At 53.5% G+C, this 115343-nt stretch carries 98 protein-coding genes (2 of these 98 cut by a window edge); 77 read left to right on the top strand and 21 right to left on the bottom strand.

Annotated features, from left to right (window positions below):
* From RB297_RS14295 to RB297_RS14280, 4 genes are all read left to right on the top strand, one after another.
* Window positions 1-223: the 3' portion of a helix-turn-helix transcriptional regulator gene (locus tag RB297_RS14295; RefSeq protein ID WP_096775132.1), read on the top strand. It extends 449 nt beyond the left edge of the window; 223 of the gene's 672 nt are visible here — the last part of the coding sequence; its start codon lies beyond the left edge, outside the window; it ends in the stop codon at window positions 221-223.
* A gap of 57 nt (window positions 224-280) precedes the next feature.
* Entirely contained in the window at window positions 281-1453 is a 1173-nt protein-coding gene (locus RB297_RS14290) for a MalY/PatB family protein (RefSeq protein ID WP_375120759.1), read from the top strand.
* A 148-nt stretch (window positions 1454-1601) separates the two neighbouring features.
* The gene (nhaC, locus tag RB297_RS14285; protein WP_375120758.1) at window positions 1602-3116 is read left to right on the top strand and encodes a Na+/H+ antiporter NhaC; all 1515 of its coding nucleotides are present in this window, start codon (window positions 1602-1604) and stop codon (window positions 3114-3116) included.
* 82 nt (window positions 3117-3198) lie between these two features.
* Window positions 3199-3585: a RidA family protein gene (locus RB297_RS14280; RefSeq protein WP_012819294.1), complete on the top strand. Its 387-nt coding sequence runs from the start codon at window positions 3199-3201 to the stop codon at window positions 3583-3585.
* Between the two features lie 113 nt (window positions 3586-3698).
* On the opposite strand, the gene RB297_RS14275 is transcribed toward RB297_RS14280, so the two are convergent.
* Window positions 3699-4454: a YheC/YheD family protein gene (locus tag RB297_RS14275; protein ID WP_375120757.1), complete on the bottom strand. Its 756-nt coding sequence runs from the start codon at window positions 4452-4454 to the stop codon at window positions 3699-3701.
* An 80-nt stretch (window positions 4455-4534) separates the two neighbouring features.
* Entirely contained in the window at window positions 4535-4927 is a 393-nt protein-coding gene (locus RB297_RS14270) for a hypothetical protein (RefSeq protein ID WP_375120756.1), read from the bottom strand.
* Between the two features lie 147 nt (window positions 4928-5074).
* Here RB297_RS14270 and RB297_RS14265 point away from each other — a divergent pair, with 147 nt between their 5' ends.
* Complete coding sequence (locus RB297_RS14265) at window positions 5075-5440, top strand: MmcQ/YjbR family DNA-binding protein (RefSeq protein ID WP_145038895.1); 366 nt, start codon at window positions 5075-5077, stop codon at window positions 5438-5440.
* A gap of 121 nt (window positions 5441-5561) precedes the next feature.
* On the opposite strand, the gene RB297_RS14260 is transcribed toward RB297_RS14265, so the two are convergent.
* On the bottom strand, window positions 5562-6836 hold the full coding sequence (locus RB297_RS14260; RefSeq protein ID WP_375120755.1) for a chitinase: 1275 nt from the start codon (window positions 6834-6836) through the stop codon (window positions 5562-5564).
* 397 nt (window positions 6837-7233) lie between these two features.
* Here RB297_RS14260 and RB297_RS14255 point away from each other — a divergent pair, with 397 nt between their 5' ends.
* Window positions 7234-8586 (top strand): MATE family efflux transporter, encoded by a 1353-nt coding sequence (locus RB297_RS14255; protein WP_012819299.1) that lies wholly within the window; start codon window positions 7234-7236, stop codon window positions 8584-8586.
* A 93-nt stretch (window positions 8587-8679) separates the two neighbouring features.
* Here RB297_RS14255 and RB297_RS14250 read toward each other — a convergent pair whose 3' ends face one another.
* Entirely contained in the window at window positions 8680-11301 is a 2622-nt protein-coding gene (locus RB297_RS14250; protein ID WP_375120754.1) for a winged helix-turn-helix domain-containing protein, read from the bottom strand.
* 192 nt (window positions 11302-11493) lie between these two features.
* Between RB297_RS14250 and RB297_RS14245 the strand changes: the two genes are divergently transcribed.
* The 7 genes from RB297_RS14245 (at window position 11494) to RB297_RS14215 (ending at window position 21810) form a co-directional block, all read left to right on the top strand.
* A complete protein-coding gene (locus tag RB297_RS14245; RefSeq protein WP_375120753.1) occupies window positions 11494-15345 on the top strand; it encodes an RCC1 domain-containing protein in 3852 nt (1283 codons plus the stop codon).
* Window positions 15346-15736: 391 nt separating this feature from the next.
* Window positions 15737-16774 carry a BMP family protein gene (locus tag RB297_RS14240; RefSeq protein ID WP_192569537.1) on the top strand — a complete coding sequence of 346 codons (1038 nt, stop codon included), beginning with the start codon at window positions 15737-15739 and terminating at the stop codon, window positions 16772-16774.
* Between the two features lie 69 nt (window positions 16775-16843).
* On the top strand, window positions 16844-18337 hold the full coding sequence (locus RB297_RS14235) for an ABC transporter ATP-binding protein (RefSeq protein WP_096775141.1): 1494 nt from the start codon (window positions 16844-16846) through the stop codon (window positions 18335-18337).
* A complete protein-coding gene (locus RB297_RS14230; protein WP_012819303.1) occupies window positions 18337-19404 on the top strand; it encodes an ABC transporter permease in 1068 nt (355 codons plus the stop codon). The genes RB297_RS14235 and RB297_RS14230 overlap by 1 nt, the downstream gene beginning before the upstream one ends.
* Window positions 19388-20311 (top strand): ABC transporter permease, encoded by a 924-nt coding sequence (locus RB297_RS14225; RefSeq protein ID WP_012819304.1) that lies wholly within the window; start codon window positions 19388-19390, stop codon window positions 20309-20311. Before RB297_RS14230 ends, RB297_RS14225 begins: the two co-directional genes overlap by 17 nt.
* A gap of 91 nt (window positions 20312-20402) precedes the next feature.
* Complete coding sequence (locus RB297_RS14220; RefSeq protein WP_375120922.1) at window positions 20403-21077, top strand: sulfite oxidase-like oxidoreductase; 675 nt, start codon at window positions 20403-20405, stop codon at window positions 21075-21077.
* A gap of 1 nt (window position 21078) precedes the next feature.
* Entirely contained in the window at window positions 21079-21810 is a 732-nt protein-coding gene (locus tag RB297_RS14215; protein ID WP_213580406.1) for a nucleoside phosphorylase, read from the top strand.
* A 121-nt stretch (window positions 21811-21931) separates the two neighbouring features.
* Here RB297_RS14215 and RB297_RS14210 read toward each other — a convergent pair whose 3' ends face one another.
* Complete coding sequence (locus RB297_RS14210) at window positions 21932-22402, bottom strand: DinB family protein (protein WP_375120752.1); 471 nt, start codon at window positions 22400-22402, stop codon at window positions 21932-21934.
* A gap of 246 nt (window positions 22403-22648) precedes the next feature.
* On the opposite strand from RB297_RS14210, the gene RB297_RS14205 reads away from it, so the two are divergent.
* The 16 genes from RB297_RS14205 (at window position 22649) to htpG (ending at window position 43150) form a co-directional block, all read left to right on the top strand.
* Window positions 22649-23167: a TetR/AcrR family transcriptional regulator gene (locus RB297_RS14205; RefSeq protein WP_096775143.1), complete on the top strand. Its 519-nt coding sequence runs from the start codon at window positions 22649-22651 to the stop codon at window positions 23165-23167.
* A gap of 123 nt (window positions 23168-23290) precedes the next feature.
* On the top strand, window positions 23291-24247 hold the full coding sequence (locus RB297_RS14200) for an NAD-dependent epimerase/dehydratase family protein (protein ID WP_213580580.1): 957 nt from the start codon (window positions 23291-23293) through the stop codon (window positions 24245-24247).
* 520 nt (window positions 24248-24767) lie between these two features.
* On the top strand, window positions 24768-25235 hold the full coding sequence (locus RB297_RS14195; RefSeq protein ID WP_096775145.1) for an RNA polymerase sigma factor: 468 nt from the start codon (window positions 24768-24770) through the stop codon (window positions 25233-25235).
* The gene (locus RB297_RS14190) at window positions 25232-26440 is read left to right on the top strand and encodes a hypothetical protein (RefSeq protein WP_375120751.1); all 1209 of its coding nucleotides are present in this window, start codon (window positions 25232-25234) and stop codon (window positions 26438-26440) included. Before RB297_RS14195 ends, RB297_RS14190 begins: the two co-directional genes overlap by 4 nt.
* Before the next feature lie 20 nt (window positions 26441-26460).
* Window positions 26461-26658: a hypothetical protein gene (locus RB297_RS14185; RefSeq protein ID WP_009594397.1), complete on the top strand. Its 198-nt coding sequence runs from the start codon at window positions 26461-26463 to the stop codon at window positions 26656-26658.
* Window positions 26659-26827: 169 nt separating this feature from the next.
* A complete protein-coding gene (locus RB297_RS14180) occupies window positions 26828-27427 on the top strand; it encodes a TetR/AcrR family transcriptional regulator (protein ID WP_375120750.1) in 600 nt (199 codons plus the stop codon).
* Window positions 27420-28112, top strand: a complete 693-nt coding sequence (locus RB297_RS14175) for a YqeB family protein (RefSeq protein WP_375120749.1) — start codon at window positions 27420-27422, stop codon at window positions 28110-28112. Before RB297_RS14180 ends, RB297_RS14175 begins: the two co-directional genes overlap by 8 nt.
* A gap of 273 nt (window positions 28113-28385) precedes the next feature.
* Entirely contained in the window at window positions 28386-30092 is a 1707-nt protein-coding gene (locus tag RB297_RS14170) for an amylo-alpha-1,6-glucosidase (RefSeq protein WP_375120748.1), read from the top strand.
* Between the two features lie 216 nt (window positions 30093-30308).
* Entirely contained in the window at window positions 30309-32054 is a 1746-nt protein-coding gene (locus RB297_RS14165; RefSeq protein ID WP_375120747.1) for a cache domain-containing sensor histidine kinase, read from the top strand.
* Window positions 32032-33207, top strand: coding sequence for a response regulator transcription factor (locus RB297_RS14160; RefSeq protein ID WP_176502478.1), 1176 nt, complete (start codon window positions 32032-32034; stop codon window positions 33205-33207). The genes RB297_RS14165 and RB297_RS14160 overlap by 23 nt, the downstream gene beginning before the upstream one ends.
* A 141-nt stretch (window positions 33208-33348) precedes the next feature.
* A complete protein-coding gene (locus RB297_RS14155) occupies window positions 33349-34626 on the top strand; it encodes an ABC transporter substrate-binding protein (RefSeq protein WP_096775151.1) in 1278 nt (425 codons plus the stop codon).
* Between the two features lie 23 nt (window positions 34627-34649).
* The gene (locus RB297_RS14150) at window positions 34650-35669 is read left to right on the top strand and encodes a carbohydrate ABC transporter permease (RefSeq protein WP_096775152.1); all 1020 of its coding nucleotides are present in this window, start codon (window positions 34650-34652) and stop codon (window positions 35667-35669) included.
* Complete coding sequence (locus tag RB297_RS14145; protein WP_012819319.1) at window positions 35666-36478, top strand: carbohydrate ABC transporter permease; 813 nt, start codon at window positions 35666-35668, stop codon at window positions 36476-36478. Before RB297_RS14150 ends, RB297_RS14145 begins: the two co-directional genes overlap by 4 nt.
* Before the next feature lie 150 nt (window positions 36479-36628).
* The gene (locus tag RB297_RS14140; protein WP_375120921.1) at window positions 36629-39727 is read left to right on the top strand and encodes a glycoside hydrolase family 2 TIM barrel-domain containing protein; all 3099 of its coding nucleotides are present in this window, start codon (window positions 36629-36631) and stop codon (window positions 39725-39727) included.
* A gap of 54 nt (window positions 39728-39781) precedes the next feature.
* Window positions 39782-41023, top strand: coding sequence for an MFS transporter (locus tag RB297_RS14135; RefSeq protein WP_375120746.1), 1242 nt, complete (start codon window positions 39782-39784; stop codon window positions 41021-41023).
* Window positions 41024-41272: 249 nt separating this feature from the next.
* Window positions 41273-43150 carry a molecular chaperone HtpG gene (gene htpG, locus RB297_RS14130; protein WP_375120745.1) on the top strand — a complete coding sequence of 626 codons (1878 nt, stop codon included), beginning with the start codon at window positions 41273-41275 and terminating at the stop codon, window positions 43148-43150.
* A gap of 117 nt (window positions 43151-43267) precedes the next feature.
* Here htpG and RB297_RS14125 read toward each other — a convergent pair whose 3' ends face one another.
* Window positions 43268-43894 (bottom strand): DUF3298 and DUF4163 domain-containing protein, encoded by a 627-nt coding sequence (locus RB297_RS14125; protein ID WP_375120744.1) that lies wholly within the window; start codon window positions 43892-43894, stop codon window positions 43268-43270.
* On the opposite strand from RB297_RS14125, the gene RB297_RS14120 reads away from it, so the two are divergent.
* Window positions 43886-44122: a hypothetical protein gene (locus tag RB297_RS14120; RefSeq protein ID WP_192569520.1), complete on the top strand. Its 237-nt coding sequence runs from the start codon at window positions 43886-43888 to the stop codon at window positions 44120-44122. The genes RB297_RS14125 and RB297_RS14120 overlap by 9 nt on opposite strands.
* Before the next feature lie 13 nt (window positions 44123-44135).
* On the opposite strand, the gene RB297_RS14115 is transcribed toward RB297_RS14120, so the two are convergent.
* From RB297_RS14115 to RB297_RS14105, 3 genes are all read right to left on the bottom strand, one after another.
* Entirely contained in the window at window positions 44136-45287 is a 1152-nt protein-coding gene (locus RB297_RS14115) for an MFS transporter (protein ID WP_145038865.1), read from the bottom strand.
* Between the two features lie 44 nt (window positions 45288-45331).
* Window positions 45332-45877, bottom strand: coding sequence for a PadR family transcriptional regulator (locus RB297_RS14110; protein ID WP_096775158.1), 546 nt, complete (start codon window positions 45875-45877; stop codon window positions 45332-45334).
* A gap of 349 nt (window positions 45878-46226) precedes the next feature.
* On the bottom strand, window positions 46227-46610 hold the full coding sequence (locus RB297_RS14105; RefSeq protein ID WP_012819326.1) for a winged helix-turn-helix transcriptional regulator: 384 nt from the start codon (window positions 46608-46610) through the stop codon (window positions 46227-46229).
* Window positions 46611-46858: 248 nt separating this feature from the next.
* On the opposite strand from RB297_RS14105, the gene RB297_RS14100 reads away from it, so the two are divergent.
* Together RB297_RS14100 and RB297_RS14095 are read left to right on the top strand one after the other, a co-directional pair.
* Window positions 46859-47407 (top strand): NAD(P)H-dependent oxidoreductase, encoded by a 549-nt coding sequence (locus RB297_RS14100; RefSeq protein ID WP_096775159.1) that lies wholly within the window; start codon window positions 46859-46861, stop codon window positions 47405-47407.
* 188 nt (window positions 47408-47595) lie between these two features.
* A complete protein-coding gene (locus tag RB297_RS14095; protein ID WP_375120743.1) occupies window positions 47596-48135 on the top strand; it encodes a GrpB family protein in 540 nt (179 codons plus the stop codon).
* On the opposite strand, the gene RB297_RS14090 is transcribed toward RB297_RS14095, so the two are convergent.
* Complete coding sequence (locus tag RB297_RS14090) at window positions 48128-49210, bottom strand: response regulator (protein WP_375120742.1); 1083 nt, start codon at window positions 49208-49210, stop codon at window positions 48128-48130. The two genes, RB297_RS14095 and RB297_RS14090, sit on opposite strands and share 8 nt — an antisense overlap.
* Window positions 49188-51056, bottom strand: coding sequence for a sensor histidine kinase (locus RB297_RS14085; protein WP_213580421.1), 1869 nt, complete (start codon window positions 51054-51056; stop codon window positions 49188-49190). The genes RB297_RS14090 and RB297_RS14085 overlap by 23 nt, the downstream gene beginning before the upstream one ends.
* A 194-nt stretch (window positions 51057-51250) precedes the next feature.
* On the opposite strand from RB297_RS14085, the gene RB297_RS14080 reads away from it, so the two are divergent.
* The 8 genes from RB297_RS14080 to RB297_RS14045 all read left to right on the top strand — a co-directional run bounded on the left by RB297_RS14080 (window position 51251) and on the right by RB297_RS14045 (window position 59489).
* Window positions 51251-52615 carry an ABC transporter substrate-binding protein gene (locus RB297_RS14080; RefSeq protein WP_375120741.1) on the top strand — a complete coding sequence of 455 codons (1365 nt, stop codon included), beginning with the start codon at window positions 51251-51253 and terminating at the stop codon, window positions 52613-52615.
* A gap of 29 nt (window positions 52616-52644) precedes the next feature.
* Window positions 52645-53610 (top strand): carbohydrate ABC transporter permease, encoded by a 966-nt coding sequence (locus tag RB297_RS14075; protein WP_375120740.1) that lies wholly within the window; start codon window positions 52645-52647, stop codon window positions 53608-53610.
* A gap of 63 nt (window positions 53611-53673) precedes the next feature.
* Entirely contained in the window at window positions 53674-54498 is an 825-nt protein-coding gene (locus RB297_RS14070; RefSeq protein ID WP_009594969.1) for a carbohydrate ABC transporter permease, read from the top strand.
* A 55-nt stretch (window positions 54499-54553) separates the two neighbouring features.
* Window positions 54554-55420 (top strand): sugar phosphate isomerase/epimerase family protein, encoded by an 867-nt coding sequence (locus tag RB297_RS14065; RefSeq protein WP_375120739.1) that lies wholly within the window; start codon window positions 54554-54556, stop codon window positions 55418-55420.
* Window positions 55417-56427, top strand: a complete 1011-nt coding sequence (locus RB297_RS14060; RefSeq protein WP_375120738.1) for a Gfo/Idh/MocA family protein — start codon at window positions 55417-55419, stop codon at window positions 56425-56427. Before RB297_RS14065 ends, RB297_RS14060 begins: the two co-directional genes overlap by 4 nt.
* Before the next feature lie 53 nt (window positions 56428-56480).
* Window positions 56481-57509, top strand: coding sequence for a Gfo/Idh/MocA family protein (locus RB297_RS14055; RefSeq protein WP_375120737.1), 1029 nt, complete (start codon window positions 56481-56483; stop codon window positions 57507-57509).
* Window positions 57510-57526: 17 nt separating this feature from the next.
* Window positions 57527-58318, top strand: coding sequence for a glucosamine-6-phosphate deaminase (locus RB297_RS14050; protein WP_213580425.1), 792 nt, complete (start codon window positions 57527-57529; stop codon window positions 58316-58318).
* Window positions 58311-59489: an N-acetylglucosamine-6-phosphate deacetylase gene (locus tag RB297_RS14045; protein WP_375120736.1), complete on the top strand. Its 1179-nt coding sequence runs from the start codon at window positions 58311-58313 to the stop codon at window positions 59487-59489. The genes RB297_RS14050 and RB297_RS14045 overlap by 8 nt, the downstream gene beginning before the upstream one ends.
* A gap of 118 nt (window positions 59490-59607) precedes the next feature.
* Here the strand turns inward: RB297_RS14045 and RB297_RS14040 are convergent, their stop codons facing one another.
* Together RB297_RS14040 and RB297_RS14035 are read right to left on the bottom strand one after the other, a co-directional pair.
* Window positions 59608-60270 carry a CatB-related O-acetyltransferase gene (locus RB297_RS14040; RefSeq protein WP_096775170.1) on the bottom strand — a complete coding sequence of 221 codons (663 nt, stop codon included), beginning with the start codon at window positions 60268-60270 and terminating at the stop codon, window positions 59608-59610.
* A 220-nt stretch (window positions 60271-60490) separates the two neighbouring features.
* Window positions 60491-61438 (bottom strand): helix-turn-helix transcriptional regulator, encoded by a 948-nt coding sequence (locus RB297_RS14035; protein ID WP_096775171.1) that lies wholly within the window; start codon window positions 61436-61438, stop codon window positions 60491-60493.
* Between the two features lie 111 nt (window positions 61439-61549).
* Between RB297_RS14035 and RB297_RS14030 the strand changes: the two genes are divergently transcribed.
* The 3 genes from RB297_RS14030 to RB297_RS14020 all read left to right on the top strand — a co-directional run bounded on the left by RB297_RS14030 (window position 61550) and on the right by RB297_RS14020 (window position 63382).
* Window positions 61550-62038 carry a DinB family protein gene (locus tag RB297_RS14030; protein ID WP_145038862.1) on the top strand — a complete coding sequence of 163 codons (489 nt, stop codon included), beginning with the start codon at window positions 61550-61552 and terminating at the stop codon, window positions 62036-62038.
* A gap of 38 nt (window positions 62039-62076) precedes the next feature.
* Entirely contained in the window at window positions 62077-62565 is a 489-nt protein-coding gene (locus RB297_RS14025; RefSeq protein WP_375120735.1) for a helix-hairpin-helix domain-containing protein, read from the top strand.
* Between the two features lie 145 nt (window positions 62566-62710).
* Window positions 62711-63382: a DUF4097 family beta strand repeat-containing protein gene (locus RB297_RS14020; RefSeq protein WP_375120734.1), complete on the top strand. Its 672-nt coding sequence runs from the start codon at window positions 62711-62713 to the stop codon at window positions 63380-63382.
* A 151-nt stretch (window positions 63383-63533) separates the two neighbouring features.
* On the opposite strand, the gene RB297_RS14015 is transcribed toward RB297_RS14020, so the two are convergent.
* From RB297_RS14015 to RB297_RS14005, 3 genes are all read right to left on the bottom strand, one after another.
* Entirely contained in the window at window positions 63534-64985 is a 1452-nt protein-coding gene (locus tag RB297_RS14015) for an erythromycin esterase family protein (protein ID WP_375120733.1), read from the bottom strand.
* 128 nt (window positions 64986-65113) lie between these two features.
* Entirely contained in the window at window positions 65114-65311 is a 198-nt protein-coding gene (locus RB297_RS14010; RefSeq protein ID WP_009594955.1) for a helix-turn-helix transcriptional regulator, read from the bottom strand.
* Window positions 65312-65336: 25 nt separating this feature from the next.
* Window positions 65337-65852 carry a DUF6773 family protein gene (locus tag RB297_RS14005; RefSeq protein WP_096775176.1) on the bottom strand — a complete coding sequence of 172 codons (516 nt, stop codon included), beginning with the start codon at window positions 65850-65852 and terminating at the stop codon, window positions 65337-65339.
* A 438-nt stretch (window positions 65853-66290) separates the two neighbouring features.
* On the opposite strand from RB297_RS14005, the gene RB297_RS14000 reads away from it, so the two are divergent.
* Window positions 66291-67187, top strand: coding sequence for a putative RNA methyltransferase (locus RB297_RS14000; protein WP_375120732.1), 897 nt, complete (start codon window positions 66291-66293; stop codon window positions 67185-67187).
* A gap of 108 nt (window positions 67188-67295) precedes the next feature.
* On the top strand, window positions 67296-67721 hold the full coding sequence (locus tag RB297_RS13995; protein WP_192569503.1) for a VOC family protein: 426 nt from the start codon (window positions 67296-67298) through the stop codon (window positions 67719-67721).
* A gap of 85 nt (window positions 67722-67806) precedes the next feature.
* On the opposite strand, the gene RB297_RS13990 is transcribed toward RB297_RS13995, so the two are convergent.
* On the bottom strand, window positions 67807-68856 hold the full coding sequence (locus RB297_RS13990; protein WP_096775179.1) for an S-layer homology domain-containing protein: 1050 nt from the start codon (window positions 68854-68856) through the stop codon (window positions 67807-67809).
* 380 nt (window positions 68857-69236) lie between these two features.
* Between RB297_RS13990 and RB297_RS13985 the strand changes: the two genes are divergently transcribed.
* The 14 genes from RB297_RS13985 (at window position 69237) to RB297_RS13920 (ending at window position 89529) form a co-directional block, all read left to right on the top strand.
* A complete protein-coding gene (locus tag RB297_RS13985; protein WP_375120731.1) occupies window positions 69237-70151 on the top strand; it encodes a coiled-coil domain-containing protein in 915 nt (304 codons plus the stop codon).
* A 222-nt stretch (window positions 70152-70373) separates the two neighbouring features.
* On the top strand, window positions 70374-71417 hold the full coding sequence (locus tag RB297_RS13980; protein WP_036662263.1) for a LacI family DNA-binding transcriptional regulator: 1044 nt from the start codon (window positions 70374-70376) through the stop codon (window positions 71415-71417).
* 420 nt (window positions 71418-71837) lie between these two features.
* Window positions 71838-73205 (top strand): ABC transporter substrate-binding protein, encoded by a 1368-nt coding sequence (locus RB297_RS13975; RefSeq protein ID WP_096775181.1) that lies wholly within the window; start codon window positions 71838-71840, stop codon window positions 73203-73205.
* A 61-nt stretch (window positions 73206-73266) separates the two neighbouring features.
* Entirely contained in the window at window positions 73267-76224 is a 2958-nt protein-coding gene (locus RB297_RS13970; RefSeq protein WP_096775182.1) for an extracellular solute-binding protein, read from the top strand.
* Between the two features lie 12 nt (window positions 76225-76236).
* Entirely contained in the window at window positions 76237-77205 is a 969-nt protein-coding gene (locus tag RB297_RS13965; RefSeq protein WP_096775183.1) for a carbohydrate ABC transporter permease, read from the top strand.
* Between the two features lie 4 nt (window positions 77206-77209).
* Window positions 77210-78121 (top strand): carbohydrate ABC transporter permease, encoded by a 912-nt coding sequence (locus RB297_RS13960; protein ID WP_009589726.1) that lies wholly within the window; start codon window positions 77210-77212, stop codon window positions 78119-78121.
* Between the two features lie 12 nt (window positions 78122-78133).
* Window positions 78134-79597 (top strand): gluconolactonase, encoded by a 1464-nt coding sequence (locus tag RB297_RS13955; protein WP_096775184.1) that lies wholly within the window; start codon window positions 78134-78136, stop codon window positions 79595-79597.
* Window positions 79578-80198 carry a Yip1 family protein gene (locus RB297_RS13950; RefSeq protein ID WP_096775185.1) on the top strand — a complete coding sequence of 207 codons (621 nt, stop codon included), beginning with the start codon at window positions 79578-79580 and terminating at the stop codon, window positions 80196-80198. The genes RB297_RS13955 and RB297_RS13950 overlap by 20 nt, the downstream gene beginning before the upstream one ends.
* Window positions 80199-80212: 14 nt before the next feature.
* Complete coding sequence (locus RB297_RS13945) at window positions 80213-82789, top strand: DUF5696 domain-containing protein (RefSeq protein WP_375120730.1); 2577 nt, start codon at window positions 80213-80215, stop codon at window positions 82787-82789.
* The gene (locus RB297_RS13940; RefSeq protein WP_096775187.1) at window positions 82786-83685 is read left to right on the top strand and encodes a carbohydrate ABC transporter permease; all 900 of its coding nucleotides are present in this window, start codon (window positions 82786-82788) and stop codon (window positions 83683-83685) included. Before RB297_RS13945 ends, RB297_RS13940 begins: the two co-directional genes overlap by 4 nt.
* A gap of 49 nt (window positions 83686-83734) precedes the next feature.
* Window positions 83735-84730 (top strand): carbohydrate ABC transporter permease, encoded by a 996-nt coding sequence (locus tag RB297_RS13935; protein WP_096775188.1) that lies wholly within the window; start codon window positions 83735-83737, stop codon window positions 84728-84730.
* 176 nt (window positions 84731-84906) lie between these two features.
* Entirely contained in the window at window positions 84907-85920 is a 1014-nt protein-coding gene (locus RB297_RS13930) for a glycosyl hydrolase (protein ID WP_375120729.1), read from the top strand.
* Window positions 85921-86080: 160 nt separating this feature from the next.
* Complete coding sequence (locus tag RB297_RS13925) at window positions 86081-88639, top strand: glycoside hydrolase family 2 protein (protein WP_213580435.1); 2559 nt, start codon at window positions 86081-86083, stop codon at window positions 88637-88639.
* A 347-nt stretch (window positions 88640-88986) separates the two neighbouring features.
* On the top strand, window positions 88987-89529 hold the full coding sequence (locus RB297_RS13920) for an RBBP9/YdeN family alpha/beta hydrolase (RefSeq protein ID WP_192569495.1): 543 nt from the start codon (window positions 88987-88989) through the stop codon (window positions 89527-89529).
* Between the two features lie 450 nt (window positions 89530-89979).
* Here RB297_RS13920 and RB297_RS13915 read toward each other — a convergent pair whose 3' ends face one another.
* The 3 genes from RB297_RS13915 to RB297_RS13905 form a co-directional block, all read right to left on the bottom strand.
* Window positions 89980-91800, bottom strand: a complete 1821-nt coding sequence (locus tag RB297_RS13915; RefSeq protein ID WP_375120728.1) for an ABC transporter substrate-binding protein — start codon at window positions 91798-91800, stop codon at window positions 89980-89982.
* Window positions 91801-91878: 78 nt separating this feature from the next.
* Window positions 91879-93387, bottom strand: coding sequence for an ABC transporter permease (locus RB297_RS13910; protein WP_375120727.1), 1509 nt, complete (start codon window positions 93385-93387; stop codon window positions 91879-91881).
* A gap of 13 nt (window positions 93388-93400) precedes the next feature.
* Window positions 93401-94843 (bottom strand): ABC transporter permease, encoded by a 1443-nt coding sequence (locus tag RB297_RS13905; protein WP_012819360.1) that lies wholly within the window; start codon window positions 94841-94843, stop codon window positions 93401-93403.
* A gap of 145 nt (window positions 94844-94988) precedes the next feature.
* On the opposite strand from RB297_RS13905, the gene RB297_RS13900 reads away from it, so the two are divergent.
* From RB297_RS13900 to RB297_RS13840, 13 genes are all read left to right on the top strand, one after another.
* On the top strand, window positions 94989-96731 hold the full coding sequence (locus RB297_RS13900) for an ABC transporter ATP-binding protein (protein WP_213580438.1): 1743 nt from the start codon (window positions 94989-94991) through the stop codon (window positions 96729-96731).
* Window positions 96732-96940: 209 nt separating this feature from the next.
* The gene (locus tag RB297_RS13895) at window positions 96941-97576 is read left to right on the top strand and encodes an SGNH/GDSL hydrolase family protein (protein WP_009589707.1); all 636 of its coding nucleotides are present in this window, start codon (window positions 96941-96943) and stop codon (window positions 97574-97576) included.
* Window positions 97577-97897: 321 nt separating this feature from the next.
* Window positions 97898-99019, top strand: coding sequence for a sugar ABC transporter substrate-binding protein (locus RB297_RS13890; protein WP_012819362.1), 1122 nt, complete (start codon window positions 97898-97900; stop codon window positions 99017-99019).
* A 144-nt stretch (window positions 99020-99163) separates the two neighbouring features.
* Window positions 99164-100654 carry a sugar ABC transporter ATP-binding protein gene (locus RB297_RS13885; protein ID WP_375120920.1) on the top strand — a complete coding sequence of 497 codons (1491 nt, stop codon included), beginning with the start codon at window positions 99164-99166 and terminating at the stop codon, window positions 100652-100654.
* Window positions 100651-101646, top strand: a complete 996-nt coding sequence (locus RB297_RS13880; RefSeq protein ID WP_012819364.1) for an ABC transporter permease — start codon at window positions 100651-100653, stop codon at window positions 101644-101646. The genes RB297_RS13885 and RB297_RS13880 overlap by 4 nt, the downstream gene beginning before the upstream one ends.
* Window positions 101647-101933: 287 nt before the next feature.
* Entirely contained in the window at window positions 101934-102389 is a 456-nt protein-coding gene (locus RB297_RS13875; protein ID WP_036662299.1) for an acyl-CoA thioesterase, read from the top strand.
* A gap of 50 nt (window positions 102390-102439) precedes the next feature.
* Window positions 102440-103438: a Gfo/Idh/MocA family protein gene (locus tag RB297_RS13870; RefSeq protein ID WP_375120726.1), complete on the top strand. Its 999-nt coding sequence runs from the start codon at window positions 102440-102442 to the stop codon at window positions 103436-103438.
* A 128-nt stretch (window positions 103439-103566) separates the two neighbouring features.
* Window positions 103567-104643 (top strand): Delta(5) desaturase DesA, encoded by a 1077-nt coding sequence (gene desA / locus RB297_RS13865; RefSeq protein ID WP_375120725.1) that lies wholly within the window; start codon window positions 103567-103569, stop codon window positions 104641-104643.
* Window positions 104644-104730: 87 nt separating this feature from the next.
* Window positions 104731-105864: a sensor histidine kinase gene (locus RB297_RS13860; RefSeq protein ID WP_192569486.1), complete on the top strand. Its 1134-nt coding sequence runs from the start codon at window positions 104731-104733 to the stop codon at window positions 105862-105864.
* The gene (locus tag RB297_RS13855; protein WP_012819369.1) at window positions 105861-106463 is read left to right on the top strand and encodes a response regulator transcription factor; all 603 of its coding nucleotides are present in this window, start codon (window positions 105861-105863) and stop codon (window positions 106461-106463) included. The genes RB297_RS13860 and RB297_RS13855 overlap by 4 nt, the downstream gene beginning before the upstream one ends.
* Before the next feature lie 366 nt (window positions 106464-106829).
* On the top strand, window positions 106830-108050 hold the full coding sequence (locus RB297_RS13850) for a cation:proton antiporter (protein ID WP_009589754.1): 1221 nt from the start codon (window positions 106830-106832) through the stop codon (window positions 108048-108050).
* A gap of 82 nt (window positions 108051-108132) precedes the next feature.
* A complete protein-coding gene (locus RB297_RS13845) occupies window positions 108133-108621 on the top strand; it encodes a cation:proton antiporter regulatory subunit (RefSeq protein ID WP_009589718.1) in 489 nt (162 codons plus the stop codon).
* 177 nt (window positions 108622-108798) lie between these two features.
* Window positions 108799-109548 (top strand): SDR family NAD(P)-dependent oxidoreductase, encoded by a 750-nt coding sequence (locus tag RB297_RS13840; RefSeq protein WP_213580440.1) that lies wholly within the window; start codon window positions 108799-108801, stop codon window positions 109546-109548.
* 107 nt (window positions 109549-109655) lie between these two features.
* Here the strand turns inward: RB297_RS13840 and RB297_RS13835 are convergent, their stop codons facing one another.
* Window positions 109656-110402 (bottom strand): class I SAM-dependent methyltransferase, encoded by a 747-nt coding sequence (locus RB297_RS13835; protein WP_375120724.1) that lies wholly within the window; start codon window positions 110400-110402, stop codon window positions 109656-109658.
* 471 nt (window positions 110403-110873) lie between these two features.
* Here RB297_RS13835 and RB297_RS13830 point away from each other — a divergent pair, with 471 nt between their 5' ends.
* From RB297_RS13830 to RB297_RS13810, 5 genes are all read left to right on the top strand, one after another.
* Window positions 110874-112058 (top strand): acyltransferase, encoded by a 1185-nt coding sequence (locus tag RB297_RS13830; protein WP_375120723.1) that lies wholly within the window; start codon window positions 110874-110876, stop codon window positions 112056-112058.
* 152 nt (window positions 112059-112210) lie between these two features.
* Window positions 112211-112903, top strand: coding sequence for a response regulator transcription factor (locus tag RB297_RS13825; protein WP_012819373.1), 693 nt, complete (start codon window positions 112211-112213; stop codon window positions 112901-112903).
* Window positions 112904-112924: 21 nt separating this feature from the next.
* Window positions 112925-114142: a sensor histidine kinase gene (locus RB297_RS13820; protein ID WP_375120722.1), complete on the top strand. Its 1218-nt coding sequence runs from the start codon at window positions 112925-112927 to the stop codon at window positions 114140-114142.
* Between the two features lie 240 nt (window positions 114143-114382).
* Window positions 114383-114703 (top strand): hypothetical protein, encoded by a 321-nt coding sequence (locus RB297_RS13815; RefSeq protein ID WP_375120721.1) that lies wholly within the window; start codon window positions 114383-114385, stop codon window positions 114701-114703.
* 186 nt (window positions 114704-114889) lie between these two features.
* Window positions 114890-115343, top strand: the beginning of a protein-coding gene (locus tag RB297_RS13810) for an outer membrane protein assembly factor BamB family protein (RefSeq protein WP_375120720.1). Its footprint extends 1805 nt past the window's final position; the window shows 454 of its 2259 coding nt (coding positions 1-454); the start codon lies at window positions 114890-114892; the stop codon falls past the right edge of the window.

Here is a 115343-nt window from a genome sequence, read left to right as displayed (position 1 = left end):
CCTCCAGGGGAACGTGGACGATTTGCTTCAGCACATCATCCAGACCGTCCTAGGCAAAATCAGCATTCCGGCGGACCGTTTATCTTCGAACGAGAAGATCGAGATTGTGAAGGAATTGAACGAACAGGGCGTATTCCTGCTAAAGGGCGGGGTTTCCAAGGTTGCCGCTGCTTTATCCATATCGGAGCCTACCGTGTATCGTTATTTGCAGAAGCTGAAATAAGCGGCCGTTTATCCTGTTAAACATGCATTGCATCCTGAGACAATGGAAGGTGACATCATGACATATAACTTTGACAAGGTCGTCAGCCGGTATGGAACGAACAGCGCCAAATGGGACGGCATGGCGCAGAGCATGGGGAACGACATGATCGCTCTCTCCGTGGCGGATATGGATCTGCCGGCACCGCCCATGGTGGTGGACAAGGTAGCGGAGGCGGCGCGTCACGGCATTTACGGATATACCGACCCGTTTCCGCCTTACTTCGAAGCGGTCCGTGCTTGGCTCGATAAGGCCTACGACTGGCAGGTCGAGCCCGAATGGATCGTGTTTTGTCCGCGCATTGTGCAGGCCGTTTCGGTCATTGTTCAGAAATTCGCGGAAGCCGGAGACAGGATTCTTGTCCACACGCCTGTTTATCAGCCTGTTGCGAAAGCGGTTACGCTAAACGGCCGGATATTGGTTGAAAGTCCGCTGGTGCTTGCGGACGGGCGATACGAGATCGATTTTGACGATATGGAACGACGGATGCAGGAAGGGATCAAGATAGTCCTGCTCATATCCCCCCACAATCCGGTGGGCTGCGTATGGACGAGGGAGGAGCTTGAACGCATGGCGGAGCTTTGCATCCGGTATGACGCACTGATTGTGTCCGATGACATCCATGCCGATTTCATTCATGAAGGTCACGAGCATACCGTCATCGCCAAGCTGTCCGAAGAGGTTGCGAACCGTTCCATAATCTGCACGTCACCGGGCAAAACCTTTAACCTGGCGAGTCTCGAAATCGCCAACATCATCATTCCCAATGCTGCGCTGCGGGAGCAGTTTCAACAAGGTTTGCTGCAGGCGGGGATTCATAATCCCACATTCTTCGCCGTGCCCGCGCTGGAAATTGCGTATGCTTCGTGCGATGAATGGCTGACGGCGCTGCGCGCTTATATCAAAGACAATATTGCTTATGCTCAAAGCTTCATTGCCGATCATATGCCTGAGCTGAACGTCATCGATCCTGAAGGGACGTACCTGCTATGGATCGACTGTAAGGCAGTGAGCCGTCATGAAAAGGATCTGGTGGAGTGGATCCAGGAAAAGGCGCGCGTCAGCGTCAGCTTCGGCTCATCCTTCGGTCCCGGCGGTGAAGGCTATATCAGGGTCAACGTGGCTGCGCCGCGCCCTGTGTTGCAGGAAGGCCTGAAGCGGCTTGCCGCGGCTTATCCACTAAAGCGTTAACAATCAAAGTCTAAGAGATCAGAAGGAATAAACTTCAAAGGCTTACCAACCTTATCACGCAAGAAAAACTTCCGCTATATGCGGCATGTCTTCTACAGAAGGTTACGTCGATTGACGTTTTCTTATTTACATCCGGGGGGAATTCATAATGGCTAAGCCAACAGAGGAACGAATGATTAAGCAGCCGACCATGTTTCTGGCGCTGCTTCCGATTTTCACCATGGTAATCTTGCTGTGCCTTGGTTACGTATTGTTCGAGCTGCCGCCCGAGCCGCTGATTATTGCATCCGCCATCGTCGCAGGTTTGATCGCGATTAAGCTGGGGTACAGCTACAACGATATATTGGAATCCATTTCGCAGAAAATAGCGAAAACCATGCCCGCCATCCTCATCCTGATTGTGGTCGGATTTATGATCGGCGCGTGGATGGTCGGCGGAACCATCCCGATGATGATTTACTACGGCCTGAAAATCATCGATCCGCAGTTTTTGCTGATCACCGCTTTTCTCGTTACGTCCGTGGTCTCCGTATGTACGGGCACTTCCTGGGGATCCGCGGGTACGATCGGGGTCGCCTTCATGGGCGTTGGCGCCGGCATGGACGCCAATCTCGCGGCTGTGGCCGGCGCGGTTGTAGCAGGGGCTTACTTCGGGGACAAGCTTTCGCCGCTTTCGGATACAACCAACATCGCGGCCTTGTCGACCGGCGTTAACCTGTATGAGCATATCGGCCATTTGCTGTACACGACGCTCCCGTCCTTCTTCGTGGCGGGGATCGTCTACGTGGTCACGGGCTTGAACACGCATGTGTCCAGCATAGGAATTCCCGAGAAGGTAACCGACATCATGAACACCTTGGCCACGATATACGATTGGAACCTGCTCCTGATTCTGCCTGTGCTGATTGTGCTGTACGGCTCGATCACCAAGAAACCAACGATTCCCGTCATGCTGCTGTCGTCGATCGTGGCGATGGCGAACGGCATGATCTTTCACGGCTTCTCGCTGCATGACGTGGTAACCTCGGTTGTCAGCGGATTCGATATCGCGATGGTTCATGTCAGCGGATTTGATCCGAATACCGTCATTGCGGACATACCTCGCCTTATTAATCGGGGCGGCATGAGTTCCATGATGGGAACCTTGCTTATCTGTTTCAGCGCAATCACATTCGCCGGTACGATATCGCTGACCAAGTCGCTGGAGCTGATCGTGGACAGGCTCTTGAAGCATGTGCGTTCCACAGGCTCCTTGATCCTGGCGACGATTGCAACGGGGCTAACCATGATCGGCGTAACCAGCAACGGACAGGTGTCCATCCTGATGCCGGGCGAGATGCTCCGCGAGGCTTACATCCGCCGCGGTCTGCATCCGAAGAATCTGGGACGGACGGTGGAGGATTCCGCCGCCATTACCGAACCGATTCTGCCATGGACGGCAGCCGGTGCTTATATGGCCGGAACGCTGGGCGTAGCAACGCTATCCTATTTGCCTTGGGCGGTGCTGTGCTGGACAGGCATTATTTTTGCAACGATTTGGGGTTTTACCGGTTTCGGCATTGCCAAACTTACGCCTGAGCAGCAAAAGGAAATGCTGAAGGAATACGATGATTCGCATCACGGAAGCCGAAAAGACGCTGCAGAAGCTGCATCGGCCCATTAATACAGATGATGATGTTTTGGAAGATGGTAACCAACCATAAATATAAATGCGTAATACTATGCGCTACAGAGGAGAGAACACCATGACGCAACAAGAAAGAAAAACCATCGCAACCCAGCAGGCTCCAGGAGCAATCGGCCCTTATTCCCAAGCCGTGCAATACGGAAATCTGCTGTTTACCTCCGGCCAGCTCGGCATGGATGCGTCGGGGCATTTCGCGCCGACGGTAGAAGAGCAGGCGAAGCGCTCCCTGCTCAACGTGAAAGCGATCCTGGAGGCTGCCGGCTTCGGCATGGAGCACATCGTCAAGACGACCGTGTTCCTGAAGGACATGAACGATTTCCAAGCGGTCAACGAGGTGTACGCTTCTTTCTTTGCAGAACCGTATCCGGCACGGAGCGCCGTAGAGGTAGCCCGATTGCCGAAGGATGGCTTAGTTGAGATTGAAGTGGTAGCCAGCAAGCCGTAATAATAAGCGCTCTTCCAGGTATCCTGATAATAAGCTTTTAAAATGAGATTACAGCCAAAAACGGCCGGGCATGATGCCCGGCCGTTTGGTTTAAGCGGCTGAAGTATCCTCGTTTATTTCGTACGCCCATAATGCTTACCGTAAGACAGCACTCTATGGTAGAGGCTGCGGTCCTTTAGATTTTTGAGCGGATAAATTTGCGGTCGGGTGTTGACCTCGAGAATCCACGGTCTGCCTTTCGAATCGACAGCCACGTCCAGGCCGAGTTCCTTGAATCCTTTATAATGGCGGTCAAAGTTTTTGCCTACGGCAACGCCGAGTCCCTTGAGTTCAGACTCGAGCTGCTGGATGAAGGCCGAGTCGAAATTGGCGCCGCTCATCGTTTTCTTGAACGTGCCGATGGAGCCGCCTTGATTATAATTGGTGGCCACTTTGTTCGGGTTGCCGACCTTCGTGAACAGGGCGGTGCCGAACCAGGCGCCCTCCCGGGTTTTCTGGACCATCACCCGGATATCGAAAGGCTTGCCATTGCTTTTGGCCAAGCGAATTCCTTTTTGCAGCAGATAAGGTCTGCTCCCTGCAAAGCGATTCAGGTCGCGGTACAGCTGAGATGAGCTCGAGTACGACGTTTTCGTCGTGTTCAGCTGGCTTTGGTAGCCTCCGCCGGTTTTGCGGATCCGGATAATGTTATTGCCGCCTGAACCATCCGTAGGCTTAAAGAACACCGTGGAGTAGCTCGCCAGCATGGTGTTCAGGTTTTTTTTGCTGAACGGCAGCGTGTGCGGCACGTACTGCCTGAAGTAAGCATCTTCGTTCAACCATTTCGTTTTCTTCCACTTGCTTTTGATGGTGCTGCTTTTATAGCTCATAGTTAAGAGGCTCACCTCTCTTTTTTGTTCAGCATATGCCGATAAAGTAGAGCAAGCCTCCACGATGGCCTTGAGCCAAGCTATGTGCTCGAAAACAATTTTTTATCGAAAAACAATAAGGTGATAAACAAAATTGCTGCGATAAGCAAAATCGACGCTGGAATGATAAAGGCCAGCAGGGTTGCCGTATTCTGCATTTGGTAATACATCAGCATGCCCAGCGGCATGATCCCGCCCCCGAGCAAACTCGTCCAGAAGTGCATCGCGGCGGTTCTTTTCATGCTGAGCTTGTCCCGAAAGACGTAGTAGAACATGCCATAGGCAAACAAGGTCAGCCAGCCTACCACCAGGATATGGGCGTGGCCTGCAACCATGCTGTAGCTGCTTCTGCCTGCCATGTCCGCTCCGATCAATGCGCCGATGAGCATATAAATGGCCGCGATGCGCATCAGCCATTTGCTGTATTTCAACATGGATAAATTCCCCCTTGCATCTTGAATCAGTCCCAATATACAAGAGTTGTATGAACGGAGCATGAACAACATGTCAAACGGAATTGAACAGGGAAACATCATCTACTATAATCAAATAGATCTGATCTTGAAGGAGAGAATTTCCAGGTGCGAAGCCCACTCATTGCTTATTGTCTTTCGAAGAAAGCCGCAGCCGAGGATTATCCGTTCGGACCGCTTCCGATCGTCATGAAGGTCGGCGGCAAAATGTTTGCCCTGATTACCACTACGGCAGGGGAGAAGGTCAGCCATATTTCCCTGAAATGCGATCCGGTCATCGCGGAGAATTTGCGCGAGCAGCATGACGCCGTGCAGCCCGGATACCATCTCAATAAGAAGCACTGGAACACGGTGACCGTCGATGGCTCCCTAACGGAAGCGGACCTGCGCGATATGATCGACCATTCCTACGATTTGGTGCTGAAGAGTTTGCCGAAAGCGCAGCGCGTTGCCATCTCCCAGCGGCTGGTATGAACGCTGCTCCAAAACATAATCGCCCTATGGCAGCGTGGTGGCCGCAAGCCATCCATCCGCCAAGGGCGATTTTGCATGATCCATCAAACGTGATGGATCCGAGCTTCAGGCGGGTTCCGCATCAGAACGGTTTCATCCCTAACGTATCGACCTTCTCTCCGGTAATATCGACGCCCATACGGCCCGTGATATCGCGGTAATGTCCGGCGCGCCGCTGCACGGGACTGCCCTCGGTTTCCCCGAGGTTCGCTTCCAGGCCGTTCAAGACCATCACCGTTGTGCCGAAGCCGGGACTGCCCAGTCCCCTGAACTTCTCGAGCGGGGAAGGCTTCCATCTGCCGACCATTACGTCATGGGCGGAAGGTTTCGGGTCCTGCGGCGTCATCCAGAAGAGGATGGCGGTCATGTAGCCGATCTTGCCGTCGGCGGCAACGATCTCGGGATGGTCCAGCAGCACGCTTTTATCCCCATAGATAATGGAGCTGAAGAGTCCGTAGTTGAAGTTCCAGCTGAGCATGATCGGTCCCCGCCCATAATAGCGCTTGTCCGGCGATCCGGGATACAGCTCTGCGCTTGCCGGATCAACGAAGGCATCCATGTTGACCCCTGTCCGGCCGGCGATGTTTTCGTTCCAGAACAATCCCCAGCGAAGCGGACCGCCGGGAGCGGCAGCCCAGCCCCCGCCGGTTTCGTGGGAGAGATTGGCCAGGAAGGCGGCCAGTTCGCGCTTGCGGTCCTTCTTGAACCCTTCCTTGAGAAAGGTGCCGCCGTCAATGATAACGGTTTCAATCGCTTGGTTAAGGTTCTCGGCCGAATGGAAATCCGCCGAACGCACGACGAGTGTTTCGACCCGGGCATCTTTGTCCAATCGGTAAATCTCTTGGGCGGAAGGGGCTCCTTGCCGCGTGCGGATCTTGATCTTCAGATTGGACACCTCGGCCACCGCGTGAATCAGGTTGTCGTAAGAGAAATAGTCCGTCTGATCGGCTTTATAGTATTCTTTGCCCTTGGCGACGTTAAACCATGCGGCCGAACCTAGCCTGTAAGGAAATAAAGCCTCGAAGTCTTCCTCCGACAGCAGCGCTTTAACCGCTTCGATCGACTTTTCCGGCGTGTAATCCGGATCAAGGCCGTCCCAGTGCCGGTCGATCTCCTTGCGGCTGATCAAACGGTGCTCCCCAATCGCCAGGGAATCGGCTGGATTCCCCGTGAATTGTGCGAAAGCCGTGGTGTCTGTCGGGATGCTGGACGGCGTTTTCATTGGCGATGCCTCGGCTTGGGGCGCCTCATCGGCAGCAAGGGCTTGAAGCGGGGTCATAAGGAGGGCAGCGCTGAGGGCTGCAATCATGCTGCGCTGAACCATGTTGCGGGATAACGGATATTTCCACACGGTCATACACATTCTCCTCTATATCGTTGGGATGGAATTACATTGCCATCATATATACGGCATGTCCTTTTGTACATAGTCAGGAAATCCCACGGCATCACGCGAATTTAGCATGTTACATAAGCTTTAGGGCGATCAAGCGGGGAGAGATGAGACAAGGGGCAGGGGATTTGCTGCGGAATCCTCCAGGATGCCGTCGAAGTTCGATTACCGGCTTTCGTAATGGAGTGCAACCAGACGACTAGTTTTTTACCGTAAAAACATTATAATGTTATTATGTTTTTGATTCTATGAATCTACTATACGGCAGGAAGGATGCTTCACTTCATTTGGTTCTGTTCATTTGCATAATTTCGTATATATTAGAGATTCATCATCTTATAGTCGAAGAAGGTTAGCTGACATGAGTTTATTTGTTCGGGAAAAAGGATTCTACAAAAGTTTTTTCTGGCTGACGCTTGTGATCGGGATGCAGAACCTGATATCGGTCGGCGTGAATTTGTCGGACAACGTCATGCTGGGAGGATACAGCGAATCGGCGCTGTCGGGCGTCGCGCTGGCGAACCAGATCCAATTCCTGCTGCACATGCTGGTTCTGGGCGTATGCGAAGGCTTGGTCATCATGTCGTCCAGATTCTGGGGAGCCAAGGATTTAGGCTTGATCAAAAAAGCGGCAAGCATCGGCATGCGAATGGCCATCCTTCTCAGTATCGTGTTATGGGTCATCGTGTTCTTTTTCCCGCACGAGGTATTGTCCTTGTTTACCAAGGAAGAGAACGTCATAGCTGCCGGCGTGGAATATTTGCGCATCATCTGCTTCTCTTATATCTTCTTTGCGGTCACCAGCTCCTTGCTGGCTTCCTTAAGAAGCGTGGAAACGGTAAAAATCGGCTTCGTGGTATCGCTGTCCACCTTGGTTATCAACATCTGCTTGAACTACATCCTGATTTACGGGTATATGGGCTTCCCGGAGCTGGGCGTGTCCGGATCGGCTATCGCTACCCTGACGGCGAGGATCATTGAATGCGTGATCGTCATCGTGTATGTTAAGCGGTTCGATCGCAAGATCCTGTTAAAGTTGCAGGATTTCCTGAAGTTCGATATGGAGCTCTTCAAGCAGTACATTCGCGTAGGCTCCCCGATTCTGATGTCCAATACGATATGGGGGCTCGCCATGGCGGCACAAACCGCCATCCTGGGGCATATGGGGGAATCCGCGATCGCCGCCAACAGCATTGCTACAACGATTTTCCAGATGGTGACGGTCATCGTGTACGCTTCCGCCAGCGCAACGGCCGTGCTGATCGGGAAGACCATCGGCGAGGGCATGATGGATAAAATCATATCGTATGCCAAAACGCTGCAGATTCTGTATATCCTGCTCGGTTTATTGACGGGGGCCGTGCTGTTTGTGATCAAGGATTTCGTGCTGGGCTTCTATTCGATATCCGATGAGGCCAAAACGCTTGCCCTGCATTTCATGACGGTGCTGTCGATCACCGTGGTCGGAACGGCCTACCAGATGCCGGCTTTGACGGGCATCGTGCGGAGCGGCGGAGACACCCGCTTTGTGCTGTACAACGATTTGATATTTATGTGGCTGATCGTGCTGCCCTCATCCGCCTTATGCGCTTTTGTGTTCCATTTATCGCCGCTTGCCGTGTTCATCTGCCTGAAATCGGATCAAATCCTGAAGTGTTTTGTGGCGATCGTGAAGGTGAACCGGTTCAAATGGATCCGATCCTTCAGCTCATGATGGTGCGGACGGGTATTATAAGGTAAATCCATAGCGTAAAAAAAGAACCTCGGGAACGCGTGTCCCGGGGTTCATTTGTAGGGTTATCCCCGATTAATCCTCCAGCAGGTTCAGCGACTGGGCTTTAACCAGAGCCTGCGTGCGTGTCGTCACGCCGAGCTTGCCGTACAGTCTGGACAAATACACCCGGATCGTTCCTTCGGACAGGCCGAGTGCTGCGGCCATCTGTTTATTCGCGGCGCCCTGGCGAATCAGATGCAGCAAATTCATTTCGTTCCGATTCAGCCGTTCGTGAAGAGTTTGCTGGGGTGTCTCGGCGGAAGGAATATCCGCTTCGGAATAACCCGGGAAACGCTTCACGAGCGTGCGTGCATATTCAAGCGTCCGAAGTTTCTCCGGGCTTAAGCCGTCTTCCTGTCCAAGTCGGCTCGAATACTGCTGCAGCAGCTGGCACATGTCCTCCCCTTCGTCGAGGAAGGTGCGGACATAACCGTTCTGTGCCCCGACACGCAAGGCTTCGCCAAGAAGATGAAGCGACTGCTGCCGCTGGCCGCGCTGATGTTCCAGCAGCGCCTGCAGGCTTGTGATTTCAATGATGCTGGATCGCTGCTGTTCGCGCTCCGCCTGAGGTTTCAACAGGTCCAGGAGGCGCAGCGCCTCGGTTTCCCTGCGCTGTCTGCCTAACATGCGGACCAACGCCAGGTATTCCGTTTCCCGGCTATAGGCGGGCTTGTCCTTGACTGAAACGGGGAGATCGGCCACTTCCTTCCGTGCTTCGGCTATACGCCCTTCCCGGATATAGATCAAGCTTCTGACGGCCTTTAACGGGGCGAGCCAAAGGCTCGATTTCCTGGCAAGCGCAGCGGAGCACGCTTCATCCAAAGCATAATGGGCTAGATGGAATTTGCCCTCGGCAGCGAACAGCCTGGCTTCGGTGATATGCAGCGGCACGAACAGCCCCATCGTTTCTTTGGCGGGCGGCGCATTACGGATCTGCACCAGCAGCTGCCGGCATTCCGCCAGTCGGTTCCATTCATAATATCCCTCGCACAAGGATTGTTTAACATATAAGTTCATGAGCGAATGCGCCCACCCGTGGGATTCCAGCACACCGGTAAACAGATGCGCGATTCTTTCCGTATCGGCGGAGAGAGTTCCCTTCATGCCGAGCGAGGTACGCCTGACATAAGGCTCCCGCCGATTGTAATCGAACTGGTAGTACATCGGATTGTCGGGCATCAGGTTGTCGAGGATACCTTCGCTGAAGGCGAACCATTTGCCGAAGTCACCGTTCAGAAAAACAAGATTGGACCGCACGAACAGGATGGAACTCATAAGCTGCTCCCTTCGGTCCGATGATTCTAGCGCAGCGCAGGCTTCCTCAATAAGGGACAGCATGCGCTCGGAACGTTCGAGATTTCCTGTCAGTACCAAGACAAAAGCATGCGCCAGCGACATTTCGGGTGTCATCGGATAGCTGGGGGGGATGCGGTCAAACCATTTCAGCAAGGTGGCAATCTCTCCAAGTTCGAGCACGGATTGCATATGCTGCTCGAGCAAGTTCAGGGCATGCCCGAAGTCCTGCGCTGCCAACATATGGTCAATCGCTTCATCCATGGAGCCGACGGAGGCATAATACTCACCGGCGAGCCGGTGGCGCTTGGTATATTCCCCGTGAAACTCGCGCTGAAGCAGGTCGAGCAGAAACTGCGAGAATAAATGATGATAACGAAAGAAGGTTTGATGTTCGTCCAGCGGAACCAGAAACAGATTCAGCTTCTGCAGCTCCTCCAGCATCGGACGGCTGTCGCCGAGATCGGTTACGGCATCGCAAACCTGCGGATGCAGCTCTGAAAGGACGGCGGTCTGGAGCAAAAAGGAGAACACGTCGGGCGACAGCTTGCTTACGACTTCCTGAAACAGATATTTGGATACGAGAAGCGGATTCCCCTTCATATCCTCCACGAATCCTTCCAGACCGCTGCCGGTTCGCGTGGTAATCACGGCAAGCTGGAGCCCGGTAACCCAGCCTTCCGTCTGGTTCCGTAACGTATCAATCTCCATCGAGGTCAGAATGGGATGGCCGCCGTTTGACGCATGGCGGAACAAGCGCTCCGTCTCCTCGTAAGTAAATTCCAACTGCTTCATGCCGATAAGATGGACCTCATGGTTTACCAAGCCCTTGATCGTGGGGAATGGAAGCTCGGTCCGGGACGAGATGAGAAGATGAATATGTTCGGGGAGGTAGTCGACCAAGTAGGAAATCCCTCCATGGATGGTTGAAGAGTGAATACTGTGCAGGTCCTCAAGAATGAGATTGAGGGGCTCGGAATCCTCGTATAATTCACTGATCAGCGTATCCAGAAAGGTTTCAATCGAGGCGCTTGGCAGCAGCTGCGTATGGTGCATGAGACGAACTCCTTGCGGCTCGGGAAGAATCGAGGCCAGCGAGGCCGCCACGTATCTCCAAAAGCGGACGGGATCGTTATCCCGCTCGTCCAGCGAAACCCAGGCGCTTCGTTCGTCGGTCTCATGAGCCCATTGGGCGAGCAGCGTCGACTTGCCGTATCCGGCAGGCGCGATGACGGTTGTCAGCTGACCCTTATGGCCTGCTGCCATATCCTGCAGCAGCCGGTCCCGGCGAATCAGATGCTCCTTCAGACCGGGAAGGCTTATTTTCATTTTCAGAATGGGTGAGTCGGTCAGTAGTTTCATAGGATACCCTCGCAATATACGAAACGTTATTTTTACGGAAATTGAGTCGCGATAACTAGATTATATGAAAAAAAAGATGAAAAGTTAACGTTTGTCAATCGTTTTCCTCCCATAAATTTGATAGCATCCTTGGTGCCGCGGTCCTAACCGGGCCGCAGCTATCATAACGCTGATGAAACGAAGGAGGAGATTATGCTAAGGCGTTCAGGAAAAATCCTGCTGTGTGCGGCTTTGCTGCTGCTGCAGCTGGATGGGTTATTGGGATATCGCGAAGCCTTTGCGGCTGCGGCCGTTGCACCAAAGCTTGTAGCCGGGTACTATCATACCGCTTCGCTCGTAAGCAGCGGTGAAGTTTACTCATGGGGATACGGAGACAGGGGGCAGCTGGGTGACGGCACCTGGAATACCCGGACGACTCCGGTCATGGCGAAGAATTTGAACCATGTCATTGACATTCACTCCGGCGTCCGCAGTTCGATGGCGCTAAGGCAGGATGGAACGGTATGGACCTGGGGGGCAAACGAGAACGGACAGTTAGGGATTGGAACGATAACGAATGTGAACGCGCCCGCGCAAGTTCCGGGTCTGAGCGGGATCAAGGCAATATCGGGCGGATTGGCCTATCACGGCATGGCGCTTTCAGAGAACGGCACCGTTTGGACTTGGGGGAAGAATGACAACGGCGAGCTGGGAAATGGAACGACGATACAACAAAACTCCCCGGTTCTGGTTACTGGTCTAAGCGATGTGACGGCGATTGCGGCTGGAGGATACTACAGTCTTGCCTTAAAATCGGACGGCACCGTATGGGCCTGGGGCGTGAACGGAAGCGGGGAGCTTGGAGACGGGACAACGACGGACCGGCACGTTCCGGTACAGGTTGCCGGGCTGACGGACGTCATGGCGATTGCCGCCGGCGGTTCCCATAGTTTGGCCATTAAACAAGACGGCACCGTGTGGGCATGGGGAAACAATACGTACGGTACGCTTGGCGACGGTACGAGAACGCACCGGACGAGACCCGTGCAGGTTCGAAACCTGCAGCATATCGTTGCCGTTGCGGGTGGAGGTTATCACAGCCTTGCAGTGGACCGGGCAGGAAACGTATGGAGCTGGGGAGATAACAGTCAACAGCAGCTGGGCCTAAACTCGAATGCTTCCAGCCTCATTCCGGTCCCTGTGCCGGGGATCGAGCATGTACGCGAAATTTCCGCCGGCGGCTTTCATAGCGTGGCTATGAAGAAGGATGGAACCGTCTGGGGATGGGGCTATAACTCCGGAGGACAAATCGGAGACGGGACGTACAACAATACGAGGGGAATACCTACCCTGACCAAAGCCGTGCTGGATACGACGTCTCCGGATACGGGCAGCGGTAGCCTGAATCCGCACAGCATCACGTCAGACTCCGTTGCATTGGAATGGCCGAAAGCCTCGGACAATATGACGGAGCAGCACGAATTGCAGTATTTGTTATATTCGTCCGGCAGCCCGAATATCGGGAACGTCAGCCAAATGGAGAGGAACGGGAAGCCCCTCGGAAACTACGCGGCGGGTCACACCGGAATGGTGGTGAACGGGCTTGCCGCAGGCACCGATCATTATTTTAACGTCATGGTCAAAGATGCCGTAGGCAGGAAAAGCGCATACCGCATGCTGAAGGTGACAACCCTATGGCCGCAAATCTACTCGTTAACCTATGACGGCAACGGACACACCGCAGGGAATGTTCCGGTAAGCAGCGGTTTGTTTGCCAGAGGCGACGAAGCGGTCGTGGCGGGCAATACGGGGCAGCTGGGCAAGGATGGACATGTCTTCGACGGCTGGAATACGGAGGCCGACGGAAGCGGAATCGATTATCCTGCCGGTGGCAAGCTTATATTCGGTACGCAGGACGTCACGCTGTATGCCCAATGGAAGGCGATTCAGGCCCCGACCGAGCTTAAGGCCGTATCTTACACGCCGTCCCACCAGGCTGTCGGCGTGGAAAAAGATGTAATCTTGCAGGTTGTCTTTAATGAAGAAGTGACGGCGGTATCCGGTAAATCGATTACGATTAGGCTTGCCTCGGATCATCGAGTCGTCGAGACCGTCGATGCCTCCGATGCAGGGAGCGTCACGATTCTCGGGAACGCGGCGAGCATAGATCCGCTGAATGATTTTGATGCGGGGGCGGCCTATTACGTCGAGATCGAGCCGGGTGCTTTTACCGGTAACCATTCAAGTGCCGGCTTTGCCGGCATTCAGGGGGCGGATGCTTGGAGCTTTACGGTCAGGGAACATGAGGCTCCGGTGTATGACGCTGATTTGCAAGCATTGTCGCTGCGTTCGTCGAGCGGAGAAGTAGCGCTGAGCCCTGAGTTTGCCAGAGATCACTATGATTACAAAGCGCAGGTCGCCAGCGATACGGATCGCCTCACGGTAACGGCACAGGTATATGATGCGAGGGCGACGGTAACGGCCAGCGTGTACGGCGAGGCCGGAAATTTGGTATGGGGGCCGATGGATCTCCTCTCCGGCCAGGTGAGCCCTTCCTTCCCCGTCGCCGTAGGCAGCCAGGTCATCGAGGTTATGGTGACGGCGCCTGACGGCCAGCATATGAAATACAGAACGACATTGGTTAGAGCTTCATCCGGAGGCAGTGGCGGGACGCCTGAAGAGCCGGAAGGTTCGTCGCCAGGAGGTTCCGGCCAAGGATCGGCTATACCGGGCCTATCGGGCAATGCCGCACCTTCGAATAGAGTGGACGTCAACGTTACGATAAACGATGAATCACAGGAAGGGATGGTTACAGGTTTGTTCCATGAGGCCAATGGACATACCGTCGTATCGATGAAACTGGATACGGCTAAGCTGGAAGCCCGTTTAGAGACAGTGGACTACAATCCGGTAATCGTCATCGCGTTGGCACGGCCTGCGGATCAGGTCTCCCTGGAAACAAACGGAGCTGCTCTTGACCTGCTTAAAGCCAAGCAGGGGGCCATTGAAATCCGATCGGCGCTTGGTCATTTCCACGTTCCTGCGGCCGTGATGGCATCTTCGCGCTGGCACGCGCCAGGAAGCACGGATTTGCCGGCCGCGGATCAAATATCGATAACCCTGACGATGGCTGGCAGCGACGCTGCCAAGGTAGAGGCCGTTAAGAAGGCCGCATCGCAATCCGGCAGTACGCTTATCGGTTTGCCTATCGAGTTTGAAATCACGGCTAAAGCTCAGGACACGGCACTGCAGTTAGATCCGTTCCCGCAATATATGAAGCAGCGAATCATTTGGCCGCAGGGGATGCCGGGCCGCATGACAACGGCTGTCTTGCTGGATCGGAACGGCAGCTTTTACCCGATCCCGACGCGCTTCGAGCTGAAGGAGGACGGAAGCCGCGAGGCGATTCTGCATTCCTTATCGGCAGGTACGATTGCTTTCATCTCTCATCAAGTGCGAGTTGCTGATGTATCGTTCCACTGGTCCAAGGATGCGGTGAACGATCTTGCTTCGCGAATGATTCTGAACGGAACCGGACTTGCCGAAGGTGGGACAGACACAAATGCGAATCAGCCCGCGGCGATTCATTTCGAGCCGAATGCCCAAGTGAGCCGTGCCGAGTTTGCCGCCATGATCGTAAGGGTGCTCGGTTTGGATGAGGTGCAGGACGGAGCTCCTGCTTTCCGGGATGTCGACGCAGAGGACTGGCATGGCGGCGTCATAACGCAAGCTGTGCAGTATGGGCTCCTTCAGGGGTATGAGGACGGCCGTTTCAGGCCGGCCCAAGGCATCACGCGTCAAGAGGCCATAGCGGTTATGGCGAGAGTGATGAAGCTGGCGGGAACAACGAGTGCAGTGAATGAGATGGAGGCGGCAGCCATCCTCTCCCCTTACCAGGACCGTGAAGACCTGTCCGACTGGGCCAGACCGGCTGCGGCCGCCCTAGTGAAGCAAGGAATTGTCCTGGGATCGGGTGCAGGGCTTAAGCCGCTCCAGAAGTTATCCCGCGGCGAAGCAGCGGTCATGCTGCAGCGGTTATTGAAAGGCTCGGAGCTGATCGATTGAATCGGCGTTGGAAGCAGGCTGGGCTGAAGAATTCAACATTTCGTATGCTGCTTCATCTAAATAGAAATCATGCAAGAGAGAGGATGCCTAACGGCATCCTTTTTTATATAGATAGAGAGAATTCAGGTTTGCGTGATGCCAGGAATTTGAAAATAATGCGTTTTCATCCCGGATCCATGCCGGAAGCGTTTGATCAAATGTTGGCAATTTCCGAACATTATCGACATTTTGACAAGGTAATGTTCTGTGATATACGCAGTTTTCCACCAAATTTTTGCTAAAAAACACATTAAACTACATAAAACGCTAAAATTTTTGTTTTGACATCTGCTTGTCTATACCATAGGATAATAGTATAAAAAGTGCTCACTTAGGAGGATAAGGTCAGGAAATGAAAAAGACATGGTCAATTCTATTAACACTCGTATTATCCGTTGGATTGCTTGCAGGTTGCGGCAACGATGATAAGTCTACTGACAGTGGTGCAGCTAATGGCGGTTCCGAAGGATCTCAAGATAAGAAACGCATTGCACTAGTTCTTCCTGAGAAGATCGGCGTGAATCCATTCTTTGCCCTGATGGACGAAGGATTGCAAAAGGCTGCTGCCGATTTCAACGTTGAAGTCAAAACGATTGAATCGACAGACCCTGCTTCGATCGAGCAGAACCTCCGCACGGCGGTTGCCGAGAAGTATGATCTGATCATCACATCCACCTTCCAGATGGAGGATGCATTGAAGAAGGTTGCACCGGAGAATCCGGACGTGCCGTTTGCGATCATTGACACGGTCGTGGATTTGCCGAACGTCCGCAGCGTCGGATTCCGCGAGCATGAGGCTGCTTATCTTCTGGGGGCGGCTGCAGGATTGGCAACGAAAACGAACAAGGTCGGCAACGTTGTGGCCAACGACATTCCGATTATGCATAAATATATGACCGGCTTTGAGGAAGGCGCGAAATCGGTCAATCCGAACATCGAAGTTTTCGTTAACTTCGTAGGCGGATTCGACGATCCGGCAAAAGCGAAGGAGCTTGCGCTCCTGCAGAACTCCAAGGGCGCGGATTTCGTAGCCGGCATGTCCGCCGTTGGCGATCTGGGCGTGTTCGAAGCAGCGAAAGAGAAGGGCTTCTACACTTCCGGACAAGATACGGACAATACCGAGCCTGAGCATGTGGTGCTCGCGCAGTTGAAAGGTACCGACGCTGTCGTATACGAAACGGTGAAGGATTTTGCAGAGGGCAACTATACTTTCGATATTCGCGACTACGGCCTGAAGGAAGGCGCAGTAGGTCTCACTTACGTTACGCATGAGAGCAAAACGCCGCTTAACCCATTCATTGGACAAGACATCGTGGATCAGCTTAAGGTGATTTCCGACGATATCATCGCCGGAAAGATTAAAGTAACGAACGCATTGGAACAAAATTAGTTCTTACCTGGACCGGCTGCACATGGGCAGTCGGTCTTTCATTCAGAAACGAAAGGAAGGCATGACTCGATGCTACTCCAGATGGACAATATTACGAAGAAGTATGGCGAGTTCAGCGCAAACCGCGGCATTGATTTTTCGCTGCGCGCGGGTGAGGTTCATGCGATAGTCGGGGAAAACGGTGCAGGCAAAACGACGCTGATGCGGATATTGTACGGGATGGAGCAGCCAACCTCGGGTACGATTCGGCTGAATGGCAAGGAAGTTTCGTTTGCAAGCCCGCTTGACGCGATTCAAGGCGGAATCGGCATGGTGCATCAGCACTTCATGCTGTTTCCTACGTTTACGATCGCCGAGAATATCGTGATCGGCAATGAGCCGGGCTCAGGTGCCGGGTTTGACCGCAAGCAAGCCGTGAAGATCGTGGAAGGACTTTGCGAAAAATACGGCATGAAGGTGGACCCGCGCGCCACCGTAAGCAGCAGTGCCCCCGGCGTGCAGCAGCGGGTTGAAATATTGAAGGTGCTGTATCAGGGAGCCGAAATCATCATTCTGGATGAGCCGACGGGCGTGCTGACGCCGCTCGAGGTGCAGGAGCTCCTGGATGCCATTAAACAGCTCTCCAAACAGGGAAAAAGCTTTATCCTGATTAGCCATAAGCTGAACGAGGTCCTTGACGTGGCCGATCGTATTACGGTGCTCCGTGACGGTGCCGTCACTGGCGTGGTGGAGAAGGGGAACACCGATGCCCACCAGCTCTCCCGTCTCATGGTCGGCCGCGAGCTGATGGAACTGGACCGCAAGCCGATCACGCCGGGCGAGAAGGTGCTGGAAGTATCGGACGTCTCGATCCGCGGAACGAAAGGCAAGCCGGTTCTGGACGGCGTAAACCTGGAGGTACGGGCCGGCGAGGTTGTCGGGATCGCCGGTATTTCAGGCAACGGGCAATCCGAGCTGCTTCAAGTGATCTCGGGCCTGGCTCAGCCGGACAGCGGCCGGATTGCCGTGTCGGGCAAGGACGTAACCGGCATGTCGACAAGAGAAATACGGGAACACGGGTTAGCCCATATTCCGGAGGATCGCTACGTATGGGGTGCCAATCGAACGGCAACCGTGATGGATACCGGGCTTATGGGGCATCACCGCCGCTTGCAGCAGGGCGGCTTCCTCAAACTCAAGGACATTCGTTCGCTCGTATCCGGATGGGTTCAGAAATTCTCCATCAAGACGGGCTCTCTGGAGACCAGCACGCAGTATTTGTCCGGCGGCAATCTGCAGAAGCTGATCGTGGCACGGGAACTGGAGCAGGGAACTCCGTTCCTGATCGCGGCGGAACCGACGCGAGGCGTCGATATCGGTGCCATGGAGACGATTCATGGCGAACTGCTCAAGCGGCGCGAAGAGGGCACGGGAATTTTGCTGGTATCGTCGGAATTAACGGAAATCTTGAAGCTGTCCGACCGTGTTCTGGTCATGTATGAAGGCCGGATCGCGGGCGAACTGTCGGCGAAGGAAGCGACAGAAGAGAAATTGGGACTGCTGATGGCGGGGGGAACTCTGTAATGAACAAATGGACTAAGTTTACGCTTCCGCTGCTTCAGCCGATTGCCGCAATCATCGTGGGGCTGCTTGCCGGAGCCATCGCGATCATGATTGCCGGCGGCGATATCCTGCAGACCTACGCGGAGATGTGGAAGGGTGCCTTCGGCGGGATGTATTTCTTTACGAATACGCTGTCCCGCGCGACCCCGATCATTCTGATCGGTCTGGGCGCGGCGTTTGCTTTCCGTGCAGGCTTCTTTAACCTAGGCGCGGAAGGACAAATGGTGTTTGGCGCGCTTTCCGCCGCGTTGGTCGGATTGTATATGCCGGGTCCGGGCTGGCTGGTGTGCATCGTTGCGATTCTTGCCGGCGTTGTCGCAGGGGGATTATGGTCGGTAATGGCCGGATATTTTGATGCCCGGTTCCGGGTGAACCTGCTGATCTCCACGCTGCTTCTGAACTATGTGGCCGTATTGTTTGCGGGGTATCTGGTCGCCTATCCGCTGAAGGACCGCTCGGGTTCGGCCGCGATGGCGCAATCCGAAATGCTCGATAACAGCGTCTGGCTGCCGAAGCTGATCTCCGGCATGCCGCTGCATGTCGGCTTTGTGCTCGCGGTGCTGGCCGCGTTGATTATATTCGTCTTGTTGAAGCGCTCCGTGATCGGCTACGAAGTACGGATGCTAGGCGGAAATCCGCTGTTTGCCCTGTTCGGCGGGGTTAAGCGCGGGCCGATGATGCTTGGCGCGATGTTCTTCAGCGGCGGCTTGGCCGGACTTGGCGGGGCCGTTGAAATCCTGGGCTCCCAGTATCGTTATATCGATGGTGCGTTATCTACGGCCGACTATGCCTGGACGGGCATCATGGCAGCATTGCTGGCAGGGTCGCATCCGATCGGCACGCTGATTGCATCGATTTTCTTGGCCGCGCTGCAGACGGGCGGCATGGGCGTGGAACGGAATACGGAAGTGCCGCTTGAGGTTGGAGCGATCATCCAAGCCGTGCTGATTCTGTTTATCTCCGCCCGATTCACATACAGCTTCCTGAAGCGCAGAAAGGGGAACAAATCCGATGGAACAGCTGTTTGACCTTGCTTTAATCAACTCGGCCCTCCGCGTGCTCACTCCGATCCTGCTTGCGGCTCTCGGCGGTGCCCTGTGTTCGCGCGTCGGATTGTTCAACGTCGGTTTGGAAGGCTTTATGCTGCTGGGGGCTTTCTCAGCCGTGGTGGGGAACCACTTTTTCGGCAACGTGTTTTACGCGATTTTGTTCGCGATTGCGATCGTGTCGATCTTTTCCTTTATCTTTGCTTACCTCAGCATTAATCTGCAGGCCAACGTCATCGTGGTCGGTATCGCGATGAATGCGCTGGCGGCAGGGTTGACCACATTCAGCTTGCGGGCTATTTTTGATGTGAAAGGTGCATTTTATGATAATACGATGGTCGGGCTGCCGAAATGGAACATTCCGATTATCGAGGATATTCCGGTGATCGGTCCCATTTTGGCGGGCCTGACGCCGCTTGTGTATCTGTCGTTTTTGATTGCGGGCCTCATGTGGTATTATTTCTATCGCACGAAGAACGGCTTCCGTTTTCTGGCTGCCGGCGAGAATCCGCTCGCTGCCAAAAGCGTGGGCATCCGTGTAAGACGGTATCAGTATGGAGCCGTGCTCGCGAGCGGCGTGTTATGTGCGCTTGCAGGCGCGCAGCTGTCGCTTGGACAGGTGACGATGTTTACGGAAGGCATGACGGCAGGCCGCGGCTTTATCGCGCTCGTCGCCACGATGCTGGGCCAATCGGGTCCGCTTGGGGTAACGGCGGCAAGCCTGCTGTTCGGCTTTATGGATGCACTCAGCATCCGGTTCCAGGGGCTGGCGCTGCCTACGCATTTTACGCAGATGTTGCCTTATGTCGTAACGATTCTGGCGATGTTCTTCTTTAAGGATAAAAGCTTCCAGCAGGACGCGCTGAAGCAGGGATCCAGCTCCAGATAAGCGCGTAGTCCGCTACGCGACAACCTGTGATTGAAGTCATCCCGTCGATAAGCGGATGCGAAAGCGATCAAGCGTAAAGGAGATGAACATGGTGCATAAAAAAGCAGAACGTTTGAAAAAAATGAAGCCGGTGGCGGTGGGCAACCTGACCGAAGAGCAGCGGGCCAAGCTGCCGCCGGGGCAGACGTTGACCGAGAAGTTCCCGATTTTGCATGAAGGGGAGGTTCCCCATTACGACATGTCGGAATGGACCCTCCGGGTTTTCGGCGAAGTGGAAGAGGAACGGACCTTTACGTATGAAGATATTCTGGCGCTGCCAACGGTAACGGTGAACACCGACATTCACTGCGTCACGCGCTGGTCCAAGTTCGATACGGTATGGGAGGGCATCCTGTTCCGGGATTTCATAGCAGGGCTTCGGATCAAGCCGGATGCCAAATACGTCATGTTTCATGCTGATCCCGATTATGACACGAATGTGCCGATCGAGGATTTGCTCCGTGACGATGTGCTGCTGGCCTATCGTTTCAACGGCGAGTCGCTGACGGACAAGCACGGCTGGCCGCTGCGCACGGTCGTGCCGCACCGCTATTTCTGGAAGAGCGCCAAGTGGCTGCGCGGCATCGAGTTTATGAAGGAAGACCGCCCGGGCTTCTGGGAACGCAACGGCTTCCACAACGAAGCGGACCCGTTCAAGGAAGAGCGGTTTAGCGGCGAGGCGCTGGATATACCCGAAGACGAATGGACACGTAAGGAGTTTGACTAATATGTTGATGCCTATTTTGCAAGTGAACTCAGAGGATATACCTGAATTTGTGATCGTCTGCGGCGATCCGAAACGCGCGGAGACGATATCCCGTAAGCTCGAAAATGCGCGCGAGCTGGCGTTCAGCCGCGAGTACCGCACTTTCGTGGGGACGCATGAAGGCGTTGAGCTGGCGGTAACCAGCCATGGCGTCGGCTGCCCGGGAGCGGCCGTTTGCTTCGAGGAGCTGATCCGCGCAGGCGCGAAGACCTTGATTCGCGTGGGCACCGCCGGGTCTTATCGGGCGGACACCCCTGCGGGGAGCCTTGTGGTCAGCACCGCGGCGATCCGTACGGACGGTCTGACGAAGCAGCTGGTACCGGACGGTTTTCCGGCGGTTGCGGACAGCCAGGTGGCGGAGGCGTTGTACGAATCCGCTCTCGCGATCGGCGAAGGCGTCGTGCGCAAGGGCATAACCGTCACGCTGGACGTGTTCTTTAACGGAGTCGAGGAAGTGCCGCACCAGAAATATAAAGCGGCGGGCGCGCTCGGCGTCGAGATGGAAATTGCGGCGCTGTACGTCGTTGCGGCGATCCGCGGCGTTCGCGCCGGCGCGATTGTGGCCATGGACGGCTTTGCCGACGCCGACCTTGCGGCCGAGTACGACCCGAACACAAACGTGGTTGCCGACGCAGTGGAGCGCGAGATTAACACCGCTTTGCAGGCCGTGGTGAAGCTGGCGAAGCAAGGCTAGCCAGGGATGAAGAAAGCCGGATTTACCTCAGCGTAAGCTGCAGGAAATCCGGCTTTCTATTTTGAGTAAGATGCACTTCCTTTTGATAACTTAAAACAGCAAATCCAGCCGTGTCTTGTTTTTACTGCTTGGCCGGCTGAAGCGTGAAGAAGGGAACCTTCTCGATTCCGACAGCCCGCACGTAAGTAAACAACTGTCCTTTATGGTGGATTTCATGGTCGACCATATTGTTTAACCACACGTTGCCGGGCGCTGTGAACCCATTGAAGTCGAGCGGCTGCTCAAGCTGGCTGTCGGACAATTCGGCAAAAAGGGCCTTGGTCGATTCGGTCGACGCTTGCACGATATTTCGAATGTCATCGATAGTCTCGAATTGGGTGGAAATCGAGGGTGGAGTAAACGAGCCGTTTTGGATGGAACGCAGGAACATATCCGAGGCTGCCGCAATATGAACAGCTAATCCGCCCAAGGTATAGGCATTTTCCCACGGTTTATAATCCAAATGCTCGCTCTGTACGTCCTGCAGCAGCTGAAGCAAGACCGTACGGTGTCTATGCCATCGTTCGAATTGCTGTTGACCTTCATGACTCATGGTTGATCCTCCTTGATCGATTACAGGATAAAGTCTTGGAATAGGCTCCCGTTTTATTTGCGGTTCATAAACACAATTCGATAAGAAATAGCGGATTCCTCCCCTATGCTCAAGCTATCCCAGGTGTTGAATTCAATAATTTTGGAAGAAAACAGTTGCAAAAGGAAAACGGACCGTATATACTGAGTTCAATTAGTGATTGGTCAATCAATAATAAACCAAAACGAGTGAGAGGAGGTTGGTTGAATGGCTAGAGCTTCAACCTCTGCGAATCGGCGAAATGAGATTGTAGCAGCAGCAATCGAAGTGTTTGCAGAGATCGGATACTATCGCGCGACCACGGCTCAGGTTGCCGAACGGGCAGCGATATCCCAGCCTTACGTCTATCGGTTCTTTACCAAGGAATCGCTGCTCGTGGAATCGCTGACGGTCTCCTGGAAGCGCATCGTGCAGGCATTTCAGGGGGTCATCGAGTCCGCTGCTCCGGAGGAATTGGAGACGGGCCTGATCCGGGCGTACGAAGGGATCGTGCAATCCCATCGCAGCGAAATCTTGCTGCAGATGCAGGCGCAGACGATCCAGGAAGCGCCTATCCGCGAAGCGATGCAGCAGGGAATGAACGAGGTGAAGGACCTGGTTCAGCATGCTTTCGTGAAAGCGGGATTCGAGGATGCCGACAAGAAAACCTCCGATTTTCTGGCCCGGGGGATGCTGTGCAATGTAGCCATGGCGATGGATATGCCGAATATGATGCCCAAAAGATAAGGCGCGCGTCGATGTGCCGCACCGCGTACTGCATCAGGTTGTGCGCGGTGGAGAAAGGGCATTTCTTTTTTAATCAATTGTGATTGATCAATCAATTTATTTTAATATGAGGAGAGATTGATGATGAAAAAAGCGATTGTTTTGGGTGCGACAGGCGGCGTAGGGGCCCCACTGACGGCGGAGCTGGTGAAGCGCGGAATTCAAACGGTAGCCTTCGGCCGTTCCGTTAAGAAGCTGAATGAGCTGGCTGAGCAGCTGGACTATTCTCCTCTGCTTACGCTGGAAACGGGAGATGCCTTTAATCCGGAGGATATCCGAAGAGCCGCGGATGGGGCCGACGTTATTTTTCAAAGTGCCAATATTCCTTACCACGAGATGGAATCCAGGCTGCTGCCGCTGGGTGAATCGGTCATGACGGCTGCAGAGAAGCTGGGGACCAAGGTTGTGGTGGTAGATGGAATCTATCCTTATGGCAGACGCTTAATGGAAAAGGCAACGGAGGATCATCCCAAAAAACCGCATACCCGTAAGGGCAAAATAAGATTGGCCTACGAGCAGCTGATCTTCTCGTCGCGCTGGCATAAAGCAAACCCTCTTATCGTAAGGCTGCCCGACTACTATGGCCCTTCCGCGCAGGCATCCTATTTATCCGTCACGATGGAAGCCATTGCTGCCGGGAAGCCAACCGCCTTCATCGGCAACATGAGCGTTCCCCGCGAATACGTCTATTTGCCGGATGCCGCCCGCATGATCGTAGAGATTGCCGAGAGAGAGGAGTCCTACGGGCAGAACTGGCATATCCCCGGACCGGGCGTGATTTCAGGCCATGAGCTGGTGCGAATTGCGCAGCAGACCGCCGGAAAGCGCAAGGCGGTAATGCCGCTCGGACGAATCGGGCTCTCCCTGATCGGGTTATTCAATCCGGTGATGAAAGAGGTGGTTGAGATGCTGTATTTGACCGAGGAGCCTTTGGTGCTGAGCGGCGAGAAATACGAGCGCCTGATCGGTCCGATTCAATGGACGCCTCATGAGCAGGCGATTGCGGCGACCATGAGGAGTTTAATGAAAAAACGCGCATGAGCAGCGGAAGCCATGAAGAGTGGCGCAGCAGCGATATCATGATATGCGAAGGGATTATTTTTTAGATATTAGTAATTGATCAATCAATAATAAATCGAGGGTTTCTCTCTCGAGTTGTTGTCTCTTCGAAGGAGGTGAATCCAATATGGCTAAACTTCAGCTCAAGTTTATGGACGGTTTCTTTGCGGCGGTTATGCTGGTGTGCATGCTTAGCTGGTGGGATTAAAGCATCAGGGAAGAGGAGTTGTTAGCGGCTGAATGAAAATAGAAGGAGGATGCAAGCATGAAGGAAGAGATGCGTTCGATATGGTTTTCCAGGCACTCGCTCTTGCTGGGCGCAGTAGCCGTACTGCTGGTGCTGTTCTCCATGTGGGATTAATGTTCGTTAACACGCTGACCGCGAAGACGGTCGGCGTGTTTTTGATTGGTTGAAAAATAATTTTCGAGAATATCCATCAGTTTCTTTTTCCCGAACGTTATATTAACAGAAAAGACAAAACGAAAAGTGAGAGGTTGGCTAATGCAAGTATGTGATCTCTATGAAAATCTGAAGGACGATGTCCAGCGGTATGCCAGATCCATCGCCAAGCATGCTTACGAAGCGGATGATCTGGTCCAGGATGCCTTTATGAAAGCCATCAAGGAGCCGAACCTGGCAGCGCTGCCCCTTCACAAGCAAAAGGCCTGGTTCTTCAGAGTCGTCAAAAATCGCATGATCGATATTAGCCGCCGGGAGAAGCGGCTCGTATCGTGGGAGGATGATCTGGTCTTCGCCGAGCTCCCCGTTTCAAGCCGCAATATAGAAATGACGGAATGGCTCGCCCGTTTGCCGCAATCGCAGAGCGATATCGTGTTTAAGCGCTTTTGGCTCGGGATGTCCAGCCAGGAAATCGGCGAGCAGCTGGGCATGCCGGCAGCCACGGTTCGTTACAAATTGCAAACCGCCATCAAAAAATTGAGAAAACTATGGGAGGAAGATATGAAATGAGCAGAATCATCGAGAATGTAGGGATGTTGGATCTTACGCAGGCTACGGAGGAAACCGTAACAAGCATCGAACGGATCGGAAACGTAGGTCTCGTAATATACCGGGCAGAGACGGCACACCTCCTCACGCTGTTGAAAAACGCAGGCAATATCGGCAAGACGATTGAAATCCCCGAGGGACACCGTTATTACAGCGGCACGCTGCGGCTGAACGAGGAATATTTTCAGCTCTTGGAGCAGCCGGACCGCGTATTCGTTAACGGCACGGTCATCATCGATAAAGGAGTATCCCTTGAAGCATTCCAGAGCGGCACGCTGCACTTGGTGGTTAACGGCGAGGTCTATGCTCCACGGCATCTGGCCGCTGCCGTTACCTCTGCACTCCTCAAAGCGGGAGGCGCCAGCGCGGAGATTCACGCTTACGAATACGAACCCCGGTTCGAGTCCGGGAAAGTGCAGCTGAACAATGCATATCTGGCCTCCAACAGCGAGCCTATGGAGCTGGTCCTGAACGGCATGGTTCATCTGGATAAGGAGCTGGATATGGAGCAGTTCTCGGCCCGGATTGAAAAGATCCAAGTCAACGGCAAGGCGATTATCCATGAACATCAATCCCCGTATTTCTACGATAAATTGAAAAAGATCAACGGCTTGGTCGAGGTGATCCCGGCAGGATTCGAGTATGTAACCAAACCGTTACGGCTAAACGCAAGAAGCGTACGGCGCTTTAAAGGCCATAAGCTCTACACGAATAAGCCGCTCATTCTCGAGGCGGACGTGACCCGGGACGCCTTCAGCCAGGCCGTGTCGGAGATACAGTCAACTTCGTTCATCATTTGCGGCGAAGAGATCGAAGATCTGGTCTGGGAGCGCTGCCCCAACCTGAATACGGAAATCGTAAGTTATGAGCGGCTGTTTGTGTTCATCAGCGGGGAGGAGACCTGGTCGAGGGATCAGCTGGCGGCTTTGGGCCAGCCGGCCAGCTTCATTGTTGACGGGACGCTGACCTTTGACGATGACGTCACCGAGGAAGATATTAAGGCTTCGATGTCCTCCCTGGATCTCTTCGGCGAAGTCGTTGTAGGGGAAAAAAGAATTAAAGGCATTTTGTACCCTTACCTTCGGGCAAACAATGGAAGTATTATAGTGAAGGGGACGGAAGAGGAGCTTGCAGGTATTGGTAATGTCGGAATGTTGTCGCTATAAAAAGAAATGAGGAATGAAACATGAATATCAATAATGAAGATATTGCCAAACAGCATGTTCGCGATCTCCGTCAGGAACTGGAACGATGCCGGATGGCAACGAAATTGCGCTCGAAACGCAATGCAGCGGCCCACGCCGCAAAGACCGCACGCACGGTCGAAGGAAAGTGGAAGGCGCTGCTTGAAACCATCATCATGATGGGAAGAAGAATGCTTTAATCGGTTGAGCCGGTTAAGCTACAAATCCTAATTCTTATGAATCGTCGATGCGATAAGCATCGGCGATTTTTAGTTTTTTTGCCTACCGGTAGTTAAAAAATATTGACATCCTTCATCATCCATCTTAAAATTCTACCTATCGGTAGGTAAAAAAGGAGCGGATGACAGCGTGAAAAAGAAGGATTTAACCTCGCAGCAAATCGTCGAGGCTGCCATCGGATTGTTTGCGACACATGGCATCGAGAAGACCAGCCTGGCGATGATTGCCGGCGAAGTGGGCATTACGAAACCGTCGATTTACTATCACTTTGCGTCCAAGGATGAATTGGTGGAGCGGGTCTTTGAATACATGTTCAGCGATTATCATTTCGATCATTATTTCTCTCTGACCGGGCTAAATGCGTTTAACTTTGCAGAGCAGCTGTACCAGGGCGGGCTGCGCATGTTTCCCGAGGAGGAAGAAGCTTTCGTGCCGGTGATGCGCTTATTGAGCGAGTTCATGCTGACCGCAAACCGGAATGACAATTACGGCCAGCGGGTAGCTGCCATGCAGCAGTCGTTCCTGGACGGCTTTCGGGAATTCATGAATCTGGGGGTCGACTTCGGGATCGTCGATCGTCAGCATGCGGATTCCAAGGCCTATGTTCTGGCTCTGGTCATCGATAATATCACGAGTTATATCATGATGGAGATTCCGCTGGACTATCAAGCGGTCTGGAAAGAAGCGGTGAACAGCGTTCTCAGGAAAGGAGCGGACCCCATTGAATAACGAGAGGGAATACAGTGATCTCGGATTATCATGGGCAGACCGGATGCTGGTATGGGCGGTGCCGCCTTTATTAGGCGCGGTGGTCGGCTGGTTTCTGCCTGCCATTGCGGATTGGGCAACGGGCCTGGCTTGGGTGCCATTTCAAGGACCCTTGGAGTTGATCGCATCGATCCAGGGCCCATGGGTTGTTATCGTAACCGCTCTCGTGGGGCTGCTTGCCGGGACGGTGCTCTCTCACTTAGCCATTAAAGAAAGCCTTGCGGTTCGCCTGTCGGACAAGGAGATTACACTCCGCATACATGAAGCTGAACAAACCTTTACGAGAGAAGAAGTTTCCGCTGCCTTTATGGACGGCAAGCAGCTGGTCCTGTTGGGCAACGAGGGGGAGGAGCTCTATCGCGAGAAACCCGAAGCCAAGCGGGAAACGGTGGCCGAAGCCTTCAAGCGGCACGGTTACTCCTGGAGAGACCGCGATCCGTTCGCCGACCATTACGTCAGATGGGTTGCCGATTCGCCGGAACTGACGCCTAGCATGAACGCGCTCTTCCTGGCACGGGAGAAGGCCATCGAGAACGAGAATCGAGAGGACGCGGCTGATCTGCGCCGGGAACTATCGAAGCTGGGCATTACCGTGCGCGATGACGGAAAAAGACAATATTGGCGTCAGCACGGGCAGAAGCCATAACAGGCATAGCAACCATGAGGGCTGGCTGGTCCGATAAACGGACGATCCCGGACGGAGATTGAATCCTCCGACCGGGATGACCGTCATCGGCTGCGGTCACCCCAGACATTCGCCCGCACATTTGTATCCCCTCATATCGAACAAAATGACACCTCCCTCGCTAAAGCAAGCGTGCCCCGAACAATATCCCTCTATCGGCAAGACATCCGTCAGTCCTCTCCTTCCTTGAGAAGTTTTACAATGAAAGCGATACCTCAGCGAAGGAGATGTCCTATGAATTTTGATCTGAATATCGTACCTTTCAGCCGAAGAGCGTCCTTCTTGGCGATATCCCTCCTGCCAGCGGCCAAGGATCGCAGACAAGGTCTTTACCTGCGAACCGTCCGCGGAGGGGATGACAAGTTTGGCGAGGCGTTTCTGATAGAACTGCTAAACCGGCAGAACGAGCCGGTTCCGTTTGAACCAATCGCATCACCCGACAACATCAGGCTAACGGCATCCGATTCGTTAGGCCATGCGGATATTTGCATATCGGACTCCCGGACCGTGCGATTCCGCTCGGAAGGCTGCGGCATCCGGCTTACCTTTTTCCCCGCCGCGTATGATTATGCCTATGAGACCCATCCGGACGGCTGGGAGGTGAACAGCTTCACGCATGGCTGCCGCTTCATGCTGACCCGGCTTGCGGGCCAGATGGGCATGGAGGTTGAATGGAACGAGATCAAGAGCTCGCGTGTGACCGCCGACTTTTCCGTGGATCCTGCATCCAATGTGGCCGAATTTGCGGTCGAAGAGTTCATGACCGTCTTGAAGCCGCGCGGTGAATGGGAGTCCTTCGACGATGCGGTTGTAAGCGCTCGCGAGGATTACGCCAGATGGCTGAACAATACCCTTGCCGTCTCTGAGCAGTGGCAGGAAGCCAGGGAGCTGGCCGCCTATATTACCTGGTCCTGCGTGGTTCCCGCCGAAGGCTGCCTGACCCGCCCGGCCATGTACATGTCCAAGAATTGGATGACCAACATCTGGAGCTGGGACAACTGCTTTAACGCGATGGCTCTCGTACGGCATCAGCCGGAGCTGGCTTGGGACCAGTTCATGATCTTTTTTGACCGGCAGGATGAGAGCGGCCTGATCCCGGACTTCGTGAACGATAAATACGAGCTTTGGAATTGCAACAAACCGCCGATTCACGGCTGGACGCTGGCCTGGATGATGCGTCGGACGGATTACATCAAGGAGGCCCAGCTGCGCGAGGTCTATGGCCCTCTAGCGAAATGGACGCAGTGGTGGTTCACGCACCGGGATCATGACGGCGACGGCATTCCCCAGTATAACCACGGCAACGACTCGGGCTGGGACAACAGCACGGCGTTCAATAATGGCATTCCCGTCGAGAGTCCAGACCTTGCCGCTTATCTGATTATCCAGATGGAGACGCTGGCCGAAATCGCGGGCTTGCTGGGCCTGTCGGAGGAGTCGGCCGGATGGAGACGGAGAGCGGACGATACGCTGGACCGCATGATTCGGCACTTCTGGAAGGACGGCCGGTTTACGGCCTGCCGTTCGGGAACGCATGAGCCGTCCGAAGGGGACAGCCTGCTGCTGTTCGTTCCTATTCTGCTGGGTAAACGCCTTCCCGAGCATATCCGCACGGCTCTGCTGGAAGGGCTTCGGGATGAAAGCCGATTTCTGACGAGCAACGGCTGGGCGACCGAAAGCGTAAGCAGCCCATACTATAAGCCGGACGGATATTGGCGCGGGCCGATCTGGGCTCCTTCCACGATGCTGCTGGTCGAAGGGGTGGCGGCGGCCGGCGATAAGGAGCTGGCCATGGAGATTGCGCAGCGGTACTGCCGAATGGTCAGTCTCAGCGGCATGGCCGAGAATTTTGATGCCCTGACCGGAGCCGGGCTGCGCGATCGGGCTTTCACCTGGACCTCCAGCGTATTTTTGATTTTGGGACATGAATACACGTTATAACTGTCACGGAATCACACTTCTTCCCGGGCTTTTGGCCTTGCGGAGGAGGTGCTTTTTCCGTTTCCTTTCATTTTCCAGTTGCCGCCTAATTACAAGCCCTTTGTTCAGGTTTATAATGAAAGCGGTATCACGGGATCTCGTAAGAGTACAGCCGCATGGCGAACGATCGGATGCATATTCACGATACGATTCGATACGACAATGGGGAGAGTAACCATGAATTTTCAGGGAATCAAAGACCGAGCCGGACGGATGTTCACCGGCACCTATCACAGCATAAGAACCAAGCTGCTTACCTGTTTTTTAGTCGTCACCCTGATTCCGCTGTTCTCGCTTGGCGGACTTTCCTATGTGCAATCCGCTAAAGTGATTAACTCCCAGTTCGGCAAATACGGCGATAATGCCGTAGCGCAGCTGGAGCAGCAGACCAGTTCGGCTTTGGGGCGGATGAAGCAGACGGCGGAGACGATTTATTCCTACCTGCTGGACCCGAGCCATTCGGGAATCGCGAACGGGACGCCGTCCACCTATGGCGACATCATGGAGAAGAACGATTTCGAATCGTTGTTGAAGTCCCTGCGGACGCAGCTGACAGCCGGAATCTACATCATAACGAGCTCCGGTTATTACTATGGGGAGAACAACCTGGACGTGAACAAACTCGGCAATATCCCGGCGTGGAACGCCAGGCCGAAAGCCTATGCCGGCACCTATTGGCTGGGCTTCTATCCGCAGGATCATTCCATTAATAACAGCGATAGCGACAACGTGCCTGTCCTAGGATTGGCGGTGCCGATCCATCACCCGGACAAGGCTCAGGACGGAAGCGTCATCCTGATCGAGGAGAACGCCGAGGAGCTGCTGCGAAGTTATGCCAAGTTCGAGGCCGATACGCATGCCCACCTGCTTATTACATCGCCGGACGGCACGGTCGTGTATGAGACGGACGCTCCGTATACGCCCCATGACAGCGATGTGGCCTGGACCCGGACGATTGACGCCAACCAATGGACCATGGAAGCCAGAATTCCCGCCAAGGCGTTCTATCAATCCTCGGACGTGATCCGGGCGAACACGATGGTTGTTGCCATCGTCTCCTGCCTGCTCGCTTTTGGCATCGCCTATCTGTTCTCCTCCCGGTTCACTTCGCGGATCCGGACCTTGAAGGACTCGATGCAGAAGGTAAGCTTCGGCAAGCTGGATACCCGTACGCCGATCGAGGGCAGGGATGAGCTGGGCAGCCTCGACATGAGTTTTAACCGGATGGTAACGGGCGTGCAGACCCTGATTGGCGAGGTGGAGCAGAGCGAGCGGCTGAAAAAAGAGGCCGAGCTGCGCGCATTCCATTATCAGATCAACCCCCATCTGCTGTTCAACACCCTGAATTCCATCCAGTGGAAGGCCCGGCTGCAAGGCGCGGAGGACATTCGCCAGATGCTGTACCATCTGACGATGGTGCTGGAGGGAAATCTGGATATTTCCCAGGAGCTCGTTACCCTAAACAGGGAGCTGCGCATGATCGGCCACTTCCTGAAGATTCAGGAAATCCGGTACGGTGAAGTATTTCGTTATCGCCTGGATTGCGATGATTCGCTTCTGCCGTATTTGATTCCGCGGATGACGCTTCAGCCGCTGTTCGAGAATATATTTTTCCATGCCTTTACGGACGGGCAGGGAGCGATCCATGTCAAGGTCGAGGAGGATCATGACGAGCTTGTGCTCACGCTCCGCGATAACGGAGCCGGCATCAGGGAGGACAAACTGGCGCGGTTGTTTTCGCCGGAGACGAAGCGGAAGGGCCGCGGCGGGCTTGGCGTGCGGAACGCCGACCAGAAATTCAAGCTGCATTTCGGTCCGCTCTACGGACTGAAGGTGCATTCGGTTAAGGGAGAAGGAACAACGATCATCATACGCTGGCCGAAAAGGGAGGAGTCTTTCGATGATGAATACAGGGAACATTAAAGTGATGATTGCCGACGACGAAAGCATTGTGCGCAAGGGACTCCGCTCCACGGTGCCCTGGGAACGGTTCGGGATGGAGGTTGTGGCGGACAGCCCCAACGGCCAGGCAGCCTGGGAGGCTTTTCTGGAGTTTCGGCCGCAGGTCGTCATTACGGATATCGTCATGCCGGAGATGGATGGGATCGAGCTCTCCCGGAAGGTGAAGGAGGCTGCGCCGGAAACCCGGATCATTCTGCTCAGCTGCCACCGGGATTTCGAATATGCCCAGGAAGGGATGCGGCTTGGCGCGTCCGGATATCTGCTGAAAACCGCCTTCGAGGACGAAGAGCTCGAAGCGATGCTGGGTAAATTTCAACGCGAGCTGTCTGATGCGCCGGCCAACGTGTACGGGCTGGAAGAACAGGTTTCCGCCCATTTGTTTGCTTGGCTTAACGGGCACAGCGACCGTTTCCCCGGAGAACTCCGGGAGCTTTGCAGCCGCGCCGGGCTGGGAGAGGGCAAGCGCATTTCGCTGTATCTGATCAAAACGGCGGGCTGCAGCGGCAGTTGGGAGCACCTGCTGAAGGAGCAGGGCTCCGAGGAGCCGGGACTGCGCAGCAGCAAGCGGGTCCCGTACGGCGCGGACAGCTGCTATTGGGCCGTGCCGGAGGAATATAAGGAAGCGGCGGACGGGCTGCTGGTGGAGATTAAGAGCCGATGCGGGAAGCTTGCCTGGAATTGGCGGGGAGGTCTTCAGGACTCGGTGGATGTGCAGAAAGCCTTTCAATCCTTGCACAAGGAAGCCGAACTGGAGCGGGTGTACGGTCTGAACGGAGAGCAGTGGCCGGAGCCGATCCTGCAGGCGGTTCATCTGCTGCACGAACATCCCGCGGACGAGTGGTCGGCAGCGGAGCTGGCCCAGCAGGTGGGGCTGAGCCGCAGCCATTTTTCGATCCTGTTCAAGAAAACGGTCGGCGACAGCTTCATCGCGTTCCAATATAAGCGCAAGCTCCGCCTTGCTTACGGCCTACTGCGCGAAACCTCCTTAACGATGCAGGAGATCGCCGAGAAGACGGGACTCGGAGACAGCAAATATTTCAGCAAATGGTTCAAGCGCTGCACGGGTCAGACGCCAAGCCAATACCGTGCCGAACAAAAAGGGGAATCATCGTAAACAAATGAACACCCGCGGGCTAAAGTTCGAACAAAAATACGATCATCTGCGAATCAGCGCACGTTTTGAACCGCTTTCATCCGAGTTATGATGAAAGCGGTTCAATTCATATCAACTCAATACTTTAGGGGAGCTGACAATATGAAAAAGAAAATGTCATGGATCGCAATGGTTTCGGTTATGACGTTAATGGCATCGCTGCTGGCCGCATGCGGCGGCAGCGGCGGGACCGGCAGCGCGAAGCAGCCGGACGGCAGCTCGTCGGAGGCGGCAACCACGCTTCGTTTCGCGACATGGGATACGGGAGATGCGCTGAAGATCGAGCAGGAGATCGCCAAGAAGTTCGAAGAGTCGCATCCCGGCACGAAGGTGCAGGTCGAGGCCTATGCCGACGGATTCGATCAGAAGCTGGCCGCCGGATTCGGCGCAGCCAATCCGCCGGACGTGATGTACATGTGGGATTTTCCGACGTATCACCAGTCCTTGGAGCCGCTGGACGGTTACGCGTCCAAGGACGAGGATTTGAACATCGATGATTTTTACCAAGGATTGTTCAACTACGGCAAGATCGACGATCAGCTGTACGGAATCCCGGCGGGCTTTACGACCCGGGTGGTGTACTACAACAAGAAGATGTTCGACGATGCGGGCATTGCTTACCCGAGCGATGGATGGACATGGGCGGAATTCCAGGAAATCGCCCAGAAGCTGACGGATAAATCGAAGAAGCAGTACGGCTTCGGCGTGCGGGCCGAGAACGATACGTATGACCTTCAAGGGTTCGTATGGAGCAACGGCGGATCCTTCATCTCGGAGGACGGCACGACGATCGAAGGCTACATGAACAGCAAGGAAACGGCGGAAGCCATTCAGATGCTGGGCGATATGCTCAAGAACGGCTCGGCAGTCCTGACCGGAGGCAAAGGGCAGCAGAGCGGTGAGGATATTTTCAAAGCCGGCAAGATTGCCATGTGGGAGAGCGGCATCTGGCCGCTGGAATCCTTCAGGGAAGCCGGAATCGATGTGGGCACGGTAGAGATGCCGGCCTTCGAGGGCAAGCCAGTGAAGGGCGTATTGGCCGAATCCGCGTTATCCATAGCGAAGGATTCCAAGAACAAGGATCTGGCGTGGGAGTTCATCAAATTCTACGTATCGGATGAAGCGATCAAAATGCGCGTGGCCGACCTGCCGGTCCGGGTCAGCGTGGTCAACGAGCTGAAGAAGGACCAGGATCCGCTCTACAAGCCGTATTACACGATGCTGGAGCGCTCGGACAATACGCCGGCCTTTCTGCTGAATCCAAAATGGAACGAAGTGAACCGCCAACTGTCGGCAGCCGTGGAATCCGTCATGTTCGGCAGCGATGCGCAGGAGGTTCTGAACCAGGCGGTGAAGGATAGCGAACGCTATTTGAAATAATCGAAGAAAGAAGGTTCGCGAAAATGGCCCAAACGCAAGTGCCTTACCCACAACAGCAGACAGCGGCCCCGAAGCGACTTGGACCAAAACGTTGGGGTGGGGCCGTGCCCTACCTCTTCATTTTTCCATGGATATTCGGATTCCTGGTTTTCACGCTTGGCCCGCTGCTGTTCTCCCTCGTCATTTCGTTTTTTGATTGGCCGATCGTAGGCCAAGTGACCTTTGTCGGCATCGACAACTATGTGGAGATGTTCTCGAACGATCCGCTGTTCTGGAAATCGCTGCTGGTTACGCTGAAATTCGCGGCTTTGTTCGTGCCGTTGAACATCATCGTGGCTTTGGGGCTTGCCATGCTGCTGAATCAGAAGGTAAAAGGGAGCGCATTCTTCCGCACCGCCTTCTACCTGCCGTCGGTCATTTCCGGCGTCGCCCTCGCCATGATCTGGTCCTGGGTATACAGCGGGGATTACGGAATCCTGAACTATTTCTTATCGCTGGTCGGCATCGAAGGGCCGGACTGGCTGAACGATACGAAGTGGTCCCTGGTCGCCATGGTCATTGCAAGCCTATGGGGACAGGGCTCGATGATGCTTATTTTTCTGGCGGGTCTCAAGGGAATTCCGAAGGACCTGTATGAGTCGGCCTCGATGGACGGGGCGGGCAAGATTCGGCAGTTCTTCAATGTGACCATTCCGATGATCACGCCCACGCTGCTGTTCAACCTGATTACGTCCATCATCGCCGCGTTCCAGCAGCTGACGCTGGCGCTTCTGCTCACGGGCGGAGGCCCGCTGAAGTCGACGTTTTTCTATGCGATGTACATGTACGAGAATGCGTTCAAATATTTCAAGATGGGGTATTCCGCAGCCAACGCCTGGTTTATGTTCCTGATCGTGCTGACGCTGACGTTCCTCGTGTTCAAGTCTTCGGAGGCCTGGGTGTTCTATGAGGGCGAGATGAAGACAAAGAAGGAGAAGGAGAAGGCGAAGCCGAAGCGTGCCAAGCAAGGGGTTCAAGCCAGCAGGGAGGGAGGTTCCGTATGAAAAAGGTGATCACGTACGCACTGCTCATTCTGTGCTCGCTGCTGTTCATTGCTCCGCTCTTCTGGGCCGTCACGACGGCGCTGAAGTCGCAGCAGGAGCTGTATCTGTTTCCTCCGAAATGGTTTCCTTCCGTGTGGAGGTTCAGCAATTTCGCGGAGGCCTGGAGCATTCAGCCGTTTAACCTGTTTTTGAAAAATACGCTGATCGTGACGCTGCTGTCGACGCTCGGGCAGCTCGTCTCGTGCACGCTGGTAGCTTACGGGTTTGCCCGGTTTCAATTCAAGGGGCGGGACGCGCTGTTCCTGATCGTGCTTGCCACCATGATGATTCCTTGGGAAGTGACCATGATTCCGCAGTATATGGAGTTCAATTACCTGGGCTGGATCAATACGCTCAAACCGCTCATCGTTCCGTCCTGGTTCGGCTCCGCTTATTTCATTTTTCTGCTGCGCCAGTTCATCATGACCTTGCCGAAGGAGCTGGATGAAGCGGCAACGATTGACGGGGCGGGCAAAATGACGGTTCTGCTGCGGATCATCGTGCCGTTGATGGGTCCGTCGCTCATCCTGGTGGCCGTGTTCCATATGATGAGCTGCTGGAACGATTACCTGGGCCCGCTCATCTTCCTGAACGACCAGACGAAATATACGCTGACGCTGGGGTTATCCCAATTCAAGGGTATGCACGGCGTCGACATGCAATCCATTATGGCCATCACCTGCCTGATCTCGATTCCGCCGCTGGCCGTCTTTTTCTTCGCGCAGCGTTATATCGTTGGCGGCATCGCCACAACGGGGATCAAGGGGTAAAGGGTGCCGGCGATAAGAGGCATCCACAATGGATATGGAGCTTGAAGCAGCATCAGAACATAGAAGTGCGTGTTCAAAAAGTCATGGAAAGATGGCTTTTTGAACGACCTCTAGAAGCTTAGACCGCTTGGGAAAGGATGGAGAGACATGATGAAAGACCATCGTATCGGCCGCGACTGGGATGACCTGAGCGTGCTGGAACGAAATCGGGCAAAAAGCCGGGCCTATTTCATTCCGTTCGCGGATGCGGACGGAGCGCTCAGTTATGACAGAGGCAGCTCGGCCTGGTACCAATCGCTGAACGGGGTGTGGAAATTCCACTATGCCGAGGAGCCGGAGAGCGCTCCGGAAGCATTTTATGAGGAGGATTACGATGTATCGGCCTGGGATGACCTCCCGGTTCCGGGACACTGGCAGCTGCAGGGCTACGGGCATCCGCATTACACGGACTTGTACTATCCGTTCCCCGTGGACCCGCCGCATGTGCCAAATGCGAATCCGACCGGGAGCTATGTCCGCGAGTTCGAGCTTCCGCTGCATTGGGACGGCAGAAAAATTTGCGTCAAATTCGACGGGGTGGACAGCGCGTTCCATGTGTGGCTGAACGGGTCGTTTATCGGCTACAGCCAGGGGAGCCGGCTGACTTCGGAATTCGATCTGACCCCTTATGTGAAGCCCGGCGTTAACAAGATGTCCGTCCGGGTATACCAATGGTCCGATGGAAGCTACCTGGAAGACCAGGACATGTGGTGGATGAGCGGCATTTTCCGGGACGTATACCTGATCGCGGAGCCATCGGCTCTTCGCGTCAACGACTTCCGCGTAACGACCGAGCTGGATGCGGAGTATCGAAACGCGAAGCTGCAGGTGCAATTGGAGCTGGAAGGTACGGAGCGCGGCTTCGTCCAGTTGCAGCTGTTGAATGGCGCCGAAGCGGAAGCGGGGTCAACCGGCAAAGACGTCGGGCACTCTTCCGTGGAGAATTTTGAGATCGAGGTGGCGGGCCCGGATTTATGGAGTGCCGAGTCACCGGCGCTGTACCACCTGGTGATCACCCTGCGGGATAATCAGGGGGAGACGCTGGAGACGGTGGCGCAGCGCGTCGGCTTCCGCTCCATCGAAGTGAAGGACGGACAGCTTCTGGTAAATGGCAAGGCAATCCTGCTGAAAGGCATCAACCGCCATGACCATCATCCGGATACGGGCCGAACTGTCACCCTGTCCACGATGTTGGAGGACATCCGGTTGATGAAACAGCACAACATCAATGCCGTACGGACCGCTCATTACCCGAATGATCCCCGGTTCTACGAGCTGTGCGACGTGTACGGGCTGTACGTGATGGAAGAGACGGATTTGGAGACCCACGGCTTTGAGCCGCTCGGCAACATTTCCCGCCTGAGCGACGATCCGGATTGGAAGGAAGCGTACGTGGACCGCGTCCGTCGAATGGTGGAGCGGGATAAGAACCATCCGTCCGTGCTGTTCTGGTCCCTCGGCAACGAATCCGGCTTCGGCTGCAATTTCCGCGCGATGGCGGAGTGGTGCCGGGAGCATGATCCGACGAGGCTGATCCATTACGAGGAGGACCGGGAAGCCGAGGTGTGCGACGTGGTGAGCACGATGTATTCCTCCGTCGAGAAGATGGAGGGCTTCGGCAAAATGGCCGATCATCCCAAACCGCATATTCTGTGCGAATTCGCGCACGCGATGGGCAACGGCCCCGGAGGCTTGCGTCCCTACTTCGATGCCTTTGAAGCGCATCCCCGCCTTGCGGGTGGTTTCGTATGGGAATGGATCGATCACGGGCTGAGCAGAAGGACCCCGGACGGCCGGATGGATTATGCGTACGGCGGCGATTACGGCGATGTGCCGAATAACAGCAATTTCGTCATCGATGGTTTGGTCCGTCCGGACCGGACGCCTTCACCCGGACTTCTGGAATACAAAAAGGTCATTGAGCCTGTCCGCATGTCGATGCGAAGACACGGTGTGCTTCATATCATGAACCGCTATGATTTCATTTCGCTGGATCATCTGCAGGCCCATTACCGGGTGCTGTCCGATGGACAGCTTGTCCACAGCGGAGTCCTGCAGCTTCCCCGCATCGAAGCAGGCACAAGCGCGGAGCTAAGCCTCCTGAAGGCCTTGGAGCAAGCGACAATAGGCGTGAATCCGTATGCCGAGCTGTGGCTGGAGGTATCCCTCTCGCTGGCCGCGGACTGCCGCTGGGCGGAACGGGGACATGAAGTGGCATGGTCCCAGCTTCTGCTGCGGGAATCGTCGAAGCCCGAATTCGAGCCGACGGCTGCCTTACGGCGGGGAGCGCTGCAGATTAGCGAGGAGAAGCATGGCCTTCACGTCGGGAATGGAAGCTTTCAGCTGTCCCTCAGCGCCCTTCATGCCGGCTTCGAAACCTTGTCCATGCATGGCAAAAGAATTGCACTTGGCGGACCGGCGCTGAATTTCTGGCGTCCGCCGATCGATAACGACATGTACGTGCTTCCGGATTGGCGCAAGGCCCATCTGGACCGGCTCTCCGAGCGGGTCGATCATTTCGAATGGAAGCGATTGGACCGGGAATGCGTTGAGGTAAAGCGGGTTTCCCGCATCGCTCCGCCGGTATACGACTGGGGCTTCCGCTGCGAAACGACCTATACGATCACTTCCAGCGGCCTGATCATCATGGACGTGAAGGGTGAGCCGATCGGCACGCCGCCCGGCATGCTGCCCAAAATCGGATTGCAAATGCAAGTCGCGGGCGACATGGAACATGTCCGGTGGTACGGCAGAGGACCTGGGGAAAGCTACCCTGACAGCCTGGAAGCGGGACGGTTCGGGGAATACCGCAGCACCGTGGATAAATTGTTTACGCCCTATATCTATCCGCAGGAAAACGGGAACCGCTCGGATGTCCGCTGGGTCTCGCTGGCGGATGGTGCGGGGTTGGGGCTTCTTGCCGTAGGCGACCCCTCCCTTAATTTCAGTGCGAGCCGCTACACCGATCAGGACGTGGAGTCTGCCGCGCATGCCAGCGATCTGGTTCCGCAGCGTTTCATTACGCTGAACCTGGATTACCGGCAGAACGGGCTTGGCAGCAACAGCTGCGGTCCGGCACAGGCTCCCGAGCACTCGATCAAGCCGGAGCCGTTCTCGTTCCGCATGCTGCTGAAGCCTTACGCTGCCGAGGATACCGATCCTGTACGGTTGAGCAGGCGGATGCGCTCGGAAGCGGGATTATACGAGTAACCCGGTGATGTTCATCTCATATCGTTACCGGATTTTCTGGAGAAGGGGAATAACATGTCCTTTTACATCAAAGATCTGCTGCAGCTGTCTACGGGGGTGCGCCGGTTCCTGATAAGCGAGGCCTTCTACGGCATCGGCATCGGCCTCTATACACTCGTCCTGAATCTGCATCTGCTCTTCCGGGGGCTAAGGGAAGACGAGATCGGCGCGTTGGTGTCAACGGGCATTCTGATTATGGGCGTGCTCGCCATTCCGGTATCCCTGCTCGCCAACCGGACAGGAAGAAAAAAACTGCTGGTTACCGGCGTATTCTTTATCGCCGCAGGCAATGTGCTGTTTGCCGTCAGCGATGATTTGCTGTGGTTCTATGCCGCTCAAGTCATGGTGTCTGCCGGGTTGACGCTGGTGGAAACAACGGAGATCCAGCTTCTCTTCCATTATTGCAGGTCCCGTAAAGAGGAAGCCCGTGCATTCTCCCTGATGTTTGCCGTCTTTACGGCTTTTACGGGACTCGGAACGCTCGCGGCCGGATATATCTCGAAGGGGTTCGAAGGAAGCAGGGGCTATGAAGTGTCGCTTCTGCTCACCGGGCTGGTGCTTGTGCTTCACGGCGTCATCCGGGCGTTCTGGCTGCCTGCCGAGCACAAGGCTTTGGAAGAGGCAGCGCCGGCAGCTTCGCCTTCAAGAGGATGGTTCAGGTTAATGGGACCTCTATCGTCCGGGACCTTATGGCTGTTCGCCGTGTTTACCGCGCTGCTCGGTGGCTGTATCGCCATGACGGGCTCCTTCCTGAACGTCATCGTGAAGTTCCGCCTGGATTGGATGGACGACCAGGTATCCCTGATTCTGGCCATCGGCGCGATCCTGCTGTTTATATGCTCATTGATGACGCCGTACGTCATGGAGCGGTTCGGTTATAACACGGCCATTATCTCGGTATTTATCGTCAATATTTTGCTGTTTGCCGCGCTGTACATGATTCTCCCCGTATGGCTGTTCGTCGGGCTGTTTCTGTTGCGGGGCGGCGGCGTGACCATGCTGTCCAATCTGCTGGACAGTCTGCTGATGTCGGCTTTCAATGAGAAGGAACGAAACCTGTACGCCGGCATGCGGTCGGTATTCCGGAGTTTAGGTTCGTCCGGGGCAACCTTTGTCGCCGGACTGATCCTGGCCCGGCAGGATTACCGGCTTCCCTTTCTGGCCACCGCCGGCGTGCTGCTCTTATGCGGTTTGTATTACGTATGGTGGATTCGTCCGGTTTTATCCAAGAGATTAAATAGCAGCATCGAGTCATGAATGTGGAGGGCTGTCTAAAAAGGGGATTCCTTTTTAGACGGCCCTTTCGGCGCTTGCTGCCCGTTCTCCAGAGATTCATCCGAAATCATCTGCATCGCCGATCGAAGGTTGCTGCCGCGTTTGAGTCATGAAAGTCTCCAAACATATTGACATCAAAAATTGGTACATGTTTAAATAGAAGAAGTGTTAGCACTCTATTGTAAAGAGTGCTAAAAGAAACCTCGTTCAGATTGGAAAGGAGATTTTTTCATGGCGAAAAAACAGTTTAAAGCTGAATCCAAACGGCTGCTCGAGATGATGATCAACTCCATCTATACGCAGCGCGAGATATTCCTGCGCGAGCTGATTTCGAATGCCAGCGACGCAATCGACAAGATTTATTATAAAGCGCTGACCGACGACAGCCTGACCTTTAATAAAGAGGATTACTACGTTAAGATTACCGCGGATAAAGCCAACCGCACGCTGACCATTGCCGACACCGGGATCGGGATGACCAAGGAAGACCTTGAGAACAACCTCGGCGTCATCGCGAAGAGCGGTTCCCTTGCATTCAAGAGCAAGAATGAAGCGAAGGACGGACACAATATCATCGGCCAATTCGGCGTGGGCTTCTACTCCGCCTTCATGGTGGCCGACGTCGTTACCGTGACGAGCCGTGCCCTGGGCAGCGATGAGGCATATAAATGGGAATCCGAAGGCGCGGACGGGTATACCATTACGCCTGCCGAGAAGGATTCCGTCGGAACCGAGATCGTGCTGAAGATCAAGGAGAACACGGAAGACGATCAGTATGACGAGTATTTGGAAGAATACCGCCTAAGAGCGATCATTAAGAAGTACTCCGATTTTATCCGTTATCCGATCAAAATGGACGTGAAAACGCAGCGTCCGAAGGCAGATGCCGAGAACGAGTTCGAGGAAGTTCAGGAAGAGCAGACCATCAACAGCATGGTGCCGATCTGGCGCAAGAACAAAGGCGAGCTGACGGACGAAGATTACGTCAACTTCTATAACGAGAAGCGTTACGGTTTCGATAAACCGCTCAAACATATTCACGTCAAAGCGGATGGTGCCGTGGTATATAACGCGATTCTGTTCATTCCCGAGAATACGCCGTTCGATTATTACACCAAGGAATACGAAAAAGGGCTTGAGCTCTATTCCAACGGCGTTCTGATCATGGACAAATGCGGAGACCTCCTGCCGGACTACTTCAGCTTCGTGAAAGGGATGGTAGATTCGGAGGATCTGTCGCTGAACATTTCCCGCGAGATGCTGCAGCATGACCGCCAGCTGACGCTGATCGCGAAGAACATCAAGAACAAAGTGAAAAGCGCGCTGCAGGGCATGATGAAGGACGAGCGGGAGAATTACGAGAAATTCTTCGCATCCTTCGGCCGAGGCCTGAAATTCGGCGTTTACAACGATTACGGCATGAACAAGGAAGATCTTCAGGACCTGCTGCTGTTCACGTCCTCCAAGGAGAAGAAGCTGGTTTCGCTGGATGAGTACGTGTCCAGAATGCCGGAGGATCAGAAGTATATCTATTATGCTTCCGGCGACTCCATCGACCGGATCGAGAAGCTCCCGCAGACCGAAATGGTGCTGGACAAAGGCTATGAAATCCTGTACTTTACGGACGATGTCGACGAGTTTGCGATCAAGATGCTCATGAAATACAAGGAGAAGGAATTCAAATCGGTATCCAGCGGGGATCTCGGCATCGATTCCGAGGCCGACAAACAGGAGAATGAAGCCGAGGAGAGCGACAACAAGGAGCTCTTTGAAGCCATGGGCAGCCTCTTGGCCGGCAAGGTGAAGTCCGTCAAAGCCTCCAAACGACTGAAATCCCATCCGGTGTGCCTGTCCACGGAAGGCGAAGTCTCGATCGAGATGGAGAAAATCCTGAAGGCGATGCCGAACGGGCAGGATATCCAAGCCGACAAGGTGCTGGAGATCAACACGAACCATGAGGTGTTCCAGTCCCTGAAGGCGCTGCAGGGGGATCAGGATAAGCTGAAGCTCTACACGAATCTGCTGTACAATCAGGCGCTGCTGATCGAAGGCCTGCCGATTGCCGATCCGGTGGAATTCACGAACGATATTTGCAAAATCATGGTGTAAACCGTAGTAGGTAAAACTCATGCGATGATAACTAACAAACCCGATGCTTTGGCGTAAGGCGCCAGGGAATCGGGTTTGTTTTTTTTGCTGCATATCGCCTGAATGCGCTGCTGCTTACTACGCCACGTCCGCGGCAAGATCCGATAACAATCCGTTCTCGGGCGCCACGCCCAAGAGGTCGTATACCGATATGGGGAACATCGGAAAGCCGACATAGTATGGCGTGATGGCATACAGCGGATAGAAGATGACCAGCGACTTATCGGCCAGATAGAAGTCTTGATTCGGCGAAACGGTAACCGGAACGTTCTCCAGCACGGGAATGCCGCGTTCCTTGATCTGACGGTTCACTTCGGCGGCCAAGACGGCTTGATAGCCGGAGCCTGGGCGGAACAGATCGGATAAGGCATAGGATTGTCCGGTGGCCGTGGAGAAGGTCAGTCCTTTTGTCACCGTATACCCGTGCGCCATATGCTCGGAGTAGGTGTAGCTGGTCAGCACAAGGCTAAGAATGCCGCGCTCGTTCGTTTTAATCTCAAAGGTGCCCGTCGTTTGCGGGTTGGTGCCGGTCTGAACCTGCTGCTGTTCACGCTGCATATCCTGGATTTGAAGAATAATGGCCCGGTTGATGGCTTCTTCTGCTCCAGGATTCATGCGGCCGTATACCTGCGGATAATGAATCACGAGACCGGGTGCCGTATGCGTGAGAGTATGGATGCTCACCGGCGGTACATATTGCGCCATGCGTACCATCGCTCCAATCTAACATCAGATACGTTAGCCTATTCGGAAGCGGACTCGGAGGTTACCAAGCCGGAGGGGGCGGAAGTTCGGATTTCCGAGGCTGGCGGGTTTAGAGGGACGGCAGTCCGGTCAACCCGGCAGAACGGCTTCGGTCAGGCAGAGTGCTCCACTGCGACAGAACGCTCCAATACGACGCGGCGGTCCAAGTCCGCGGGCGTCTCTGCTTGAGAACGGGGAGCCTTCACTCCTTCTCTGCAGCGACAGACGTAAGCAGTCTTCTTACAAAGACCGCGAATATGACCAAGGATACGACAACAGACACTGCCGTAACCGTAAACAGATAGGCATAGCCGATGCGCTCGGAGACCAGGCCCAACAGGATAGCGCCAAGTCCGATGCCGAGATCGAACGCCGTCATGAACGAGGCGTTGGCTGCGCCTCTTCGGTTCTCGGGCGCAATGCGCAGGGTGGCCGCTTGAAGGGCGGGCTGGGCTGAACCAAAACCGATGCCGTACAGAATGGCGGCGGTAATCAGTCCGGGCAATCCGCTCGATTGGCTTAAGACGATCAGGGCACCGGCCGTTATGACAAGGGACGGAATGATGACGGCCGCTTCGCCGAAACGGTCCGACAGCTTCCCGGCAAAGGGCCTGATCAAGGTAAGAGCGACGGCGTACACCAGGAAAAAGGTTCCCGGATTGACCCGGATGGACTCGGCAAACAGCGGGAGAAAGGTCGTAATTCCACCGTAGGCAACCGCCAGGAAAAAGATCGCGGCCGTGACAGGCAGAACGGATTTCTCGACCAGCTGAATTCGCCCTGCCGAAGGTTTGGCTTGGTAAGGGGCTCTGGTCATGTAGGCCAGTATGAAGGCAATCAGGGAGAGCCCGGTAGCGACCAGAAACAACGTCCGAAACGAATACCCGCTCACGATATAAGTACCCAGCATCGGGCCGATGGCCATCGCTACCGTCATCGCCATACCGTACCAGCCCATGCCTTCCCCGCGGCGGGAGATCGGGATTAAATCCGTGATGACCGTCCCGATGGAGGTTGTCGAGAAAGCCCAGCTCGCGCCGTGCAGGATCCGCAGCGCAAGCAGAAGCAGAATGCTGCCGACCCAATCGTAGAGGTACATCGAAAGAACAAAGAAGATAAGACCCCAAACGTAAAAAGCTCTTCTGCCGTACCGGTCCACCAATCCCCCGACCATCGGGCGAAAGACCACCGCCGTCAGCGTAAACGCGCCGGCCGCCAAGCCCACCTGGGTCTCGGAGCCGCCCAGATGCTTGATATACAGCGGAAGCGTTGGCAGCAGCAGATAGAAGCCCGTAAACAGAAACAGCATTCCGACCGTCATCTGAATAAACGGCTTCGTCCATAAACGTTCCATCCAGTAATCCCCTCCTTGATATCAAATGCGACAACGCTTGAACGCTAGTCCTCTTCGGACTTAACAGCCGCTATTTCTTTCTTGATCCATTCGATATTCGTTTTCCCCATCTGCTTTCGGTGATCCAGCACCCTCAGCAATTGTAATCGCTGTTTCTCAGGTTCGGGTTTATAGAACGCGATCTCCGCTTCAAAATCCGTCACATGCTTCAGGTTGGTCTCCAGATAAATCAAATACTGCTGCAGGCAGTCGAGTCGAACCCTTTTCGGAACATACCGGAAATAGACCACTTTGAAATGGAACATCTGCTCCGTATCCATGTTGTATTCCAGTGGTTTCTCCATGAGCTCGAAAAACTTCCGCCGGCCGGAATCGGTAATCCCGTAGATTTTTCGGGGGCGTTTGCCTCCGCCGGACCCGTCCAGACTGAGATGGATCCACTCGTGATCCACCATCCGGGAGAGCAGGGGATACAACGTTCCGGAACTGATCTGGCGGTAAGGCCCGCCTGCATTTTTAAGAATCTCTTGAAGCATGTAACCGTGTTTGTCTCCGGTCATTAATTCGCCCAGAACAAAAATTTCATACATACAGACCGCCTCCAACGATATGTCGATTCGATATAAATATATATCGTATCGACATAAAAAAGCAATACGTGGAAGTGAATTTCCGTGATTCATTTTCAAGCTGCGGTCCACCCGCTTGCCCCTTATTCATTCAGACATGTGACAGGTGAAGATAAGCAGAGAGCGCTTTGAAATGTTTTTTCGATACACGAAAAAAGGTAAGGGAGTATTTGCGGGTTAAAACGGAGTTTTATGATGAAACGCAGAGGAGCAGCCGGTGAAGCCGATCCCAAGAGGAACGGCTTGAAGAATGCGAAGAGATCGAAATTTCGAGCAATCCCCGGCCCCTTGTTCCGGCTTGCTATTTTCGTTACAGTCCGCCTGCATTTTTTCCTGGGCTCTCATCAGACTGTTCGTTGACCTTGTTGACATATTCCTGATGCTGAAATCCCCAGGTGCACATGTCGGTGAGTACGCTGTCCAAGCTCTTCCCGTGCTCCGAGACGGAATACTCCACCTTGGGCGGGATCTCCTGATATACCTTGCGTACGACCAGCCCATCCTGTTCCAGTTCACGAAGCTGATTTGTCAGCATGCCTTGGGTCACGCCCGGAAGCAGACGCCGAAGCTCCCCGAACCGTTTGGTTCCGTCCTGCAGCAGAATGAACAGAATCAGCGGTTTCCACTTGCCTCCGATTAATTGCAGCGTGGTCAGGATGCCGTCGGTGTTAGGCCGTTGATCGTTTGTTCTCATATTCTCATCTCCCGCTTGGAAGTGTGTGATCGATCTTGTTTCTTGGATGATAGTAATGTAGCACAGGATTCGGTTTAAACCCAGTACTATTCTTATTCGTACTTAGTACGTTTTATCGTACTATGCATGGGATGATTAGGTACGCCAGAGCGGACTAAGTACAGAAAAAGAGCGTACTTTTCAACGAAACCGATCCGAAACATAATGGGGGTGTCAAACAAATCAAATGAGACAGGAGAGACCTGAGTATGAAAACCATGGTGATTGTGGCTCATCCGAATTTAGACAACTCGCGTGCGAATCGGATGCTGATGGAGCACGACGGGCTGTATGCGAATGGAAATGTAGATGTCCGGGATCTTTACAAGGAGTACCCGGATTGGACTATCGATATCGAGCGCGAGCAGCAGCTCCTTCTTCAATACGATCGGGTGGTGTTCCAATTCCCGTTTTACTGGTACAGCTGCCCGCCTCTGCTGAAGAAATGGATGGATGACGTGCTGACCTTCGGTTGGGCGTTCGGGCCGGAAGGCAACAATCTGAAGGGCAAGGAATTCATGCTGGCCACGACGGCGGCAGGATTGGAGCAAGGGTATCAGGCAGGCGGGGACAATTGGTACACCGCAAGTGAGCTGCTGCGGCCGATTCAAGCCACGTTGAAGCGGTGCAAGGCCCATTATCTGCCTGCCTTCGTGACCTATAACGTAGAACGGGTAAGCGATGAAACACTTCGGGCGGAGGCCGGAAGGTATGCGCGGCAGGTTCTAGCACCTGCCGTCGTGGAAAGTCGATATTAAGGCATGCTTGACCATAAACCATAGCACACTGGCTTTTGTCGATTAAAACCATATAGGGCATGATGAAGTCATACAGTGAGTGCGTGAGCGTGGCCTGAAGCTGCACCCTACGCCCTTTTACGAGCCCGCTACTTTTGGCTTGAGGAGCTTCACCAGCACGCACGTACCCATTCGAAGGAGGTTCCTTCATGACCATTGACGAAGCCATCCACTTGGAGCCCTATGACAAGCAGTGGGCGGATCGGTTTAACGACGAACATCGGCTCTTGATCGGGGAGATCGGTCCTTATATGGCTGCGATCGAACATTTCGGAAGCACGTCCGTACCGGGCATGACGGCCAAACCCATCGTCGATATACTGGTGGGCGTGGAGACCGCCCGGCATACGGATGAAATCCTTCCCAAACTGGCCGCCATAGGTTACGAGAACTTGGGCGAATCCGGGATCATCGGCCGCATTTACCTCCGCAAAAGAGGAGAGCTCGCCTATAACGTTCATATCGTGTCGTACCGTGGCGACATCTGGAACCATAACATCATAATTCGGGATTACCTCCGGGCTCATGCCATGGAAGCCGAGCGATACAGCGAGATCAAACAAAGGATCGTTTCGCAAGGAGCCCGGACCCTGCTTCGATACTCCGATGAGAAGAATGCGTTCATGGAGAAGCTTCTTGCCAGAGCGAAGGAGTGGAAGAACGGGAGAACAGGAGAACAAGCTAATTAAACTCCTGCCTGTCCCATTCCCCTTTCATGGCCTTGCATTGCTTTCGGTACGCCGAAGGGGTGAGGCCATGAAATTTTTTGAACGTCTTGCTGAAATGGACATAGTCCGAGAAGCCGACGCGGTAGGCTGCTTCCTGAGCGGAAAGCTCCGACTCCGCAAGCAATTCCCTCGCTTTTTCCATGCGAACCTGCACCAGGTATTTCACGAAGTTCATATTGGTTTCGTTTTTGAAGGTACGGCTTAAATACGTCACCGACATCCCCACCGAATCGGCTACCTCCTGCAAGGACAAATCCTCCATCGCATAGTTTTCTTCAATGAATCGTTGGGCTTTTTGGATATTATGGCGGGATCCCAGATTTCTGGAGCCTTTAATCAATGCCAGCATTTCCTTGACCTTATCCTCTGTTTGGCGGCGGCAGGCAAGGGGATCATCCTGCGCCCACTGCTCCTCACCGGTGTCCATGTTCAGCATCAACCCGCGTTCTCCAAGCGCAGACAGCAGTTCCGATATCAGCATATGGGCGTACCGTGACAGGCTGACCTCTTTCGGTCCCATCGTCTCAAAAAGGGCCATGATCTCATGGGTTTGTTCCAAGGCCTCCCGCTCCTCGGCAGACCACAGCAGCTCGGCGAGCCTGGCTTTATGGCGCTGCTGCGCAAGCGTCCATTTCGTCTGCTGGGAGAATCGCGCTTTCCGCTCGTCCAGCTCCCTGCAGGCACGTTCCAGCGTTGCATGGAACTGGGCCGGGTCGATGGGCTTCAGCAGGAAATCCGATACGCCATAACGCATGGCCTGACGCGCGAATTCGAAGTTGTCGTGGCCCGACAGGATAATGAAATGCATCTGTGCATGGGATTCCCGGACACGGCGGATAAATTCCAGCCCATCCATTTCAGGCATGCAAATATCGGTCACGATGATGTCCGGCCGGCTGTTCTCCAGCATTTCTAAGGCTTCAACCCCGTCTTCGGCTTCGCCGGCAACCTCAATCCGAAGCCCCGACCTCTCGACAAGCTTTCGCAAACTCAAATGAATGGCGTATTCGTCATCAATCATCATGATCCGGTACATAATGTCCCTCCTCGCTAGTCCTATATGGCAGTCTGATTTCAAATATCGTGCCTTCCGAGGGCACGGATTCCACAAGGTACAGTCCATACTCGTCCCCGAAGGTAAGCTGGAGCCTTTGATGGACGTTCAAGAGGCCGATGCCGCTGGTGGTTTCGTCCCCGTCGTTTCGCAGGACGCCAGCTTCCGGCTTCTTGCCGGAATTCAGAATTCGCCTGATCTGCCGCAGCGTTTGCGCCGTCATGCCCACCCCTTTGTCCCGGATCACGATCGCATAATAACCCGCCTCCGCGCGTGAGCTTATCCCGAGGTAGGAAGGCTTCTTGCCCCTGTATCCGTGGATGAACACATTCTCCACGATCGGCTGCAGCGTCAGCCTGACGGCGTTCACGCGATCCAGATCCCGTTCGTTCACGTCCATATCGATCCGCAGCTTGCGGAAGCGGGCGCTTTGAAGATCCAGATAATACTGGACATGCGTCATTTCCTCCCGGAGCGGCACAACGGATCCGGCATGGCCGATATTGTAGCGGAACATATGGGCCAGCGCCCGCGTCATGCGACTGATTTCCATATGATCGTCCGCGATGGCATATGAATTAATGATCTCCAGCGAATTGTACAAAAAGTGCGGGTTGATATGGGACTGCATGGAGCGGAGCTCGGATTCCTTCTGCTTGATCATGAGCTCCCGCTCCTTCAGCTGGGAATCCTGCACCTCCCGGATCAACCGCTTCAGCTCTCCCGTCATGCTGTAGAAGCTTTGAAACACGGCCGTCATTTCATTGTTGCGGAACCGGTTCATATGGGTGGGAAGAACGAAATCGCCCCGTTCGACGCGGGCCATCAACTTCTGCAGCATGGAGAGCGGCCTTGTCAAGGACAAGGAAAAACCGCCAACAAGCGCCAATGCGATGATCAAGAGCATCGACGCGGCCGCAAGCGAGTAGTTCCGCTGGGTGATTAAATCGCCGATGAGATTGTTCAGCGGCAGATCGGCGACAACCGTCCAGCCGGTGATCTGCGATCGTTCATGGAGGACCATCTTCTCGGTGCCCGATACCGCGTCTTGATGCCGGAAGAAGGAGGAGTCCCGGTTCTGAATACGCGATAACAGCCCGGGCTCGACTTCGGCCCCGATCTGTTTCGGATTCGGATGGTAGATCATATGCCCGTCGCCGCCCATAATCCAGACGTCAAAGCCGCCCAGCGAATCGTTGGAGCAGATGGCGCCAATCTGCTTCAGATTGAGGTCGACGATCAATAAGCCTTTATAGAGAAAGGATGAATTGTCATAGAGCTTCCGGGCGACGGTGAGGGAAGGCGTGTTTCCTACCCGGCTGAGGCCGATGATCTGAAAATCGTTGTATTGGTCCAGCTGCGCTTGAAAGGAGCGGTTGCGTTTGCGGATTTCGCTCATATCGAGCAGTCCCGGCGCGCTTTCGTAATCGGTAATTTGCCGCTTGTTCTCGGCGACGAGCGAGATCCCGATGATATCCGATCTTCCGTAGATCATCTGGGCGAACAAGTCGTCCTCCACTTTTTTGGCAAGCTGAAAATAGGCATAGGGAGTGAGCTCCGTGGTCGAGAGAAATTGCTGGATCTGCGGGTTATGGATAAAGGGATAGGTGGAATTCTCCAGATTGGATATGTAAGAATCCAGCGAGACGTTGGTTTGCTCGATGATACGCTTGTTGGCGCCTGCGGCAAACTGTTCAATCGCTTCGGTGGAGGACTGGTACCAGAAGCTGCCGAGCAGAAAGAAGGGGAGGCCAATGAATAGGATGATCAGCACGAACAATCGTTGGTTAATGGTCAGATTACCGATGGAAACGCCTTGGATGTTCATCGCTCTTCCGCCTTCCTGGCTTTGAAGTAGGGAATGTAAGGAACATTGTAGCAAAAAAACACAAGTTGTAAATAAAAAACCATGATGCCGCGGCAAGAAATCACAAGTGGGATAAGAAAGTACATGGGCGCTGACGGTCGTTATCAACTACAATCTCATTAATCCATTTCAACATTAATAGGGGGCGACGATTAGTGAAAAAGAGAAAAGGGTTCTACAGCTGGGTAACGGCCTTATTGCTGATATCCATCATTGTAAGCGGATGCGGTGATGCCAGCGATGGTAAGACCGGCACCGCATCTCCCGGCACCGGAGGCGGCGAGGAAGATAAGAAGGTAGAAATCCTGCTCGGATATTATTCGAGCGACAGCTCCGATGCGAAGATGAAGGAGCTGATCGAGCAGTTCGAGGAAAAGCATCCGAACATTACGGTGAAGACGCAGAGCGCCCCTTACGGGCAGTTCTATCAGAAGCTGGATACGCAGATCGCGGCCGGCCAGGCGCCGGACGTATGGCTGTCCGACGGCGTCTACGTCATGAAATATGCCCAGCGCGGTGCCGCCAAGGATCTGACCGATTGGATTGCCAAGGATCTGAAAGCCGACGAGTACTACGGCCTCGATTTCAACAAGGACGCGGACGGACGCTATTGGGGCGTGCCGCAGGGCATTCAGGTCGGCGTGCTGTTTTACAACAAGGATCTGTTCGATAAAGCAGGCGTAGCGTATCCTACGGACGAATGGACCTGGGAAGACCTGAAAGCGTCGGCAGCCAAGCTGACGGTGGACGCCGGCGGAAAAACAGCCGAGGACAGCGGATTTGACGCAGCCAGCGTGAATCAGTTCGGGCTTACCTTCTTCAGCATTACCGAGGGCTGGTTCTCCGTGATGAAATCCTACGGCGGCGGTGCCCTTGACGAGAAGGCGGAGAACTCGATCATCAATTCCCCGGAGAACAAGCAGGCGTTCGAATGGATGGTCGACGGCATGCAGCGCGGCATTATTACGGATCCGGTCGACCTGAAGAGCTTCCAGAGCAATACCGCCGTGTTCCCAAGCGGATCGGCCGCCATGCGGATCGGCATTTATGCCCGGGTGCAGGCAGCGAATGAAGCCGGCCTGAATTACGACGTGACGCTGCTGCCGAAGGGACCTGACGGCAAGCGGGTGTCCCCGGTCATCGCCAATTCGTGGGTGATTAACCAGAAGTCGAGCGACGAGAAGGCGCAAGCTGCCTGGGAGTGGATTAAATACTGGGCTACGGAAGACGATGTGCAGAAGCAGTGGACGGAGCTTGGCGAAGCCGTGCCCGTGAAAAAATCCGTAGCGGAATCCGAAGTGTTCCTCAAGGCGGGAGAGCAGCCGGCTAACCGCCAGGCCTTCCTGGACAGTCTGGAGTTCGCCCAAACGCTCGACAACAACGCGGTATGGGAAGAATGGGTGGGCAAATTCAACGAACATGCGGAGCGAGCCTTCCTGGGCGATGCAACCGTCGATCAGGCGTTAAGCGAAGCGGACGCAGCCGTTCAGGCGGTCCTCGATGATTTTTATAAAAAATAAATCAAGGGTGGAAGAAAGGCGGGAGTGAAATGGACAATACGCTAAACGACAATGCAGCACTCAAAGCCGATCCGATGCCGCATGGAAAGCCCGCCCGAAAACGGAAATGGGATCATGAGGGGAGATGGGGGCTGCTCATGGCCTCCCCTTATCTTCTCCACTTTATCATTTTTGTGGCGGGTCCCCTCGCCGCATCCCTGTACTTCAGCTTTTCCGATTACGATATGCTGAATCCGCCCGAGTGGAGCGGATTGGATAATTTCCGGCGCATGGCCGAGGATTCGATGTTCTGGCGTTCCCTGTGGAACACCCTGTATTTTGCGGTTCTGTTCGTACCGCTCCAGACCTTTCTCGCGCTCGTGCTGGCCGTCGCGTTAAACCAGCGATTGAAAGGGCTTAAATGGTTTCGGATGGCTCACTTCATCCCGGTGATCTCCTCATGGACCGTCATCCTCTACGTCGCCGACGCCGTATTCAATCCTCGCTTCGGCCTGGCCAATACGCTGCTCGCCAAGCTGGGGCTGGAAGGGCAAGGCTGGCTGCAGAACCCGAAGCTGGCCATCCCGCTGCTCGTCTTCATTGCGGTTTGGAAAGGGATCGGTTATATCATGGTCATTTATCTGGCGGGACTTCAGAGCGTTCCAGGGGATTTGTACGAAGCCGCGGAGATCGACGGCGCAGGAGCCCTGCGTAAATTCCGGTACATTACGGTTCCATTGATCTCGCCGACGACCTTCCTGGTTGTCATCATGAGCACGATTTCTACCTTCCAGGCATTCGAACAGATCTACGTGCTGACCGGCAGGGGCGACATCAGCTCGGCGGGAGGCCCGAATAACTCGAGCCTGGTCATGATGCTGTATTTATATCGCGAAGGGTTCACGTTTATGAGGATGGGCTATGCTTCCGCTATTGCCTGGGTGCTGTTCATGATCCTGTTCCTGCTGACGCTCATCCAGCTTCGCGCTCAAAAGAAATGGGTGCATTATGACTGATCCGGCGTTCAAGATGGAACTACTGCAAGTGCGGAACGGCATCGGGGGAAGGAGGAGCCTCAAATGAGAAGAAGACTGCTGGGAAAAAGTATCGGATACGTACTGATCGGGATCAGCTCGCTCATCATGATCGTGCCGTTTCTGTCGGCGCTTATGAATTCATTGAAAACCTACAGGGAATATACAACGGTTCCGCCCCGTTGGATTCCCGAAGTATTCCAATGGTCCAATTACGCCCAGGTGTTCCAGCTTGGGAATATTGGCGGCTACACGCTAAACAGCATCTTCGTGGCCGCGTTGTCCGTCATCGGCGCACTAATCTCTTGCTCGATGGTCGGCTATGCGTTCGCGAGACTGCGCTTTCCGCTGAAAGGCGCGCTGTTCGTGATGGTGCTGGGGACGATGATGATACCGGCGGTGGTCATCATCATCCCGCATTTCATCATTTTTAACAAACTGAACATGCTGGATACGCTCACGCCGCTGTGGATCATCGAATGGCTGGCTCAACCGTTTGGCATTTTCCTCATGAGGCAAGCTTTTATGAATATACCTAAAGAGTATGAGGAAGCGGCCAAGATGGAGGGCTGCAATCCGTTCCAGATTTATCTGCGGATCTTCATTCCGATGGCCAGGCCCACGCTGGCGACGCTGGCGATCTTTACGTTCATGGGCAAGTGGAACGAGATTCTGACGCCTGTCATTTATTTGACCTCGAACGAGAAGTATACGCTGCCTATCGGCATACTCTCCTTGTCCGGACAGTGGACCGGCAATGAACAGCTCATGATTGCGGCGGCCTTGGTCAGTCTCGTTCCGATCCTGCTGGTATTCCTGTTCGCCGAGAAATATTTTGTGCAGAACCATAATATGGCCGGGATTAAATAACGGCGTATTCAGCGCTTGAGAAGGCGAAAATGCAGACGAAAGGATGAAAGACGAGATGAAAATAGCGGCATTCAGCGGATCACTCATCGATTACAGCATCCATGAAGCGATGTCGATCACGGCCGAACTCGGTTTTGACGGCATCGAAATCGCCTGCCGCGAACCGCATTTGAGCCCGGAGGCATCGCTTCCCCGGGTTCGCGAAATGAAGGCACTTGCGGATGGGCACGGTTTGGAGATTCCGGCATTGGCGGGTTACATGGGGCATTTCTCGATAAGCGGGGATGCCGAATGTGCCGGGGCCTATGATCAGTTCATGGGCCTGCTTGAACGCGCGGTGATGCTTGAAGCCGGCATGATCCGGATCTTTCAGGGAGGCCCGAATGCCTTCCTGGCGGAGGATTATCATTATGCCAAGGCGGCTTTCTGGATTCGGAAATGCGCGGAGGAAGCCCGCGCTGCAGGAAAACGGATCGTCCTGGAGATTCACAACCAGAGCCTGGTGGAGACGACGGACAGTGCACTGCGGCTCTTGGATTTGATTGGCGATGATCAGGTTGGCCTGATTCATGATGCAGGAAATATGTACATCACGGACACGGAATTTGGGGAAGAGTCGGTAAGGCAGCTAGGAAGCCGTTTGTTCCATGTGCATATCAAGGATGAACGGCGGATCGGGCAAGGAGGCGCCCCGGGAACGTTCAAGAATTTGACCCGTCACGGGGAAGAGTTCTTCCTGCAGTGCCGCCTTGGCGAAGGAGAAGTGGATCACGGCGGGCTGCTTAGGGGATTACGGGAACAGCGGTACGCGGGTTGGCTTACGCTGGAATGCGCAGCTCCCTATCCGCCGAAGGAACGGCTCGCTTATGATCTGCTCGTCATTAAGGAGTGGCTGCAGGCTGTGGAGGTGTCGACCGGATGACGGGGAACGCACGGAAATTTGGAATCATCGGCTGCCAGCATGCCCACATCGGCATGTTTATCGAGGAGATGCTGGCTCTGGGCTACGAATGTGCAGGAGTGTACGAACCGGACAATCAGACGTTAGCCCGCACCCTCGCCGACCGGTACGGCCTGGAGCTGACGGGGGATCGGGAGTCGATGCTGGCAGACGAAAGCGTAGGAATCATCGGCTGCGCGGCCATCAACGATGAGAAGATGGATGTCATGGAGCTGTGCGAGCTGCACGGCAAGCCGGTCATGATCGATAAGCCTGCCGTAACGGATCGGGCCGGACTCATCCGGCTGCGCGGCTTGTTGGATCGAGGAAGAATCGAGGTAGGCATGATGCTGACCGAACGTTTCCGTCCTTCTCTACACACCGTCCATCGGATGATTCGAGCGGGTGAATTGGGGGACATCATCCATATCTCGATGCGTAAGCCGCATCGGCTGAATCCGGAAACTCGTCCGGCCTGGCATTTTGACAGAGGGCAGTCCGGCGGCATCATCAACGATCTTTTCGTGCATGACTTCGACCTGTTAAGGTGGCTGACCGGCCGGGAAGTGGAGACGTCATCCGGTTATCTGGCGAAGCATATTCTGCCTGAATACCCGACCTTTTACGATGCGGCCGGCGTGCAGGTATTCATGGCTGGCGGGATCACGGCACAGCTATACGCGGACTGGCACACGCCCGCCGGCAGCTGGACTTGGGGAGACGGCCGGATATTCATTACGGGGACGCGCGGCATTGCCGAAATTCGGCTGGAAGGCGATCCCTTACTGTCCAGCGATGAGGTAGCGCTTGTAATCACCGATCAGGAGCTGCGTTCTTTGCCTTTAACGGCTCCGGCGTTCTCCCTCTCGCAGGATTTTCTGAACCGGGTGGCGGGAGAAGCGGGCCTGATCACGCATGACGATATTTACAAAGCCTCGGAGGCTACGGTGATGGCCGATGAGGGAGCACGGATCCTGATTAGGGAATAGAAGAAAGCACGGGCTTCGATGCAAACAGAACGGGAATGAGGGGGCTAGGGAACATGACGAAGGAAAAGCTGCCGGTTCGATTCGGGATCATCGGCTGCGGAATTATTGCGGATATCCATGCCAAGGGCATCATGAACACGGAGGAAGCCGTGCTTGCCGCCGTGTTCGATACGAAACGGGAATCGGCGGTCAAGCTGACTGAAACGTATGGAGGAGATGTCTGCGACACATTGGAGGAGCTGCTGGCGCGCGAGGATGTGGAAGTGGTCTGCATTTGCACGCCAAGCGGCATGCATGCAGAGCAAACGGCGATGGTTGCCCGGACGGGCAAGCATGTGCTGGTGGAAAAGCCGATGGCGATCAAGCTTGACGATATCGAGCGCATGATCAAGGTATGTGCGGAGAACGGGGTGCTGCTCGCCACCGTCTTTCCGAGGCGCATGTCCCCGCAGGCCGGGTATGCCCGCCAGGTCATTCAAGAAGGACGCCTCGGGAAGCTCAGTTTATGTTCGGCGTATGTCATGCTCTACCGCGATCAAGCCTATTATGACAGTGCGGGCTGGCGCGGGACCTGGGCGATGGACGGCGGCGGGGCGATGATGAATCAGGGAATACACACGGTGGATATGCTCCAATGGCTCGTTGGGCCCGTAGCATCCCTGTCGGCGAAGGCCAAAGCCGTGCTGCGAAATATCGAAGTCGAAGATACCGTTATCGCCGCCCTTGAATTTGCGAACGGCGCGCTCGGGGTCATGGAGATCACGACGACGGCCTGCGACGGCAAAGGGCAGCGGCTGGTCATTCATGGAGAGAAGGGCGTGCTTGTCATGGAAGAAGATACGATCGTATCCTTTGAAATCGATGGTGAACAAGTTCAGCTGCCTGAATTCGAAGCGTTCAAAGTTATACCTGACGGCCACCGCCTGCAAATTCAAGATATGGCGCTTGCCGTTCGCGAAGGCCGCGAGCCTATCGTCACCGGGGAGGACGGCCGGCATTCCCTGGAGATCATTCTCGGTACCTACGAGGCTTCCAGGCAGCGCAAGGAAATTCAATTGTTGACCGGAACGCCGGCGTTGTAAGGGATGGAGGTGACTTTATGAGGACTGAGGGAAACATCAAGCCTGTTCTTGAAAAAGCTCAAGATCAACTGAAGGTCCGCGTTTATGACCAGCGCGAAGCGATGGGGAAAGCGGCGGCCGCCGATATCCTCGAGACCATGCTGCGCCTGCTGGCCGAGAAAGAGCGCATTCGCATCGTCTTTGCGGCCGCCCCGTCCCAGAATGAGTGCCTGGCGGCGCTGGTTCAAGCGGAAGGACTGGACTGGAGCCGGGTAATTGCATTTCATATGGATGAATACATCGGCCTCCCCCCGTCGGCCCCGCAGCGGTTCGGGAACTTTTTATCCCGGCGGCTGTTTGATCGGGTATCTCCGGGAGAGGTGCATCTGATCGACGGTTTGAATGATCCTGAAGTTGAGTGCGATAGATACAGCCGACTGGTCGCCGCCGCGCCGATCGATATGGTGGTCCTGGGCATTGGCGAGAACGGGCATATCGCCTTCAACGATCCGCCTGTTGCCGATTTTGCCGACCCTTTATGGGTGAAGCGGGTCAAGCTGGACGAGGCTTGTCGCCTTCAGCAGGTGAATGACGGCTGTTTTGCGAGCCTGGAGGAGGTTCCGGCATACGCGCTTACGCTCACCGTTCCGGCGTTAATGTCGGGTGCCCATCTGTTCTGCGTCGTGCCGGGCGCAAGCAAGCGGGCAGCGGTGCAGCGGACGCTGCAAGGCGAGATAAGCGAGGCTTGTCCTGCCAGCATTCTTCGGCGGCATCCGGATTGCACGCTGTACGTCGACCTGGAGTCGTACGGGGAAATTCGAAATGGATAGCCACGATCGGGTTCGGGCAGGCCGCCATTATGCAACAGGCGAGCCAATGGAGCTGGCATGGAATCCGGACGGCCGGATCGAGCGAGTCCTTCCACGCGGCGCGGACGAGGAAATATGGGTTGCTCCCGGATTGATCGATCTTCAGATTAACGGCGGTTACGGATATGACTTCAATTCGCTGCCGCTTACAACGGATACGGTCATCCAGGCAACCCGGCGGTTATGGGAGAAGGGTCTAACCCTGTTCTACCCCACCGTCATTACCAACGGAGACGAAGAGGTCGAACAACTGCTGAGGGTTATCGACGCGGCTTGCCTGGAGGATGAAGCGGTCGGTTCAACCATAGGCGGGATTCATTTGGAAGGCCCCTTTCTTTCTCCGGAGGAGGGGCCCAGGGGAGCCCATGATTCCCGGCACATCAAGGCACCGGACTGGGCATTGTTTACGAGATGGCAGGCGGCATCGGGGAACCGGATTCGGATCGTCACCCTATCGCCGGAGTGGCCGGAAGCTGCGGGTTTTATCCGGGCGTGCGTCGAATCGGGAATCATCGTATCGATCGGGCACACCGCCGCTACACCCGAGCAAATCCGGGAAGCCGTGGAAGCAGGAGCGACGATGTCCACCCATCTGGGCAATGGCGCGCATCTGACGCTGCCGCGGCATCCGAATTATATATGGGAGCAGCTTGCGCAAGATCAGCTGTGGGCAGGCATGATCGCGGACGGGTACCATCTGCCGGATTCGGTCATCAAGGTGATGCTCCGCGCCAAGCAATCCAAAGCGGTGCTGGTCAGCGATGCCGTCTACTTAAGCGGAATGCCGCCAGGCGAATACGAGACCCATATCGGCGGTCATGTCGTCTTGACTCCCGAAGGCCGACTGCATCTCGCCCGCAAGCCCGAGCTGCTGGCCGGCTCGGGCATGATGCTTGCCGATGCGGTTTGGCGGCTGGCTCGGTCGGGACTGTGCACGTTTTCCGAAGCTTGGGACATGGCTTCGGTGCTGCCCGCCCAGGCCATGGGGCAAGGGGAACGCTATGGGCTGAAGAAAGGAGCCCAGGCCGACTTCGTGCTTCTGGAGAAGCGCGAGGAGGGCCTTCTCATCGTGGAGACCGTCAAGGGAGGGCGTTCGGTTTACCGGGCGGATCGATCGATGTTGAAATCATAAACAGGATGTTATGAGTTTTGAACGATGAACGACAAGCTTGAGGCCAAGACAACAAATATCCCTTCTTGAATTCAAGAAGGGATATTTGCATTCCTATTTATAGGGAGGCATCGGAAATTTAAACGCAGGGTTTTATTTCTTTTTGATAATAGTCATATAATCGATGGACGGAAGAACTGGACAAGATATGTGCGGCTCGTTCAATTTGCTCGCGTTCCCAATCGTACCATCGCATTTCCATTAACTTTTCGATGTCTTCGTCCGCAAAGCGTTTCTTTATCTCTTTGGCAGGGTTACCGCCTACGATGCTGTAGGGCGGGACATCTCTAGTAACAACCGAACCAGCCGCAACAATGGCGCCTTCGCCTATGGTCACACCTGGCATAATCATGGCATTCATTCCAATCCAAGCATCGCTTTCGATGACGGTATCGCCTTTTGGCGCGAAAGAAGCTTCAATCTGATCGACAAACGGGTACACGGTTACCCATTCAGGATGATGATTGTGATTTCCACCCATTAAAATAATGACGCCGCTTGCGATGCATACGTAATTTCCGATAATCAATTTATCGATATGCCAACCATAGTCTTCAATGGGATTAAACAACCTTCTGGATTTTGCATCCCCCCATAGATACCTAACGCAGCCATCTTCAAAATCATGATGATCGTAATAACCGGAATAGTATGAGTATTCTCCTACGCTTATCATCGGGTTTGTGACGATATCCTTCAGATACTTAATCTCGGACCAGTGTTCAAATCGATGTTGTTTCATTCTATTTCCTCGCTTCTAAGTAGAATAGATCATTTTTACTTAGAAGCTGAATACAGTAGCTACATTCTTAAACCTGATCAAACGACGAACCATCGTCCTCATCCTTTTCCTAATTGTTGATGAAATTGTAGCAAGGCGTGTTCTTTTCGTCAACGTACGCGGGTGCAAGGTTCCGATAAAATAATCCATACTCTTAGCCCAAAAGGAGAGTCAGCTGCCTCTAACCATACTTCGCCATCATCTCCGCGAGCATCCCCTTGATGCGAACCACCAGCTCCTGCGGCGCCTTCACGGTGGCTTCATTCCCTAATCCGATAAAAAATTTAGCAAAATACAAAAGTTCGCTGGCAGGGACGTTCTGATCAAGCCGTCCGCTTCCATCCGGCCGCATAGCGATATGGGGGACAGGACATAACTCAGATTCGCAGCGCTGAACGCCTTCCCGGCTCAAATCCACGACCATCCGGACATAGACCGATTTCTCCGTCCCGTATTCCCTCCAGTTCCCCAGATGGATGTGCCGGTGATCCCGCGGCTCGATGCCGGTTGCATCCTCAGCCACGGACTGCATGCGGTCGCAGCGGAACAGACGGAAATCATCGCGCAGAAAACAATAAGCGGGACAATACCAGAAGCCGTTGCTTGCATAGATGCCCACGGGCTGGATGCTTCGCGCGGCATAGCCGTCCCTGCTCTCGTATAACACCGTAACGACCCGCTGGTCGACGGCGGCATCCAGCAGAGCCCCGAGAGATTCAGCCTTCTGCTGTCTGGTATGCGTCAGAAAATCCACCCGGTTCTTCATCTGGTCAATCCGGTCGCGCACATCCCCGGGCATGTAATAATAAAATTTCTGAAGTGCGGTAGAGGACTCGGCTTCAAAGGGAAGAAATAGATAGTGACGCAGGGCGTGGCTGGCAAAAAACATCGCGACGGCTTCTTCCTCGCTGAAGGCGATCGGCGGGAGAACCCGTTCCTTCAGCACCTGGTAGCCGCCGTGCGGTCCTACCTCGGAATAGAGGGGGACTCCCAGTTCGCTGAGCTCCTGCAGGTCCCGCAAAATCGTGCGGGACGACACGCCGAATTGATCGGCCAGTTCTCGTACCGTGAATTTTCGCATTCGGTTAACGGTCATCATCAGCTCGATGAGACGTTTGGATTTGGACATAGGATCAGCTCCGAATCGTGGAATGACTATGACAATAGTTGTCACTATTATACGCTATACTTGCCGTAGAACCCAGAGCCCCCACATAACTAATAAATGGAGTGATGGAACGTGAGTCAATTGCATGAAATGAAGCAGCTGTTGTTCGAGGAGCTGGAGCTTATCGTTAGAACCAGTTCGAATCTGATCGGCAAAATTTCAGAAGCGCATTGGGATTACAGGCCTGCCCATAATATGAGATCGCTTCAGGAACTCGTGCATCATCTGGTTTCGGTGCCTGCGACGGACCTGTTGATTCTGCAAGAGAAGAGCGAAGCGGAGATCCGGGAACTGGAGGCAAGCATCGCCGCTGACGGCACGGACAAGGACAAGCTGATCTCTTGGATGACAAAGGGACTTGCCGATGTAAAATCCTACATGAATGGGCTGACAGATGAAGAATTTATGCAGAAGACTACGAGACCCTTCTATTTGGAGCACGGTTCAACCCAAGCCAAGTGGCTGATTGAAATCGTCACGCATGCCCAGCATCATCGGGCGCAAATGTTCAATTACCTGAAAGCCCAAGGCTATGAAGTAAATATGTTCGATCTATATTAAACGTCAGGTATGCAAAAGTGAGAACAGGGGGGAGAAGGATGCAGCGGCATGTACCGAGAAAATCGCCGAAGCTGCCGTTAACCGGCGGGGAACTGGCGAAGCTGCGGTCAAACAAAATGAAGCTTATCGATATTGCGCAAATGGATATCGAGTTATTGTCCGGCGTGCTTGGTGTTTCGGATAGCCGTGCCCAATATATCCGGGGACTGGCACAGTTTCAGACGGTTCCTTCGATCGGACCGAAAGTGGCTGAACGCGTAGTCCAGTTGGGGTATTACGCATTGGAAGATATCAAGGATGAAGACGCTGCCTCTTTAACGGACCGGATGGAAGCGAGCAGCGGTTTCTGGGTGGATCCTTGCGTGGAGGATGCGTTTCGCTGCATCGTACATCATGCCAATCATCCGGGGAGCGGGAAGAGCTGGCATGACTTTACCGAAGTGCGTAAGCAATTCAGGGAGCAGCACGGATACCCTCCAACCCGTCCAACTTTATCGTGGTACGACAAAAAAGATGGACAACCATAGGGTCCCTACCTTGACCTAGCAGGAGGCACTGCCACATGGCGGTGTCTTTTTTCTGGTGTTTACCAAACTTGAAAAATCGCTTGAAAGTGACGCTGCGTCATCCTGTACAATGACTTCAATGTTGAAAAGGGGTGGAGGTAAAGCAATGAAACGATATGCACCAGCTGCAATCCTATGGATCCTCGGCATGTTCTTGCTCAGCGCATGCGGTTCAAGGGATGAAGAAGAGGAACTCCAACGCGTAACGCTGGAGGAGGTTGAAGTGCTGGAGATCGACCATGGCAGCACGACCTTGTTCGTGGAGACAGCGGATGTGGAAGCATTGGAGGTTTCGCTGCTCCGAAGCGGCAGTTCCGCAGGAGCCGTTGTCGATCAAAAAGATAATCGGGTGAAGATTTCTTTAGATAACGATATCACTCGGATGTTCAATATCGGCCGGATGCCGCAGCTTCGCGTGAAAATTCCCGCGGACTATGCAGGGAAGGTCGAAATTGACGGTTCTTCCGGCAAGGTAACGGGAACCGGCTTGCAGAATCACAGCCTTCAGGTGAAGGGTAAAAGCGGGAATATCTCCCTTGCGTTCGCCCGTTTGAACAACGATGTGGATGTATCGGCGACTAGCGGAAACGTGAACATTCAGCTCGATGAAGAGACGCCTGATGCGACATGGGTGCTGCAATCCGGGAGCGGACGGAGGTCCATTGCCGTTCCGATCCAGGACAGGAACGAGAGCAACCGGAAGACGGAAGGGCGCACCGGTGACGGGGAGTTTGAGGTGAAGCTCAAAACCTCCTCGGGGAACATCTCGATAAAATAACCATGCGGAACTGAACGTAAGAAAAAAAGCATCCCCGTTCGGTCCTTTCCAAGAGTTCATTGCTTCCGGACTCTTGGAGCAGATCGTCAGAGGATGCTTGTCATCTTAACCTATGAAAAATTCTTATATGACAGCAAGGAATGATAGCACCTTATTCTTCAGCAGGCACAGAAGCCTTGGATGAAGCGGAGGATCTCATATATTGGGGCGGGTTTACGTCATCGATCAGCAGAATACCGTCGTATTGGTCGCGGGCGATTAAGCTTTCCGGAATCATCCCCCAGCTATAGGCAAAACGCGGCTCGAACATCCACGAGTTGCCTGCCTCGCGTTTTTGGTAACGCAGGTCAACGAAGGTATACGGCGAGCCTGCGGCCGAGAGGATCGATTCAATGGAGCCCGGCTCTGCCGGCAGGACGTCATGCACATTCCCCATATTATCCGCGGTTTGGCCGCTGGCCGGATACAGGCCAAGCACGTAACTGTATTTCTTCATTTCATCCGAGAGTTTCTCTCCCATTAAAGTCACCGGATATGGCGTACCCATCACCTCGGTTTGAGCTTTGCGGATGTGGTCGTTATGTCCCCACACGATGAATTTTTCCATCGGGTATACTTCGGTTGCCAGCCACATGAGATTGTCATGCATCGCCTGGTCCCGCCATTCCATCGATTCCAGGAACGGGACATAATCCCCGCCTTCCATGCCAAGCGTTGATTGAATGGAGAGCTCCACGTATTCCCGGGCTACCCGAATCCGGTCGTTCAGGGTCCGCTCGAGCAGCATGGACAGTTTGGGGTTATCCGGGTACAGCCGTTTCAGATGAGCTTCGTTTGCCTCCGTCTTTAATGATTCCAGAGCATCCTTGTACACTTGAATCAGCTGATGTTTCTCTTTGCGGTAAGCGTCTAGATCCGTGCCAAGAGAGTAGTCGGACAGTTTCTTCTCAGCTTCCGATAGACGCTTAGCCATGGCCTGATCCTGCAGCCATTGTCCGTCCAACAGCGGATGCTGCAGCTGCATGTCAAAACCGGTCAGCACGAGCGGCTGCTTGCTCTGTTGTGCTGTTTTAATGTAGTCGAACAACGGCAAAATCTCTTTGGACCACCAGACGCCGAAGATGGAATCCTTCATCGTTTGTTCCGCGCTCCGCTGCCCGGCCCTACCGTAAGCCAAGGAGCTGTTGCCAAGGCCGCTCTCAAAGGCCAGAACGTTGTACCCCATCTCCTGATGCAGGAACTGGATCAAGCGGGTCTTCGCCAGATTGAACTCGCCAACCCCGTGGGAGCTCTCCCCTAGAAACACGAAACGTTTGTCATGCAGCAAGGGCTTCAGCATAGCCAGATCCCTATACTGGTTAGTGCCGTTGGCTGTGTTGGCCGGGTGAATCGTATCCAGTCGATATACATGGTCTTTGGCCCAATTCTCCCACTCGGCAATTTTTTCATCCGACGTTCGTGCAGTCGTAACCTCGGTAACCTGCCCTTGGATGGGATCGGCGGCAGAAGCATATGTTTTTCCTTCAGGGATGAAGGTGGTTCCCAATAGGGAAGCGGTGAGCAAAAACACGGTGAATGCTTTTCTAGCTTTATGTAATGGCATGATAGATTAGGTCACTCCTTATATGATGATTGGTTATTAGTTCTTGCCTTGAAACGTTGGCGTCACCTCCTTAACCTTGTCGGCAATTGCTGTCTGGCGGCGTTAGTGAATTGAAATGCAGCCCTGCCCTAGTCTTCTTCCCAGAACAGATCGTTCAGCGTACGCGATAATGCCTTGCATATGGCAACGCACAGGCTGAGGGACGGATTATATTTCCCAAGCTCGATCAGGCCGATGGTCTGCCTGGAGACACCGACGATCTGGGCCAGTTCTTCCTGCGATAAATCCTTCTCGACGCGGGCCATCTTCAATTTGATGTTTTTCATGCGGCAGTCCCCCTAATATCCCTTTCTACGAGTCGAATGGATCGTTCTGCGACATTTTTTGGCTTACCTTGTTGGCGCCGTAGTGGATCAACCAATTCCCCCCGACAAAGAGCGGGATGTAGATGATCAGTGAGACGAGGAAAACGCTAAAGAAATATTTGAGCTCGGTCGCACTGTTGTCATTGCCAAACAGAACCGCGCTGCGGATACCGAAAAAAAGAGCAAGTGCGACACCGATAACAAGCCCCCATATCGCCGTACGCATGCTGAACGAAATTTTGCTCCGCTGGTCATGGACCTCCACTTCATCCGAGTAAATCCCCAGCGCCACGCTGCGTATCCCGAAATATAAGCTTCCTCCCAGAATGATCAGCATTTCCAGCCAGACGGGTTCCGTTCGCGGCAGCACAAAAGATTTGATGATGACGGAAATGCTGCAAATGACCATGATCAAGGTATACACCTCTTTATATAACTTGTTCTTCAAATTGACGATACGCTCATCCTCAACCGAGTTTTTCTTAAACCAATTCAAGCTCATCATTCCTTCCTTTTGGTTAGAGATACGTTCCTGAGATTTTCTGGATACATGCATTGTAATAGTATTTACGTCTTTTTGCAATATATATATGTCATTTTGAATTTAATATTTGTCTTTTAAGGTGAGAAGGTGGATAAAAGAGTCTCAAACACTCATCATAGTCTATAGGAGGAACTTATTCTTGATATATTTTGCTGAACCGGACGCTTGCCCTGGAGGTTTACATTCTGTGCTCGCGTGTTAGAATTGAATTAGGGCATCTCTCTTGCCCAAATTGATGTCGGGAGCGTGTTTTTTCTCATGATCCATTTCATTCGTTTACGCTAATGTGAGGTACAGATCCAAGTAGGCTCGGCCCTTTTTTTTGACAACTGCGGCTTGAGTTTATTTATCTGTGCCTTTTTTATTGCGATCAATCGAATGAAAGGATGATTTGCTGTGTCCAACAACGAAAAATTGTTAAAAAAAGCACAAAAACTTTCGATACACGAGAAGATGTTTCAATGCCCGATCTGCGGCGGTGCCATGAAGGTAGAACGCATGGCCAGCCTGGAATGCGAGAACAGGCATTGCTATGATATATCCAGACAGGGATACGTAAACCTGCTGAACCATTCATCCAAAACCAATTATGATAAGGCTTTGTTTGAGGCCCGAAACACGATCAGCGGCAGCGGCTTCTTCGGCCCCATGGTAGAAGCGGTAACGAATCGCCTGATCCAGGAGCTGAAGTCCCGGGAATCCGTGAAGCCTGTAAAACTGCTTGATGCAGGCTGCGGGGAGGGCTCCCATCTATCCGCCATCGGACATAAGCTTCGGGAGCACCCTTTGGTGCCGGATGTTCTCGGCGTAGGCATGGATATTGCCAAAGAGGGCATCGTTATGGCCGCCAAGATATCCCCTGATTCTATATGGTGCGTGGCCGATTTGTCCCGGAGCCCGTTTGCCGACCAACAGTTCGATTACATCCTGAACATTCTGTCCCCGTCCAATTATTCGGAGTTCAGGCGGCTGCTTGCGAGTGGCGGATCATTGGTGAAGGTAATCCCGGACAGCCTGTATTTGCAGGAGCTTAGAACCTTGTTCTATACAGGCACAGGCAAGGAGAATTACTCCAATGACAGCACAATAGAGCTATTCAGCCGCCACTTTGAGCAAATCGAAGCCGAGCGGGTGCAGTATCGAGTCATCCTGGATAACGATCAGATGAAACAGTTGATTCGCATGACGCCGTTATCCTGGAGCGCTTCGCCCGAGGCCATCGGACAAATGCTGGATGAAGCGATGGAGGTCACGGCGGACTTCAAAATCCTGTATGGATGGAATGAGGGATAACCATAACGGTCCTTCAGCCGAAAATGCCTCATATTTTGCTAAAGTGATCCAGTTGGGCGATAATAGGAGTAACGTTGTAAATATGAAAATAAGGTGGTTGACGATCATATGGCACTTCGAATGAATCCATATCTCGTGATGGACGGGAATGCTAAGGAAGCTATTCAATTCTATGAGAAGGCGTTGGATGCCCAGGTCATCATGGTTCAGACCTTCGGCGAGATGCCGGCGAACCCTGATTTTCCGCTGCCGGATAGCGCGAGAGATCGCATTTCCCACGCTTTGCTGAAGGTAGGAGAGACGGATTTGATGTTCTCCGATACGTTTCCCGGTCAACCGGTTCAATCCAGCAATCAGGTTCAGATCTGTATCATGACCGATCAGGCCGAACAGGCCAAGCGGATATATGAAGCGCTGCGGGAGGACGGTCAAGTGGTTATGCCCCTTCAGGAGACGTTCTGGAGCCCGGCGTACGGCATCGTGGCTGACAAATTCGGCGTGAACTGGAATATCTCCACGGAAGCGGAAGCGTAGAAGCTGATATATAAATGAACAAAAAGCCCTGACGATTTGCCGTCAGGGCTTTTTGTTCGGTTGCAGCGCAGTCGAGTTTCCTGAATTATGCCCGAGATCCGTCCCACCACTTATAGTAGATATGGACATGCCCGGCGGGGCTTGCCACGAGCGGATCGATAACGAGTGTTTTGCCGCTCACCTTCAACTCGATCACCTTCTTGTTCTTCTCCGCGGAGTCTATTTTCGCGAGGAAGGCGGAATCGACTTGGAAGCCATACAGCTGGAGGAGTTCGATCAGCATGCCGCGCTGGGTTTTATCGGCGGCATTGGAAAGCGCGATTCCGCTGAACTGCATAATCTGCGGCTCGAATTGAACGGACACGGCGTAATCCGTCTCACCGGTTTGCTTCGTGCTGGTCATCACGATTTTATTCGATCCGTCGTCATAAATGCGGTAGCCGCTGTACTTCGGAAATACCTTCTGGCGGATCACGAGGTACATCTCGTCCCGGTAAACGTCCCAAGGGGTTGGCAGCTTCGGCAGCATGGCCTCCGCGCTTGGCGCGGTAGGGCGGTCGTATAGGTTCGACATTCCGCGATCGGTCAGGTTTTTGATCAGCTGAAGCACTTCGGCCCGCGTGATGGTGCCGCTGCCTACATAGCCTTCAATCGTATTTTCACCTTTGATCCGGCCCTGCGCGTACTTTTTCCCCAGAACGTATTGAATGGCCTGATTCCCACCGTAGTTCACGCCGTCGGCGCTGGATATCAGCTCGGCCACATGGGCCCGCGTTATGTATTGGCTGCGCTTGGTTTTGTCAGCGAATCCGTGTACAGGATAGTTCTTGAAGTGCAGAAAATGATAATATTTATCCGACCATAGTTCGGTCAAATAGTTCTCCTGCAGGTCCTTGCCCGTAATGCCGACAATCAGCATGCGGATGAATTCGGCCTCGGTCACATTCTGATTAGGCATGAACATTCCGTTCGCATAGCCGTTGACAATCCCCTTGTCGACGCCCCATTCGATGGTCGTTTTTGCCCAGTGGTTATCAATATCCCGAAAAGTAACCCCGGCAAAAGCGCTGCCAGCTCCTACGAACAAAGAGACAGCCAGGAGTATAGGCGCACATAGTGTCCTGAACTTCAACATCTGCAATCCTCCATCTATAATTTGCTAAAATACTACAAAATACATTGTATAGGCCTATTTTTCGGGCGGTCAAGCATCAGAAAGCGGTTCCGAACAAAGATGGGCTGTTATAACTAGCTAACTAACTTTAGTGATACTAAGGGACTACAGGACCAAGGAAGTGCATAAATCTTCCGTTTTTGATGTGGGATATACGAAGGGAAGACATGTTTTTCATGAAGCATCCAGGGAGTGAGACACGCTGCCGTGCGAAAATATCCGGAGGTTCCAGAAATCGGATCTAGTCTAAAAGTTAGGGGTTCGGAGTTCCTATTGGAAGATGCCTTGCCATTAGGTAAAATATCCCTTGTTTACTATCTACAGAAGAGAGGCGAAAATCGATGAGATTGATGCGAAAATCGTTATTAACCTTATGCAGCCTTTTGCTTGCCGTCTCGGTTTTGGTGCCGCTAACAACGGTTCATGCAGCGGATCAGAAATGGATCAATCAAGTATGGAGCGAGTATAAATCCTATAACAAGAAGACGGTAAATGCGTATAACAATTACCAGAAACAAGCAGACAAGAAATATAAGGCGTTTTATAATGCCAGCCATGCCTCCCTGGACCAGCTCGAGAAAAAAGTGCTGGAGGATCAAAAGCAGTGGGACGAGAAGCTTCGAGCCGATTTGGAGCAGCTGAAGCTGAAGTATGAGGGAAACCGCGACCTAAAGGATAAGCTGGCACAATATGAACGGTTCATCAATCCAAGTTATTTAAACGGTCCGATGTGGAAGTATGCGAATGCCGCTAACCGCAATTATTTGAACAGTACCCTATGGAAACTAAGCAAAGAAATGAACGAGGATTATTTGAACAGCTGGATGTGGACATACAAGAAGACGATCACCCCGAGCTATTTGAACAGTTCCGCATGGAAATTCAGCAAAACGGTCAGTGAAAGCTATTTGAACAGCCCGATGTGGAAGCTCCGTAACGGATCCAGTACGTCGTACCTGAACAGTCCGATGTGGAAGTACAAACAAGGGAAAATCAGCAAAGCAACAGCTAAGAGCCAATACGGCAAGCTGTTTAAGGAACAGACAACCGCGATCTCCAAAGGCAATGCTGCAAGAAAATCCGAAATAACGAAAATGGCAAGCGGTACGCAGAAGAAGATAGACGAGCTATATAAGGAAACGGTGGTTATACTTGAGACACGTCGCGAGGAGGCGTTGAAGAGCATCTCCGACCTGCGGATCGAAATTGCCGGAGAAGGCTTGAAATGGGAAGCGCTGCTCGTGGAGAAACCGTAATTATCTATATTTTTAAGCCTACAAGAAAAGAGCTGCCCCAGATGGTCCTAACATGACCATAGGGGCAGCTTTTGTTTTTGTAAAAATGAAAACAAGAAAATGCAGGATATTCTTTGACTTTAACGATTATTTCACATAATATTATGTCAGTAACCTAACAAAAACTAACATAAATAACACGGAAGCTGAACGACAAATTCGCACTTAAGTAGGTTGATAACGATGAAAACGAAAGTGACGATTCAGGAAATCGCCGATTTCACAGGCGTGTCTAAATTCGCTGTATCCCGGGCCTTGTCGGGGAAATCCGGCGTCAGCCCGCAGACCAGGGACATGATCCTGAAGGCCGCCGGACAGCTTGGGTATTTCAAGGATCAGCCAGGCCAAGCGGCAGGAAGAAACCAGCAGCTCCAGGAGCCGGAGAACCGAAAATGGGCGGGGGCGGTACTGGTCCTGTTCCCGAATGTCCGATATCAGAATCGCGAATCGCTCTATTGGGGGCCGGTTTTTGACGGAATATCGACCCGCCTTAATCAGAAAGGGCTCGACATCCTGACGCTGACGGAGCCTTCGAATGACCACATGTTTTCCCTCCTGAATCCCCAGGGCATTCTCGGGATCGTAACGGTGGGAGCCGTGTCCACGCAAAATTTAATGGATATCAAGAAGCTGAACATTCCCGTGGTCATGGTAGACCACATGGACCCCGCGTTCCAATCGGACACGGTGTTCACCGACAATATGCACAGCATGAAACAAATCATGACCAAACTGATCAGCAAAGGATATAAAAAATATCAGTTCATCGGCAACATCGAAGATGCCCAGAGCTTTTACGAGCGCTGGATCGGTTTCTCGTCCGCGCTGGCCGATTACAAAATCGAGCATCGGCAGCTGCCTTCTCTGATCAGCCCGGAGATAGAGAACATACACGAAACGTTAGGCAAGGCTCTTGCCGGAAACGAGCTTCCGGAAGTGTTCGTTTGCGCTAATGATATCACCGCCATGTTTGCCATGGAGGCGCTCGGGAATCAGGGTATCGACGTACCGGGTCACGTACAGGTGACAGGGTTCGATAATACGTACGACAGCCTGCCGATTATGGCAACGGTGAACATCGACAAGGAATTGCTGGGGATGCGTGCCGTCGATCAATTGCTCTGGCGGATCGTGAACCCGGATTCCAATTATGAGCGTCTCCTTATTCAAGCCGATGTCATTGTTAGGGAATTGAATAACGCTGCGCGGGATACGGACGAACCATAAGCTGTACATGTAATGTTAAGTTAGCCCCGATGTCTTAAAGACATCGGGGCCTTTTTGTATTCATAACAAACAAATAACAATTATACGGATTCTATGATAGTCAATTAAGATAGAATAACAGTAATTTCAGTTGATATATAGGGATTTATAGCAAACAAGTCCGATTTTTGCTGAATTAAAATGTAAACGCTGTCGCTAATTATTTAGGTTATTTATAAAATAATATTTAGGTTGGTTGTTATTATTATCATAAAATATATTGACGTAATTACGATCCTGGTGTTATATTTTTTGGCAAACAGGGATAACGGATTGGGGGCGGGGGAACAACAGGATTGCCGGGAATGAAGCATCGACATCATCTTGGGGGTACTTGCATGACGTTAACAGGGCGTTAAACAAATAGGGGAGGTTTTTAGCGTGAGAAAAATGAAAGGGCTTTCTTTATTGCTTATCTGTTTGTTATTTTTGATTACCGCCTGCAGCGGCGGAGGGGCCAAGCAGGCGGAAGCGCCGCCGGCGACCCCGGCTCCCAGCACGGAAACCGCGGCAGAGACTCCTAAAGAAGAACCCGCCGAACCTGAAGCAGAACCTGTTGATCTGGGCGGCCGCGTGATTAAGGTAGCCGCTTGGTGGGACCTGAAGCCGGCAGGCACAACGGCCGGAGAGAAGGCACGCCTGGAGAAGATCGCCGAAATCGAGAAGAAATACAATTGCAAAATCGAATTCGTCAACGTTCCCTTTGAGGAGTACATGAATAAATTCACGACAAGCGTGCTGGCAGGCGAGCCGTTCGCCGATATCGTGCAGTTGGAGTACAAGTCGGCATTGCCGGCGATTATGAAGGGACAGATCCTGCCGATCAGCGAATTTACCACGGACAAAAACAACATCAATAACGAAGCGGATCTGCAGACGAAATATCCATCCATTGGCGGAGGGGAATACGGCTTCGATAATCCGACCTCCATCGGGCTCGGACTTCATTACAACCGCGACCTGTTTAAGAAGAACGGGCTTCCGGATCTTCAGGAGCTGTATGCCAAGGGAGAATGGAACTGGGATAAATTCATGGAGCTTGCCAAACAGGCAACCAAAGATACGAATAACGACGGGAAAACGGACGTATGGGGCTTCTCCGGTTGGGCCATTGATGCGGTAAAGCATTTCACCGCCGCTAACGGGGGCAAAATCGTAGACGATTCCAACGGCAAAGAAGGCTTGTCCGATCCGAAGACATTGGAAGCAGCCGAGTTCGTGAACCGCCTCTACAACGTGGAGAAGGTTGTGAAAGTCAAGAGCGGCAACAAAACGAATTGGGAAGAAACCAACACCTTCAAAGACGGCGACGTAGCCATGTTTACGGCGGCGGAATGGATGCTGGGCGACATTACATTCGAGGTTGGCGTGGTTCCGATTCCTGCCGGCCCGCAGGGATCGGCAGAAACAACGTATGCCAATACCGCCGCGTCCGCGAAGTTCATTGCCAAGGGCGTGAAAGATCCGGCCATCGTCTACCAAATTTACGAAGAGACGTTCGATATACCGCCGACCGAGGAATACCCGGGACAGGATTACCTGGAGAGCATCTATACCAATCAGGAAGACATCGACATGATTCGCGAGCATATTGCCGGAACCGGCGTCATCACGGTCGACGAAGCCTACACGGATTACCCTACGGGCGCTTTCATTGAGGACATTATCGTGAACAATCAATCGGTAACCGCTACGGCCGAGAAATATAAACAACAGGCACAGGCTGCTGTCGATAAAATGGGCAAATAAGATGGACGGGGGCGTTAAAGCTTAAAGCCGCGCCCCCTTCTCCTGAACAGGGGGATGAACATTGACACTTCAAACGCAGCTAAAAAAATGGATGACCCGGTTATTGGTTCTTGCGGCAATCTTGGCCGCTTTGACATTGTTCTTTAATAGAGGGGGAAATGAGTCCGGAGCCGGGGGGAGGCCGGAACACGGCGGGACAGAGCTTACATTGGAACGTCCCGCATCGCTGGTCAATCTCAGCACGCAGCCGGGGAAAATCATTTCCTATGTCCAATATTTGTCGGAACATGACGGAAAAGATCGACCTGATCATGAGATCATGATTCCCGCGGCGGATTACAGCCGTGCCGACGGCGGGGAATTCCGCAGGCTGGAAGCTTATGAGGGTCATCCCGGAACCTCGTTGTTCACGGGGGAGAAGGGTGAGGTGGAATGGAAGGTTCATGTAGAGGAGGAGGGATTGTACAATCTGTCCCTGCTCTATTATCCGGTGGAAGGAAAGAGTTCCTCCATTGAGCGTTCCATCCGCATCGACGGGGAGGTCCCATTCCAGGAGGCCGCTTATTTGCAATTCGACCGCATATGGGGTAACGCCAAGGACGGCATCGATCAGGATAACCAGGGCAATGACCTGAGGCCGAAGCAAATCGAACGCCCCGCTTGGACCACGGCGGTGCTGAAGGATGCGGATGGTTACATCACGGAGCCGCTTCTTTTTTACTTTGAGGAGGGGGAGCATACCGTATCTTTAACGGCCGTGCGGGAACCGATGGTTATCGGGGAACTCAAGCTGTTCCAGCAGGAGAGTCCGCCGACGTATGCCGAGCTGTACCGGCAGTATGAGGCTGAAGGGATTCGAAGAACCGAAGGCGCCTTGCTGGCGATTCAGGGAGAAGACGCAGTCGCCAAATCCTCGCCGACCCTGTATCCGCTAAGCGAGCGTTCGAGTCCGAGCGTCAGCCCTTACAGTGCGTCGAAAGTCCGAATCAACACCATCGGCGGCTTCAACTGGCGGCTGCCCGGACAGTGGATCGAATGGGAACTGGACGTCCCGGAGAGCGGGCTCTATAAGATAGCGTTCAAATCGCAGCAAAATTTTGTGAGGGGCATGTACTCGACGCGAAAGCTGACGATCGACGGGAAGGTTCCGTTTGAAGAAATGAACCACGTCGCTTTCCGCTTCAAGAACGGATATCGCATGGACGTGCTTGGGGGCGATGAACCTTATCTGTTCCGGTTGGAGCAAGGCAAGCATGTGTTACGCCTCGAGGCGAGTCTGGGTGAATTCGCTCCCCTCATTCATGAGGTGGAGGACAGTCTGCTCAACCTGAATGCCATGTACCGCAAAATATTGATGATCACCGGCACGAATCCGGATGAATTCAGGGATTACCGCGTAGAGCAGCGGATACCGGAACTGCTGGAAGCCTTCCGGTACGAAAGCGGCAGACTGAAAGCGGTCGCGGCCAGATTGGTTGAGCTGTCGGGTCAATCCGGCGACCAGGAGGCGCTGCTGAAGACCATGGCGCTTCAGCTGGATGAGATGATCGAGAAGCCGGATACGATTCCGCGCAGGCTGGAGGCCTACAAGACGAATACCGGCGGACTCGGAACATGGCTGCAGCAGGCAAGGGAGCAGCCGCTGGAGATCGATGCCCTCTATGTTGCATCAGCCGATGCCAAGCTGCCGAAGAGCGGAATGGGGGCTGCCGATAAGGTGAAGCATGAGGCGTCGACGTTCTTCAGCTCCTTCTTCATCGATTACAACAATATCGGTAACGTCACGGATGAGAAGAACCAGCGTTCGATCACCGTATGGATCGGCAGCGGCCGTGATCAGGCCAATACCATCAAGGCGATGATCGACGAGACCTTTACGCCGGAGACCGGCATCAACGTCAATCTGAAGCTGGTGAACATGGGGACGCTGCTCCCCGCCACTTTGTCGGGACAAGGACCGGAGGTCGCGATGCAGATCGGCAATGACCTCCCCGTGAACTTTGCCATGCGAAATGCCGCAGCGGACCTGACGCAATTCCCTGACTTCGAATCGGTAGCGGCCAGATTCCGGGACAGCGCCTTGGTGCCATACCGATACCGCAGCGGCGTATATGCGCTGCCGGAGACGCAAACCTTCAACATGATGTTCTATCGTAAGGACGTGCTGGAGGAGCTGGGTCTTGAAGTTCCGAAGACTTGGGACGATGTGGCCAGCCTGCTTGCCGTATTGAACAAAAATCATATGCAATTCGGTCTTCCCGTCGTGGCGCAGGCACCGGATCAGTGGACCACGCTGCCACCGAATTCGATGTATGCGGCGCTCCTGATGCAATCCGGCGGACAATTCTACCGCAACAACGGCCGGGAGTCGGATCTGGATTCCAAGATCGGGCTGGAAGCATTTAAACAGTGGACGGAGTATTACACCGACTACAAGCTGGAACGGGAATACGATTTTGCGAACCGGTTCCGTACCGGACAGATGCCGATCGGCATTTCCGATTACACCACTTATAACCAGCTGTCGGTGTTCGCGCCGGAAATCCGCGGCGTATGGGGGTTCGCCCCCGTTCCGGGAACCGTTCAGGCGGACGGCACGATTGACCGCACCGTACCGAGCGGCGGCAGCGCCGTGCTGATGCTGGACGATGCGAAGGACAAGGATGCGGCCTGGGAATTCTTGAAATGGTGGACCAGCGATGCGACGCAGACGAATTTCGGCCGCGAAATGGAAGGGCTGATGGGCGCGGCGGCCCGCTATCCGACCGCCAACATCAAGGCGCTGGACAGTCTGCCGTGGCCGGTAGCCGACTACGAGAATTTGAAATCCCAATTCGAATGGGTTCAGGGAATACCCGAGGTGCCGGGCGGTTATTCGACGGGCAGGCATTTGTTCAATGCCTTCTATCGTGCGGTCATCAGCGGCATCGAGCCGCGGGAGGCCTTGATGGATTCGGTGCAGTATATTCACGACGAAATCCGAACCAAGCAAGCAGAATTCGGCGAGCTGCAGGAATAGGGGGAGTCCAATTTGCATAATGCCAGCCTTCAGGATCCTGAAGTTACGATGTCAGCCGCAATCCGCCCCGTCAAGCCGCAATCCTGGTGGAGGCGGAAGCTGGCGGAGATGAAGGCCAGCAAGCATTCCTATATTTTGCTTGCGCCTTATATGATCCTGTTCACGCTGTTTACCGTTTTTCCGGTCGTCATTTCGATGATTCTCAGCTTTACGTACTTCAATATGCTGGAGTTTCCGCGGTTTGTCGGCTGGGATAATTATACGCGCCTGTTCCTGGAGGACGATATCTTTCTGGTCGCGCTGAAGAACACGCTGCTCTTTGCCGCCATAACGGGACCCATCAGTTATTTGGCCTGCTTCCTGTTTGCCTGGGTCATCAATGAGCTGGGTCCGCGGCTGCGGGCGTTCATGACCCTGATCTTCTATGCGCCTTCGATCTCGGGGAACATTTACTTCATCTGGCTGATGATCTTCTCGGGAGACCGCTACGGCATAGCGAACGGCATGCTGATTAAGCTGGGCATCATCCTGGAGCCGATCCAATGGCTGAAAACCGAAGCGATGATCATGCCGATTATCATTTTGGTCCAGCTGTGGCTCAGCCTCGGAACCGGCTTCCTGGCCTTCATCGCCGGACTTCAAACCGTGGATAAAACACTCTACGAAGCGGGTGCCGTGGACGGGGTCCGCAACCGCTGGCAGGAGCTGTGGTTCATAACGCTGCCTTCGATGCGGCCGCAGCTTATGTTCGGCGCGGTCATCCAGCTTACGACATCGTTTGCCGTGGCCGACGTATCGATTGCGCTGGCCGGTTTCCCGAGCGTGAACTACGCGGCGGAAACCATCGTCACGCATCTCATCGATTTCGGGACTACGCGCTTTGAGATGGGTTTTGCGTCGGCGATTGCGACCGTGCTGTTCATCCTGATGGTGGGAACCAACCTGATCGTCCAAAAATTGCTGCGCAAGGTAGGTGAGTAGACGCGTGAGGGTTACATACGAACTTCCGAAAAAACGGGACGGCCGCCTGCTGAACGTCAGGCTTAAAGCTCGCAGCAAACGGGTAAACCGCTCGTTCATGGGGACCTTCTCCCTGTTTGCGCTGCTGGCGGTGTTCGGCGCTTTCATGGCGCTGCCCCTGGTGTACGCCATCAACAACGCGTTCAAGCCGCTGGACGAAATTTTCCTGTTCCCGCCGACGCTGTTTGTCCGCAATCCGACATGGAATAACTTTTCCGATTTGATCAATCTGCTCGGCCAGTCCTGGGTACCGTTCTCGCGGTATATCTTCAATACGGTTTTCATAACCGGGGTCGGCATTGTCGGTCATGTGATCTTTGCATCCGCGGCGGCTTATCCGCTGGCCAAACACAAGTTTCCGGGCAAGGTGTTCCTCTTCCAGGTCGTCGTGCTATCGCTGATGTTCACGCCGGTCGTTACGGCAACGCCGAATTATATGATCCTGTCGTGGCTGGGGCTCATCGACACCTATTGGGCCGTCATTATACCGGCTTTCGGCTATTCGCTAGGGTTATATCTGATGAAGCAGTTCATGGAACAGATACCGGATGCCCTATTGGAAGCGGCCAAAATCGACGGAGCGAGCGAATACCGGATCTTCTGGTCCATCGTGATGCCGAACGTGAAGCCGGCGTGGCTCACGCTGATCATATTGCTGTTCCAGATCTTGTGGGGAACCGACGGCAACGGCTTTATTTACAGCGAACAGCTTAAGACCCTGCATTATGCATCCAATCAGATCATTCTGGGCGGTATTTCCCGGGCCGGCGCGGGCGCGGCCGTGGCAGTCATCCTGATGAGTGTGCCGATTGTGCTCTTTCTGTTCTCGCAGAGCCGGATCATCGAGACGATGGCGACCTCCGGGATGAAGGATTAGGGAGGGGATCAGATGTCAGCGAAAAAATGGTTGCTAACTCTCGCGGCGGCCTCCCTGCTGCTTACCGGCCTAATGCCGGGGAGCGTCTCCGCCAGTGCTCCGTACGAGAGCTATATCTACAATTATTGGGAGGAAACGGTTGCCGTGCCTGCGGCTTATTTGCCGGAACGCGCCGTTACGGGGAAGGAGCTGGGCATTGGGGATTTTTTGGATCCGAGCGATATGCATGTGTCGGAAGCCGGAAACGTCTACGTGCTGGACAGCGGCAACAAACGGATCGTCGTCCTGGACGACACGTGGAACGTGATCCGTGTGATTGATTCTTTCATGAACGAAGGGAAAGAGGACGGTTTTGCAAATCCTGCCGGCATCTTCATTGACGGGGACGAGCAAATCTATGTTGCGGATACGGACCATCAACGGGTTGTCGTGTTGACGACGGAAGGGTCGCTTGTCCGCATCATGGAGCAGCCGGAGTCGGATGTGCTGCCACAAGGCTTTCAATTCATTCCCCTGAAAGTAGCGGTGGATGATGCCAAACGGGTATTCGTTGTCGCCCGCGGCGTTTACGAAGGCATTATGCAGTTCGAGGAGGACGGTACCTTTCTCGGGTACGTCGGAACGATCAAGGTAAAGCGCGATTATGGCGATTATTTCTGGAGATTGGTATCGACGAACGCGCAGAAAGCCCAGATGAGACTGTTCATCCCGACCGAGTTCTCCAATCTGGATATGGACGGCAAGGGGTTCGTCTATGCCACGAATATTGACGTCGGATCCAGGGAACCGATGAAACGCCTCAATCCGTCGGGAGAGGATGTGCTAAAGCGCTTCGGCTACTTTCCGGTTGCGGGAGATATTTATTATCGAAGAACGGTGGGGCCATCCAAGTTCGTTGATATTAAGGTGCTCGGCGACGGGATGTACAGCGCGCTGGACTCTACCCAAGGTCGCGTCTTCACATACGACGAGACCGGCAATCTGCTGTTCGTATACGGCGGCATCGGGAATCAGCTGGGCCTATTTAAGACGCCGGCGGCGATTGAACGGCTTAGGGACCGTCAGCTTGTGCTGGACCGGGGAAAGGCAAGCATCGTCATATTCGAGCCGACCGAGTTCGGGAAGCAGGTTAACCTTGCCGTCCGCCATCATTACCGGGGAGAAGACGCGGAGGCGGAGAGTTACTGGGAACGGGTTCTTCAGCTCAATGCGAACTATGACATCGCTTATATCGGCATCGGGAAAGCGAAGCTCATGAAGGGGGAGAACAAGGAAGCCCTTAAGTATTTTGAGCTGGGCATGGACCGCAAGAATTATTCCGTGGCGTATAAACGATATCGCAGGGAGGTCATGAAGGAGCATTTCGGCACCTTTTTATCGGCAGGGACCGGGGGCCTGCTGCTCTACGCGGTCTATAGAACGGTAAGATACCGAAAGCAGAGGAGGGCAGGAAAGCATGAAGCAGGACTATCTTAAATTCCCCCTTCATTTGATCGTTCACCCCTTCGACGGATATTGGGATCTGAAGTACGAAAATCGGGGGCGGCTCGGTGTCGCTTATCTCGTATTGGCGCTCGTGGTCATTGCCATGATTCTGCAGCGGCAGTATGCGGGATTTCTGGTCAACTACAATGATCCGCGGACGCTGAGCAGCATCGACGAACTGATATTTATCGTCCTCCCGTTCTTCCTGTGGTGCGTCTCCAACTGGTCGGTCACCACGCTCATGGGCGGTGAAGGGAAGTTTAAGGAGATCGTGATGGCCAGCGCATATGCCCTCATTCCGATGGTTCTGATCTATCCGCCCATGACGCTGGCGAGCCGGTTCATGGTCCAGGAAGAGACCGTGTTCTATTATCTGCTAACGACGGTAGCAGCGATCTGGTTTATCGGGCTGCTCTTTGTCGGCACGATGACGGTCCACCAATACTCGGCCGGCAAAACGGTCGTCACGATGTTACTGAGCCTGATCGTCATGGGCATTATCGTATTTCTGGGCACGCTCGTCCTGAGTATGCTGCAGCAGATTTACACGTTCGTTGTCAACGTTTACCGAGAGATCATTTTCAGGCAATAAGGAGGCCGTGGGCCGTGAAAAAAAGAAAATGGCTGTACACGGTGCTTGCATGTACCGTTATTACGTGCATGGCTGCGGGCTTTCTGATCTACGTGAACCGGGGAGCGCCGGCGGTCGACGTCGCTGCGTACAGTGCTGCGGCGACCGAGACGGCGCAGGGCAGGGAGCTCTCCGCCCTGAACGATTTGACAGGCGGCGTGCCCGGCATGGATCTGGTAGCGGAAACGGAGGCGCTTGCGCTGTACTACCATCCGGACACGACCGAGGTCGCGGTACGGGATAAGCGGAGCGATATGGTGTGGTACAGCAATCCGCCAGACCGGGTGGAGGACGGAATGGCTTCGCCTTTCGAGAAGGAAATGCTGTCTTCGCAATTGACGCTGACGTTCCGGGATGGGATCGGCACGCTTGAGACTTATCCGAATTATACGTGGAGCGTGATGAACGGGAACTATACGGCGGAAGCCTTGGACAACGGCGTTCGCGTCACGTATACGCTGGGAGATGTCTCGCTCGGAATCGACGCCTTGCCGAAATACATCTCGCAGGACCGGCTGCAGGAGAAGGTGGTCAGCAAGCTGGATGCGTCATTGGCCAGATACGTGCAGGCCCGGTATTACCCCATGAAGGATAACCCTGCGATGCTGGAGCGCCTGGACGATCAGATCAAGAAAGAGCTGGTTCTGAAAAAAATGCTGGGCGCTTTCGAGCAGGCGGGCTACACCGCGGAGGATCTTGCCTATGATAACGAAGCGGGCGGAGGAGCCGCCGCAAGCGCCTCTTCGAAGCCGCAGTTCAAGATTCCGCTCGAATACCGGCTGGAAGAGGATTCGCTTGTCGTTACGATACCGCTTGACCAGGTAACGGAAAGCGAGAGTCACCGCCTGCGCAGCGTGGAGCTGCTTCGCTATTTCGGCGCGGCGGGAACGAAGGCCGAGGGTTATATGCTGGTGCCGGACGGCAGCGGCAGCCTGATCCACCTGAATAACGGCAAAGTGAAGGAAGAACAGTACGTGCAGCGCATATACGGCACCGATCCGAATCTTAACAGCAGCAGCCGCGGACAGGTGGCCGAGCAGGCGCGGATGCCCGTATTCGGCATGAAGAACGGGGACGGCGGCTGGTTTGCCGTGATTGAAGAAGGCGCCGCCATCGCGAGCGTGTCCGCGGACATTGGCGGGAAGCAGAATTCGTACAATCATGTATTCAGCAGCTTTGCCGTGCGCGGCGAGGATATGCTGGAGCTTTACACCGGAAGTACGGTGCAGGAAATCCAGCTGTTGAATGACAAGCTGTACAACGGGAAGCTGTCCGTCAAATACCGTTTCCTGTCCGGCGAAGGGGCCAGCTACTCCGGCATGGCCCGCTTGTATCAGGAAACGCTTGCGAAGGAAAACAAGCTGGTTCCCCTGGAAGAAGCGGAGGGCATTCCGTTCTATCTCGATATGCTGGGAAGCGTGGATAAACGGAGATCTTTTCTGGGCGTACCGTATGATGCCGTCGTCTCGATGACCACCTTCGAGCAGGCAGGCGAGATCGCTGCTCTTCTGAACGGCGAGGGCATCGCCAATCTCCGAATGCGTTATCTCGGCTGGTTTGGCCAAGGCGTCCATCACAAAACCCCGGTGAAGGTAAAGACGGACAGCGTTGTCGGAAACGCCGCCGAGCTTAAGGCACTATCCAAGCAATTGCAGGACGCCGGCGGCGGGCTGTATCCGGATGTTGCCTTCCAGCATGTCTACCATGACGATGGGGCGTTTACGCCGTCATCCGATGCCTCCCGTTTCGTGACCAGGGAAACGGCAGCGCTGCATCCGTATGACCGGAACACGAACCGGATGGACTCGTATTACGGCACGTACAACCTGATGTCGCCGGCGAAGCTTCCCTATTACGTGGACCGATTCACAGGGCAATACGAACGGTTTGGCATGGGGGCCGTGTCATTGCGGGACCTGGGCGATGTCCTGAGCTCCGATTACCGGGTGCAGCGGGTGGTTTTCCGAGAAACCGCGAAGTTTATCGTGACCGATCAGCTGAAGGCGCTGCACGAGGCATACCCGGATACGATGGTTTCCGGTGCCAATGCTTACAGCTGGCCATATGCAGGCCACGTGCTCGATATCCCGACGTCGAGCAGCGGATTCGGGCTGACGGATGAAGCCGTGCCGTTTTATCAAATGGTCATTCACGGCTACCTGGATTATGCGGGAGCAGCGGTCAATAACCTGAATGAACAACATTTGCGCAAAGCGCTCCTGCAGTCGCTGGAATTGGGAACGGCTCCGCATTTCCTATGGTCTTATGAACAAAGCTCGAAGCTGAAGTATACGCGTTTCGATGACATGTACTCCACGCATTACAAGGATTGGTTCGAAGAAGCGGTTTCCTTGTACCACGAGCTGAACGAGGTGCTGGCGCCGATCCGGACGCAGCGAATGGTGGAGCATAAGCGGCATGAAGACGGCGTGGTGGAAGTAAGGTACGAGAACGGCGCCTCGATTCTGATCAATTATACCGATCAAGCGGTTGATGTTAACGGGGTCCTAGTGGAACCGCAAAATTACGCTGTAGGTGGTGACCGGGCATGAAAATGAGATTGTCCCTGACCCAGAAAAGATCCATGCTCGGCCTCCTCTTCATCGCGCCATGGCTGATCGGCTTTATCTTTTTGTTTGCCGGGCCTCTGTTTCAGTCCATTTTGTTCAGCTTCAGTAAATTGAACATCTCTCCCACGGGCTATGAGCTGGAGCCGGTAGGTTGGAGCAATTTCAACACCGCGCTGTTCGTGGACGCGAACTTCAACCGGATCCTGACGGAATCGATACTGGGCATGGTGGTGGACGTTCCGCTGATCTTGTTTTTCAGTCTGTTCTCGGCCGTTCTGCTGAATCAGAAATTCCGGGGGAGAGCCCTTGCGAGAGCGATCTTCTTCCTGCCGGTCATCCTGGCGTCAGGCGCGATTTCGGCAGCGGAAACCTCGGGTCTGATCAATCTGGTCGGAAATGCGACGGTGGCGGAGGAGCTTGGGCAAGCCTCCGGGCAGTTCAACGTGCTATCGATGGTGCGCATCTTATCCGAAGCCGGATTTCCCATTACCGTAACCGAGTACATTATCGGGGCGGTCATGAGGATCTACGATATTATCAGCAGCTCGGGCGTGCAGATTCTGATCTTTCTTGCCGCCCTGCAGGCCGTCCCTGGCTCGATGTACGAGGTCGCGAAGATAGAAGGGGCTACCGTTTATGAATCGTTCTGGAAAATCACCTTTCCGATGGTGAGCCCGCTCATCCTGACGAACATGATTTATACCATCATCGATTCGTTCGCGGACAGCACCGTGACCCGAACGATTTATGAGACGGCCTTCAAAACGCAGAATTTCGGGCTCAGTGCCGCGATGGCGTGGCTGTATACCATCGTTATCAGCTTGCTGCTGGTGTTGATGGGAATCATCGTCTCAAGGAAAACCTTTTATCAAAACTAATGGCAAAGAGATTCCTGACTGACGGGTGCAGGAAAAAAAGGAGGTCCTTATGGCATCGATTCGGGATCGCTCGGACGAAACGGCTCAGGAACGACTGAACCGGTTCAAGAACAAGGCGCTGCCGATTCTGTGGTCAGTGTTCCGCTATCTGCTGATCATCGGCATCACATTCATCATCATCTATCCGATCATCACCAAATTCTCCGTCGCGTTCAAAGACAAACAGGATATTTATAACCCGACGATTTACATGATTCCGGTGCATTTCACATTGGATAATTTCAAGATCGTGCTCGACCTGCTGGATTATTGGCCGCTGCTGCTGAACACGATGATTTACGTATTCATCACGATGCTGCTGACCACGATGTCGACGGCGCTTGCCGGGTATGGCTTTGCAAGGTTCACCTTTCCGGGAAGCAACCTGCTGTTCGGCCTGGTGGTGCTGACGATCCTGATCCCGATGAGCACGCTGATGGTGCCGATGTATTTGCATTTCCGCAGCTTTGACATTCTGGGACTGGTTCACTTGTTTTCCGGAAAAGAGGGCATCAACCTGCTGAACAGCTACTGGCCATCGATCATTACATCGGCCACGGCCACCGGGCTTAAGGCCGGACTGTTCATTTATATCTTCCGCCAATTTTTCCGGGGGCTGCCGAAGGAGATTGAGGAGGCGGCGCTGATTGACGGGGCAGGCGGGATTAAGACGTTTTTTGCGATCATGCTTCCCAATGCGATTCCGCCGCTCATTACGGTGACGCTGTTCTCGTTCGTCTGGCAGTATAACGACACCTTCTATACCTCGCTCTTTATGAGCGAACAGTCCCTCATGCCGCTGAAAATCGCTTCGCTGCCGGCGGACGCCAACCAGTTTCTCCCGGCTCTGATGGGGCTCGGCTCATCGGCCAAGGCCGATCCGAACTATGTGGCGCTTGTGGTGGATACGGGGATTTTGCTGGCCATTCTGCCACTGATCGGATTGTATCTGTTCGTGCAGCGCCATTTTGTGGAGAGCGTGGAGCGTACGGGGGTTGTCGGGTAGAGGCTGCTGCAGGGCAGGTGCAATCCCGAAGAATGCGTAACATGCCGCAGGACAGATGTTGTGCTTGCCTGATTAGGTATGCCGCAGGAATCGGGCTGTGCCATTGGGTGTGACGGATGGAGGAAATGTGTGGGATCTTTCATCCATACGGCAATTACAGGATAGGAGTGAATCGCATGACAAAAGCAAGCAGCAGCTATGAGGTCCGGCCGGACTTGATCAATCCGGCCGCTTCGAATGAAGCGAAACGGTTAATGGGTTATCTGTGCAGCATTTACGGCAAGCGGATGCTGACCGGGCAGCAGATTGGGGTTGTGTCAACGCCGGAATTCGAGATGATCCGCGAGGTCACGGGAAAATACCCGGCCGTCGGCGGGTTCGATTTCATGAATTACTCCCCATCCCGGGTGGAGCGCGGAGCCGAGCGTCAAGATACGGATCTGGCGATGAAGTGGTGGGACCGCGGCGGGATCGTCACCTTTTGCTGGCATTGGAATGCCCCGAAGGATCTGATCGATTTGCCGCCGGACCGGACTTGGGGCCGAGGCTTTTATACCAATGCGACAACCTTTGATATCGCACGGGCGATGTTGGAGCCTTCGTCTGAGGAGTACGGTCTTATCATCCGGGATATCGATGCGATCGCTGCCGAGCTCAAGCGTCTGCAGGATGCCGGCATTCCGGTGCTGTGGAGACCGCTTCACGAGGCATCGGGCGGATGGTTCTGGTGGGGGGCCAAAGGCCCCGAGCCTTGCATCGCGCTTTGGAAGCTGATGTACGAGCGCATGACGCATCACCACGAATTGAACAACCTGATCTGGGTATGGAACGGGCAGCACAAGGATTGGTATCCGGGCGATTCCTACGTCGATATCATCGGGGAGGACATTTATCCGCCTGCCCGGGATTACGGCTCGCAATCCGAGCGGTTCCGCACCGCTGCATCGTATACGGATGCGGCAAAAATCATTGCCCTGACCGAGAACGGTGTCATACCCGACCCCGATCTCATGCAGGAGGACGGATGCCCGTGGGCATGGAATTGCACATGGTATGGAAACTTTGTGTTCACAGGGGAAGGAAATAACCGGAGGTATTCAGAAGAGTATACGGATGAGTTGCAGCTGATCCGTACCTATCATCATCCGTTTACGGTCACGCTGGATGAACTTCCGGATCTGAAAGGCTGACGGCTTGATCTGTAAGGCATGCCAATTATAGGCCGCTGCCGCTCGCCGGGAAGCTGATCGTAGCGTGGAGAACGAGCTGAAGTGCGAAAAAAGTCACGTCTGTATGAGGTATGACCCGAACCGCATCAAAATCAATATATAGAGATGGAGAGAGACGATCATGAATTTTAACGTTATGACTTTAAATCAATGGAAATTCAAGGCTTGCGACGAATCCGAGTGGCTTCCGGCCCAGGTGCCGGGCTGCGTTCATACCGACCTGCTGAAGAATGGCATCATCCCCGATCCCTTCTACGGGACGAATGAGCATGACCTGCAGTGGATCGATAAGAAGGATTGGGAATATGAGACGTCATTTGATTTGGATTCGAATCTGAGCGCACAATCCCGCATCGAACTCGTATTCGACGGATTGGATACCTACGCGGACGTGTTCGTGAACGGGGCCAAGGTGCTTTCCGCCGATAATATGTTTCGTTCATGGCGGATCGATGTGAAATCACAGCTCAAGGATTCGGGAAATGTGATGAAGATCCGCTTCCGTTCCCCTATCCAGGAGGATCTGCCGAAGCTTGAGAAGCTCGGATATCCGCTGCCTGCTTCGAATGACCAGTCCGAGGTTGGCGGGATGGGCGACCAGAAAGTGAGTATTTTTGCCCGAAAAGCGCCTTATCACTACGGCTGGGATTGGGGGCCGCGTTTCGTGACCAGCGGGATCTGGCGGGAGGCCAGGCTCGAGGCTTGGTCCGAAGTCAGGCTGGATGATTTGTTTATTCGCCAGGATGAGGTTACGGCAGAAATGGCCAGGGTTACGGCCGTTGCCACCATTGCAGCGGAGCAAGCTTGGCAAGGCGTGCTTCGGGTAAGTGCGGGCGGCCAGACATGGGAACAGGATGTTCGGCTGGAAGAAGGCCGTCATTCGGTTGAATTGAGCCTTGAACTTGCCGAGCCGAAGCTGTGGTGGTGCCGCGGCCTGGGCGAGGCCCATCTCTATTCGTTCCATGCCGAGCTGGCGGAAGCGGAACGGACCGTTGCGGAGAAAAAGGTTCGAACCGGCCTGCGCAGCGTCAAGCTGGTACGGGAGCAGGATAGCCGCGGCACTTCCTTTTACATCGAGCTCAACGGCACGCCTGTGTTTGCCAAGGGAGCGAACCATATTCCGAACGACAGCTTCATAACGGAAGTGACGGCGGAACGCTATCGCCATGAAATCGCGTCCGCTGCGGAATCGAACATGAATATGCTGCGCGTATGGGGCGGCGGTATTTATGAAGAAGACGTCTTTTACGATCTGTGTGATGAATACGGGCTCATGGTATGGCAGGATTTCATGTTTGCTTGCAGCATGTATCCAGGCGACGAGGCGTTTCTGGAGAACGTTCGGCTGGAAGCGGAGGAGAACCTGGTCCGTCTGCGGAATCACCCGAGCATCGTGCTCTGGTGCGGCAACAACGAGATTGATTCCGCTTGGGCGCACTATGAAGAGAAGGGCGGCTGGGGCTGGAAGCAGGACTATACCGAGGAGCTCCGCGAAAAGATCTGGAGCGACTACGAAAAGATATTCCACGAAATTCTTCCTGAGGCCGTAACCGGTTATGCTCCGGGAGCGGAGTATTGGCCTTCCTCCCCGCTGGTATCGCTCAGCCATGACAAGGAGCAGCATGCCAATCCTTCCACAACGAGCGGGGATATTCATTACTGGGGCGTGTGGCATAACACGGAGCCGTTTGACAACTACAACGTTTACGTCGGCCGATTTATGAGCGAATACGGGTTCCAGTCCTTCCCGGAACCGAAAACGGTGCGGACATATGCGGAAGATCGCGATATGGAGCTGGAGTCGAAGGTCATGCTGGCTCATCAGAAGAACGGTGCCGGCAACCGCTTGATCAAGAGTTACATGGATCAATATTATAACGAGCCGAAGGATTTCGAGGCTTTCCTGTACATGAGCCAGATCCAGCAGGCCGAAGCGATGAAGACGGCGATCGAAGCCCACCGCCGCAACAAGCCGTATTGCATGGGCACGCTGTATTGGCAGATGAACGACTGCTGGCCGGTCGCTTCGTGGGCAGGCATGGATTACCTCGGCAGATGGAAGGCGCTGCAGTACGCGGCCAAGCGCTGCTTCCGGGATGTCAGTCTCTCGGTCGAATCCAAGGAACAGGAGATTCGGGTTCATCTCGTATCCGATATTTCAGAAGCGGTCCAGGGCACGCTGAAGGTTCAGTTATTCGATTTTAACGGAAAAGAGCTCTATGGATCCGAGCAGCCGATCCGTGCGGAAGAGCAAGCGTCGCTCGTCGTATTCCGGGCTGCGGCCGATGAGCTGCTCCGCGGGCATGATTCATCCGAGGTCGTACTGTTGGCGCAATGGCTTCAGGATGGAGTCGTGGTTGATAGCAAAACATTCTATTTCGTGAATGACAAGCATCTTCGTCTGCATAGCCCGACCATCAGCGTAAAAGAAGTCGAGGGAAGCGATGGCACGGCGTTTGTGCTGGAGAGCAGCGTGCTTGCCCGCCACGTATGGCTGTCCGCCGAAGCGGAAGGCTTCTACAGCGATAACTTCTTCGACCTGATTCCGGGCATCCCGGTGACCGTATCCTTCAGCCGCCGAGATAACGGAGGGCAGGCATTTGTACCAGGCAAGCCGGGCCGGGCCGAGGTTCGGTCCATGGCTGATTGCATCGATCCGTCAATGGTGCTGACCGTGTAATTCATCCTGTAATCATTCGCTAAAAAGAGCCGCCCCTACAACCGATTCCGGTGCAGGGGCGGCTTTGTTTGTCTTTAATGGAGCCAAGAATTTGATACTGAAACGGCAAACCATTTCTTTGTCGGCTTCATCATAAGCCGGGGATCCGGGAGGTTCGACACCTTGATCTTGATAAACCTTTATTATGCGGTAAAGGGTATGCCAAGGGTTTCTGATACAGGTCGGATGGGGTCAGATGTCAGCAAACGAAAAGAAGTCCGGCATGCTGCTATCGGTTATTCTAGGTTGGTACACATCCTGTTGGACATGCTTATACCCATTAGCAAAGATCGAGAAGGAGACGGATCATGAAAAAACAAGTTTTGTTCATTCATAGTGCCGGCCCGCAAGGCATCCGCCAAGGAAGCAGCGGCTTGATCGCCCATTTACAAGAACGGCTCGGTGAAGCTTATCATGTCTTATCTCCCGGCATGCCGGATCCGGATTACGCTCTGTGGAAAGCGCAGATTGCCAATGAAATCAAGGCATTGGATGGGGAGGTGCTGCTGGTAGGTCATTCCCTCGGCGGTTCCATACTGTTGAAATACCTCTCGGAAGAAGACGGGCAGCTAACCGTCTCTGGACTGTTTTTGATCGCCGCCCCTTATTGGGGCAAAGACGACGATTGGCAAAACGAAGAATATGCATTGTCCGATTCATTTGTTTCCAAGCTGCCGCATCTCCCGAACCTATATCTATATCACAGCCGTCACGATCCAGTAGTACCGTTCGCGCATGCTCAGCACTACGCGAAGCAGCTTCCCCAGGCCGTCACCCGGGCATACGAGGGCGACGATCACTACTTCCGCGAGGGCTTGCCCGAGCTTGTGGATGATATCAAGCGCTTGTAATCCAAGGCTTCAGTCTTGTTAACACCCCTGTATATGTGTAAATACAGGGGTGTTTTTCCCCTTCACTTCCCACCTCCAAAAAACGGGCGAGAGTAGCTGCGCCGCGGCTAATCGTTCGTCTTTTTATTTGTTTAGCATCTTCGAATAAGTGTGGAGATGCATATCCGTCCCGATAAGACTTCAGCGGAGAAGGCGGAATGATGCTGGAGAAGCGAAGCGGTCTCCTTTGTCCCCGGATTTCTACGTTAGTTCATTCATTCATGGAAATCTGGGGGCAACAGAGATCGGAAGTATCATCCGCATGCGGAGCGATGCCAAAAAACAACCGGCACAATGTAAAAGGAGGAGCGGCTCCATAGTGACGCTAAGAAGAGGGGAGCAAGAAGGCGCATATTAACCTCGCATCAAAAAAAGACGACATCAGCTTTTCGCTAATGTCGTCCTCTTTTTTTACTTGCTCGCTTTGTATGCGTTCAAGAATTCCTTCACCTTCGCCGGATCGGCTACCAGCTCGTTGCCGGTTTTGACGATTGGGCTGACGGTGGAGTAGGCTTTGATTTTGTTGTTGTTGTAGTAGGCCAGGATTTCATCCTGGTTGATCGAGTAAAGCACCGCTCTTCTCAGATCGTCGCTTGTTGCCACATCGCGGTTCTTCGTGTTGAACAGCAAGTAGGATACGGCGTTGCTTTCGATCGTTTGCAGCTTCAGCTTGCCGTCGCCTTTCACTACGTCGTATTTCGTTTCCGGCACGCCGTAGTACAGGTGGATTTCGCCGCTGCGCAGTGCGGAGAGCGTGCTGTCCGCATCTTTGATAAAGCGTACTTTCACTTGCTCGATTTTCGGTTCGTGCTCCGTGCCCTTCATGTAGCCAGGGTTTTTGAAGAAGGTGGCTTCATAGTCATTCTTGGAAGACAGGATATACGGACCGCTCGCATACAGCGTGTTGTTGTATTTATCGCCTTCGGTTACGGTGTTTTGGTCGCCGTAAGGGATGTCTTTGTTCACGTCGAATTTCTCAACGTCATACGTGTTGATGGATTCAACTTGCTTCTTCGATACGATACCGGCCGATTGGTGAGCCAGGTAGTTCAATACTTGCGGGAACGGCTCGGTTGTCGTCAATTTGACGACTTGGTATTTGCCGTCTTTCGTGCTTGCTTGATTCTTGTCGTCGACGAGAGAAGCGATCTTGGTATCCAAACCGGCTTCCAGCGCTTCCTTGACGCTTTCGCTGCCGCCGGAAACCTTGGTGTTTTCCAGTACGCTCAGATCGGTTACGGCTTCAACGGTGTTGATGTGCTCGTGAAGCGTGTAGGTACGATGATCAGGCACCGAATTTTTGTCTTTCGCTCTGTTCATGGAGAAGATGACATCGTCCGCGCCTACGCGTTCGCCGGAATCTTCAGCTTTTTTGTTCGTGATTTTTGCAAAGTTAATGTCGTCTCTAAGAATGAAGTAGTACTCCGAGTTGCCTTCGCCGATGGCATGGTTATAAGACAGCGAGCCTTCGGACGTGATCTTGTCATCGTCGGTCAGGTTGATCAGACGTACGTTCATGTTGGTGTTGATGATGTTAATGGAACCGTCGTTGCCCTTGATCGGGTCAAGCGAAGTCAGTTCAGAGATCGATTGGGACAGAATCAGCGGCTGCGTCGCACGCTTGGATTGGTCTGTGAAATCGACGGCTTCCCAAGGCAGGGAACGGGATTTCGAAAGACGAACGGAATTCTCGTCCAGCACATCCTTGTTGAACGCTTGGCTCTTCAGGGAGATGTACAATGGAGCAATGTAAGCTTTGTCCGTTACCAGACGTTGTTCCAGCTGCTTGTAAGTCTGAGCGGCGTCTTCCGGCGTTTGCGTGGCCGCTTGGTCGATCAGCTTGTCCACTTCCTCGTCGGACATGATGCTGTAGTCGCCGCCGGTTTTGAACAGGGAACGAACGGCATAGTCAGGGTTACCCGTTACGGTTGTCCAGCTGGACAGCGCGATGTCGTAATTGCCGGCATCCTGCTGTGCCTTGAAGCTGCCGTAGTCCGGCTGCAGATTCAGCTTCACGTTGAAGCCGTTCTTGGTGAGCTGGTCGCGAATGATGTTGACATCGGATTCGTTAGAGCTCATGCCAAGCAATTCAATATTAACAGCGGATGTGTCTGTGGCTGTATCCGCTGGTTCTTGCTGATTTTGCTGTGCATCATCTTTGGTTGTTACGTTGCATCCGGCCAGTACGATGACTAGCGAGAGGAACAATAACAGCAAGGAACTCTTTTTCATTGGTGATACCCTCCTGAGTTGTATATATATAAAATATTTTTTGAAACCAACGTTAGTGTGCCCAGGGCACGAAAAGCCTTAATCCAGCTTCGGATCGAGCGCATCCCGCAGTCCGTCGCCCAGAAAGTTGAAGGACAGGACAAGCGCGATGATGGCCAGACCCGGATAAATCGCCAGGTAGGAATGCGTCTCAAGGTACGTGCTTCCGATCTTCAGGATATTCCCCCATTCCGGGATATGCGGCTCGACGCCGAGACCCAGATAACTCAAGCTGCTCGTCGAGATGACGGCTGCACCAATGGTTAACGTCGATTTGACGATCATGGGCGCGAGCGAGTTGGGAACGATATGCTTGAAAATGATCGAAAAATTGCTCGAGCCGAAAGCTCTGGCCGCATCGACGTACTCAAAGGTGGAGACCAGGAGCACATTCGCCCTCATGGTTCTTGCATAAGTCGGTATAGCTCCTACGCTGAGCGCCAGAATGAGGTTGACGGTATTGGCTCCGAATGCGGCAATGATCGCAATGGCGAGCAGGATGCCCGGAATGGCGTACAGCACGTCCAGCAATCGCATGATGACGTTGTCGGTATGGCGGCCATAGTAGCCGGAGACGGCACCGAGAATGCCGCCGATGACAACCGGAATCGCCGTAGAAGCGAATCCGACGATCAGCGAGATGCGGGCCCCGAATACGATCCGGGAGAACAAATCCCGGCCGAAGTTGTCCGTACCGAAGGGGTATGCCAGGCTTGGCGGCTGCAGGATGGCGCTGTAGTTGTTATCGATCGCAATGCTGTAATCGAAGGTAAACAGACTGGTCACCGACAGGCAGAACAGGAAGATTACGAAGAACAGTCCGGACATGGCCGTCGAATTGGCAGTAAGCTTTACCCATACGTCGCCCCAGCGGGTCATCGCGGGATTGCCGTTCTTGCGGATCTTCGCAAGCAGGTTGATGCCGAGCACCAGAGCAAAAATATTGCCCGTTGCCGCAGTCAGAATGATCGGAAAAGCAAGCCAGGTCAATGCCGGATGCGCATAATTCGATTTTACGTACCTGGCAACGAGGATAAGCGCGATCAGCTGAACGACGGCTATAACCAGAAGCACGGCCATGGCCGGCAGGAACGTATTCGAGACGTAAGGCTTGAACAGATTCAGCGCCGATATCGCGATGGCGAACAGCTGGGTTAGCAGCATGTAAACGGCAATCGTATATTCTGGAGGCTTCTGTTTTTTGATCAGATTGAAACCGAACGTGACGGTAAACAGATTCCCCGTAACGATGCTCAGCAGCTGAACGTAACCCAGGATCCTGGTCGAGCGCCGGATTTCTCCGTCCCTTTGAAGATCCCTTCGGATCAGCAGCGTAATGATGATCTGTATGATCGTAAACAGTGCATATGCCGCAAAGGCGGTGAACACCCACGGTTTGATGGTTCCCCCAGTGAAATCAAAGCTGTTCAGAAGCAGGATCACCGTTAAGGTCAGAGAGATAACCCATGTGAAGCTGGCTTGACTGTACTCGTGTGAGGATTTCAGCTGGTGTTTGGTTTCTGGTTTGGAAAGAAGCTTCTTAATCATGAGTACACCTGCTTTAGTATTGTTTCATCTTGGACCTGATCCGTGGATCGAAGAATGCGTACAAGATATCGATGATGACGTTCACCAGCGATATGGTGATGGCGGTGTAAACCACGCCGCCCATGATGGCCGGGATGTCAGGGATAAATTGTTTATCCACGATGTAGCTGCCGATACCGCTGATGTTGAATACCTTCTCCGTAACGGCGGAACCGCCGAGCATCCCGCCGAACTGAAGCCCGATGACGGTAATGATCGGAATGATGGCATTGCGGACAGCATGCTTCATCAGAATGGTGCGCTTGCCCAGCCCCTTCGCTCTGGCTGTGATCATATAATCTTCATTAATGACTTCCAGCGTGGAGGAGCGCGTCATTCGGGCCACCGAAGCGGTAAGTCCCGTCCCGAGCACGATCACCGGCATGATCATGGACAGCCAGTTCTCCGGATTGAAGGTGGCGGGCAGCCACTGCAGCTTGATCGAGAAATTCAGGATGAAGATCAGTCCCTGCCAGAAGTTCGGAATGGACAGCCCGATCAGCGCGATGAACATAAACGTATAGTCAAAGAACGAATTCGGTCTCGTGGCCGAGATAATCCCGATCGGCAATGCGATCGCAATCGCGATGATCAACGAAATGACCGTAAGCGTCAGCGTGATCGGAAACTTTCTGGCGATGCTGGAGGTAATCTCTTCGTTGCCCGAGAAGGATTTGCCGAGATCGAAATAGGCGATGCCTTTAATGTTGTTCCACAGCTGCGTCAGATAGCCCTGATCGAGTCCGTGCATTTTGTTGAAAGCCGCGATCTGTTCCGGCGTTGCCGTCTCGCCCAATATGTTGGCCGCGGGGTTAAACGGCGACAAGTGAAGAATCGTAAAGACGAGAACCGCTACGCCAAAGATAACGAATACCGTCATCACGAGTCTCTCCAAAATATATTTCAGATAGGGATTGCTGTACAAAAAAATAAGGATGTACATCAGCAAGCCCGGAATAAGTGATATAATGAAGAACAACGGGTTCTCGATGAGAGAACCGAACGTATCGGCCAGAGTCAGCCGTTTGCGATTGTTCAGCTTCAGGTCCTTGGCGGTCCGATCCTTGAGGACTTCACGGAACCTTGCCTCTGCGATCTTATCGACTTCCTGCCGGAGCTGAGCCTCGCTGATTTTTTGCTTGAAAAACTCATGCTTGCGTTTCTGCTGCTCCATCATCTCGGAGCGAAGGGCCTCCAGATATCCGGCGGCCAGCATCTCGCTGCGTATGCGGTTCTCAGCCGCCGCGTAGTCATCCTTCTTTCGCTGGACCAAATAAAATAGGAAGACCACGAGATTCACGGGCGCTCCCAATAATAATAGTAAGTATCTATAAGAAGGATTCAGAAGGATCTTACTGTATGTGCTGCTTATCGAACTTATGAGTCTGTTTGGTCTTGCTGCTTCTGTCCCCCCCATAAGGTGCCTTTCCTCCTTGTTTCAAATTGCATTATTCCGAGTGATATAGTATATTTTATTTTAGCCTATTTTAAAAGTCAATAGATTATAAGAGTTGTAGAGTATATTACTTTAATGACATAAGCATAATGGCAGGTGAGCAGAGTTGGAACCGATATTGCAGGTTAAAAATTTGAGCGTGGCCTTTCAATCCCGTGATTCAGAATTTCACGCGGTGCGTGGGGTCAGCTTTGAAGTGAGGAAAGGGGAGACTCTCGGTATCGTCGGAGAATCCGGGAGCGGCAAAAGCGTCACGGCACGCTCGATCATGCGGCTGCTGCCTTCCCCGCCTTCTTATATGAAGGATGGAGAGATCCTGTTCCTTGGCCAGAACCTGGCCGAGAAAACCGAGAAGGAGATGGAGAGCATCCGGGGACGCGATATCGGGATGATTTTTCAAGACCCGATGACCTCGTTGAACCCGACCATCCGCATCGGGGAACAAATATCGGAAAGTCTGGTCAAACACCAGAAGCTGTCCAAGCAGGAAGCGAAGCAGCAGGCGCTTGACATGCTCAAGCTGGTCGGCATCCCGAACAGCGAAGCGCGGTATAATCAATACCCGCACGAGTTCTCGGGCGGCATGCGGCAGCGGGTGATGATCGCCATCGCCCTGGCGTGCCGACCTGCGCTGCTGATTGCGGACGAGCCGACGACGGCGCTTGACGTAACGATTCAGGCCCAAATCCTCAATCTGATGAAAAATATGCAGGAGCGCTTCGGTTCCTCCATTATATTGATCACGCACGATCTCGGCGTTGTGGCGGGCATGTGCGACCGCGTGGCCGTGATGAAAGACGGCGTGATCGTGGAGACGGGAACGACGGAGGAGATCTTCGAGAATCCTCAGCATCCCTATACCTTGAAGCTGTTAAACGCGCTACCGCGCCTCGACGAGAAGAAGAAAGCGAAGCCGGCGCCGATCATCGTGCCAAGCACGGATTACAAAGGACCGCTGTTAGAGGTGAAATCCCTGAAGCAGTATTTTGATATGGGCAAAGGGAATGTGCTTAAAGCGGTGAATGATATCAGCTTTCATATTCAGGCGGGGGAGACCCTCGGGGTCGTCGGCGAATCCGGCAGCGGAAAATCAACGACGGGACGAGCCATCCTTCGACTTCATCAGCCGACGGGCGGAGAAGTGCTGTATCAGGGGATGTCCGTGAATCGCCTCTCCCCTTCGGAAATGAAGGCCATGCGGCGCCATATGCAGATGATCTTCCAGGATCCGTATGCTTCGCTGAATCCCAGATTGAAGGTCGTGGACATTATCGGCGAAGCGCTGGATGTCCATAAGTTAACCGGCAGCAAGCAGGAGCGGAAGAAGCGGGTCGAGGAGCTGCTGGATATGGTCGGACTGGATCCGGCTTATGCGACGCGCTACCCGCACGAGTTCTCCGGCGGCCAGCGCCAACGGATCGGGATTGCGCGGGCGCTGGCGGTAGAGCCGAAATTCATCGTGTGCGATGAGCCGCTCTCCGCGCTCGACGTGTCGATCCAATCGCAGATCGTGAAGCTGCTGGAGGAGCTGCAGCACCGTCTGGGCTTGACCTATCTGTTCATTGCGCACGACCTGTCGATGGTGAAGCATATCAGCGACCGCGTTGCCGTTATGTATATGGGCAAGATCGTCGAACTCGCGGAAAGCGAGGAGCTCTACTCCAATCCGCAGCATGATTATACGAAGTCCTTGCTCGCGGCGATTCCGGTGCCCGATCCGAAGATCGAATCCAAGAAGAAACGGGTCCTGCTGGAAGAACGCACCGGAGAGGATAAATATAATCTGGAGCATTCCGAGCTTGTGGAAGTATCGGAAGGCCACTGGGTGGCCATGCCGACCGGAGCCTAATCGAATAATAGAACCTGTCCCGACGGAGTCGGGGCAGGTTTTTTTAATCAAAAAAAATCGATCCGAATCGGCGATTTGCACTGCTCATAAAAAGGAATTGAGCCCTGCACGGCAAATATTTAAATGTTAGGAAGCGTTCTCACGATACATGAGCCTACGAATTTCCAAGTGTACGCACAATAGCAACATACCGATGAGGAGGAAGTGGAATGAATCGTTTGCAGCAAGGGGATGTCGTATTATTTCAAGGGGACAGCATTACGGATTGCGGTCGCGACCGCAACTTTTCCGGCAGCTTGGGGAACGGCTACCCGCTATTGATCGACTCGTTGTTCGGCATGAAATTTCCTGAGTTGAACGTTACCTTTTTGAATAGAGGGATCAGCGGAAACCGGGTCGTCGACTTGAATAACAGATGGCAGGAGGATTGCCTGGACCTGAAGCCGGACTGGGTATCCATCTATATCGGAATCAACGACACTTGGCGCCGATATGATAGCGGGGACCCGACAAGCACCGAGGATTATAAAGCCGGGTACCGCAAATTGATCGAACGGACGAAAGAAGCGCTGGACGCCAAGCTGATTCTGGTCGAACCGTTCGTGCTGCCTCATCCGGAGGATCGGAGAGCCTGGCGCGAGGATCTGGATCCGAAAATCACGGCGGTCCGCGAATTGGCAGTGGAATACGGAGCCCTCCTGGTGCCGCTGGACGGATTGTTCGCTGCGGCGTCGGTGCGACGCGAAGCTGCCTTCTGGGCGCCGGACGGCGTGCATCCGTCACCGGCCGGACACGGCCTGATCGCGAAGGCATGGCTCGAAACGATGGGCGTTTCTCTAGGGTAACGCTTAACGGTTGGTCTTAGAGCTGAAGCTGGAAGCAACAAACGCTGGATGCACGGAATCCGTGCTCCTAATGGAAAGAGATCGGGCGCGAATGTCGTGCACGATCTCTTTTTTTAAATGAGAATGGCAATAGGTGTGAAATATGGGTTCATAGCTGCCGATACAATTAGAAATGTTAGAAATCACTTTCATTTTTTTTGCGTATGTGGTGTAATGCATTAAAGCGAAAAAATAATGGTTGACGCCTCCTTTTAAATCCTATAGGATTACTTGTATTAATTAATATTCGTCTTTTTTACGGAAAACAGGGGGAGAGAGAACATGAAAGCCATGAAACATGTAAGGAAATTATCGGCACTGGCGCTGGCGTTTGTGATCGTATTGACCGGATGCGCCGAATCGGGCAGCGGCGGCGGCAGCGCGTCGGGCAATCTGGCGGACAAGGTCGAGAACCTGCCGGCAGGCATTGCCGAGAAGGATCCGGTGAAATTGATGGTCGTTCGGAAAATCGGAGGCGATGACCACACGGCTCAATTTTTGGCTGGGGCGAAGCAGGAAGGCGAGGCTCTCGGGTTTAAGGTGGATACCTTCTCGGCGAATGGAGACTCCGCTAAATTCCATGACGCGATCGCACAAGCCATTGACAGCGACTACGATGGATTTATCATATCGCATGGCGACGATCCTGCATCGGTTCAGGACGTGAAGAAGATTACCGAAAAGGGAATTCCGGTCGTCACCTTCGACTCTTTGCCGGAGATCGGTGACATTGCAGGGGTAACCCAGACATCGCAGGATGACGAGCAGCTCGCAAAGCTGGCGTTGGACAAGCTGATTGAAGAGCAAGGGCCGGAGGCCAACATCGTTTACCTCTGGGTAGACGGATTCCCGCCGATGGTGCGTCGTAATGCCGTATACCAGGAAACGCTGAAGAACAACCCGGGCATCAAGGAAGTGGAGCGTTTCGGCGTAGCGAGTGACCAGACTTCCTTGGAAACGCAAAATGCGGTATCCGCTATCCTGACGAAATATCCGAAGGGCGAAATCGATGCAATCTTCGCAACCTGGGATGCATTCGCCATCGGCGCGGCCAGAGCACTGGAGGAAGCGGGACGCAGCGAGGTTAAGATTTACGGCATCGACGTATCCAACGCGGACCTGGAGCTGATCCAGAAACCGGACAGCCCTTGGGTGGCTACCGCAGCCGTAGATCCGAAGATGATCGGCGCCATCAACGTTCGTTTGCTGGCTAAGAAGATTGCAGGCGAGGAAACGCCTGCTACGTATAATCTGGAGCCTGTATTGATCGAGCGCTCCGGCCTTGAGGGTGCTACCGAAGCGGTCAACATGGTTAATTTGGCCGATATTATCCCGAGCTGGGGAACAAGCACGGAATTCGAAGAGGACTGGATGAAGGCATTGAAAGAAGCAGGCGGCAAATAAACAGCAATATTCATACAGGCGCTCTTGTCGGTCATCGATAGGGGCGCCCTATCCTATTTGAAGGGAAGAATACACTTGCGAAGCTTGATGGAGCCAACAACTGCCAGCTCGACCGATATTTCGGGAGCGGCACCCTTACTTCAAATGAAGCGCATATCGATCTCTTTTCCAGGCGTTAAGGCGTTGACCGATGTTGACTTTCAGACGACTGCGGGAACGGCTCATGCGTTGATCGGTGCGAATGGGGCGGGAAAGTCTACCTTAATGAAGATTCTATCGGGAGCGTATACCCATTACGAGGGCGAGATCTGGATCGACGGAAGCAGGGCGGACATCCGTTCACCGAAGGAAGCAAAGGACCTGGGCATTCAGATCGTCTATCAAGAGGTGGATACCGCGCTCATTCCGAACCTGACGGTCGGCGAGAACATCATGCTCGACCGGACGGTTCACGATATGGGCAAACGGCACTTGATCCGTTGGAAGGAGCTCCATCGGGAAGCCGAATCGATTCTTGCGCGGATGAATATCCGGGTCCCGGTCAAAAAGCTGATTTCGGAGCTGACGCTGGCGGAGAAGCAGATGGTGCTGATCGCCAGAGCCGTTTCCAAACAGTGCCGCATTCTGGTGCTGGACGAGCCGACCGCGCCGCTCAGCCATAGCGAGACGGAGCAGCTGTTCAAGCTGGTGCGCAAGCTGAAGCAGGACGGAGTCGGCATTATTTTCATATCGCACCGGCTGCCGGAGCTGTACGAAATCTGCGATGACATTACGATCATGCGGGACGGTTTGCTGGTGAAGAGCGACCGCATCGCGAATATCGATCAGCCGAAAGTGGTGGAATACATGCTGGGCTCCAAGATGGACCAGCAGTTTCCCCACATCGAGCGAGACATCGGTCCTGCGCGGTTAGAGGTAAAAGGCATGTACGACCCGGGCAAAATCAACGGCGTTGATCTGAGCCTCCGCCAAGGGGAGATCGTCGGTTTGGCAGGCCTTGTCGGGGCCGGGAAAACCGAGCTGTGCCGGGCGGTATTCGGGGCTTCCGGCACGTCAACCGGCGAGATGATACTGGATGGAAAAAAGCTGCGCATCCGCTCGCCGCATGATGCCGTGCGGAACGGCATTGCGCTCGTACCCGAGGAGCGCCGCCGGGAAGGCGTGTTCGTGGAAGAGCCGGTGTCCGTCAATTTAACGGCCGCGGTGCTGTCCCAATTTTCCAAATGGGGTTCCTGGCTAAGCTTTGGCAGGGAGAAACAGGCGGCCAGAGAGATGATCGAGTCGCTCGGGATCAAAACTCCGAGCGAGAGAGCGCGGGTGAGAAACCTGTCCGGGGGCAACCAGCAGAAGGTGGCGATCGGCAAATGGCTGCTGGCCGACGCGGACGTATATATTTTCGATGAGCCGACCAAGGGCGTTGACGTTGGCGCGAAGCGGGATATTTTTAAACTGGTGGCCGAGCTGGCCAAGCGGGGGAAATGCGTGCTATACGCTACAAGCGAGCTGTCGGAAATCGTGGGCATCACGGACCGGGTGTATGTAATGTATGACGGCCGCATCACGAAGGAGCTGACAACGCGGTCAACGAATGAAGAGGAATTATTGCTTTACTGCACAGGAGGCGGGTTGACATGAATACAGCAAGACCTGTTAAGGAGAAGCCGGCGGCTAGCTTCGCATTCGATTTTCTATACAAATACGGCACGTTGATTACGGTATTCGTTCTTATTCTCGTATTCGGGACCGTTGCCGACAACTTTTTGAATACAAGCAACATTATTAACATTCTCCGTTCGATCTCGATCGTGACGATCATTGCCGTAGGACTGACCGTATCGCTCGCCGTTGGCGGCTTTGACCTGTCCGTCGGCTCGACGGCCTCCCTGGCAAACGCGCTGGTCATATCCATGTTCGTCTGGCACGGGCAAAACATCGGCATCGGCATCGGCCTCACGCTGCTGTTCTGCCTGGCCGTCGGGCTGATCAACGCGTTTCTGGTCATCAATTTCAAGATCGACGACATGCTGATGACCCTGGCGACGATGTTTATCTTCCAGGGCGTTGCCCTGACGTATACCCGGGGCGCTACCATCTCCCAGAATATGATCATGCCGAGCGGGGACTTTGCCACCGGTAAAATCCCGGCGCTGTTCGAGAAGATCGGGCAGGTGCCATGGATCATTATCATTATGGTTCTCGTGGTCCTCGTGGTCCATCTGTTCCTGACCTATACGAAACACGGACGGTACATGTACATGATCGGGGGCAACCGCGAAGCGGCGGCTTTATCCGGGATCCCGGTGAGTAAATACCGTCTGATCGCTTATCTGGTCTCCGCATTGTTTGCCGCCATCGGCGGGATTATCCTCGGGGCTCGCGTCATGACGGCCGAGGTCAACTCCGGCGGGCCCTATCTCATGGATGCCGTTGCCGCGACCTTCATCGGATACTCCGTATTCGGAGCCGGCAAGCCGAACGCGCTCGGGACCTTTGTCGGCGCTGTGTTGATCGGTATATTGCAAAACGGTCTGATCATGCTGTCCGTGCCGTATTATGCGATGGATATCGTCAAGGGCTCGGTGCTGGCGTTGGCGCTGGCCTTAACCTACTATAAGAAGAGACATTGATGACGAAGCGACACGTGCTTTGACCCAGCTAGTTCCATTCATACTATCGAGACCATCCCTCCCGTGATCCTGATCGGGGGCGGATGGTTTTTTTCATGGATCGGTTCTATGGGTGGCAACCTATGGGAGGGAAATGAATTCAAAGACTTATTCTAAGGGCGAATCCGGCAAGATATCCATCATTTGGTTATTTAGTTGACGGACGCAGCGGGTATTCATTATCCTGTAGAAGACTGGTTTAGCATTGTACATACATTTCCCTCCTATAAAGAGAAAGGGGACTCATCATGAAAAAAACAACCTTCATACAACCGGATCCCAAGTCCTGGCTGGACACGTTTCACTTTGAAATTCCGATAAAGATTAGGTATTGCGAAACGGATATGCTGGGTCATGTCAATAACGTCAGTTATTTCATGTATTTTGAGCAGGGACGCATTGAATATTTCGAGAATCTGGGATTGACCGACGAGCTGTTCGGCGATCAAAAGGTGTCGGTTGTTGCGGATTTGGAGTGCCAGTATTTGGCGCAAATGTATCTGAAGGACCCGCTTAGGCTTCATGTGCGGGTGGCTGAGATCGGACGCTCCTCCATGGACATTCAATATGCGATCGTGGTGGACGGCGCCTTGAAGGCAGCCGGCCGCGGAACCATCGTGCTCATCGAGACCGCTTCAGGCAAGAGCACGCCGATTCCGGATTCGGCACGCGAACGAATTTCGGCTTTTGAAGGATGGATGTAAGCCAACGATAAAGATCAATCAGGATAAACCATGAAGGGAAGGGATAAGGGATGAACATCCGTTTTGCCATTATCGGCACAAACTGGATCACCGAGAGGTTTCTCCAGTCGGCACTGGAGACGGAAGAATTTATTCTGGCTGCCGTATACTCCCGTACGGAAGATAAAGGCAGGGCTTTTGCGGCTAAGTACGCGGATCCCAAGGTCTACACCGATCTTGAGGCGATGGTGCAGGATGACGAAATTGATGCGGTATACATTGCGAGTCCGAATTCCTATCACGTGGACCAGGCGATATTATGCATGAACCATGGGAAACACGTCCTCTGCGAGAAGCCGATGGCTTCCAACGCGGTTGAAGTGGCCGCAATGATCGAAGCTGCGAAGAACAATGACGTTCTGTTGATGGAAGCGTTGAAGTCGACGCTGATGCCGAACTTCAAGACCGTCCGGGACAACCTGTACAAGCTGGGCCCGATACGGCGTTATTTTGCAAGCTATTGCCAATATTCCTCCCGTTATGACGCGTTCAAGCAGGGGACGGTGCTGAATGCATTCAACCCTGAATATTCCAACGGTTCTTTGATGGATTTGGGGATTTATTGCCTGTACCCGATGGTGACCCTGTTCGGAAAACCGGACACGGTGAAGGCTTCCGGCTACATGCTGTCTTCCGGGGTGGACGGCGAAGGCAGTCTTCTGTTGTCCTATCCCGAGATGGATGCCGTCATCATGCATTCCAAAATCAGCGATTCCTACGCCCCAACCGAAATTCAGGGCGAGAACGGCACGATGATCATCGACAAAATCAATCAGCCGTACGATGTGAAGATCCGCTACAGAGACGGCACCATCGAGAACGTGACCCAGCTGCAAACGCATGAATCGATGTATTACGAAGCCCGGGAATTTATCGATTTGATCCGGTGCGGCGAACGGGAAAGTTCAATCAACACCCATGCCAACTCGCTCATTACGGCCGAAATTATGCAGGAAGCCAGAAGCCAGATCGGACTGCGGTTCCCGGCGGATTCCCGCACCGATATATGATATTTGTCATACTCCCGAAATGACGTTTATGACTACGACGCGCATGACATTCTATCTATACTTAAGTTAGACAAGTGCGTGATAGCTTGATGACGTCCTTGCGCTTCATTTCGAGGAGGAAGACAACTATGGCTAAACCCGATAACAAATTGTCCAGCTTGAAAAAGAACGTTGCCCCTTATGAAGAAATTGACACAAAGGCGAGTATAGGTCAGCTTTTCAATACACTGGTTCCCTTGATACTGCTATGGTATGCAGCCTATTTAAGCTTATCCGTATCGTACTGGCTAACCATTCCCATAGCCGTGATTGCTTCGGGGTTTGTTGTCCGGACGTTTATCATATTCCATGACTGCTGCCACGGATCTTTCTTCAAGAGCCGCAAGGCTAACAAAATTCTCGGCACGATTACGGGCGTGCTTACGCTGTGCCCTTACGAGCAATGGAAGAACACCCACGCGATCCATCACGCGACGAGCAGCAATCTCGATAAGCGGGGAATCGGCGATATGTGGGTATTAACCGTTGAAGAATATGGGGCAGCTTCCTTTTGGCAGCGTCTGTACTACCGCGTGTACCGTAACCCGATCGTGATGTTCGGTCTGGGTCCCATCGCCATATTTCTGATCTCCTATCGTTTCAACCGCAAAGGTGCGAGACGCAAGGAGAAGAACAGTAACTATATAACCAATATTTCGATTGTAGCGCTGTATGCCTTGCTGTGCTGGGCGATCGGATGGCAGGCATTTCTGCTCGTTCAGGCTCCGATCTTCATGGTTTCCGGGATGCTTGGCATTTGGTTGTTCTATGTGCAGCACCAATTCGAGGAAACGTATTACGAGCATGATGAAGAGTGGAGTTATATCAATGCAGCCGTAGAAGGCAGCTCTTATTACAAACTTCCGAAGCTTCTGCAATGGATCACGGGCAACATCGGCTTCCATCATGTCCACCATTTAAGCCCGAAGGTGCCTAACTATAACCTGGAGAAGGCGCATGAAGCCGCTCCTCCGCTGCAGAAGGCAACAACGATTACGCTGAAGACCAGTTTGAAATCCATTCGTTTCCGTCTGTGGGATGAAGAGAAAAAGGTGTTCGTCACCTTTAAGGAAGCGCGTCAGTCGCTTCGTAAGCCGCAGGAGCCGGCAGTGAAGAAGGCCGAGAAGAACCTGGCGAGCCCAAGACCCAGGGTGCAGGGCGAATAGGCCGCTGAGTCATGATGCTATATTAGAGCACGGATTCGCTAAGGCTAGTAAATGGATTAAGCTTGAACCGACAGAAGGTGGGACTCCATGCAGAAATGGTATCAGATCTTTCATAAAAGCACGGGACTGAGCCCTTACGTATGGGTCGTCTTCTACATCCTTCCGTTCTATTTCATCTTCCGGTCGACCTCGACCTATCAGATCGTGATCGGCGTTCTGATGATCGTGATGTTCTTCGCTTTTTATGTGTTGTCATTTCTGTCCAAAGGCTGGCTCGTCTATTTCTGGACGAGTCTGCAAATTCTGATATCGATTGCGATGTCCGTGGTATTCGGATATATCTATTTCTCGCTGTTCCTCGCCTTCTTCATCGGGAACATCAAGAATAAGGCCGGATTTATTACGCTGTACTCCATTCATTTGGTTACGACCATTATTACGGTGAACTATGGATTGTTAACGCGGAATCCGTTCTTCATCACGCAGCTGCCGTTCGTGCTTGTGAGTGTGGTAGGGGTTATACTGCTCCCTGTGACAAACTATAACCGGAATAAGAACGATCAGCTGCAGGGCCAGCTGGAGGATGCGAACAAACGGATTTCGGAATTGGTGAAGCTGGAGGAACGCCAGCGCATTGCCCGGGATTTGCATGATACGCTGGGGCAAAAGCTGTCTCTTATCGGCCTGAAAAGCGATTTGGCCGGCAAACTGATGAAGCAGGATATGGAAAGGGCCCAAGCCGAGATCAACGACGTCCGTCAGACGGCCCGAACCGCACTGAAGGAAGTGCGCGAGATGGTAACGCGGATGCGGGGGACCCGGCTCGCGGATGAAATCTTCCGTATTCGGCAAATCCTGAAGGCGGCGCAGATCGAGTTGACCTTTGAGGGGACGCAGGAGCCGGAGAATCTATCGTTGATGAACGAAAATGTGATCAGCATGTGCCTGAAAGAGGCAGTGAATAACATCGTGAAGCACAGCAATGCCACGGCCTGCTCCATTGTGATCGAATCCACGGAAACGGATCTGATTGCCAGGGTGAAGGACAATGGAACCGGGTTCGTGACGGACGCGAAAAACCGCGGCAACGGGCTGCGGGGAATGAGAGAGCGGCTTGAATTCGTAAACGGAAGCATGGAGTTTGCTTCAGGCGAGGGGACTACGCTTGTCCTTCGAGTCCCTAATGTGCTCAGAATGCCGGATAAGGAGGCGGGAATATGATCCGAATCGTCATTGCCGAAGATCAGCGGCTGCTGCTTGGGGCCTTGGCCTCACTGCTGGATCTGGAAGAGGATATGCAGGTGGTCGGGACGGCGGGCAACGGCAAGGATGCCGTACAGCTTGTCAAACTTCATATGCCGGATATCTGCATCATGGATATTGAGATGCCGATCATGAACGGGCTTGAAGCCGCCGAGGAGATCAAGGGTTATGGCTGCAAGGTGATGATCCTGACGACCTTTGCCCGGCCCGGGTATTTCGAGCGTGCCGTGAAAGCGGGCGCCAACGCTTACCTGCTTAAGGACAGCCCGAGCGAGGAGCTGGCCGCGTCCATTCGCAGCATTATGGCAGGCAGGCGTATCTACGCCTCCGAGCTGGTGGATGAAGCGTATTCCGGTGAAGAGAATCCGCTGACGGAGCGGGAAAAGGAAGTGCTGGGCCTCATCGCGGACGGCAAGAATACGAAGGAAATTGCCAATCAGCTGTTCATTACCACGGGAACCGTGCGTAATTACATTTCCGTTATTCTCGATAAGCTTGGCGTCAGCAACCGGATCGAAGCAATCACGCGTTTCAAGGAAAAAGGCTGGTTTAAATAGTGCGAAGAAGAAGCAAAACCCCGCGGTTGCAGCCGCGGGGCTTTTTTTTCGTGCGCAGAAGAAAAACGAAAACCAGGAAGAAGGTGAATATGCCGCTTAAAAATAATGGATTTTTTTACCTGGTATTGTATGCATTAAAGTGTATATTTATTCATTTAATGAAGTTTGAATGCGATTGTGGATAGATTTTATATTTTTTGGAAACAATGAAATCGCTAATAAAAATAAGCCTGTTTTTAAATGATGCCATTTCCTGCATAAAAGGCAATCAAGCAAATATATTGCAGTTCCTTTGTAAATGTATGCATTTTTATGTATAATAGTAATGATTGCCAGAAGTCAAATTTGAGGAGGAGGAGGTCTTCTATGGACCATATGATGTTTGAGGTTGGAACTGCTCTGATTCTGGTTGCTATAGCCTCCGTAATTGCTGGAAAGCTCAAGTTCTCGATCATACCGTTCTTGATTGTGCTCGGGATGCTTGTCGGTCCGCATGCACCAACGATAGGGATTCTTGACTTTAAGTTCATTGAGAGCCAGGGGATCATCGATTTTCTGGGACAGATCGGTATTCTATTCCTGCTCTTTTACCTTGGTCTTGAATTTTCGGTTCAAAAATTGATCAAGTCCGGACGAAACATTGTGGTAGGCGGAACCGTATATGTAGTATTGAACTTCGTGCTGGGTGTGGCTTACGGTTTCGTGATCAACATGCCTCTGTACGAGACGCTGATCATTGCAGGGATGCTGTCGGTTTCCTCCAGCGCCATCGTCGCTAAGGTGCTTGTGGATCTGCGGCGCACGGGGAATGCGGAGACGGAACTCATACTCGGCATGATTTTGTTCGATGATATTTTCCTTGCCGTGTTCTTATCGATTATGTCGGGACTGCTGTTAGGCGGGGCTACATCGATAGGGGCAACGATCCTCTCGGTTTGCATTTCAATAGGTTACATGCTGTTGTTCTTTGTTATTGCGAGAAAAGGTCCACCCATACTTAACAAATTGCTGAATATTACGTCCAGCGAGATTTTCATTATCGTAGTGTTCTCGTCGATGTTCTTTATTGCCGGGTTTTCGGAGACGCTGCACGTAGCCGAAGCGATCGGCGCGCTGCTGTTCGGACTGGCTTTATCGGAGACGGATCATAGCGAACGGATCGAGCAGCTGGTCATACCTTTCCGTGATTTCTTTGGAGCGATCTTCTTCTTCAGCTTCGGTCTCGGCATCGATCCGACCACGCTGGGGAATGCGTTATGGCTGGCTCTTGGCGCCGTGGTACTGACCATAATCGGCAACCTGGTCGCAGGCATGATAGCGGGACGCAAGGCCGGACTATCGCATAAATCGTCGCTTAACATCGGCTTGACTATTATGGCGCGCGGGGAGTTCACGATTATCGTTGCGAATCTGGGACTTGCCGGCGGACTGTCCGCGATGCTGAAACCATTCTCGGCACTCTATGTCCTGATTCTCGCGATTCTTGGGCCCTTATTGGCCAAGGAGTCGAAGCGCGTGTACCGTGGAATGAATAAAATATTCAAATGGAGCGATCCAGTGGAGAAAGTGAAAAAAAGGAATGCATAGGGAAGCCCGGGATGATTTACTTTCTTCCAACTAATCTATATAATCTAGAGATTGAATTAACCCCAGAACGGAGGATTTACACATGAGTATTATTCGCGAATCTGATCTGCCGGGTATCGGGAAGAAGTTCCTTATTCAGGCGAGATCAGGGGATAAGCTGGTTGTTGTTATTCATGACGATGGCCGTAGAGAGTTGTACCACTTTGAAGATGACGATCCTGAGGAGACCATCTCCCAGATTACATTAGAGGATGACGAGGCAAGACAAATCGCAGGCATTATCGGCGGCATGACGTATAAACCGAAAGCGCTGGAGACCATCGAAGTGACGCTCGAAGATTTGATCATCGAATGGGCGCGAATCGAGCCGCATTACAAATGCGTGGGACAATCCATTGCAGGGCTTCAGGTTCGTCAACGTACTGGCGCTAATGTATTAGCGATTGTGAACAAGAAAGAGCAGAAAATCAATCCGGGTCCGGACGACATCCTGACAGCAGGATCGACGCTGGTGCTTGCGGGCGAGCGCAAGCAGATCAAGCAGCTGAAAGAACTGCTGGTCAACGGCTAATAACGAATAGCTTCACAGGTCTTTAGTTGATCCTGTCGTAACACGTAAGCAGCAAGCTCCTCCATGGGTGAGGGGCTTGCTTTTTTTTGCATGGATCCTTTAAATTTGAAATTTTTCGCGAAATGATCTATCTTTGATAGTGAGGCTATCATTTTTGAGAAAGAAGGCGTGTACAGCATGAAATTGAAAGACAAAGTAGCTATAATTACGGGCGGTGCCGGCGGAATCGGCAGCGGCATGGCTCTGGCCATGGCCAAGGAAGGCGCCAAGGTCGTCATCGTGGACGTGAATGAGGATAAGGGTCGCGAAACGGAGAAAGCGCTGAGGGCATATAGCGATTCGATGTTTATTAACGGCGATATTACGAATAAAGCCTCGATTAAAGGAATCGTGGATGACGTTGTGAGCACCTACGGCAGACTGGATATTCTGGTTAATAACGCGCATGTGTCCAAGCAGGTACCCATTGTGGAAACAACCGATGAAGTGATGGCATTGTCGTTCAATACCGGATTCTATCCGACGTTTTATTTCATGCAGGAATGTTATCCTCATCTGAAAGCAGCCAAGGGCAAGGTGATCAACTTTGCATCCGGTGCGGGACTGTCCGGCATGGTGAACCAGGCCTCCTATGCCGCAGCGAAAGAAGCGATCCGGGGATTGTCACGCGTGGCTGCCAACGAGTGGGGAGCAGACGGCATCAATGTCAATCTGATCAGTCCGATCGCGCTGACGCCGGGCGTAGAGCAGTGGAAGCAGGCATTTCCGGAAGCGTATCAAGAAATGGTCGATAAGATTCCGCTCAAAAAAATGGGCGATCCCGAGCAGGATATCGGACGCGTGGCCGTGTTCTTGGCTAGCTCCGATTCCGATTACATGACCGGCCAAACGCTGATGGTGGACGGCGGTTCCATCATGCTGAGATAATATACGATGCTGATTTCTAAAAAAAAGCGCCAAGGGCTGTGCCCCTTGTGCGCTTTTTCTGTTTAATAGCCGTAAGCTACGGGTTATGGATAACCATGGAGGACCGGCTATTTTCGTGCCACGATCATAAACCGTGCGGAATTCGTCCGGATTCCGAGATCTGTGCGATGCTCCTCGATGAATTGCTGCAGGATGCGGAAATCCGATTCCTCCTGTCCGAATCCGGGAATGATGGGCGTGTGCTTGAGCAGGAAGATAAGATCCTCCTCACGCTCATAGTACTCGACGGCATCATATTCGGCGCATTGGATATCGCGAAACCCTGCCAGCTGAAGTTCCCTCTTGTATTCCTCCATTAAAGCGCCGTCTTCGCGGGAGGATTGTCCTCTGCCGAAGGCTTGGGCCAGATTAGCTTTATCGCATTCCCGAACCTGCTGCGTTAGAAACACGCCATCATCGGTTAATACCCTGGCAACCTCCGAAGCACGGAAAGGGGAGTGCCGGCATGAAATCAAATCGAAAAACGCCTCCGGGAATTGAAGCACCCCTGCATCCATCTGGACAAAGCGTACGTTGGAAGCCGCAGCCTTCCGTTTATTACTCCGGGCAGTCTCTATCATCGCATGGGAAAGATCGATTCCAATCAGCAATGCCGCCTTCGAGGCGATGGACAACAAGTTCTCTCCGCCTCCCGTGCCGATATCCAGCAGTACGCCCGATGATGTGCACCGCTTGCTAACCTCATCGTAAAAATTCCACTCCACGCTTTCCGAGATCCATCTGACCTTGCTGAAATCCCAGCCGTTTAAGGCTCCTACGATATCATAAAATGACTTGTATTCCTGTGATTTCATATATATGGTTCACCTTTTCAATTGAGATAAAATGGGATGCTGAAAACAGATCGTCTCTTATTCGTTCGCTCAGTTACTGTGATTCTGGCCAGGCCCGGTCCAGTATGACAGACCGGGCCCAGCTACTTCGAACGGCAAGGATCCTTATCAGCATCCAATTCACCCCAATTAAAGATTATTTTAAGAGATAAGAGAGTATAAGCTTCAGAGTCTTACCATCCTTATCTCGCAAGAAAAACTTCCGCTATACGCGGTCTGTCTTCTGAGAAAGTACGTCGATAGATATTTTTCTTATTGTAAGACCAAGGATTCTTCGGGATCAAGGAGAATTTTATTAGGAGCATGAACCAGAATCTTAAGCAATTGTTAAGAATTTGGAAGTAAGACGTTAAGAAATGTCTACTATACTGGTTGAATTCGTTTCGGTTAGGAACGAGAAAAATTCGGACTTTGAAATGAGAGGGTACTGCCATGAACAAAATGAATTCTCTGCCAAGGGAGCGTCTTCCCGAGCTGCAATTGGTCCGCGCATTCGCCATTATCGGCGTGCTGTCCGTTCACTCGACATCGTATGCCGTATCGGCCATGACGGACTCCAAATACTTTTTCATCTACAATTTTATGAACATCTTCATGAAATACGGAACGCCGACGTTTATATTTTTGAGCAGCCTGGTACTCTTCTACAATTATTATGACCGCCCTACGACCAAGAAGCTGATCGGCGGATTCTACAAGAAAAGATTGCTGTACATCATCATCCCGTATACGCTCTTTTCCGTGTTTTACTTCGGGCTGCTGCACTATCTGCATTATCAAGGCAGGCCGTTTGGCGAGACGATGGAGAGTTTTATTCAAAAGCTGTTGACCGGCAAAGCGTATACGCATCTGTACTTCGTGTTTATCAGCATTCAGTTTTATGTGCTGTTTCCGCTGGTGCTGTGGTTGTTCAAGAAGATGCCGCTGCTTGCAAAATGGGCGATACCGATTGGACTGGTGATCCAGTGGACGTTTATACTGATGAATAAGTATTATTGGCAGGTGCCGAATAAGGGAAGCTGGGCCCTGTCCTATATAGCTTACTTCATGCTGGGCGCTTTTATCGGCATCTATTATCCGAAACTGAAGGCCTGGCTTGTGATCAGCCGTGCCAACGCACAGCCTTACCGCATCGCGGCTTGGACGATGCTGTGGATCGCATGGGCAGCTGCCGGTCTCGGCCATGTGTACATTTATTACAACAACCGTCTTCACGGAACCGGATATAATTCAACGCTGTACGAGCTGCTGTGGAATATGCATACTTACTTTGGGGCGCTTGTCCTGCTCCAGTTCGCCATTCTGTTCTACCGGGCCGGGGTACGCGGATGGACGCCCGCGCTGGAGAGACTGGGGGCCGTATCCTTCGGGATTTATCTCATTCATCCGTTCTTTCTGCTCGTCTACCGTCAATTCCCGCTAACCACGGGGAACTCGATCCTGACCCATCTGTGGTATGCAGGCGGTTTTGCGGCAGCCTTAGGCTGTTCATGGATCGTCGTGGAATTGACGGTTCGATATATACCGGGCTCATGGGTGATTTTCGGTAATATTCCGAAGGCGAAGAGATCGGGTAAACCAACCGATGCGCCGGCTGTGCCGCTTTCCGGTTCCTAGCCTGTTTCGCAAGAATAGGACGTATACCCGACGAGGCATGGCCATGGCGAAAGGAAACCAAAACAGCAGCATCGCCCGGCCTGACAACATCCGTGGAGCAAGAGAACGTAAAGGCGTTATGCTGACTGCCGCTTTATGATCAAGGAGGAGCCATGTCTGGAGTTACGATACTGATGGTTGACGATGAAACCGAAATTTTGAAATTGATGGAGATTTACGTCAGGAATGAGGGCTATACGCTGCTCACCGCATCTCATGGCCTGGAAGCGCTGGAGATTCTAAAAAACCATAAAGTGGATTTGATCATTCTCGATGTCATGATGCCGCAGATGGATGGCATCCAGGCATGCATGAAGATTCGGGAGGAGAACAACACGCCCATTATCATGCTGTCCGCCAAGAGCCAGGAGATTGACAAGATCGCCGGACTCAGCATCGGCGCGGATGATTACGTGACCAAACCGTTCAGTCCGCTGGAACTGGTCGCAAGGATCAAATCGCAGCTCCGCCGGTACAAACAGCTGAACAATCAATCGGTACGGGACGAGAACGAAATCCAGATCGATGAGCTGATCCTCAATGTCGCGTCCCACCGGGTAACGGTGGCCGGCAGGGAGATTAAGCTGACGCCGCGCGAATTCTCCCTGCTGCATACGCTGGCCATCAACCGCGGACTCGTGCTGAGCATGGACAAGATTTATACCGAGGTATGGAACGAGCCGTTCATGGAATCAAAGAATACGGTCATGGTCCATATTCGCAAGCTGCGCGAGAAGATCGAGAAGGATCCGCAGCAGCCGGAATACATTAAGACGGTATGGGGGATCGGTTACAAAATAGAGTAAACTTAACCAGAGGTGACTGACTTGAAAGGATTGAAGCTTCATAGCATCCGCCTGAAGATGCTGCTTATGCTGCTCGCCAGCATCGGCATCGCGGCCGCCCTGCTTATCATACTCTATGCGTTAAGCACGCTGGTACTCTCCATTCCGGCCATCAACCCGCCGCTAGTCTGGATCGTCAATAACCTCGGTTCAAAGCCGGTTATGTTGGTCACGGGCGTCATTCTTTTTTTGGCAAGCTATTACATGAGCACGAGGTGGTTTGCCCTGGATCTGCGGAAGGTAGAGACCGGTCTTCAGGACATCACGGCCGGACGATTCGATTCCAGAATCGAGCTCGACACCCGGGACGAAGTAGGCGCCGTCGCTGCTAGCATTAACCGCATGACCGAGCAGCTGAACGCGTACCTGGAGGAAATCACGCATGGCCTTCGCGAGATTGCCAAGGGGAATTTCGATACCGAGATTCCTGTTCGCTCAGGCAGCCAGCTGGGCGAGGTCGCCGAGAGCATCAACCAGATGAGCAGGCAGCTTCACCAATCCATTCTGGAGGAGCGCCATGCGGAGAAAACGAAGAACGATCTGATCACGGGGGTATCCCATGATCTCCGGACGCCGCTGACATCGATACTGGGGTTCCTGGAGGTTATCGAGGAAGACCGGTACCAGGATGAAGTAGAGCTGCGGTATTACGTGAATATCGCTTATGAGAAAGCGCAGAATCTGAAGAAGCTGATCGATGACCTGTTCGAATACACGAGGATCAATAACGGGCTTCCGCTGGATATTAGGGAGATCGATATGGCTCAGTTCATGAGACAGCTGATCGAGGAATTCGTGCCGTCCTTGGAGAAAGCCGGGATGGAATGCAAGCTTGCGGCGGAGGAAGGCCTCGTTATTCGGGCAGACGGTGCCCAGCTTGTCCGGGCTTACGAGAATCTGATATCCAATGCGATCCGGTACGGAGAGTCGGGACACAGGATCGACATCGCCGTCCGCAGCGTTGGCGGTCAGGTGAGCATCAGCTTCACCAACTACGGCGATCCGATTCCGGAGCGGGATTTGCCGTTCATCTTCGATCGCTTCTACCGCGTGGAGGCTTCCCGTTCGAAGCAGACCGGGGGCACGGGTCTGGGACTGGCGATCACGAAGAGCATCGTGGAGGTCCAGGGCGGCGAAATCCGGGTTCGGAGCGACCGGCAGCGGACGACCTTTGAAACCCGCTTTCCCCAAGTCGTATAGCAGCAGTTCGCTTGCGCACGGTGGTCGTTCTGCATTGCGAAGCAATAGAGGCAGCTCAAGCGAACGCTCCCTTCGAGGGAGCGTTTTTATATGATCCTGAGAAGGGCTCCCCGATCGCTGCTGCAAGGTCCCTATGGAATTGTTCAGTTTTATTTAAGCATTCGTTAAGAACTTGCCCCGCTGATTGATAAGATATGTTCCTTATACTTTCCTTCAGAACGTACATAAGGAGGAAGTCGGATGGAATCCTTGGATTATTCGAAACGGAACGCCAGGCTCGTGGTGGCGTGGCAGATTATGATTGTGATGGTTGGTGTCATTTTATTATCGGGATGCGCAGAGTTCAGTGCATTCCGTGCTAATATGCAGTTTGAGGAGCGATCCATCGGCGGGGCGGCATCTGAAAGCAATCGAGACTCGTCTATTGCCCCCGCATCCTTTATCGGTCAAGTGTGGGGGGAATTATCGGACGGCGTGTCTAATCGCGCCAGAATCATGACAGGCAGGCAAACGCAGAGCCGCAGCGTACCTGATTCAGCCTGGCGAATGAATGTCCGATGATGCTGAAGAGAGCGAGCCTGCGTCGGATCAGCCGCGGAAGCATCACAACAGGAATAGCCCGTTCATACATGCGTTAGAAAGAGCTCCTTTTCTGAAAGGGAGCTTTTTTTTGTTTTGATTTTGGAACATATTGTCTTATAATAGCGTTTACAATATATATGCTTGTATGGGAGAGGATGGTTTCTTGTGAGTACACGCGTTTCGATCCGTAAGCGACTATTCGTCGGAATAACGGCAGCCGCCTGCATTTCACTCGTCGGACTTCCGGCTCAGCAGGCGCAGGAGGGCACTCGTCCCGTATTCGCCGATGCTGCCGGAACCGGGAGCTTTACATCCGGTCAACGCGTCACGCTTCAGCAGAGGACTGCTTTTTTCCCTAATGCGCTTAGCAAGAACAGCCATCTGAGGAATCTCAAGGCCAGCTATTACGGGGCCGATGGAGAATCGCTCCGGCTTCACTCCGTGAAGGGGGAAATGGCATTAATCAAGTCCGATTCCCGTGGGGACCTGTGGCTCCCGACATGGTATGTTTCCAAGGAAGCTGCCAAAGTGAACGATATTTCCCCGCTCTCGCTTCAACTGCGCAGCAGCGGCAGCATATACCTGGCTCCCGGAAGCGCGGTGAAATGGCCGGTATCCC

Source organism: Paenibacillus sp. CR_12 (assembly GCF_041953985.1).
In the GTDB taxonomy this organism is placed as follows: Bacteria; Bacillota; Bacilli; order Paenibacillales; family Paenibacillaceae; genus Paenibacillus_AQ; species Paenibacillus_AQ lautus_A.
This window is presented reverse-complemented; position numbering and strand designations above follow the sequence as displayed.

Bases quoted from the DNA above. Each gene is read 5' to 3' on its own strand.
- RB297_RS14105 (WP_012819326.1), bottom strand. From the start codon at position 46,610: ATGAGAACAAACGATCAACGGCCTAACACCGACGGCATCCTGACCACG.
- RB297_RS13955 (WP_096775184.1), top strand. From the start codon at position 78,134: ATGTCAGCGAAAAAATGGTTGCTAACTCTCGCGGCGGCCTCCCTGCTG.
- RB297_RS13925 (WP_213580435.1), top strand. From the start codon at position 86,081: ATGAATTTTAACGTTATGACTTTAAATCAATGGAAATTCAAGGCTTGC.
- RB297_RS14060 (WP_375120738.1), top strand. From the start codon at position 55,417: ATGACGGGGAACGCACGGAAATTTGGAATCATCGGCTGCCAGCATGCC.
- htpG (WP_375120745.1), top strand. From the start codon at position 41,273: ATGGCGAAAAAACAGTTTAAAGCTGAATCCAAACGGCTGCTCGAGATG.
- RB297_RS13990 (WP_096775179.1), bottom strand. From the start codon at position 68,856: ATGTTGAAGTTCAGGACACTATGTGCGCCTATACTCCTGGCTGTCTCT.
- RB297_RS13850 (WP_009589754.1), top strand. From the start codon at position 106,830: ATGGACCATATGATGTTTGAGGTTGGAACTGCTCTGATTCTGGTTGCT.
- RB297_RS13905 (WP_012819360.1), bottom strand. From the start codon at position 94,843: ATGGGGGGGACAGAAGCAGCAAGACCAAACAGACTCATAAGTTCGATA.
- RB297_RS13875 (WP_036662299.1), top strand. From the start codon at position 101,934: ATGAAAAAAACAACCTTCATACAACCGGATCCCAAGTCCTGGCTGGAC.
- RB297_RS14240 (WP_192569537.1), top strand. From the start codon at position 15,737: ATGAAAAAGACATGGTCAATTCTATTAACACTCGTATTATCCGTTGGA.
- RB297_RS13920 (WP_192569495.1), top strand. From the start codon at position 88,987: ATGAAAAAACAAGTTTTGTTCATTCATAGTGCCGGCCCGCAAGGCATC.
- RB297_RS13995 (WP_192569503.1), top strand. From the start codon at position 67,296: ATGGCACTTCGAATGAATCCATATCTCGTGATGGACGGGAATGCTAAG.
- RB297_RS14140 (WP_375120921.1), top strand. From the start codon at position 36,629: ATGAAAGACCATCGTATCGGCCGCGACTGGGATGACCTGAGCGTGCTG.
- RB297_RS13950 (WP_096775185.1), top strand. From the start codon at position 79,578: ATGAAGCAGGACTATCTTAAATTCCCCCTTCATTTGATCGTTCACCCC.
- RB297_RS13985 (WP_375120731.1), top strand. From the start codon at position 69,237: ATGAGATTGATGCGAAAATCGTTATTAACCTTATGCAGCCTTTTGCTT.
- RB297_RS13870 (WP_375120726.1), top strand. From the start codon at position 102,440: ATGAACATCCGTTTTGCCATTATCGGCACAAACTGGATCACCGAGAGG.
- RB297_RS13835 (WP_375120724.1), bottom strand. From the start codon at position 110,402: ATGAAATCACAGGAATACAAGTCATTTTATGATATCGTAGGAGCCTTA.
- RB297_RS14210 (WP_375120752.1), bottom strand. From the start codon at position 22,402: ATGAGTCATGAAGGTCAACAGCAATTCGAACGATGGCATAGACACCGT.
- RB297_RS13910 (WP_375120727.1), bottom strand. From the start codon at position 93,387: ATGATTAAGAAGCTTCTTTCCAAACCAGAAACCAAACACCAGCTGAAA.
- RB297_RS14190 (WP_375120751.1), top strand. From the start codon at position 25,232: ATGAGCAGAATCATCGAGAATGTAGGGATGTTGGATCTTACGCAGGCT.
- RB297_RS14230 (WP_012819303.1), top strand. From the start codon at position 18,337: ATGAACAAATGGACTAAGTTTACGCTTCCGCTGCTTCAGCCGATTGCC.
- RB297_RS13830 (WP_375120723.1), top strand. From the start codon at position 110,874: ATGAACAAAATGAATTCTCTGCCAAGGGAGCGTCTTCCCGAGCTGCAA.
- RB297_RS14225 (WP_012819304.1), top strand. From the start codon at position 19,388: ATGGAACAGCTGTTTGACCTTGCTTTAATCAACTCGGCCCTCCGCGTG.
- desA (WP_375120725.1), top strand. From the start codon at position 103,567: ATGGCTAAACCCGATAACAAATTGTCCAGCTTGAAAAAGAACGTTGCC.
- RB297_RS14145 (WP_012819319.1), top strand. From the start codon at position 35,666: ATGAAAAAGGTGATCACGTACGCACTGCTCATTCTGTGCTCGCTGCTG.
- RB297_RS14185 (WP_009594397.1), top strand. From the start codon at position 26,461: ATGAATATCAATAATGAAGATATTGCCAAACAGCATGTTCGCGATCTC.
- RB297_RS13890 (WP_012819362.1), top strand. From the start codon at position 97,898: ATGAAAGCCATGAAACATGTAAGGAAATTATCGGCACTGGCGCTGGCG.
- RB297_RS14010 (WP_009594955.1), bottom strand. From the start codon at position 65,311: ATGAAAAACATCAAATTGAAGATGGCCCGCGTCGAGAAGGATTTATCG.
- RB297_RS14065 (WP_375120739.1), top strand. From the start codon at position 54,554: ATGAAAATAGCGGCATTCAGCGGATCACTCATCGATTACAGCATCCAT.
- RB297_RS14115 (WP_145038865.1), bottom strand. From the start codon at position 45,287: ATGGAACGTTTATGGACGAAGCCGTTTATTCAGATGACGGTCGGAATG.
- RB297_RS14245 (WP_375120753.1), top strand. From the start codon at position 11,494: ATGCTAAGGCGTTCAGGAAAAATCCTGCTGTGTGCGGCTTTGCTGCTG.
- RB297_RS14070 (WP_009594969.1), top strand. From the start codon at position 53,674: ATGAGAAGAAGACTGCTGGGAAAAAGTATCGGATACGTACTGATCGGG.
- RB297_RS14135 (WP_375120746.1), top strand. From the start codon at position 39,782: ATGTCCTTTTACATCAAAGATCTGCTGCAGCTGTCTACGGGGGTGCGC.
- RB297_RS14195 (WP_096775145.1), top strand. From the start codon at position 24,768: ATGCAAGTATGTGATCTCTATGAAAATCTGAAGGACGATGTCCAGCGG.
- RB297_RS13895 (WP_009589707.1), top strand. From the start codon at position 96,941: ATGAATCGTTTGCAGCAAGGGGATGTCGTATTATTTCAAGGGGACAGC.
- RB297_RS14150 (WP_096775152.1), top strand. From the start codon at position 34,650: ATGGCCCAAACGCAAGTGCCTTACCCACAACAGCAGACAGCGGCCCCG.
- RB297_RS14160 (WP_176502478.1), top strand. From the start codon at position 32,032: ATGATGAATACAGGGAACATTAAAGTGATGATTGCCGACGACGAAAGC.
- RB297_RS14215 (WP_213580406.1), top strand. From the start codon at position 21,079: ATGTTGATGCCTATTTTGCAAGTGAACTCAGAGGATATACCTGAATTT.
- RB297_RS13855 (WP_012819369.1), top strand. From the start codon at position 105,861: ATGATCCGAATCGTCATTGCCGAAGATCAGCGGCTGCTGCTTGGGGCC.
- RB297_RS13980 (WP_036662263.1), top strand. From the start codon at position 70,374: ATGAAAACGAAAGTGACGATTCAGGAAATCGCCGATTTCACAGGCGTG.
- RB297_RS14170 (WP_375120748.1), top strand. From the start codon at position 28,386: ATGAATTTTGATCTGAATATCGTACCTTTCAGCCGAAGAGCGTCCTTC.
- RB297_RS13845 (WP_009589718.1), top strand. From the start codon at position 108,133: ATGAGTATTATTCGCGAATCTGATCTGCCGGGTATCGGGAAGAAGTTC.
- RB297_RS13940 (WP_096775187.1), top strand. From the start codon at position 82,786: ATGAAAATGAGATTGTCCCTGACCCAGAAAAGATCCATGCTCGGCCTC.
- RB297_RS14085 (WP_213580421.1), bottom strand. From the start codon at position 51,056: ATGAACATCCAAGGCGTTTCCATCGGTAATCTGACCATTAACCAACGA.
- RB297_RS14095 (WP_375120743.1), top strand. From the start codon at position 47,596: ATGACCATTGACGAAGCCATCCACTTGGAGCCCTATGACAAGCAGTGG.
- RB297_RS14100 (WP_096775159.1), top strand. From the start codon at position 46,859: ATGAAAACCATGGTGATTGTGGCTCATCCGAATTTAGACAACTCGCGT.
- RB297_RS14015 (WP_375120733.1), bottom strand. From the start codon at position 64,985: ATGCCATTACATAAAGCTAGAAAAGCATTCACCGTGTTTTTGCTCACC.
- RB297_RS14255 (WP_012819299.1), top strand. From the start codon at position 7,234: ATGAGTTTATTTGTTCGGGAAAAAGGATTCTACAAAAGTTTTTTCTGG.
- RB297_RS14025 (WP_375120735.1), top strand. From the start codon at position 62,077: ATGCAGCGGCATGTACCGAGAAAATCGCCGAAGCTGCCGTTAACCGGC.
- RB297_RS13860 (WP_192569486.1), top strand. From the start codon at position 104,731: ATGCAGAAATGGTATCAGATCTTTCATAAAAGCACGGGACTGAGCCCT.
- RB297_RS14110 (WP_096775158.1), bottom strand. From the start codon at position 45,877: ATGTATGAAATTTTTGTTCTGGGCGAATTAATGACCGGAGACAAACAC.
- RB297_RS14090 (WP_375120742.1), bottom strand. From the start codon at position 49,210: ATGTACCGGATCATGATGATTGATGACGAATACGCCATTCATTTGAGT.
- RB297_RS13930 (WP_375120729.1), top strand. From the start codon at position 84,907: ATGACAAAAGCAAGCAGCAGCTATGAGGTCCGGCCGGACTTGATCAAT.
- RB297_RS14055 (WP_375120737.1), top strand. From the start codon at position 56,481: ATGACGAAGGAAAAGCTGCCGGTTCGATTCGGGATCATCGGCTGCGGA.
- RB297_RS13880 (WP_012819364.1), top strand. From the start codon at position 100,651: ATGAATACAGCAAGACCTGTTAAGGAGAAGCCGGCGGCTAGCTTCGCA.
- RB297_RS14165 (WP_375120747.1), top strand. From the start codon at position 30,309: ATGAATTTTCAGGGAATCAAAGACCGAGCCGGACGGATGTTCACCGGC.
- RB297_RS13915 (WP_375120728.1), bottom strand. From the start codon at position 91,800: ATGAAAAAGAGTTCCTTGCTGTTATTGTTCCTCTCGCTAGTCATCGTA.
- RB297_RS14020 (WP_375120734.1), top strand. From the start codon at position 62,711: ATGAAACGATATGCACCAGCTGCAATCCTATGGATCCTCGGCATGTTC.
- RB297_RS14200 (WP_213580580.1), top strand. From the start codon at position 23,291: ATGAAAAAAGCGATTGTTTTGGGTGCGACAGGCGGCGTAGGGGCCCCA.
- RB297_RS14125 (WP_375120744.1), bottom strand. From the start codon at position 43,894: ATGGCGCAATATGTACCGCCGGTGAGCATCCATACTCTCACGCATACG.
- RB297_RS14250 (WP_375120754.1), bottom strand. From the start codon at position 11,301: ATGAAACTACTGACCGACTCACCCATTCTGAAAATGAAAATAAGCCTT.
- RB297_RS14040 (WP_096775170.1), bottom strand. From the start codon at position 60,270: ATGAAACAACATCGATTTGAACACTGGTCCGAGATTAAGTATCTGAAG.
- RB297_RS14005 (WP_096775176.1), bottom strand. From the start codon at position 65,852: ATGAGCTTGAATTGGTTTAAGAAAAACTCGGTTGAGGATGAGCGTATC.
- RB297_RS14075 (WP_375120740.1), top strand. From the start codon at position 52,645: ATGGACAATACGCTAAACGACAATGCAGCACTCAAAGCCGATCCGATG.
- RB297_RS14235 (WP_096775141.1), top strand. From the start codon at position 16,844: ATGCTACTCCAGATGGACAATATTACGAAGAAGTATGGCGAGTTCAGC.
- RB297_RS14260 (WP_375120755.1), bottom strand. From the start codon at position 6,836: ATGACCGTGTGGAAATATCCGTTATCCCGCAACATGGTTCAGCGCAGC.
- RB297_RS14035 (WP_096775171.1), bottom strand. From the start codon at position 61,438: ATGTCCAAATCCAAACGTCTCATCGAGCTGATGATGACCGTTAACCGA.
- RB297_RS13815 (WP_375120721.1), top strand. From the start codon at position 114,383: ATGGAATCCTTGGATTATTCGAAACGGAACGCCAGGCTCGTGGTGGCG.
- RB297_RS14155 (WP_096775151.1), top strand. From the start codon at position 33,349: ATGAAAAAGAAAATGTCATGGATCGCAATGGTTTCGGTTATGACGTTA.
- RB297_RS14050 (WP_213580425.1), top strand. From the start codon at position 57,527: ATGAGGACTGAGGGAAACATCAAGCCTGTTCTTGAAAAAGCTCAAGAT.
- RB297_RS14045 (WP_375120736.1), top strand. From the start codon at position 58,311: ATGGATAGCCACGATCGGGTTCGGGCAGGCCGCCATTATGCAACAGGC.
- RB297_RS14205 (WP_096775143.1), top strand. From the start codon at position 22,649: ATGGCTAGAGCTTCAACCTCTGCGAATCGGCGAAATGAGATTGTAGCA.
- nhaC (WP_375120758.1), top strand. From the start codon at position 1,602: ATGGCTAAGCCAACAGAGGAACGAATGATTAAGCAGCCGACCATGTTT.
- RB297_RS14275 (WP_375120757.1), bottom strand. From the start codon at position 4,454: ATGAGCTATAAAAGCAGCACCATCAAAAGCAAGTGGAAGAAAACGAAA.
- RB297_RS14270 (WP_375120756.1), bottom strand. From the start codon at position 4,927: ATGTTGAAATACAGCAAATGGCTGATGCGCATCGCGGCCATTTATATG.
- RB297_RS13885 (WP_375120920.1), top strand. From the start codon at position 99,164: ATGAAGCGCATATCGATCTCTTTTCCAGGCGTTAAGGCGTTGACCGAT.
- RB297_RS14280 (WP_012819294.1), top strand. From the start codon at position 3,199: ATGACGCAACAAGAAAGAAAAACCATCGCAACCCAGCAGGCTCCAGGA.
- RB297_RS13825 (WP_012819373.1), top strand. From the start codon at position 112,211: ATGTCTGGAGTTACGATACTGATGGTTGACGATGAAACCGAAATTTTG.
- RB297_RS14290 (WP_375120759.1), top strand. From the start codon at position 281: ATGACATATAACTTTGACAAGGTCGTCAGCCGGTATGGAACGAACAGC.
- RB297_RS13840 (WP_213580440.1), top strand. From the start codon at position 108,799: ATGAAATTGAAAGACAAAGTAGCTATAATTACGGGCGGTGCCGGCGGA.
- RB297_RS13935 (WP_096775188.1), top strand. From the start codon at position 83,735: ATGGCATCGATTCGGGATCGCTCGGACGAAACGGCTCAGGAACGACTG.